Annotated in this window: 101 protein-coding genes, 4 tRNA genes, 3 pseudogenes and 1 riboswitch (1 of these 109 running past the window's edge); of the genes and pseudogenes, 65 read left to right on the top strand and 43 right to left on the bottom strand. The window is 38.5% G+C overall.

Annotated elements, in window-relative coordinates; translation table 11 throughout:
* The first annotated feature begins 199 nt into the window (after positions 1-199).
* Both FHR28_RS00005 and FHR28_RS00010 read left to right on the top strand, forming a co-directional pair.
* The gene (locus FHR28_RS00005) at positions 200-880 is read left to right on the top strand and encodes an ion channel (RefSeq protein WP_034612723.1); all 681 of its coding nucleotides are present in this window, start codon (positions 200-202) and stop codon (positions 878-880) included.
* A 167-nt stretch (positions 881-1,047) separates the two neighbouring features.
* A complete protein-coding gene (locus tag FHR28_RS00010; protein WP_151956280.1) occupies positions 1,048-3,015 on the top strand; it encodes a BCCT family transporter in 1,968 nt (655 codons plus the stop codon).
* 75 nt (positions 3,016-3,090) lie between these two features.
* On the opposite strand, the gene omp33-36 is transcribed toward FHR28_RS00010, so the two are convergent.
* Positions 3,091-3,975: a porin Omp33-36 gene (gene omp33-36 / locus FHR28_RS00015; RefSeq protein ID WP_166781688.1), complete on the bottom strand. Its 885-nt coding sequence runs from the start codon at positions 3,973-3,975 to the stop codon at positions 3,091-3,093.
* Between the two features lie 879 nt (positions 3,976-4,854).
* On the opposite strand from omp33-36, the gene blaOXA reads away from it, so the two are divergent.
* Positions 4,855-5,700, top strand: a complete 846-nt coding sequence (gene blaOXA / locus FHR28_RS00020; protein WP_166781689.1) for an OXA-274 family carbapenem-hydrolyzing class D beta-lactamase — start codon at positions 4,855-4,857, stop codon at positions 5,698-5,700.
* A 285-nt stretch (positions 5,701-5,985) separates the two neighbouring features.
* Positions 5,986-7,698, top strand: a complete 1,713-nt coding sequence (locus FHR28_RS00025) for a GGDEF domain-containing protein (RefSeq protein WP_004725238.1) — start codon at positions 5,986-5,988, stop codon at positions 7,696-7,698.
* Between the two features lie 79 nt (positions 7,699-7,777).
* On the opposite strand, the gene FHR28_RS00030 is transcribed toward FHR28_RS00025, so the two are convergent.
* Both FHR28_RS00030 and uvrA read right to left on the bottom strand, forming a co-directional pair.
* Positions 7,778-8,347, bottom strand: a complete 570-nt coding sequence (locus tag FHR28_RS00030; RefSeq protein WP_166781690.1) for a hypothetical protein — start codon at positions 8,345-8,347, stop codon at positions 7,778-7,780.
* 254 nt (positions 8,348-8,601) lie between these two features.
* Positions 8,602-11,433 carry an excinuclease ABC subunit UvrA gene (uvrA, locus tag FHR28_RS00035; RefSeq protein ID WP_004816511.1) on the bottom strand — a complete coding sequence of 944 codons (2,832 nt, stop codon included), beginning with the start codon at positions 11,431-11,433 and terminating at the stop codon, positions 8,602-8,604.
* Positions 11,434-11,912: 479 nt separating this feature from the next.
* Between uvrA and FHR28_RS00040 the strand changes: the two genes are divergently transcribed.
* Together FHR28_RS00040 and FHR28_RS00045 are read left to right on the top strand one after the other, a co-directional pair.
* The gene (locus FHR28_RS00040) at positions 11,913-12,677 is read left to right on the top strand and encodes a hypothetical protein (protein WP_154130736.1); all 765 of its coding nucleotides are present in this window, start codon (positions 11,913-11,915) and stop codon (positions 12,675-12,677) included.
* 100 nt (positions 12,678-12,777) lie between these two features.
* The gene (locus tag FHR28_RS00045) at positions 12,778-13,131 is read left to right on the top strand and encodes a GlpM family protein (RefSeq protein ID WP_105713789.1); all 354 of its coding nucleotides are present in this window, start codon (positions 12,778-12,780) and stop codon (positions 13,129-13,131) included.
* Positions 13,132-13,243: 112 nt separating this feature from the next.
* Here the strand turns inward: FHR28_RS00045 and FHR28_RS00050 are convergent, their stop codons facing one another.
* Positions 13,244-13,876, bottom strand: coding sequence for a TIGR00730 family Rossman fold protein (locus FHR28_RS00050; RefSeq protein WP_004816519.1), 633 nt, complete (start codon positions 13,874-13,876; stop codon positions 13,244-13,246).
* 373 nt (positions 13,877-14,249) lie between these two features.
* On the opposite strand from FHR28_RS00050, the gene FHR28_RS00055 reads away from it, so the two are divergent.
* The 7 genes from FHR28_RS00055 (at position 14,250) to FHR28_RS00090 (ending at position 23,901) form a co-directional block, all read left to right on the top strand.
* Entirely contained in the window at positions 14,250-15,833 is a 1,584-nt protein-coding gene (locus FHR28_RS00055; RefSeq protein WP_004816521.1) for a TerC family protein, read from the top strand.
* Positions 15,834-16,015: 182 nt separating this feature from the next.
* Positions 16,016-16,483, top strand: a complete 468-nt coding sequence (locus FHR28_RS00060; RefSeq protein ID WP_166781691.1) for a YchJ family protein — start codon at positions 16,016-16,018, stop codon at positions 16,481-16,483.
* Between the two features lie 61 nt (positions 16,484-16,544).
* Positions 16,545-17,189, top strand: coding sequence for a trimeric intracellular cation channel family protein (locus tag FHR28_RS00065; protein ID WP_004725253.1), 645 nt, complete (start codon positions 16,545-16,547; stop codon positions 17,187-17,189).
* Between the two features lie 61 nt (positions 17,190-17,250).
* Positions 17,251-17,754, top strand: a complete 504-nt coding sequence (locus FHR28_RS00070) for a GNAT family N-acetyltransferase (RefSeq protein WP_166781692.1) — start codon at positions 17,251-17,253, stop codon at positions 17,752-17,754.
* Between the two features lie 54 nt (positions 17,755-17,808).
* Positions 17,809-19,128: an MFS transporter gene (locus FHR28_RS00075; RefSeq protein ID WP_166781693.1), complete on the top strand. Its 1,320-nt coding sequence runs from the start codon at positions 17,809-17,811 to the stop codon at positions 19,126-19,128.
* A 730-nt stretch (positions 19,129-19,858) separates the two neighbouring features.
* On the top strand, positions 19,859-22,078 hold the full coding sequence (parC, locus tag FHR28_RS00085) for a DNA topoisomerase IV subunit A (RefSeq protein ID WP_166781695.1): 2,220 nt from the start codon (positions 19,859-19,861) through the stop codon (positions 22,076-22,078).
* 149 nt (positions 22,079-22,227) lie between these two features.
* A complete protein-coding gene (locus FHR28_RS00090) occupies positions 22,228-23,901 on the top strand; it encodes a long-chain-fatty-acid--CoA ligase (protein ID WP_004725264.1) in 1,674 nt (557 codons plus the stop codon).
* 91 nt (positions 23,902-23,992) lie between these two features.
* On the opposite strand, the gene FHR28_RS00095 is transcribed toward FHR28_RS00090, so the two are convergent.
* Positions 23,993-24,379 carry a hypothetical protein gene (locus FHR28_RS00095; RefSeq protein ID WP_004816535.1) on the bottom strand — a complete coding sequence of 129 codons (387 nt, stop codon included), beginning with the start codon at positions 24,377-24,379 and terminating at the stop codon, positions 23,993-23,995.
* Between the two features lie 106 nt (positions 24,380-24,485).
* On the opposite strand from FHR28_RS00095, the gene FHR28_RS00100 reads away from it, so the two are divergent.
* Positions 24,486-24,884: an MAPEG family protein gene (locus tag FHR28_RS00100; protein WP_004725268.1), complete on the top strand. Its 399-nt coding sequence runs from the start codon at positions 24,486-24,488 to the stop codon at positions 24,882-24,884.
* Positions 24,885-25,005: 121 nt separating this feature from the next.
* On the top strand, positions 25,006-25,530 hold the full coding sequence (gene ppa, locus FHR28_RS00105) for an inorganic diphosphatase (protein WP_004725270.1): 525 nt from the start codon (positions 25,006-25,008) through the stop codon (positions 25,528-25,530).
* Between the two features lie 102 nt (positions 25,531-25,632).
* On the opposite strand, the gene FHR28_RS00110 is transcribed toward ppa, so the two are convergent.
* Positions 25,633-26,958: an OprD family outer membrane porin gene (locus tag FHR28_RS00110; RefSeq protein WP_166781696.1), complete on the bottom strand. Its 1,326-nt coding sequence runs from the start codon at positions 26,956-26,958 to the stop codon at positions 25,633-25,635.
* 309 nt (positions 26,959-27,267) lie between these two features.
* Between FHR28_RS00110 and FHR28_RS00115 the strand changes: the two genes are divergently transcribed.
* From FHR28_RS00115 to FHR28_RS00125, 3 genes are all read left to right on the top strand, one after another.
* Positions 27,268-28,038, top strand: a complete 771-nt coding sequence (locus tag FHR28_RS00115) for a TorF family putative porin (RefSeq protein WP_166781697.1) — start codon at positions 27,268-27,270, stop codon at positions 28,036-28,038.
* A gap of 285 nt (positions 28,039-28,323) precedes the next feature.
* A complete protein-coding gene (locus FHR28_RS00120; RefSeq protein ID WP_166781698.1) occupies positions 28,324-28,563 on the top strand; it encodes a hypothetical protein in 240 nt (79 codons plus the stop codon).
* Positions 28,560-29,330 carry a TorF family putative porin gene (locus FHR28_RS00125; protein WP_151956293.1) on the top strand — a complete coding sequence of 257 codons (771 nt, stop codon included), beginning with the start codon at positions 28,560-28,562 and terminating at the stop codon, positions 29,328-29,330. The genes FHR28_RS00120 and FHR28_RS00125 overlap by 4 nt, the downstream gene beginning before the upstream one ends.
* A 65-nt stretch (positions 29,331-29,395) precedes the next feature.
* Here the strand turns inward: FHR28_RS00125 and FHR28_RS00130 are convergent, their stop codons facing one another.
* Together FHR28_RS00130 and FHR28_RS00135 are read right to left on the bottom strand one after the other, a co-directional pair.
* Complete coding sequence (locus tag FHR28_RS00130) at positions 29,396-29,905, bottom strand: GNAT family N-acetyltransferase (RefSeq protein WP_166781699.1); 510 nt, start codon at positions 29,903-29,905, stop codon at positions 29,396-29,398.
* A gap of 33 nt (positions 29,906-29,938) precedes the next feature.
* Positions 29,939-30,589: pseudogene (locus FHR28_RS00135) on the bottom strand (ATP-binding protein); the annotation flags it as partial.
* Positions 30,590-30,644: 55 nt separating this feature from the next.
* Between FHR28_RS00135 and FHR28_RS00140 the strand changes: the two are divergent.
* From FHR28_RS00140 to FHR28_RS00175, 8 genes are all read left to right on the top strand, one after another.
* Positions 30,645-31,316 carry a TnsA endonuclease N-terminal domain-containing protein gene (locus FHR28_RS00140; protein WP_228722006.1) on the top strand — a complete coding sequence of 224 codons (672 nt, stop codon included), beginning with the start codon at positions 30,645-30,647 and terminating at the stop codon, positions 31,314-31,316.
* A complete protein-coding gene (locus FHR28_RS00145; protein ID WP_166781701.1) occupies positions 31,313-33,190 on the top strand; it encodes a Mu transposase C-terminal domain-containing protein in 1,878 nt (625 codons plus the stop codon). Before FHR28_RS00140 ends, FHR28_RS00145 begins: the two co-directional genes overlap by 4 nt.
* The gene (locus FHR28_RS00150) at positions 33,187-34,080 is read left to right on the top strand and encodes a TniB family NTP-binding protein (protein WP_166781702.1); all 894 of its coding nucleotides are present in this window, start codon (positions 33,187-33,189) and stop codon (positions 34,078-34,080) included. The genes FHR28_RS00145 and FHR28_RS00150 overlap by 4 nt, the downstream gene beginning before the upstream one ends.
* The gene (locus FHR28_RS00155) at positions 34,077-35,108 is read left to right on the top strand and encodes a TniQ family protein (RefSeq protein WP_166781703.1); all 1,032 of its coding nucleotides are present in this window, start codon (positions 34,077-34,079) and stop codon (positions 35,106-35,108) included. The genes FHR28_RS00150 and FHR28_RS00155 overlap by 4 nt, the downstream gene beginning before the upstream one ends.
* Positions 35,109-35,322: 214 nt before the next feature.
* Positions 35,323-36,519: an AAA family ATPase gene (locus FHR28_RS00160; protein ID WP_166781704.1), complete on the top strand. Its 1,197-nt coding sequence runs from the start codon at positions 35,323-35,325 to the stop codon at positions 36,517-36,519.
* 4 nt (positions 36,520-36,523) lie between these two features.
* Positions 36,524-38,932: a S8 family peptidase gene (locus FHR28_RS00165; protein WP_166781705.1), complete on the top strand. Its 2,409-nt coding sequence runs from the start codon at positions 36,524-36,526 to the stop codon at positions 38,930-38,932.
* Between the two features lie 25 nt (positions 38,933-38,957).
* The gene (locus FHR28_RS00170) at positions 38,958-39,533 is read left to right on the top strand and encodes a hypothetical protein (protein ID WP_166781706.1); all 576 of its coding nucleotides are present in this window, start codon (positions 38,958-38,960) and stop codon (positions 39,531-39,533) included.
* A 451-nt stretch (positions 39,534-39,984) separates the two neighbouring features.
* Positions 39,985-42,171, top strand: a complete 2,187-nt coding sequence (locus FHR28_RS00175; RefSeq protein ID WP_166781707.1) for a hypothetical protein — start codon at positions 39,985-39,987, stop codon at positions 42,169-42,171.
* A 10-nt stretch (positions 42,172-42,181) separates the two neighbouring features.
* On the opposite strand, the pseudogene FHR28_RS00180 reads toward FHR28_RS00175, so the two are convergent.
* From FHR28_RS00180 to FHR28_RS00195, 4 genes and pseudogenes are all read right to left on the bottom strand, one after another.
* Positions 42,182-43,405 (bottom strand): annotated as a pseudogene (locus tag FHR28_RS00180) (IS256 family transposase).
* Between the two features lie 276 nt (positions 43,406-43,681).
* A complete protein-coding gene (locus tag FHR28_RS00185) occupies positions 43,682-45,517 on the bottom strand; it encodes a hypothetical protein (protein WP_166781708.1) in 1,836 nt (611 codons plus the stop codon).
* Between the two features lie 79 nt (positions 45,518-45,596).
* Positions 45,597-46,223: pseudogene (locus FHR28_RS00190) on the bottom strand (magnesium chelatase domain-containing protein); the annotation flags it as partial.
* Between the two features lie 71 nt (positions 46,224-46,294).
* Positions 46,295-46,522 (bottom strand): accessory factor UbiK family protein, encoded by a 228-nt coding sequence (locus FHR28_RS00195; RefSeq protein WP_056517583.1) that lies wholly within the window; start codon positions 46,520-46,522, stop codon positions 46,295-46,297.
* A 291-nt stretch (positions 46,523-46,813) separates the two neighbouring features.
* Between FHR28_RS00195 and glnK the strand changes: the two genes are divergently transcribed.
* From glnK to ftsW, 9 genes are all read left to right on the top strand, one after another.
* Positions 46,814-47,152: a P-II family nitrogen regulator gene (gene glnK / locus FHR28_RS00200; RefSeq protein ID WP_004725283.1), complete on the top strand. Its 339-nt coding sequence runs from the start codon at positions 46,814-46,816 to the stop codon at positions 47,150-47,152.
* Positions 47,153-47,219: 67 nt separating this feature from the next.
* The gene (locus FHR28_RS00205; protein ID WP_166781709.1) at positions 47,220-48,623 is read left to right on the top strand and encodes an ammonium transporter; all 1,404 of its coding nucleotides are present in this window, start codon (positions 47,220-47,222) and stop codon (positions 48,621-48,623) included.
* Positions 48,624-48,767: 144 nt separating this feature from the next.
* Positions 48,768-49,232, top strand: a complete 465-nt coding sequence (nrdR, locus tag FHR28_RS00210; RefSeq protein ID WP_004725286.1) for a transcriptional regulator NrdR — start codon at positions 48,768-48,770, stop codon at positions 49,230-49,232.
* 33 nt (positions 49,233-49,265) lie between these two features.
* Positions 49,266-50,378, top strand: coding sequence for a bifunctional diaminohydroxyphosphoribosylaminopyrimidine deaminase/5-amino-6-(5-phosphoribosylamino)uracil reductase RibD (ribD, locus tag FHR28_RS00215; protein WP_004725287.1), 1,113 nt, complete (start codon positions 49,266-49,268; stop codon positions 50,376-50,378).
* Positions 50,375-51,679: a DNA adenine methylase gene (locus tag FHR28_RS00220; protein ID WP_004725289.1), complete on the top strand. Its 1,305-nt coding sequence runs from the start codon at positions 50,375-50,377 to the stop codon at positions 51,677-51,679. The genes ribD and FHR28_RS00220 overlap by 4 nt, the downstream gene beginning before the upstream one ends.
* Positions 51,680-51,770: 91 nt before the next feature.
* On the top strand, positions 51,771-52,430 hold the full coding sequence (locus tag FHR28_RS00225; protein WP_004725291.1) for a riboflavin synthase: 660 nt from the start codon (positions 51,771-51,773) through the stop codon (positions 52,428-52,430).
* 108 nt (positions 52,431-52,538) lie between these two features.
* Complete coding sequence (locus FHR28_RS00230; RefSeq protein WP_004725292.1) at positions 52,539-53,084, top strand: VTT domain-containing protein; 546 nt, start codon at positions 52,539-52,541, stop codon at positions 53,082-53,084.
* Positions 53,085-53,343: 259 nt separating this feature from the next.
* Positions 53,344-54,690 (top strand): UDP-N-acetylmuramoyl-L-alanine--D-glutamate ligase, encoded by a 1,347-nt coding sequence (murD, locus tag FHR28_RS00235; protein ID WP_034612643.1) that lies wholly within the window; start codon positions 53,344-53,346, stop codon positions 54,688-54,690.
* Positions 54,691-54,713: 23 nt separating this feature from the next.
* Entirely contained in the window at positions 54,714-55,910 is a 1,197-nt protein-coding gene (ftsW, locus tag FHR28_RS00240; RefSeq protein ID WP_004725295.1) for a putative lipid II flippase FtsW, read from the top strand.
* Between the two features lie 61 nt (positions 55,911-55,971).
* Here the strand turns inward: ftsW and FHR28_RS00245 are convergent, their stop codons facing one another.
* The 8 genes from FHR28_RS00245 to FHR28_RS00280 all read right to left on the bottom strand — a co-directional run bounded on the left by FHR28_RS00245 (position 55,972) and on the right by FHR28_RS00280 (position 64,179).
* A complete protein-coding gene (locus FHR28_RS00245; protein ID WP_228722008.1) occupies positions 55,972-56,358 on the bottom strand; it encodes a hypothetical protein in 387 nt (128 codons plus the stop codon).
* A 108-nt stretch (positions 56,359-56,466) separates the two neighbouring features.
* The gene (gene gluQRS / locus FHR28_RS00250) at positions 56,467-57,381 is read right to left on the bottom strand and encodes a tRNA glutamyl-Q(34) synthetase GluQRS (RefSeq protein ID WP_166781711.1); all 915 of its coding nucleotides are present in this window, start codon (positions 57,379-57,381) and stop codon (positions 56,467-56,469) included.
* A 4-nt stretch (positions 57,382-57,385) separates the two neighbouring features.
* Complete coding sequence (gene dksA, locus FHR28_RS00255; protein WP_004725300.1) at positions 57,386-57,913, bottom strand: RNA polymerase-binding protein DksA; 528 nt, start codon at positions 57,911-57,913, stop codon at positions 57,386-57,388.
* A 208-nt stretch (positions 57,914-58,121) separates the two neighbouring features.
* A complete protein-coding gene (gene cpdA / locus FHR28_RS00260) occupies positions 58,122-58,931 on the bottom strand; it encodes a 3',5'-cyclic-AMP phosphodiesterase (RefSeq protein ID WP_056517571.1) in 810 nt (269 codons plus the stop codon).
* Between the two features lie 9 nt (positions 58,932-58,940).
* Entirely contained in the window at positions 58,941-59,561 is a 621-nt protein-coding gene (locus tag FHR28_RS00265; protein ID WP_004725305.1) for an NUDIX domain-containing protein, read from the bottom strand.
* Positions 59,562-59,636: 75 nt separating this feature from the next.
* Entirely contained in the window at positions 59,637-61,532 is a 1,896-nt protein-coding gene (gene thiC, locus FHR28_RS00270; protein WP_034612636.1) for a phosphomethylpyrimidine synthase ThiC, read from the bottom strand.
* A gap of 136 nt (positions 61,533-61,668) precedes the next feature.
* A riboswitch (TPP riboswitch) is annotated at positions 61,669-61,802 on the bottom strand.
* Positions 61,803-61,855: 53 nt separating this feature from the next.
* Positions 61,856-62,908: a hypothetical protein gene (locus FHR28_RS00275; protein ID WP_166781712.1), complete on the bottom strand. Its 1,053-nt coding sequence runs from the start codon at positions 62,906-62,908 to the stop codon at positions 61,856-61,858.
* Positions 62,909-62,973: 65 nt separating this feature from the next.
* Complete coding sequence (locus tag FHR28_RS00280; protein ID WP_166781713.1) at positions 62,974-64,179, bottom strand: hypothetical protein; 1,206 nt, start codon at positions 64,177-64,179, stop codon at positions 62,974-62,976.
* Positions 64,180-64,441: 262 nt separating this feature from the next.
* Between FHR28_RS00280 and phoU the strand changes: the two genes are divergently transcribed.
* A complete protein-coding gene (phoU, locus tag FHR28_RS00285) occupies positions 64,442-65,164 on the top strand; it encodes a phosphate signaling complex protein PhoU (RefSeq protein WP_004725313.1) in 723 nt (240 codons plus the stop codon).
* A 74-nt stretch (positions 65,165-65,238) separates the two neighbouring features.
* Here phoU and FHR28_RS00290 read toward each other — a convergent pair whose 3' ends face one another.
* Entirely contained in the window at positions 65,239-66,516 is a 1,278-nt protein-coding gene (locus tag FHR28_RS00290) for an O-acetylhomoserine aminocarboxypropyltransferase/cysteine synthase family protein (protein ID WP_004725315.1), read from the bottom strand.
* A 241-nt stretch (positions 66,517-66,757) separates the two neighbouring features.
* Between FHR28_RS00290 and FHR28_RS00295 the strand changes: the two genes are divergently transcribed.
* The 3 genes from FHR28_RS00295 to ettA all read left to right on the top strand — a co-directional run bounded on the left by FHR28_RS00295 (position 66,758) and on the right by ettA (position 71,115).
* Positions 66,758-68,332: an esterase-like activity of phytase family protein gene (locus tag FHR28_RS00295; RefSeq protein ID WP_166781714.1), complete on the top strand. Its 1,575-nt coding sequence runs from the start codon at positions 66,758-66,760 to the stop codon at positions 68,330-68,332.
* A 68-nt stretch (positions 68,333-68,400) separates the two neighbouring features.
* A complete protein-coding gene (locus FHR28_RS00300; protein ID WP_154129415.1) occupies positions 68,401-69,273 on the top strand; it encodes a hypothetical protein in 873 nt (290 codons plus the stop codon).
* Positions 69,274-69,453: 180 nt separating this feature from the next.
* Positions 69,454-71,115: an energy-dependent translational throttle protein EttA gene (gene ettA, locus FHR28_RS00305; RefSeq protein WP_004816581.1), complete on the top strand. Its 1,662-nt coding sequence runs from the start codon at positions 69,454-69,456 to the stop codon at positions 71,113-71,115.
* A gap of 44 nt (positions 71,116-71,159) precedes the next feature.
* Here ettA and FHR28_RS00310 read toward each other — a convergent pair whose 3' ends face one another.
* The gene (locus tag FHR28_RS00310; protein WP_224964392.1) at positions 71,160-71,474 is read right to left on the bottom strand and encodes a tetratricopeptide repeat protein; all 315 of its coding nucleotides are present in this window, start codon (positions 71,472-71,474) and stop codon (positions 71,160-71,162) included.
* A 571-nt stretch (positions 71,475-72,045) separates the two neighbouring features.
* Complete coding sequence (gene hisF, locus FHR28_RS00315; RefSeq protein ID WP_303576666.1) at positions 72,046-72,807, bottom strand: imidazole glycerol phosphate synthase subunit HisF; 762 nt, start codon at positions 72,805-72,807, stop codon at positions 72,046-72,048.
* A gap of 110 nt (positions 72,808-72,917) precedes the next feature.
* On the opposite strand from hisF, the gene FHR28_RS00320 reads away from it, so the two are divergent.
* Genes FHR28_RS00320 through FHR28_RS00330 form a run of 3 tightly spaced genes read left to right on the top strand, consistent with a single transcriptional unit; the run spans position 72,918 to position 74,952 of the window.
* On the top strand, positions 72,918-73,868 hold the full coding sequence (locus FHR28_RS00320; protein WP_166781715.1) for a homoserine kinase: 951 nt from the start codon (positions 72,918-72,920) through the stop codon (positions 73,866-73,868).
* Positions 73,869-73,889: 21 nt separating this feature from the next.
* Positions 73,890-74,528: a DUF1294 domain-containing protein gene (locus tag FHR28_RS00325; RefSeq protein ID WP_166781716.1), complete on the top strand. Its 639-nt coding sequence runs from the start codon at positions 73,890-73,892 to the stop codon at positions 74,526-74,528.
* A 31-nt stretch (positions 74,529-74,559) separates the two neighbouring features.
* Complete coding sequence (locus tag FHR28_RS00330; RefSeq protein ID WP_004725331.1) at positions 74,560-74,952, top strand: DUF4870 family protein; 393 nt, start codon at positions 74,560-74,562, stop codon at positions 74,950-74,952.
* Positions 74,953-75,035: 83 nt separating this feature from the next.
* On the opposite strand, the gene FHR28_RS00335 is transcribed toward FHR28_RS00330, so the two are convergent.
* A complete protein-coding gene (locus FHR28_RS00335; protein ID WP_105713812.1) occupies positions 75,036-75,971 on the bottom strand; it encodes a DMT family transporter in 936 nt (311 codons plus the stop codon).
* A gap of 152 nt (positions 75,972-76,123) precedes the next feature.
* On the opposite strand from FHR28_RS00335, the gene FHR28_RS00340 reads away from it, so the two are divergent.
* Entirely contained in the window at positions 76,124-76,417 is a 294-nt protein-coding gene (locus tag FHR28_RS00340; RefSeq protein WP_004725336.1) for an antibiotic biosynthesis monooxygenase family protein, read from the top strand.
* 91 nt (positions 76,418-76,508) lie between these two features.
* Here FHR28_RS00340 and hisA read toward each other — a convergent pair whose 3' ends face one another.
* Complete coding sequence (gene hisA, locus FHR28_RS00345; protein WP_004725338.1) at positions 76,509-77,240, bottom strand: 1-(5-phosphoribosyl)-5-[(5-phosphoribosylamino)methylideneamino]imidazole-4-carboxamide isomerase; 732 nt, start codon at positions 77,238-77,240, stop codon at positions 76,509-76,511.
* 77 nt (positions 77,241-77,317) lie between these two features.
* Positions 77,318-77,980 carry a 3'-5' exonuclease gene (locus FHR28_RS00350; protein ID WP_166781717.1) on the bottom strand — a complete coding sequence of 221 codons (663 nt, stop codon included), beginning with the start codon at positions 77,978-77,980 and terminating at the stop codon, positions 77,318-77,320.
* A gap of 124 nt (positions 77,981-78,104) precedes the next feature.
* Between FHR28_RS00350 and FHR28_RS00355 the strand changes: the two genes are divergently transcribed.
* Positions 78,105-78,506, top strand: coding sequence for a transcriptional regulator (locus FHR28_RS00355; RefSeq protein WP_166781718.1), 402 nt, complete (start codon positions 78,105-78,107; stop codon positions 78,504-78,506).
* Positions 78,507-78,547: 41 nt separating this feature from the next.
* Here the strand turns inward: FHR28_RS00355 and FHR28_RS00360 are convergent, their stop codons facing one another.
* From FHR28_RS00360 to hisB, 3 genes are all read right to left on the bottom strand, one after another.
* Positions 78,548-79,084 carry a DUF805 domain-containing protein gene (locus tag FHR28_RS00360; protein WP_004725344.1) on the bottom strand — a complete coding sequence of 179 codons (537 nt, stop codon included), beginning with the start codon at positions 79,082-79,084 and terminating at the stop codon, positions 78,548-78,550.
* Between the two features lie 193 nt (positions 79,085-79,277).
* Positions 79,278-79,895, bottom strand: a complete 618-nt coding sequence (gene hisH / locus FHR28_RS00365) for an imidazole glycerol phosphate synthase subunit HisH (RefSeq protein WP_096735307.1) — start codon at positions 79,893-79,895, stop codon at positions 79,278-79,280.
* Positions 79,895-80,488: an imidazoleglycerol-phosphate dehydratase HisB gene (gene hisB / locus FHR28_RS00370; RefSeq protein WP_004725347.1), complete on the bottom strand. Its 594-nt coding sequence runs from the start codon at positions 80,486-80,488 to the stop codon at positions 79,895-79,897. The genes hisH and hisB overlap by 1 nt, the downstream gene beginning before the upstream one ends.
* A 102-nt stretch (positions 80,489-80,590) precedes the next feature.
* Here hisB and FHR28_RS00375 point away from each other — a divergent pair, with 102 nt between their 5' ends.
* The 5 genes from FHR28_RS00375 to FHR28_RS00395 all read left to right on the top strand — a co-directional run bounded on the left by FHR28_RS00375 (position 80,591) and on the right by FHR28_RS00395 (position 83,923).
* Positions 80,591-80,968: a GNAT family N-acetyltransferase gene (locus tag FHR28_RS00375; RefSeq protein ID WP_004816597.1), complete on the top strand. Its 378-nt coding sequence runs from the start codon at positions 80,591-80,593 to the stop codon at positions 80,966-80,968.
* Positions 80,969-81,318: 350 nt separating this feature from the next.
* Positions 81,319-81,394: transfer RNA gene (locus tag FHR28_RS00380), tRNA-Phe, on the top strand.
* A 133-nt stretch (positions 81,395-81,527) separates the two neighbouring features.
* A tRNA-Phe gene (locus tag FHR28_RS00385) sits at positions 81,528-81,603 on the top strand.
* A gap of 201 nt (positions 81,604-81,804) precedes the next feature.
* Positions 81,805-82,566 (top strand): class I SAM-dependent methyltransferase, encoded by a 762-nt coding sequence (locus tag FHR28_RS00390; protein ID WP_004725351.1) that lies wholly within the window; start codon positions 81,805-81,807, stop codon positions 82,564-82,566.
* An 85-nt stretch (positions 82,567-82,651) separates the two neighbouring features.
* Positions 82,652-83,923 (top strand): OmpP1/FadL family transporter, encoded by a 1,272-nt coding sequence (locus tag FHR28_RS00395; RefSeq protein WP_166781719.1) that lies wholly within the window; start codon positions 82,652-82,654, stop codon positions 83,921-83,923.
* A 45-nt stretch (positions 83,924-83,968) separates the two neighbouring features.
* Here FHR28_RS00395 and FHR28_RS00400 read toward each other — a convergent pair whose 3' ends face one another.
* Positions 83,969-84,388: a GNAT family acetyltransferase gene (locus FHR28_RS00400; RefSeq protein WP_004725355.1), complete on the bottom strand. Its 420-nt coding sequence runs from the start codon at positions 84,386-84,388 to the stop codon at positions 83,969-83,971.
* 212 nt (positions 84,389-84,600) lie between these two features.
* On the opposite strand from FHR28_RS00400, the gene FHR28_RS00405 reads away from it, so the two are divergent.
* Positions 84,601-86,247: a GMC family oxidoreductase gene (locus FHR28_RS00405; protein WP_166781720.1), complete on the top strand. Its 1,647-nt coding sequence runs from the start codon at positions 84,601-84,603 to the stop codon at positions 86,245-86,247.
* A gap of 104 nt (positions 86,248-86,351) precedes the next feature.
* Here the strand turns inward: FHR28_RS00405 and FHR28_RS00410 are convergent, their stop codons facing one another.
* The 3 genes from FHR28_RS00410 to ompR all read right to left on the bottom strand — a co-directional run bounded on the left by FHR28_RS00410 (position 86,352) and on the right by ompR (position 90,685).
* Entirely contained in the window at positions 86,352-87,875 is a 1,524-nt protein-coding gene (locus tag FHR28_RS00410) for an acetyl-CoA hydrolase/transferase family protein (protein ID WP_166781721.1), read from the bottom strand.
* Positions 87,876-88,080: 205 nt separating this feature from the next.
* Complete coding sequence (locus FHR28_RS00415; protein WP_004725361.1) at positions 88,081-89,541, bottom strand: ATP-binding protein; 1,461 nt, start codon at positions 89,539-89,541, stop codon at positions 88,081-88,083.
* 379 nt (positions 89,542-89,920) lie between these two features.
* Positions 89,921-90,685 carry a two-component system response regulator OmpR gene (gene ompR / locus FHR28_RS00420; RefSeq protein ID WP_004725363.1) on the bottom strand — a complete coding sequence of 255 codons (765 nt, stop codon included), beginning with the start codon at positions 90,683-90,685 and terminating at the stop codon, positions 89,921-89,923.
* Positions 90,686-90,868: 183 nt separating this feature from the next.
* Here ompR and FHR28_RS00425 point away from each other — a divergent pair, with 183 nt between their 5' ends.
* A complete protein-coding gene (locus FHR28_RS00425; RefSeq protein WP_081409399.1) occupies positions 90,869-91,288 on the top strand; it encodes a hypothetical protein in 420 nt (139 codons plus the stop codon).
* Between the two features lie 108 nt (positions 91,289-91,396).
* Complete coding sequence (locus tag FHR28_RS00430; RefSeq protein ID WP_004725366.1) at positions 91,397-93,769, top strand: Tex family protein; 2,373 nt, start codon at positions 91,397-91,399, stop codon at positions 93,767-93,769.
* A gap of 50 nt (positions 93,770-93,819) precedes the next feature.
* Here FHR28_RS00430 and FHR28_RS00435 read toward each other — a convergent pair whose 3' ends face one another.
* Entirely contained in the window at positions 93,820-94,197 is a 378-nt protein-coding gene (locus FHR28_RS00435) for a MerR family transcriptional regulator (RefSeq protein WP_004725368.1), read from the bottom strand.
* Between the two features lie 99 nt (positions 94,198-94,296).
* Between FHR28_RS00435 and FHR28_RS00440 the strand changes: the two genes are divergently transcribed.
* Complete coding sequence (locus tag FHR28_RS00440; protein WP_166781722.1) at positions 94,297-95,388, top strand: SDR family oxidoreductase; 1,092 nt, start codon at positions 94,297-94,299, stop codon at positions 95,386-95,388.
* Between the two features lie 38 nt (positions 95,389-95,426).
* On the opposite strand, the gene FHR28_RS00445 is transcribed toward FHR28_RS00440, so the two are convergent.
* Positions 95,427-96,182: an SDR family oxidoreductase gene (locus FHR28_RS00445; protein ID WP_166781723.1), complete on the bottom strand. Its 756-nt coding sequence runs from the start codon at positions 96,180-96,182 to the stop codon at positions 95,427-95,429.
* Positions 96,183-96,287: 105 nt separating this feature from the next.
* Here FHR28_RS00445 and FHR28_RS00450 point away from each other — a divergent pair, with 105 nt between their 5' ends.
* Positions 96,288-97,184 carry a LysR family transcriptional regulator gene (locus FHR28_RS00450; RefSeq protein ID WP_166781724.1) on the top strand — a complete coding sequence of 299 codons (897 nt, stop codon included), beginning with the start codon at positions 96,288-96,290 and terminating at the stop codon, positions 97,182-97,184.
* A gap of 2 nt (positions 97,185-97,186) precedes the next feature.
* Here the strand turns inward: FHR28_RS00450 and FHR28_RS00455 are convergent, their stop codons facing one another.
* Both FHR28_RS00455 and FHR28_RS00460 read right to left on the bottom strand, forming a co-directional pair.
* A complete protein-coding gene (locus FHR28_RS00455; RefSeq protein WP_004725376.1) occupies positions 97,187-98,074 on the bottom strand; it encodes an SDR family NAD(P)-dependent oxidoreductase in 888 nt (295 codons plus the stop codon).
* A gap of 357 nt (positions 98,075-98,431) precedes the next feature.
* Complete coding sequence (locus tag FHR28_RS00460; RefSeq protein WP_004816626.1) at positions 98,432-98,785, bottom strand: SEL1-like repeat protein; 354 nt, start codon at positions 98,783-98,785, stop codon at positions 98,432-98,434.
* Positions 98,786-99,052: 267 nt separating this feature from the next.
* On the opposite strand from FHR28_RS00460, the gene FHR28_RS00465 reads away from it, so the two are divergent.
* Genes FHR28_RS00465 through FHR28_RS00480 form a run of 4 tightly spaced genes read left to right on the top strand, consistent with a single transcriptional unit; the run spans position 99,053 to position 105,439 of the window.
* A complete protein-coding gene (locus FHR28_RS00465; protein ID WP_166781725.1) occupies positions 99,053-99,529 on the top strand; it encodes a cation transporter in 477 nt (158 codons plus the stop codon).
* A 58-nt stretch (positions 99,530-99,587) separates the two neighbouring features.
* Positions 99,588-100,952: a TolC family protein gene (locus FHR28_RS00470; RefSeq protein WP_089605281.1), complete on the top strand. Its 1,365-nt coding sequence runs from the start codon at positions 99,588-99,590 to the stop codon at positions 100,950-100,952.
* A gap of 1 nt (position 100,953) precedes the next feature.
* Positions 100,954-102,258 carry an efflux RND transporter periplasmic adaptor subunit gene (locus FHR28_RS00475; protein ID WP_166781726.1) on the top strand — a complete coding sequence of 435 codons (1,305 nt, stop codon included), beginning with the start codon at positions 100,954-100,956 and terminating at the stop codon, positions 102,256-102,258.
* Entirely contained in the window at positions 102,248-105,439 is a 3,192-nt protein-coding gene (locus FHR28_RS00480; protein WP_004725386.1) for an efflux RND transporter permease subunit, read from the top strand. Before FHR28_RS00475 ends, FHR28_RS00480 begins: the two co-directional genes overlap by 11 nt.
* A 72-nt stretch (positions 105,440-105,511) precedes the next feature.
* Here FHR28_RS00480 and FHR28_RS00485 read toward each other — a convergent pair whose 3' ends face one another.
* Positions 105,512-106,312 carry a DUF4198 domain-containing protein gene (locus tag FHR28_RS00485; RefSeq protein WP_004725389.1) on the bottom strand — a complete coding sequence of 267 codons (801 nt, stop codon included), beginning with the start codon at positions 106,310-106,312 and terminating at the stop codon, positions 105,512-105,514.
* Positions 106,313-106,464: 152 nt separating this feature from the next.
* Here FHR28_RS00485 and FHR28_RS00490 point away from each other — a divergent pair, with 152 nt between their 5' ends.
* On the top strand, positions 106,465-107,433 hold the full coding sequence (locus FHR28_RS00490) for a cation diffusion facilitator family transporter (RefSeq protein WP_166781727.1): 969 nt from the start codon (positions 106,465-106,467) through the stop codon (positions 107,431-107,433).
* 40 nt (positions 107,434-107,473) lie between these two features.
* Here the strand turns inward: FHR28_RS00490 and FHR28_RS00495 are convergent, their stop codons facing one another.
* The 5 genes from FHR28_RS00495 to FHR28_RS00515 all read right to left on the bottom strand — a co-directional run bounded on the left by FHR28_RS00495 (position 107,474) and on the right by FHR28_RS00515 (position 110,162).
* Positions 107,474-107,815, bottom strand: coding sequence for a hypothetical protein (locus FHR28_RS00495; RefSeq protein WP_004725393.1), 342 nt, complete (start codon positions 107,813-107,815; stop codon positions 107,474-107,476).
* A gap of 152 nt (positions 107,816-107,967) precedes the next feature.
* Positions 107,968-108,043: transfer RNA gene (locus FHR28_RS00500), tRNA-Glu, on the bottom strand.
* A 26-nt stretch (positions 108,044-108,069) separates the two neighbouring features.
* A tRNA-Ala gene (locus FHR28_RS00505) sits at positions 108,070-108,145 on the bottom strand.
* A 58-nt stretch (positions 108,146-108,203) separates the two neighbouring features.
* Positions 108,204-109,712 carry a glutamate--tRNA ligase gene (gene gltX / locus FHR28_RS00510; RefSeq protein WP_166781728.1) on the bottom strand — a complete coding sequence of 503 codons (1,509 nt, stop codon included), beginning with the start codon at positions 109,710-109,712 and terminating at the stop codon, positions 108,204-108,206.
* A 138-nt stretch (positions 109,713-109,850) separates the two neighbouring features.
* On the bottom strand, positions 109,851-110,162 hold the full coding sequence (locus FHR28_RS00515; RefSeq protein ID WP_004725398.1) for a hypothetical protein: 312 nt from the start codon (positions 110,160-110,162) through the stop codon (positions 109,851-109,853).
* A 363-nt stretch (positions 110,163-110,525) separates the two neighbouring features.
* Here FHR28_RS00515 and FHR28_RS00520 point away from each other — a divergent pair, with 363 nt between their 5' ends.
* The 6 genes from FHR28_RS00520 to ftsI form a co-directional block, all read left to right on the top strand.
* Positions 110,526-111,518, top strand: a complete 993-nt coding sequence (locus FHR28_RS00520; protein ID WP_004725400.1) for a sulfate ABC transporter substrate-binding protein — start codon at positions 110,526-110,528, stop codon at positions 111,516-111,518.
* Between the two features lie 243 nt (positions 111,519-111,761).
* Positions 111,762-112,778, top strand: a complete 1,017-nt coding sequence (locus FHR28_RS00525; protein WP_004816643.1) for a sulfate ABC transporter substrate-binding protein — start codon at positions 111,762-111,764, stop codon at positions 112,776-112,778.
* A 101-nt stretch (positions 112,779-112,879) separates the two neighbouring features.
* Entirely contained in the window at positions 112,880-113,314 is a 435-nt protein-coding gene (locus FHR28_RS00530; RefSeq protein ID WP_166781729.1) for a GNAT family N-acetyltransferase, read from the top strand.
* A 173-nt stretch (positions 113,315-113,487) separates the two neighbouring features.
* Positions 113,488-114,414, top strand: coding sequence for a 16S rRNA (cytosine(1402)-N(4))-methyltransferase RsmH (rsmH, locus tag FHR28_RS00535; protein WP_056517503.1), 927 nt, complete (start codon positions 113,488-113,490; stop codon positions 114,412-114,414).
* Entirely contained in the window at positions 114,411-114,743 is a 333-nt protein-coding gene (gene ftsL, locus FHR28_RS00540) for a cell division protein FtsL (RefSeq protein WP_166781730.1), read from the top strand. Before rsmH ends, ftsL begins: the two co-directional genes overlap by 4 nt.
* A 9-nt stretch (positions 114,744-114,752) precedes the next feature.
* On the top strand, positions 114,753-115,343 hold the 5' end (the start) of the coding sequence (gene ftsI, locus FHR28_RS00545) for a penicillin-binding protein PBP3 (RefSeq protein ID WP_004816649.1). It continues 1,245 nt past the right edge of the window; the window shows 591 of its 1,836 coding nt (coding positions 1-591); the start codon lies at positions 114,753-114,755; the stop codon falls past the right edge of the window.

Consider the following 115,343-nt stretch of genomic DNA (forward strand, 5'->3'; position numbering starts at 1 on the left):
AAAAACACCTTTTCGAAGGTGTTTTTTTATGGCTTATGCAAAGCCAAAACTCAATCATCTCAGCTTGAGTGTTTGAGCGATATAAAGCTTATTTTATACAGATTGATCAGTTGAATGATCACGAAAAATTGAAAGGATTTAAGAAACCCAATGAATATGTTAATTTGAATGTTTAAAAGAACAATCAGAATCAGAAAATATGCGTTCAATGATCGAATTTTGGAAAGGTTTTAAACAATTACCATCAGCATGGTTATTGTTGGTCCAACTGCTTATTTTAGTTTTATCTGTCTATACCAATGCCAGCAGAAGTTATCAAATTTTAACTTGGTTACTCGGTGTATCCGCGTTACTGATTATTGCCAAAGTGATTCGACAAACACCGACATTTACACTGTTGGGCTTAACCTTTGTCACAGGGGCATTTGTACTGTCCTTTCTAATGTTGATCGGTTTTCATTCTGTTACTTTGCAAATCTTTGCACATTCATTTGAAGCAGCCGCTTATTTTTGTGCAGCATATGGTTTAATCCGTTATATGTTTGCAGATCGTTATTTAACCAAAGATGAGCTGTTTGCTGCAGGTGCAGTATTTACCCTGATCGCATGGGGATTTGCCTTCTTATACAGTATTTGTCAATTGCTGGTTCCGCAGAGTTTTCAAAACCCAAATCATGTTGCGGACTACCAATCTTGGCTGGATTTATTGTTCATTAGTTTTAGTTTGCAATCGGCAACGGGATTGTCCGATTTGATTCCTGTTGCACCTGCTGCGCGGGTGATTTCAATGTTGCAAATGTTCTGTGGTGTGATGTATTTTGCCCTGATCGTCTCACGGATGATTGCCCTGCAATATATTGAAAATAAACCAAAATCATGAGCTAATGATCTTGTTACATTTAGTAAATTGTTGAAAATGTTAATTTAAATTATAATGTGGCCTGAATCCAATCGCTGTTCTACAGGATTCGTCTTTTTTCACACCTGTGAATGCCTTTTTTTGACTTTAAAAAGTCTGTCCATTGAGTATAAAAACCTGGGGGAAATATGCCTTCCAAAAAAATCACTTGGTTTGACAATGTCAATCCAAATGTTTTCTTGAGCACTGTTGGAATTATTGCACTTTTTTTAGCCGTTGTTGTCTTTGCACCAAATGCCTTTGAACTGATTACTCAAAGGATGAACCGCTGGATCACCGATTCATTTAGTTGGTTCTATGTTTTATCTGTCGCAATATTTTTAATTGTGCTGATTTTTATTGCCTTTTCTGACATGGGTAAAATCAAGCTTGGACCTGATCATAGCCAGCCTGAGTATAGTAATGGGTCATGGTTTGCCATGCTATTTACTGCGGGTATGGGCATCGGGTTAATGTTCTTCAGTGTTGCAGAACCTGTCATGCATTATGTCAATCCACCTGCTGGTGATCCACAAACTATTGAATCTGCCCAAGAAGCAATGAGAATTACCTTTTTCCATTGGGGCTTACATGCTTGGGCTATCTATGCAGTTGTTGGCTTAACGCTGGCTTATTTTGCTTTTCGCTATAACTTGCCACTCAAAGTTCGTTCGGGTTTATTTCCGATTATTGGTCAACGAATTCATGGTCCAATCGGAGATGCGGTCGATACTTTTGCCACCATTGGTACAGTATTTGGTGTGGCTACCACGTTAGGATTTGGGGTAACGCAAATTAATTCTGGCTTAAATTATTTATTTGGCTGGGAAAGTAATATTAGCACCCAAATCTTTTTGATTATTGTGGTGAGTACGCTGGCTTCATTGTCGGTTTTCCTCGGATTAGACAAAGGAATTAAACGACTCTCTGAACTGAATCTGATTTTAGCTTTGGTATTGCTAGGCTTTGTATTCCTCGCCAGTTCCAGTATTTATATCCTACAAGCAACCATTCAAAACGCTGGACAATATATTTCGAATTTGTTTAGCATGACCTTTAATTTATATGCTTATCAATCAAATGGCTGGATTGGTGGTTGGACCATCATGTATTGGGCATGGTGGATTTCTTGGTCACCATTTGTTGGTATGTTTATTGCGCGTGTTTCAAAAGGTCGAACCATTCGAGAGTTTATTGTTGGGGTACTGCTTATTCCGACAGGCTTTACCTTGATCTGGATGGGTTTTATTGGCAATGCTGCCTTGTTCAGTATCATGGAACAAGGGCAGGTTGGGCTAATTTCTGCGGTACAAAAAGATTCATCAGTTGCATTGTTTGAATTTTTAACCCATCTGCCTTTTTCAGGTGTGTTTAGTCTTATTGCGACACTGCTGGTGGTGTTGTTCTTTGTTACCTCCGCGGATTCTGGTGCATTGGTGACCGATTATCTCACTGCGAAAACAGAAAATTCGCCGATATGGCAACGCTTGTTCTGGACTGTTTTAATGGCGGTCTTGTCGATCATTCTTTTAATGGTTGGTGGGCTAGGCGCACTACAATCGGCCACCATGATGAGTGCACTACCATTCACCTTTATTATGCTGCTGTTGTGTTGGGGCTTAGTCAAAGCATTGCGCTTAGATGTTACCAAAATGCAGGCTTTACAAGTGGCAAGAATCACGCCGAGAGCTGTGCAAAATCCACGTAGTTGGCAGCAACGTTTAGGCTTAATCATGCACTATCCGCATACGTTGGCCGAAGTACAACATTATATTCAGGTTGATGTGATTAAGGCTTTTGAAAGTATTCGTTTTGAGTTTAAACGCCGTGATTTAAATGTGGTGATTAAAGAAACTGAAGACGGTGTTCAACTGAGTGTGGATCATCATGATGAGTTCAATTTTATCTATAAAGTCATTGCACGCAAAATGGTTGCGCCAAGCTTTATGATGAATGAAGAACATCAAGAAACCGATGATTTTTATCAAGCAGAAATATTTTTAAGAGAAGGTGGTCAAAATTATGATGTGATGGAGTGGACGCAAGAAGACTTGATTCAAGACATCATTGACCAATATGAACGTCATCTACATTTTTTAAATGTACTGAGAAACTAAGTTGTTTATTTAAAAACAAAGGCAATAAAAAAGGACTCGTATGAGTCCTTTTTTTGATTCAATTTCTAAGCCAACTTAGAAACGGAATTTAGCGTTTAAGCCAACAGTTTGCGTATCACCAACATACGAAATTGCTTGACCTTTATTCGCTTCGTAGTTTGCATTTACGTAGCTCGCACCAACTGCAATCGCAGGAGTGATGAAGTAGTTTACGTTTGCACCCCAAGCTGAATCAGGCGTACCTTCGTAGCTAGACGCTGCGTAAGAAGCACCAACGCTTAATTGTGGGTTCAAATAGAAATCAGTTTTGAACTGGTATGCAGTCGCATCACCATAGATAATGCCTGATTCAAACGCTAAAGACATATTTGTACCGTCAATACCGCCAACGTATTTAGCACGTGCAGTGATTGCGTCTTGGTCTTCACCAATTGTTGCAGCTTCAGCAGTCGCTTTAGCAACGCCGTTACCCATAACATTGAATGCATCTAAAGCAACTTGGTCAGCAACGTTAGTATAACCAACAGCAACCAAGAAGTTTTGAGTAGGAAGAGCACCCACTTCTAATGCAAAACGATCGCCTTGATCATTTGACCAGCCATTTTTACCGTCAAGGATCGTGTGGCTATAAGAAGCACTTGCGTATGCAGGTACATATGGAGTAGGAACATAAAGTTCAGCTTTAGCGCCGTAGTTATGTGCAATTACATCAGCGTCTAATTCGCCATAGTTATATGCTAAAGAAACATTCGAAGCTTGGTTTAAGAACGCTGCTTCAGCCAATGGACCTTTTGAAGAGTCAACATTTTTGAAGTAGTAAGTACCTTGCAAACCACCAGTGAAATCTTTGTCATTTTCAGTTGTATCGATATACTCTGATTGACCTTGAATTTCAAATTGGTATGCTTGAGCGCCGGTCATGGCTAATAATAAAGCAGTGGCTAAACCGAGTTTTTTCATAATCTTTTCCAATAGGAGAAATTGGTGAAACAGACGGCATTGTATTGTAACAAGATATTAAGTCAATGACGTTTAAGGCCACTGTTTACAAAGTAGATACATGAAATTTACATTGTTTAAAAAACGTACATTTGAACAGCTTTACGTCAACCTGGAAAAAAACTTAATTAGAACAACAGACTAAATTCAGACAAAAGTTTTATTTCATATAAAACAGATATCAAATTGTTAAATTAATACATTTATTTTATTGTTTATTTGTGTTTTTTGATCGATATTACCGATGGTTGTTTTGCGATCAATGTCAAGAAAATGTCATTAAATTCTGCTTATTTTTAGAATTAATTTGTGATTGTATAATCATTTCATGTGAATATTGTTGTTTTATTCTCAATTATTTATAAAAACGATAATTAATTTATATCCGATCAATTTAATAGGTTTTACAAAGTAAAAGATATTCTGGATAATGAGTCAATAAAGTTCATTCATTTTAAATGAATTTTTTTGAGATTTTGAGTTTATATGCCCAGCTTTCCCCAAGGTTGGGCTTTTTTTTATTTAAAAATTCAAAGCAAATCGCATTAAATAGATCATAAAAATATTGCACCAATATATAGCATAAATAAGCAAAAGATGAATTATGTTGGCATGATTCTTGCCAAAAAAAATCCCAATTTTCAAAGAAAACTGGGATTTTTCGCCAAAATCTGGAGCAAATCAATAAATTCTGCTGAGGAATATTAATAAATTGCCCTAATGAGGTGCATTATGCACCAATATATTGCACATGTAAATATTTTCTTACATTCAATTTAAAAAATAATTCATGGGCTCATCTACACTATTTCAGATAGAGTTGATGCCTAAGTAAAGTTTATGAGTAATAACCTATTTAAATTTAAAATAAAAAGCAGTGTATTGATCATCCTGAGTAGTTTGGCTTTTTCAGGTTGTGTTTCGAAGCTTAATTTGCATGATCCAGCTTCATCACAAAGAACAAGTGAAATTCCGTTGTTGTTTAATTATGCGCAAACTCAAGCCGTCTTTGTGACTTATGACGGAACTCAATTTAAACGCTATGGGAATGATTTAAATAGAGCCAAGACTGCGTATATTCCAGCCTCTACTTTTAAAATGTTGAATGCCTTAATTGGTTTGCAACATGCGAAAACGACAAATACAGAAGTATTTAAGTGGAATGGTGAAAAAAGATCTTTTCCTGCATGGGAAAAAGATATGACCTTGGCACAAGCAATGCAGGCTTCCGCCGTACCTGTATATCAGGAGTTGGCACGACGTATTGGTTTGGATTTGATGAGTCAAGAAGTCAAACGTGTTGGTTTTGGTAATACACAAATTGGTCAACAGGTGGATAATTTCTGGTTGGTTGGTCCATTGAAAATCACCCCAGAGCAAGAAGCTAAATTTGCTTATCAATTGGCAAAGAAAACATTGCCTTTTGATGATGCTGTACAACAGCAAGTCAAAGATATGCTTTATGTCGAAAGACGTGGTGATTCCAAGCTCTATGCCAAAAGTGGCTGGGGAATGGATGTTGAGCCACAAGTGGGTTGGTATACAGGATGGATAGAACAGCCGAATGGTCAGATCACCGCTTTTGCTTTAAATATGCACATGCAGACAGGAGATGATCCTGCCGAACGTAAGCAACTGACATTAAGTATCTTAGATAAATTAGGCTTATTCTTTTATTTGAGATAAATGCAGTAGGTAAAAAAATGCCCAGTTTATTGGGGGAAACTGGGCAATAAAAAAGATATATTTTCAAATAATGAGAATTTCTATCTGAGTCTAATTTTATGCAAATTCTATTTATATGTAAAATGTGAATTTTGAATATTACTCATCTATAAAAACGATAATATAAAGCAGTTGAACGCTGTAGATTAAACTTGATTATGTGGAGTAGTTTATGTGTATATATTCTATAATATAAACAAAATTTTTTAGCTTTATTACGATATAACTTCCCACAGGACCATGGTGATGGTGCATGAACTCAGATCAGAACAAATAAGCACGCGTTTGCTTATCCTCATGTCAGTCATCATTTTGTCTGTTTTGTTAATTGCTGTTCCACAAATCATCAGTAATTATCGAGAGTATAGCCGAGCAAATCGAGCTTTAGTCAATATTCAAGCCTTGCAAGTTTTTGCTGAAACATCCAATAAAATTTCACGGGAAAGAGCGCCAACAAATAAAGCAATGTCGAGCTCGACAGCAAATTTTCCAGACAGAATAAAAGAATTGCAGGACTATCGTAAGGACGTAGATCAACAGATTAATTTAACCGTAGAGACCTTAAACAAGGCGGGGTTTACCAGTTTGGCGGATCAAGTAGATGTTCAATTAAGACATGATTTGAACATCGCCCGTAAACAAGTCGATGCTTATTTAGCCTTGCCGTTAAAAGAACGTAATTCAGTGCAAATGGATCAAGTGATTCAGGGAATGTTTCGGGCATGGGACAGTTGTAGAGCCATGTTGCAGCAATTAATTAACCATTCAAAAAAGAATAATAGCGATGTGACGGATTATGCTTCAATTGTGCTGATATTGGCTGATTTACGTGATCAATCTGGACGAGTCGCGTCCAATATCATGGCACCCCTAAGCTTTTCCGAACCATTGCCTGAATATAACAAAGCACGCTCATTACAAACGCAAGAACAGGTTAAATATTTATGGCGTTTGATGGATACCATGCAAATAGAATCCTTAAAAACCCCTGAGTATCTTTATTTATATGGTCAAGTAAAAACTCAATTTATTGACCAAGGTTTACCCATTGTAAATCGTTTGGTGCAAGAGAGTAGAAATCAGCAGCCTTATTTTTTAACGGCAAACCAACTGACAGATGCAATCGTGGATAAGTTTACCACGGTGGTAAATTTACAAAAATATCTACTTGAAACCCACGCCTTAAGTGCGCGTCATCGAATGGAATCGGAGCAACGTCAATTTTTTATCACTTTATTTATTTCTCTTTTGTCATTGTCGGTAGCAGTTTTTACGATGTTATATACACGTAAAAAGTTATTTGAACCCTTGATATATGCAAGAAATATGATCTTAGAGTTATCACAAGTTCAAGAGCGTGATTATATAGGTGCAGCTTCGATACAAACCAAAGAGGTGCATACCCTAACCGATGCATTGGATAAATTAAAAGAAATGCTCAAGCAACGCGATGCTTTTGAATTTCAATTACAAAATAGTGCCAACACCGACAGCTTAACCGGTGTTTCAAATCGACTCGCTTTAGAGGTTTATTTAAAAAATATCGCAACACAACCTGATCGCTTTCAAGAGTTGACCTTGATCATGGTGGATATTGATAATTTTAAATATGTGAATGATCGCTTTGGACATATTTTAGGTGATTCGGTTATTGTTGAAATTGCTCGATGTTTAAAAGCAAATATTGCGCAATCCGATTTAATTGTACGTTTTGGTGGTGATGAGTTTTTGATTTTAATTGATCGCATCCAATGGGATTGGGCATTACAAATTTCTGAAAGTATTTTGGCTGATGTATCACGGTTAAATTTTAATAGTTCGATGTCTAACGAACAGCTGAATGTTTCTGTCAGTATTGGCGTGGCAACAGGGGCTGAAAGTTGGGAAGCTTTGTTTAATCGGGCAGATGCATCGCTATTTAAAGCCAAAGCACAAGGTCGAAATAAAGTTGTGGGATGATCGATTGGGTATCTTGATGATGATTAACCCGTTTGAAAATGTTGATTTATCGTCAGCATTTAATGATAAAAATACTGAATTATTTTGAAGTGACTTTAAGCAACTCAGCATACAATTGATTTAAAAATCGTTGCTGTTCGGCATTGTCTTTAAAGTAGCGTTGATAAAGCACACTACAGCTTTCCACATCAACAATATTACTTGGATTAAATGACCAATCCTCTGTATTTTTAATACTAATCCCTAGATTATCACCACAACGTTGCCACTGTTTGGAGAAGCCAGATTTTTGATTGGGAGCAAGCTGCTTAAATTCTGCGTTAAGGCTAAAGCCGCGCATTTCTGAGTTGCTGAATTTGTTGATCGCACTGATTGGCACACCAGCCCATATAATGGTTTGTCCACTCGGCAATGAGATGCCTTTCAGTTTACTTTCATTCATTAACTGACTTTGTCTGCCTGTTTTAAAGCCCTGTTTTTCATAGGTCAAAGTTGAGCCAGCAGGAAGCTGTATTTTTTTAATCAGTAAGGGTTGGGTGGTTATAAAATAAGGATTGTCGGGTCTGCCATTACCACCCGCAATGTTTATGCTACAACTGCTGAGTAAACAGATACTTGGGACTAAAAGGCATGAGTAAAGAAGCTTCATAAGGAAAATATCCTGTGCTATGCATTGATCTTGCCTTGTTTAAATTAGAAATGCAAAATTTGCTTTAAAAAATCCCAAAATTAAGCAGATGATTATTGAAATATAGGATGAAAAAAGGCTGAGAATCTGAGTTTTATAAAAATTATATGAGCTATTTAATTTCGAGCTTAGCTGATTAATCTCCTCCTAAGTCCTGTGGGATAAAGAGAGAAACTCCCTCCTTATTTAAAGGAGGGAAGGGAAGATGCAGTGAATTACTTTAACAACGGCTTTAAGAATTTCGCTGTATGTGAAACTTTAGATTTCACCACCTGTTCTGGGGTACCTTCCGCAATAATCTGACCACCACCTGCACCACCTTCAGGGCCTAAATCAATCACCCAGTCCGCCGTCTTAATCACATCGAGATTATGCTCAATCACAACAATGGTATTGCCCTTATTGCGTAGTTCATGAAGAATATCGAGCAGTTTGGCAATATCGTGGAAATGCAAACCAGTGGTTGGTTCATCCAGTACATACAAGGTTTTACCTGTATCACGCTTTGCTAGCTCACGTGCCAGTTTGACTCGTTGCGCTTCACCACCAGATAACGTTGTTGCAGACTGACCTAAGCGGATATAGCCTAACCCGACTTGGTTTAAGGTTTCCAAACGACGGTGAATCACAGGGATTGCATCAAAGAAATGCATCGCATCTTCGACAGTCATTTCCAATACATCAGAAATATTTTTGCCTTTATAACCAACTTCCAAAGTTTCACGGTTATAGCGCTGACCATGGCAGTTATCACAAGGCACGTACATATCGGGTAAGAAGTGCATGGCAACTTTGATCATACCATCCCCCTCACACACCTCACAGCGCCCGCCTTTGACGTTAAATGAGAAACGACCTGCAGCATAACCACGGGCTTTGGCTTCAGGGGTTTGTGCAAACAATTCACGAATCGGGGTAAACAAACCGGTATATGTCGCTGGGTTGGAACGTGGAGTACGTCCAATAGGGCTTTGGTCAATGTCTACCACTTTATCAAGGAACTGTAAGCCATCAATCGAATCAAACTTTTCAGCAGTTAAGGTGGTTGCACCATTTAATTGCGTTGCAGCAAGTGGTAACAGGGTACGGTTAATTAAGGTTGATTTACCTGAACCCGAAACACCTGTCACACAAGTCATCACACCTAAAGGAATCGTCAAATCAACATTTTGTAAGTTATGCCCTGATGCGCCCATCAGTTTAATTTGTTCTTCAGGCTTAGGTGGTTTAACCCGCTCTTTGGGCACCGCAATTTTTAACTTACCAGATAGGTATTTTCCTGTCAGTGAGTTCTCATTGGCTGCGAGTTCATCATAGGTTCCCTCGGCAATGATATGACCGCCATGTACACCAGCCCCCGGACCGATATCAATAATATGGTCTGCTGCACGAATTGCATCTTCATCATGCTCAACCACTAAAACTGTATTACCCAGATCACGCAAACGAACCAGTGTTTCAAGTAAACGATCATTATCACGTTGGTGTAAACCAATGGATGGCTCATCTAAAACGTACATCACCCCCATTAGACCAGCACCAATTTGTGAGGCTAGGCGGATACGTTGTGCTTCACCACCTGAAAGCGTTTCAGCAGAGCGAGACAGGCTTAAATAATTTAAACCGACTGATACAAGAAAGTGCAAACGCTCGCGAATTTCTTTAAAAATCTTATCGGCAATTTCACCTTTGGCACCTTCAAGATTTAAATCTTGATAGTAGCTTTCAGCATCACCAATCGACATTTTGGTAATTTGGGCAATAGTTTTGTCTTTAACACGCACATGACGTGAAATTTCATTTAAACGTGAACCGCCACAAGCATCACAAGCGGCATTGGATAAATACTGCGCCAGATCATCACGGACATAATTAGATTCAGTTTCACGATAACGACGCTCTAAATGAGGCAAAATGCCTTCAAAAGGTTGTACACGATTGTGTTTACGACCACGCTCATCGATATAGCTAAGATCGACTTTTTCTTTTCCTGTACCATAAAGAAATTTCTTTTTTGTATCAGCATCGAGTTCATTCCAAGGCGTGTCTAAAGAAAACCCAAAATGATCTGCAACTTTCTGAATCATGCTGTAATAGTATGGACGTTGTCTGTCCCAGCCGCGGATTGCGCCTTGGCTAATAGAAACATCTGGACTTGGAATGAGTTTTTCAGCACTGAAATGACTACGAGTACCTAAACCGTCGCAGACAGGACAGGCACCAAATGGATTATTGAACGAGAACAAACGTGGTTCGAGTTCAGCAACAGCACGGTCGCATTCAGGGCATGAATGTTTTGCTGAAAATACACGGTCAGGATGTTCACCACCCATCCACGATAAAATCGCCAGATCACTGCCTAAACGTAAGGCTGTTTCAAAGCTTTCGGCAATTCGGTTACCTAAGTCATCACGGACTTTAAAGCGGTCAACCACAACTTCAATGGTGTGCTTTTTCTTTTTATCGAGTTCTGGTGGTGTATCGATATCAATCACTTCACCATCCACGCGCGCGCGGACAAAACCTTGGCTTTGTAATTGCTCAAACAGGTTGCTGTATTCGCCTTTACGCTCACGAACAACTGGTGCAAGGAGCATCAACGCTGTACCTTCTTCCAGTCCTTTCACTGCATCGACCATTTCAGAAACAGTTTGTGCAACCATCGGCAAGTCATGCTCTGGGCAGTAAGGTGTACCAACGCGTGCATAGAGTAAACGTAAATAGTCGTAGATTTCAGTAATGGTTCCCACGGTTGAACGTGGGTTATGGCTGGTAGATTTCTGTTCAATCGCAATCGCAGGGCTTAAACCTTCAATTGAATCAACTTCAGGCTTTTCCATTTGTGAAAGGAACTGACGTGCATAAGCAGATAAAGATTCGACATAACGGCGCTGACCCTCTGCATATAAGGTATCGAAAGCCAGAGATGATTTCCCTGAGCCTGAGAGTCCTGTGATGACCACAAACTTGTCACGTGGAATATCGAGTGACACATTTTTTAAATTATGGGTACGTGCGCCTCGAATACGGATATGACTTTGACTCATAAAAGCTTTCTCGAAATTATGCGAATTAAAGGGGTATATGATAGCGATTTAATTTTGTTCAAGCTGTAAAAAATAGTTTTTAAACGACAAATTGTGTCATGTAACTGACCATTTAAAACTGTGATGGAGTTTGAGTTTTTGAATAAAATAATAAGATTCATATGTTTATGATAGTTTTAAACAATTCTTAGGGTCGCATTCAGCTACTTTAAAATCAAAGCTATAATTTATTTAAAATAAGTCATTGAAGAAAAATGAGATATGCAGTCAGTTTTTTGATGCTGTGCTGATTTCTGAATACTTATTTCGATATTGCATAGGGTAGAACGAATAAACCAGATCAGCTTCAAGATTGGTCCTGTGATGCAATCAATAACCACTTATCTAAAAAAGAGAATTGTTAGACAAGGTTTCTGTGATTAACCATTGTTTTTATTATAAAATATGTGATATCTATCGCACTTGTGGAGGGCTTGAAAATGAATATACGAAAAATTATATCAGTTATTTGTTTTGCATTTTCTTGCAATGTCTTGGCTGGCGAGACTTCACAAGTTTTATTTGATCAAGTGTTAAATTTAAAACCCAATCAATTGTACGAATTAGAATTAGAAGATGTACAAGCGGGGGATCAGATTTGGACCGCGGTTTATTTGGTTGGGCGACAAAATTATCCGGGACTTACTGCAAAAGTTGAGTTTGTCATGGACAATCAAGGTTTGTTAAATAAAGCCAATCCAAGTGAGCATGCTGTATACCAAGCACTGATCGCAGAAAATTTGACGCAAACTAATCAATATTCATTCAAGCAATTCAAAGGCTTAAAGACATTCATTGAAGATACGTCAGAACAGCTGATTACAGATCCAATATTGGAAAAAACAGATAGCATTCGTATTTATAGTCAAGTGAATGATTGGATCCCTGAATACAACACTTATGAACCCACCAAAGTGAAATTTGGCATTCAAAACCCTTTGGATTTTGACATTGTTGCGGCTTATGTTTTGGTGGGCAAAGGCGAAAAGCCTGCTGAACTCAGTGAATTAAATTTTAAAAATATTCAACCCACTTATGCCTCACCTTTACCGCCAGTACAAGCCGATTTTACCCAAGCTGAAGTGAATAAATCTGAGACTCACTTGAGTAGAAATGAGCTAAAGTTTATCTTTTTTATCCTGATGGCTATTGTTATGGGCTTGGTTGCTTTTATTAACCGTGGCAAATTAAAACGCGCTTTTTAAACGCGTAACTTCTACGTCACTAAATTTCTAATATTTTAGATTTCAAATTTACACGCTTGGCGTAAACTCTTGCACTGATCATGTGTTCGAGTAATTTTAGATGTTGTCCTTATTTTTGAAATGTATTCTGGGTGCAGCAGTGGTTTTGTTGATTTCAATTCTTTCAAAAAGTAAGGCATTTTATATTGCAGGTTTAGTCCCACTTTTTCCAACATTTGCATTGATCGCACATGTGATTGTAGCGCAGGAAAAAGGTGCTGAAGCTTTAAAGCAAACAGCATTATTCGGGCTGTGGTCATTGATTCCGTATCTCATTTATTTGCTCACGGTCTATTTACTGGCAACTAAGCTTTCGATGTGGTCTTGTTTAGGGATTGCAACGTTATGCTGGATTGTAGCTGCTGCGGTTTTGATTTATGCATGGCAATTGTTTCAGAATGGATCGATTTTATGATTTATTGAATTAATAAAAAAGAGTTGCAATGAATACTTTTGAGTGGATTGTAAAGTTAATGAGCCTTTGATCAAGGCTCATTTTTTAAGGATATATTTTAATAATCAGCTGTTTAAACAATAAACTGTTTTGGGCTTTCTAGGTTCTTAATGGCATTGTAGATTTGATCTGCATGATTACACACAATCAGTTTTGCCCGATGTTGAGGCGGTAAAAAACCTTCAATAACAGCATGGTCTAATTGCGCAATCAAATGGTCATAGAAACCATTGACGTTATATAACATCATCGGTTTTTGATGTTGATTCAATTGTCCCCATGTCGCGACTTCTAGAATTTCCTCAAAGGTACCAAAGCCACCGGGCAGTGCGACAAAAGCACTCGCTCGTTCAGCCATCATTGCTTTGCGTTCATGCATGTTTTGTACAATATGTAATTCTGTTAATTGGTTATGGGCAATTTCATAATCCAGCATAAATTCGGGAATAACACCAACAACATCACCACCATGTTCCGTGACCGTATCTGCAACTTGGCCCATTAAGCCAATACTTGCACCACCATAGACGATTCCAAAACCTTGTTCTGCGATGCCTTGGGCAAGTTGGATGGCTTTTTCTCGATAGGTAGGGTTATTTCCAGGTCGGGAGCCACAATAGAGAGCGATTAAACATTGTGTGGCTTTATGTTGTTGTTGATCTAATTCGAAAGGTTTATTCATCATTACAGGCAATACACTATTCATAATTTATTTTTTCACCTTAACTTATCATGTTCTTATACATTTCTACTACTTTAAGTAAGAAATGTGACAAAAACATGTTGTGTTATCGGCGCTTTTGCAATGATTTGTATCGCTTTGATTTTGTATTTAATTTTAGGTAAATCAGTAAAAATCCTGATAAATGAGATGAAATTCCTGTCTGGATTGCCTATAATTAAGGCTTATTTATCAACAAATGAATCATCATGGGTAGTGGTTGTAGTCGCTCCGAAAATGCACAATCTTTAGACAAAATAATAGTTCAAAATACACTAAAGTTTTCTTCTCAATTCCGAAATTTACAGTTCTCACATGCTGAAAATAGCTATTGCACATTTTCAATGGAGCAAGATCAATGATACTTGAGTGGATGTCTGATCCTTCTGCATGGGTTGGTCTTGCAACTTTAGTTGTTTTAGAAATCGTTTTGGGTATTGATAACCTTGTATTTATTGCAATTTTGGCAGAAAAACTTCCGCCTGAACAACGTGATAAAGCAAGGATCATTGGGCTTTTACTTGCCCTCTGTATGCGTATGGTGTTACTGGCATCTATTGCATGGGTGGTGACATTAACCGAACCATTATTCCATCTCTTTGAGCATGCTTTTTCTGGGCGTGATCTGATCCTGCTGTTTGGTGGTGTGTTCTTATTGTTTAAAGGCACAATGGAACTACATGAGCGTCTTGAAGGTGGTCAGGATCTTAAAGAAGAAAATCCTGTACATGCTGTATTTTGGATGGTCATTGTTCAAATTGTTGTTTTAGACGCCGTATTTTCCCTAGATAGTGTGATCACCGCTGTGGGAATGGTGAAAGAACTCTCAGTGATGATGATCGCTGTGGTGATTGCCGTAGCTATTATGCTGTGGGCATCAAAAGCCTTGATGGACTTTGTCAATAAGCACCCGACAGTAGTGATTCTATGTCTTGGCTTTTTGATGATGATTGGTTTTTCATTGATCGTCGAAGGTTTTGGTTATCACATTCCAAAAGGTTACTTATATGCAGCGATTGGTTTCTCGGTACTGATCGAGTTTATGAACCAAACCATGCGTAAAAACCAAGAGAAAATGGTGACAACGACCGACTTACGTTTCCGTACAGCTTCAGCAGTCTTGAAAATGTTAGGTGGAAAAAGTGCCGATAGTCAAAATGGTAAAGCGGATGATGTGATCGCAACACAAGCACTGGCAGATGAAATTTTTGATGATGAAAATGGCGCTTACCATAGTGTTATGGTTCAAGGGGTCTTGGGACTATCAGAACGTCCTGTAAAATCGGTCATGACACCGCGCCCTGAATTAGAATGGTTAGATTTGGATGAAGACGAAGCCAGCATTAAAGAAAATTTGATGGCAATGTCACATTCTCGTTTAATTTTGGCACATGGTGAATTGGATAATATCGCGGGTATTGTTTTAACCCATAAAGTCTTGAATGATTATATCGAAACGGGTGTTTTAAATTTTGAAAAACACTTACGCGAGCCTGTGATTGTGCATGAAAATGCACAAGTATTGATGGTGATGGAGCAACTTCGTCAGGCACCCTTACAAATGGCGATTGTATTAAATGAATATGGGTCAATTGAAGGGATTGCAACGCCGATTGATGTGCTTGAAGCAATCGCAGGCGAGTTCCCTGATGAAGATGAACTAGAAGCTGCTGCGGAAAGTCTTGAAGATGGTTCGTTGATCCTTGAAGGTTCAACCGATATTCGTCATGTTTCTTTGCTGTTAGGTCGTGATTTAGTCGATGAGTCAGAACAATACTCAACCCTTTCGGGTTATATCTTGTTCCATCTCGGGCGTTTGCCTGAAAATGGTCAAAAGCTTCAAGTCGATGGTTATGAGTTTGAAGTGGTAACGATGGATGGGCATAAGATTGAGAAGGTGCATATTATGGCATTAACAAAATCTAAAGATGCTGAGTCCTAATGGATTTGTTGTAATGAAGCCAGTCGAAAGACTGGCTTCTTTTTATTTTGTTTTTGAAAATAATGATTTAAACCATATCGTTAAAATGATGTCCGAATGGCATCATTCATATAGAAAGAATAGGTTTCGATTTCCTGCTGGGTTGGATTATCATTGAACCTATTCAGATTTTGAGTATTTTCATGTCCAATCTATCCTGTCCATGTGGTTCAGCACTTTATGCTGAATGCTGTCAGCCGCTGCATTTGGGTCAGAACAAAGCCAAGACAGCAGCACAGTTGATGCGTTCGCGTTATAGCGCTTTTGCCAAACATGAGATTGATTATATAGTTCAGACCACTGCGCTTGGACAGCAGCAAGCTTTGGATGTTAAAGCGATTTCAGATTGGAGCAAAGCCAATCAATGGCTCAGTCTTGACGTGGTGCAAGCCCAAGAAAAGCTCGATAAAAATCATGCTCAAGTTGAATTTAAAGCACATTTTCATGATGGTCAGCAGGCTCAAATACACCATGAAGTTTCATACTTTGTCCAGCATGCTGGTGTATGGTATTTCCTAGATCCAACCACAGATCAGCCTATCACTATGAAACAGCCATGTATTTGTGGATCCGCCAAAAAATTTAAGCAATGTTGCGCACAATTTTTATAACTTTTAGTTCATTTTTGACTTAAAATAGCGCGCATCTTTTCCCATCAGTGGATGAAGGGCAATGTTACTGACGATTATTTATATTATAGCCATTACAGCAGAAGCCATGACTGGAGCGTTGTCCGCAGGACGACGCAGTATGGATTGGTTTGGGGTGATACTGATTGCCTGTGTCACTGCACTCGGTGGTGGTTCTGTGCGAGATGTTTTACTTGGACATTATCCACTGACTTGGGTGAAACATCCTGAATACCTTGTTCTGACATGCTGTGCTGCCTTTGTCACCATTATTATTGCCAAATGGATGAAGCATTTACATTCAATTTTCTTATTGTTGGATGCTTTAGGCTTAATTGGTTTTACCATTATTGGCTGTCAAATTGCCTTGCAAATGGGACATGGTTTTGTGGTTTCCGCGGTTGCTGGGGTATTAACAGGGGTATCTGGTGGTATTCTACGAGATATTCTGTGTAATGATGTTCCGTTGGTATTCCGTCGTGAACTGTATGCGTCGATTTCCTTTGTTGCGGTGATTTTCTATTGGTTCTGTATAGATTTTGGTTTATCGCTTGAAATTACCGTGGTTTCTACTTTAGTTTTTGGTTTTGCATTACGTTGTGTGGCGATTTATTTTGGTTTGGAAATGCCGAAATTTATCTATAAAGATGATGATGAACAATCGGCATCTTCTAAAGATGAGTCCTAAGGATGGATGCTTGAACAGCAGCTATTGATTGTGAATCTCTGCATTTAACTTTGAGCTTGGTATGTCATATCAGATTCATCAAAATATTAAACTTGAAAAATTTACTGACCTAGATTTTGCTGTGTATTTTGAATTGGTCAAAAATATTAAAGTCATGCAAATGATTACCGAGCGAGCATTAACGCTTGAGGAAGCGCATACGGAATTTGCCAAGATTTTATCTAAGAATGCCTATAATGTAGCATTGGGAAATTATAAAATTCTTGATACTCAAACAAATGACTTTATCGGTTTAGCTAAACTCGAGTTGGATCAGCCAACAGCAACAACTGCGGAGTTGGGCTATATGCTTTTACCCGAATATTGGGGGAAAGGCATTGCCAGTCAAGTTGTTACATTTTTAATTGATCATGCAAAAAAACAACCATATTTAAAGGATCTCATGGCTATCATTGATCCCGAAAATATACCTTCAAGAAAAATATTGATAAACAATGGTTTCCATTCTAAAGAGTTTAAAGATTTTGACGGACTAGCAGGAGAAATTCTGCTGTTCAGTCTTTAAAATTAAACAGCGAGCCAAAGTTGTTTCTGCTTTTACATATTTGTTGAGTGCATTATGGATTTAGTATCACGTGTACAACGCTTACCCATAGGTAAATTTCACTATACCTTACTCTGGGTGATCGGACTGGGCTGGATGTTTGATGCCATGGATACAGGACTGATCTCCTTTATTCTCACCAAAATGGCAGAAGAATGGCAAATGACCCCTACTGAAAAAGGCTGGGTAGTCTCCATTGGCTTTGTGGGTATGGCAATTGGTGCTGTATTTTCAGGTGGTTTGGCTGATCGAATTGGTCGTAGAACAGTCTTTGCGATTACTTTGGTGACCTATAGCATTGCAACCGCGTTATGTGCTTTTGCGCCGAATCTGACTTGGTTATTGCTGTTCCGTTTTATTGTCGGCTTAGGGCTGGGTGGGCAACTTCCTGTGGCGGTGACTTTGGTCAGCGAATATATCCCCGCTCAAGTACGTGGTCGATTTATTGTACTGTTAGAAAGTTTCTGGGGACTTGGCTGGCTTGTTGCTGCACTTATTTCTTATTTTGTGATTCCTGATTATGGTTGGCATATTGCATTTTTGATTGGTGGTTTACCTGCAATTTATGTTTTTATGATTCTCAAAAAAGTGCCTGAATCGGTCCCTTATTTGATTAATCGTGGACGAATTGAAGAAGCCCATGCACTGGTACAGAAACTTGAACGGCAGTGTGGTGTAGAAGTGATTGAAACCATTGAAGTCAAACCTGTTGCAGCAAAACAAACGATTTCATTTTCACAGCTTTGGTCAGGTGCTTTTGCCCGTCGTACTTTGATGCTGTGGTTGATTTGGTTTGGTATCGTCTATTCTTATTATGGCATTTTTACTTGGTTACCAAGTTTGCTGGTCAAACAGGGCTATACCATTGTGCAGTCTTTTGAATATGTACTCGGGATGATTTTGGCGCAATTACCTGGTTATGTGGCTGCGGCTTGGTTGGTGGAAAAGCTTGGACGTAAAGCAACCCTCGCTGGTTTTATTGGTCTGTGTGCGCTTTCTGCTTACTTCTTTGGTCAAGCAACCTCAGTCAATATGATTATGTTGTGGGGATGCTTAATGTCGTTCTTTAATTTGGGTGCATGGGGGGTTCTATATACTTATACACCTGAACAATACCCAACCAATATTCGTGCTTTTGGCTCAGGCTGGGCATCTGCAATCGGTCGTATGGGGGGGATTGTCGCACCGTTGGTGGTGACCCATATGATGGTGGCAAGTGATGGGTTTAGTTCAGTCTTTATGATGTTTACGATTGTACTTTTCGCTGTTGCCGCTGTGGTTTTGATCTTGGGTGAAGAAACCAAAGGTAAGACCTTAGAAGAGATTGGGTTATAGTCGTTTATTGAAATATATAAAAACATAGCGCTAAAAAAATGATAACAAAGAAAAAGTATACAATGGCTGATATAGGGTTAATCTTACCTCTCAGCCATTTTAATTTCTCTAACGTTAAAATTAAAAAACCAATCATTTATAGAGATATTATGCAATAGATCAGACCAGTATTGAGGGTGAAATAATGAAAAGTAAAATAGGATTAAGCTTTTGCATGTTTTATCTTTTGCTTACCGCATTTTGCCTTTATATCGCATTAGATCCAATGACGGATAACAAAGGAAACTTTGTTTTCTTACAATTACCCATAGGTTTTCAAGTGTCGGCATTTAATGCAATTGGATTAGGCCCTTTATTCGATCGGTTGTCTTGGACGCAAGCGTACAGCTTCGTAGTTCCTGTTACTTTGCTGCTTCTATATGGGATCGGGTGGTTGTTGAGTTCGAGCATCCATTCTATACAAACGCGAAATGGACCACTTCAATAAGTTTCAGCATTTATAAATTTCATTTGAAATAAAGCGCATACCCCAATTTAAAAATAGCAGTTTAAATAAAAGTTGCTCATTTCTTAAAAAATGGATAATTTTACGTCATTAGAAAGATCTTAAGACGCAATTTGTCGTTGTAGGGTACACTGGCACTTGTGTAGTCAGACCCTGCGACTTAGCATAAGAACGTAGATACCAAACATTTATTTAGAACGCACTTATTTAGGATAAAAGGTTGTTATGACAAGCCTTGCGCATCATGCGACAGAAAATCGTTCCGTAGCAGAATTTACTGAACAAGCTTACCTCAACTATGCCATGTACGTGATTATGGATCGTGCATTGCCACACATTAGTGATGGTTTAAAACCTGTACAACGCCGTATCGTTTATGCGATGAGCGAATTGGGCTTAAAACCAAGCGGTAAGCCGAAAAAGTCTGCACGTACAGTCGGTGATGTATTGGGTAAATACCATCCGCATGGTGACTCAGCCTGTTATGAGGCCATGGTGTTGATGGCACAGCCATTTAGTTACCGTTACCCATTTATTGAAGGGCAAGGGAACTGGGGTTCGCCTGATGATCCTAAATCATTTGCAGCTATGCGTTATACCGAAGCCAAACTCTCACCTTATAGTGATTTGTTACTTTCTGAATTAGGTCAAGGGACTTGCGATTGGCAAGATAACTTTGATGGTTCAATGAAAGAGCCTGTCAATTTACCAGCGCGTGTACCAAATATTTTACTCAATGGTACCACTGGTATTGCAGTGGGAATGGCAACGGATATTCCGCCACACAATTTACGTGAAGTGGTTAAAGGTACGATTGCTTTAATCCGTAATCCAAACTTAACAGATGAAAAAATTGCAGAATATATTCCTGCACCCGACTTACCGACCAAAGCAGAAATTATTACACCACGTGATGAATTATTAAAAATTCAAATGACTGGACGTGGTAGCTATCGTACCCGTGCTGTATATACCATTGAAAAAAATGAAATTATCATCACTGAGCTGCCATATCAAGTTTCTGGCTCGAAAGTCATCACGCAAATTGCAGATCAAATGCAAGCCAAAAAACTGCCATTGGTCAGTGACTTACGTGATGAATCAGACCATAAAAACCCAACACGTTTGGTGATTGTATTACGTTCAAATCGTATCGATGCCGATGCAGTCATGAGTCATTTGTTTGCGACAACCGATTTAGAGTCGAGCTATCGTGTCAATATGAACATGATCGGTGCTGATGGTCGTCCACAAGTCAAATCAATCCGTCGCATTTTATTAGAATGGATTGAAATTCGTAAGAGTACTGTCACACGTCGTCTTCAATATCATCTGAATAAAATTGAAAAGCGCCTACATATTCTTGGTGGTTTGATCATTGCGTATTTGAACATTGATGAAGTGATCAAAATTATTCGTGAAGAAGATCAACCTAAACCCGTGTTGATGATGCGTTTCAATATCGATGAAGTTCAGGCAGAAGCAATTTTAGAGCTTAAGTTACGCCATTTGGCAAAACTTGAAGAAATGGAAATGCGCCGTGAGCAAGAAGAACTTGAGGCCAGAGCAGCGGTGATTCGTGAACAACTTGCAAATCCAGAGTCATTAAAATCTTTGATTATCGAAGAACTTAAAGATGATGCGAAGAAGTTTGGTGATGATCGTCGTTCACCGATTGTGCAACGTGAAGAATCACAGGCCATTAGTGAACAAGATTTAATGCCTGCTGAAGCGGTAACGGTGATCCTTTCTGAGGCGGGTTGGGTTCGTGCAGCCAAAGGTCATGATATTGATGTTGAAAAATTAAATTTCCGTGCCGGTGACCAGTACTTAAGTTCAGCACAAGGTAAGTCGAATCAGAAAGTATATATTTTAGATGAAACTGGACGAAGTTATGCTTTGGCCATCAATAGTTTGCCATCGGCGCGTGGTTTAGGAGAACCGTTGAGTTCAAAACTTTCTCCAGCCAATGCTGTGGGCTTTATGCAAGTCCTGATTGAAGATGAAGAAAAAGAAATAGTTGCTGTAAGTTCAAAAGGTTATGGCTTTAAATCGCAAGCTAAACAATTGGATACCAATGCCAAAGCAGGTAAAACATTCCTGACTGTTGCTGAAAATGCGACAGCAATGCCAATCGAAGTCGTTGAAAACCATACTCATTTGGCTATACTCAGCTCAGCAGGACGCCTACTTTTAATTGAATTATCTGACTTGCCAACGCTCAATAAAGGTAAAGGAAATAAGTTGATACAACTTGAAACTAATGAGTCTGTTCAGTTTATGTTAACTTTGAATTTAGATGAAGTAATACAAGTGCTTGCAGGGCAGCAACAATTAAAATTAAAAGGGGAAGATTTACAGAAATATATCGGTAAACGCGCATCAAAAGGTCAATTGTTACCGCGCGGATATCAAAAAGCAAATAAACTGTTGATTCAAAGATAAAACTAGCATCCTTGGATTGAAATACGTTATATATGCAAAGTGTTCGTGAAAATGGATGCAATATTGAGCACAAAGAAGCCAAAAAATTATGTTCAATATTGAGAAAAACAGTTTAAAACTAAGGATTACTGATTGGAGATTATGGCATTATGGAAAAAGTTTGGTTCGCTGAATATCAAAAAACTGGGATTCCAGAAACAGTAGAATTGCCACAGGAAAATAGCTCTCTTATTGATATTTTTGAGCGTAATTTCCAAAAATTTGGTTCACGTGATGCCTTTATCTTCATGGATAAAGTGATGTCATTCAGTGATCTTGAATTGGCAAGCCGTAAATTTGCAACTTATTTGCAAAGTTTAGGTTTGGCAAAAGGTTCACGTGTTGCAGTGATGATGCCTAACGTCCTTCAGTATCCAGTTGTCGCTTTAGGTGTACTCCGTGCAGGTTTGGTACTTGTGAATGTGAATCCACTTTATACAGCACGTGAATTAGAACACCAACTTAATGATTCAGGCGCTGAAGCGTTGGTCATTGTTGAAAACTTTGCGACTGTTTATCAAGCGATTATTGGTAAAACACCAGTAAAACATGTTGTCATTGCTTCGGTTGGCGATATGTTAGGTACCTTAAAAGGTACTTTGGTTAATTTTGTTTTACGTAAAGTGCGTAAACAAATTCCAGATTGGAATATTCCAGGACATACTAAGTTTAATGCTGCATTGGCAAAAGTAAGTCCAAGTAATTATAAACGTCCAACCATGACCCTCAGTGATACTGCTGTACTTCAGTACACAGGCGGTACTACGGGTGTTTCAAAAGGAGCGGAACTTACCCACCGTAACTTAGTTGCAAACTTGTTGCAATGTGACGGTATTTTCCAAAGTAAATTTGGCCAAGGTGATGGCGCTAAAGATGATCGTATCTTCTGTGCTTTACCGCTTTATCACATCTTCGCATTTATGGTTTGTGCGATGTATGGTATGTATAAAGGTCAGGCAAATATTCTGATTCCAAATCCACGTGATTTACCTGCAGTGATTAAAGAATTACGTAAATACCAACCAGGTTTCTTCCCTGCGGTAAATACCTTGTTTAATGCGCTGGTGCATAATGAAGAATTTAGACAGCTCGACTTCAGTAAGTTAAAAATGGCGATGGGCGGTGGTATGGCCGTGTTACCGTCAACTGCTGAAGAATGGAAAAAAGTTACAGGAACCATCATTATTGAAGGTTATGGTTTATCTGAAACTTCTCCAGTCGCAACTGCAAACCCACCTGCAACGACTGAGTTTAGTGGCACAATTGGTATTCCTTTACCACTGACGGATGTTGCGATCTTAGATGATGATGGCAATCATTTATCACAAGGCGAGCAGGGTGAAATCTCGATTCGTGGTCCTCAAGTCATGAAAGGCTATTGGAATCGTCCAGATGAAACTGCAAAAGTCATGACAGCGGACGGTTATTTCCGTACAGGTGATATTGGGATCATGGATACCCGTGGTTATTTCAAAATTGTCGATCGTAAGAAAGACATGATTTTAGTATCTGGTTTCAACGTCTATCCTTCTGAAATTGAAGAAGTGATTGCGCAACATCCTAAAGTGCTTGAAGTGGCTGCAATTGGCGTACCTGATGAAAAATCTGGTGAAGTGCCAAAACTATTTGTAGTGAAAAAAGATCCATCTTTAACCACTGAAGAAGTTCTTGAATATGCAAAAGAAAACCTAACTGGTTATAAACGTCCGCGTTATGTTGAGTTTATGGATGATTTACCAAAATCAAATGTAGGTAAAATCCTACGTAAAGATTTACGTAAATAATTGAAAAATTAAAGATAAAAAAGCGCCAATAGTGGCGCTTTTTTATCTTCGATGTAAAGTAATCGATCGCTTTATGCGGTGATTTCAACATTTATTTTTTGTGAGAACGAATATACCAACCATCAATATAGGGGCGGCTTAAGCCAACAATTGCTGTAAAGGTTAGCATAGTGCCCATTTGACGCCCTAGTGCAGAAGGATGAATACTGCCATAGCTAAAATAAATATCGATTAAACAGTATACGACAATAATAGCTAACCAAAAGTATAGATTCATACGCTTTATACCAACGGCAAAAAAAGCCACCACCAAAACAATGAGCGTTCCCAAGGTGGATTGCCAATTGTAATTTGCACAAATCACGCACAAGAGAAAAGCCAAAATTGGCAATACAATTTTAAGAATACGATCAATCTCCGCTTGTTGATGGCGCTGCTTTTCTAAAACCTCAAACAATTCATTTTGATCTGGTTGCACGTTATTGTCCTCACTACACAATTTTGCAAAACTCTGCATTTAACAAAAAATATTCTGTTCATGCCATGCTATGATAACTCGCATTAACACTTCATGAGAAAAAATCATGTCTGGGATAGATGGCATCATATATTTAATTCTAATTGCCTGTTTACTTCCTTATGTTTTTACCATTATTGCAAAAGCGTCTGGTGGTTTTAAAGCTGCTGATAATCAGAATCCGCGTGAATTTTTAGCCAAAACCACAGGTTTGGCTGCACGTGCCAATGCAGTACAACAGAATAGTTTTGAGAGCTTACCTTTATTTATTGCTGCGATTTTAATGGCAGAGTATATGGTGGTATCACAACATCTGATTATGATGTTAGGTATCGCCTATATTGTGTTACGCATTATTTATGGAATTTGCTATCTGGCGAATATTTCAGCGCTACGTACCATTATTTGGGCTTTGTCCTTAGCTTGCCCAATTATTTTATTGTTATTGGTTATTCGAATCGTCTAAACAGTTTTCGATGAAATTCATTCATTTTGATGATGCAAAATGTATAATCCGCATCTGTTTGCGCAATTTAGCGTTATAATCGACAAGATTTTAAATAAGACCTCACTTGAAAGAGTATCCTATGAGCTATAGCAATATTCCTGCTGGTAAAGATGCACCAAATGACATCTACGTAATTATCGAAATCCCAGCAAATGCTGCACCGATTAAATATGAAGTAGATAAAGATTCAGATGCTTTATTTGTAGATCGTTTCATGGGTACAGCGATGTTCTACCCAGCGAACTATGGTTATGTACCAAATACATTGTCTGAAGATGGTGACCCATTAGACGTATTGGTTGTAACTCCACACCCATTGGTACATGGTTCAGTGATTCGTTGTCGTCCTGTTGGTAAATTAAACATGGAAGATGATGGTGGTATCGATGCGAAATTGATCGCAGTTCCACATGACAAATTGACTCCGCTTTATAAAGATGTGAAAGAGTATTCAGATCTTCCTGCTTTATTATTGAATCAAATTGAACATTTCTTTGCACATTACAAAGACTTAGAGCCTGGTAAATGGGTTAAATTAACAGGTTGGGAAAGTTCAGAAGTTGCAAAAGCTGAAGTCTTAAAAGCAATCGAAGCTGCAAAATAAGCCAGATTAAAACGTGGTTTGAAGATTGAAAAATGTTCAAACCCATAAAAAAACCTGCATGATTAAATGCAGGTTTTTTTGTTTCTGTGGATTTATTCTAAATTAGAAAAATTTCACAGGAATATCTAAGAAAATACGCCATTCATTGGTATCACCAATGTAGACAGGATTATACGCTTCACTTGCACGGTAGTAAGAGTGACGTAGACGTAAGCTCGCATCTTTTGCAAAACCACTTTGCATGGTGTATTTCACCTGATTAAAGAATTCACGTTCTTGTCCATCATCAGTTACATTGCGGACTTTAATATCCCAACCATAGACAAATGCTGTGGTCCAATTTAAGCCAGCAACACCATAATTGCTAAAGTCTAGGTTATATTGAACTTGTGCTGATTTTTCATGGTTACCAATAAAATCAGACATATAAGAGTTTGGTAGATAAATACTTTGGAAACCGTCAGCATTTTGACCATAGTCATAACCCACATCACCTGTATTTTGTTGGTAAGCCAACATCACAGTGTGCGGACCTTGATTATAAGTAGAAGACAATGCCCAGATATTATTGGTTTTTTCTACGCCTGCTTTACCTGTATTTGCATAATCCGCATCAACAGGACCTGTTGCAGAATAGGTATTGGCATTTTTATCAAACTTGGTGTGATAACCACTGAAATCAAAAGTTAAAGAACTTTGATTTGCCAATGGGTATTTATAATTTGCATTGATATAATGACGTTCTAACGCATTTTTAGAATCTAAACCATAATAAGACGCGCTAAGCTGGTCATCAAATTTGTATTTAGCACCCCAAACAATCGCATCATCTAATTTATTACCATCAGTCTTGATCTGATCAGACATTTGGTCTTTGGTGAATTTACCCGCAACAAGTTCTAAGTTTTTAATTTCATGGCTGGTTAATAACGTACCTGTAAAATATTCAGGAACAAGACGCGTTGTATTACTTGCAAGTACAGGTAAGTCGAGAACTTGCGTACCATAACGTACAGTCGTATTTGAGAAACGAGCTTTTACGTTTGCGCCACCACGTGCCCAATGATCATATGGATCAACTCGTCCATTTGCGTCTCTTGCACCATTATTTTTGAGTGCAATCATATTATTGCCAGCATGGGTGTTTGGACCGATTTTAAAAGAACCATCACCAACTACACCAACACCGAAACCGACGATACCTTGAGTGAAGCCAGAATCTAAGTCAACAATTGCAGTTTGTGCAAATGAGCTTTGATCGTCAATACCATGTTTTTTATCACGAAGAATATAACCTGTACGAAACAATACAGAACCTTTGGCATCTTCAACGAACCCTTTTGCATCACTTTGTTCGCTAGCAAATGTAGGGGATATTAGAACCGCGTTAATTAATACAGCTAAAGTAAGTTTTGGAGCATTCAACATGAATTGCCTCGTGAACGAGAATAGATTGCACTGACTGATCGAATTCAGAACAGATTGTGGATGAATTGTATATTTAATCTATAAAAAGGGAATCTCTTTTGCTTAAAAATATTACATTTCTGTAATGTTTTACACAATATTAATTTCTTTTCTTATGAAAAAAAGTTCTAAAGAATTGTTAAAATGCTGATTTTATGTGAAATATGAAATAAATTGAAAAATATGCCGAATTTATGTCCATGTTTTTTACCAAAAATTTAAAAACACAGTAAAATTCGCCTTTATTTATACGCCCACCCGTTTGTCATCATGAACTCACTTATTTCTAAACTGTTATGGGCAATGCCTATTTGTATCGCGTCGTGCCCGGCATTTGCTGAAGAAGCAAATGTCTTGGTTGAAAATGGTACGATCTCTGGAAATGTGGGACTGGTATCCAAGTACATTTATCGAGGTGGAGTTGAAAATGATGATGTCGCTGTGCAAGGCGGTTTAAGTTATGCACATAAAAGTGGCATCACGGTGGGGTATTGGGGTTCTACACTGAGCTACAACCCTGCAGATGATACGCAAGATCATGGTTTTGAAAATAATTTTTATTTAGCTTATGCTCAAGAAATTGCGCAAAATTGGAGCTATAACTTAAAAACCACTGCATATGTTTATCATAAAGGCGGTACTGTTTATGCGGATCAAGCAGATCATCGTAAAACCACCTATACCGATCTATCTGCTGAGCTGAGTTATAAAAATTTAACCGCAGGTGCTTCAGTGATGTTAGCCGATGCATCCTCTGCCAATGCGGGTGATATTTATCTCAGCATTGCGTATCGTCATGCTTTGGCTCAAGATTTTATTTTCAACACGGCTATTGGTGCATCTCTATATAACAGTCATCATGATGACAGTATTGTGCAGACAGAACAGGATTTTGCGTTAAGTGAAATGCGCTTGGGGCTCAGTAAAGTCATTGCTAATACAGGTGTTTCAGCTTCATTAGACTATGTAATTGGTGGTAAAGACCGTTTAGGTGAAGATTATAAGGACAATTTGGTATTTGGTTTGACTTATTGTTTTTAAGATTAACTTATAGTTTTTAAGATGAATATGAGTGAGTTATTTTACCTTCCTTATTTTATCAAAGTGTATGACCGAAGATTGGGCATGCACTTTTTTTAGGCATTTTTTAAAATGTGTGCTTTTTTTGAGCAAAAGAACAATATCCACTCCTAAAATCATCTTACATAAAAAGCCTAAAGCAATATTTATACGCTTTTTATGACAACAATAAAGCACATTATAGAAAATTTACGCTTAGATTTTTCATACTACTTTGCATTAAAACCATGTTTAAAGTAGGTCGGTATGAACCAGTTTCATCAAGTGATGCTTGAAATAGCATATATTCAACAGTTGAAGAATAAAAAAAATTATCCACAATATTTTAATTTTAAAATATTGATTATCAATAGATTACTGCGTATTTCTGAATTTTATAAACAGCTTGAGTTTCATCTTGGCATGGCAATTGCTAATTGCTTAGGGAGTTCATCAAATTTTAGCATAACAAATAAACATCGTATGATGGGGGAGCACTTAAGATGAAATTCTCAACTAAAGCACTAACATTGGCAGTTCTATCGTCTACAGCAACAATGGCAATGGCGGAAGACAACGCACTGTCAAAATTAGGTTTAAGCTTTTCAGGTAGTGCTGCCGTAACGAGTGACTATCGTTTCCGCGGTATGACTCAAACTTATAACGACCCAGCAGTACAAGCGGGTTTTACCTTATCGCATAGTTCAGGTTTATATGCGGGTCTTTGGGGTTCAAATGTAAATTTTGGTGAGGCAGATCCACATTTAGAATTAGACCCATCTATTGGTTATACAACAGCATTGGCGTTATCTCCGACCTTTAAACCAACTTTGGATGTTGGTGTTGTTGAATATAATTATCCAAGCGCAACCAGTAAGTTTAACTGGACTGAGTTTTATGCAAAATTAATATTTGCAGATGTCTTGGTTAAAGGCAGTAGCTTATTGACCAATGTGAACTATACCAATGACTGGGCAGCAGTCGGTGGGAACAGTTGGAATTTTAACGTTGGCTATTCAGCTCCATTTGGTGATACTGGTTTTGGTGGGCTTGCAAATGTTGGCTATACCACAATGGATAAAAAAGCATTAGCTGATGGTAACGACAATTATGTCGACTGGAAAGTTGGGGTGAATTATGCGGTTAAATCTATTCCGGGGGTAACTGCGGAACTTGCAGCAGTCGGAACCAATATTGATACTGATGGATTCACTAATTCTGCGAAACGTGGTGTTGAAACAGGCGCTGTGTTTACTTTAACTAAAGCGTTCTAAGCGCAAATTAAAATCTATAAAGGTGACCATGAGTCACCTTTATTTTTTGCGATTTTGAAATCAAATTAGGCTTTCACTTCAAATGCTGGATGATATTTTACCGTTCCTTGTGGAATGCTTTGGTTAAATGTAAGGGCTTGAAAATATTCAGCAGGCACACCTTCAAGGATCAAACTGTCATGTGGCTGAAAGCCAAATTTGGAATAATAAGCAGGATCTCCAAGCACAACACATCCTGCGGCATTGAATTGTTGTAACTGCTGTAATGCGTGTTGGATTAAAGCTTTACCAACACCTTGGTGTTGATATTCCGGTGCAACTGAAATTGGACCTAAGCCATACCAATTTTGTGCACCAGAAGAAATCTCTACAGGTGAAATCGCCACATGCCCAATAATCTGTCGATCCAATTCAGCAACAATGGAAATGGTTAATTGATTTGCATCCCTGAGTGCATTGACGATCAAGTGTTCAGTATGGTCGGTATGCGCTGCATTTAGAAAAGCCAGTTGAGTGAGATTGAAAATATTTTCAATGTCGTCTGCATGTTCGTTGCGTAAGGTTAAATTTAGCATGTTATTTATCTTCTATACGTCATAGCTTGGATTCTAAGATTGAGTTCCCCGATATGACAAGGCTTCGGTTAAATGGGCACTTTGGATTTGCTCACTTTGAGCTAAATCTGCAATGGTCCTTGAAACACGTAAAATACGATGATACGCCCGCGCAGATAAATTCAAACGTTGTTGTGCCATTTCGAGCATTTGCTTGGATGTTTCATCTAAAATCACATATTTTTCTAAGTCTTTTGGCGATAAGCTGTGATTTAAATGCCCTTGTCTTTGGATTTGAAAATCACACGCATCAATTACCCGTTCCCGTACTGTTGCTGAATCTTCGACAGGCGTTTGATCCTGTAATTCTTGTGCTTTTAATGGTGGCACATCGATATGGAGATCAATACGATCCAATAATGGACCTGAAATTCGGTTTTGATACCGTTTAATTGCTTCGGCAGAACATTGGCAGCGACTGTCTTGGTTAAATGCATAACCACAAGGGCAGGGGTTCATTGCTGCAATCAATTGAAAGTTTGCAGGAAATGTAATTTGGCGTGATGCTCTAGAAATAACGATTTCTTTAGATTCAAGTGGTTGCCTTAAAACTTCGAGCACTTTTTTGTCAAACTCAGGCAATTCATCTAAAAATAGTACACCTAGGTGCGCCAGCGTAATCTCTCCAGGTTTTGGATTTGAACTGTAAAAAACATAAATAAATGCGAATATAGTAAAGTTTTTACAGGAATAAATGCGAATGAATTCACAACAAAAAAAGCCAGTTCGAAAAATTGCGATTGGGACTAGTTCTATAAGGGGAACCATTCCAACACTAGGTCAATATGAGTCATCTTTAGAAAGAGACTTTATGGAGCTAGTTAGATTTGATAATAATATTGAGTTATATACTCCACAACCTGTAAAAATCAGCTTTCGTGATAGATCTGGTAGAAAAACAACCTATGTTCCAGATGGTTTAATTGAATATAGGCAAGATATTTATCCTGCCAGTGAACTAAAATCGGTGTTGTGTGAAATTAAATATAGGGATGATTTTAGGAAGGATTGGAAAAGATTGATTGACTGTTTTAAAGCAGCAAAAGTTTATGCATTAGAGCAGGGCTGGCTTTTTAAAGTTTATACAGAATATGAAATTCGAACTAATTATTTAAAAAATATAAAATTTTTAATTGGATACAAAAGTGAAATAAGCCCAGTTAGTGTTGAGAATAATATTTTAATTAAGTTGGAAGAGTTACGTATCTCAGACCCTGAAACTTTGTTAGTGAGTTTATTTAGAGATCCTTGGGTGAGGGCTGATGCAATAAGAGTATTATGGAGACTAATAGCTTTAAGGCGAATAGGCTGTGATTTGACCGAAGTCTTAACTATGCGTTCTAAGATTTGGACAATGGAATCAAGATCATGAATAGATTAATACCTGGGACAATTATTACATGGAATCATGTAGAGTATTACCTATTAGATTTTGTTGGTTTAAACAAAGCTATTTTACGAAATAAAATAACGAATCAATCAGCTATAGCACCTATAAATGAACTAAAAATTTCAAATGAAAGTGAAAACTTAATTAGACAAGACTTGCCATTAGTTTCAGATGTTGATTGGCAAAAAGCGTGGGATAAGTATCTTCTTATTAAGCCTCTTTTAGATTTAGAAAAAAATGAAAGAACTTTAGAACAAGTTGAAAATGTTGCAAAAAAAGCAAAAAAGAATGTTGCAACTATTTATAGATGGCTTAACAAATTAGAAGAAACAGGACGAGTCAGTACACTATTAAGAAAACCAAGAAACGATATAAAAAAATCTCGTTTAGAAAATAAAACGCAAGAGTTTATTGATGATGTAATTTCAAAATTTTATTTGACTAGTCAAAGAAGAAGCATAGCTGAAACCTGTCTGGAAGTACAAAGATTATGCTTTGAAAATGAGATAGTTGCACCTCATCCAAATACAATTAGAAATCGCATCCAAGAACTCTCTGAAAAAGACGTAGTCAGTGCAAGGTTCGGTAGCAAAATTGCTAGAGAAAAGTTTCAGCCAATTAGAGGGAGTTTTCCTGGAGCAGATTTTCCTTTAGCTGTTGTTCAAATGGATCATACGCCTGTTGATCTTATTTTGGTCGATGATAAAGATAGATTACCAATAGGTCGACCGTATTTAACAATCGCAATTGATTGTTTCTCTAGGATGATAACCGGCTTCTATATCACACTAGAAGCACCAGGAGCATTGTCTGTAGGTTTATGTATTTCACACTCAATTATGACCAAAGATTTATGGTTGGCTAAATTTGGTATTTCAACGCCATGGCCAATTTGGGGCAAAATGAGAAAAATTTATGTGGACAATGCCAAAGAGTTTCGAGGTGTCATGCTTGAACGTGCGTGTCAAGAACATGGCATTATTTTGGAGCATAGACCTAAAGGATTGCCAAATTATGGAGGGCATGTCGAAAGAGCATTTCGTACTTTTATGTCAAAAACTCATTCTGTATCAGGCACTACCTTTTCTAATGTTCAGCATAAGAACAATTATAATTCTGAAAAAATGGCAAGTATGACATTAAGTGAATTTGAACATTGGTTTACGATTTTTATCGTACAGGTTTACCACCAGAAATCACATAAAGGTATTAGTGATATACCACCTATAAAATTATATGAACAAGCTATTCTTGGTACTGAAAATAGCCCAGGAATTGGCTTGCCAATCCCGATAAATAATGAAGAAAAGCTTAGACTAGACTTCATGCCTTATGTAGAACGAACGATTCAAGAATATGGTGTCCTTATAGATAATATTCATTATTATAGTGATGTGCTTAGAGTGTGGATTCATGCTAGAGATGAACAAAATTCAAAATTAAAAAGAAAATTTATATTTGCACGAGATCCTCGCGATATTAGTGTGGTGTATTTTTTGGATCCACATTCAAAAAATTATGTTGCTGTACCTTATCGAGATATTTCAAGACCACCAATAAGTTTATGGGAATTAAAAGCTGTCATAAAAAGATTAGAAGAAAATGAAGGGTTACAGCCTAATGAGGAACTCATTTTTGATGGTATAAAAAGAATGCGTGAAATTGAAGTTTTAGCGATTCAGAAAACAAAAGATGCTAAAACTGCAAGGAGAAACAAACAACGAAAAGTTGCTTGGAATAAACCAATCCATAAAGAAGAAACGAATATTGAAAAAATGGATAATGAATATGATCAATATGTTGGTTATCCAGCTGATCAAATTAAACCATTTGATGAAATTGAGGAAAACTTATGAAACAAATAGACCATCTTTCAGAAGTAGCTTCCCAAATATTGAATACATCAAATGAAGAGCGAATAGCTCATATTCTAAGGCATAAGTGGATTGGATACCCTTCTGCACAAAGAATTTTGGATCAACTAGAGGATTTGTTATTGCATCCTAAGCAATCCCGAATGCCTAATTTGTTGATCACTGGTGAGACAAATAATGGTAAAACCTTACTTATTGAGAGGTTCAGGCAATTACACCCTGCTGACCCTAATCTAGATGGAGTTGCTGTTCGAATCCCTGTTCTTTATGTTCAATCACCACCAAGTCCTGATGAAAGAGGTTTGTACAATAATATTTTAGCTTTATTGTTTCGTAGTTTAAAAGCTTCTGAGTCTACAGATCAGAAAAGGCAACGAGTAATAACTATATTGCAGCAAGTAAATTTAGGGATGATTGTAATTGATGAAATTCAGCATTTATTAGCTGGTCCATCACTAAAACAAAGAAATTTTTTGAATGTTATTAAATATTTGGGCAATGAACTTAATGTTCCTATTGTTGGCGTTGGTACAGCAGATGCGATAAGAGCACTTCAAGTAGATCCTCAGGTTCAAAATAGATTTATGCCAGCTGTATTACCAAAATGGGAATTAAATACTGATTTAGCAAGACTTTTAGCTAGTTTTGAAAGAATCATTCCATTAAGAAATCCATCAATGCTTACAGAAAAGGAACTTGCTACTAAATTGTTATATATGTCAGGTGGAACAATTGGTGAATTATCTCAACTTTTAAATAGAGCTGCAATTTGGGCAATTAGAAATGATAAAGAAAAAATAGATATTTTAGCCTTAGAAAAATGCGGTTATGTCCGACCAGCAGACAGAAAATCTTCCGTTTCAAGGATATGAAAAATTTATTTGGAGAGTCTGATAAATTTTTACCAATTCATCCTAAACCTTATAGTGGCGAAATTTTATCATCTTGGATGCTTAGGCTTGCTCATGCTAATAGTATTAAAGCTCACACGTTATATTCATCATATTTTGGTCATGATAAGCAGATATGGAATAGGGATATTGATGTTTTCGCGCCTGAATGGTTAATACATGGATTGATGGAGCTTTCAGGTGCAACTTTTCAAGATGTTTATGCAACAACATTAAAAAAATATGAAGGTTATGTATATGATAATATTGTAGTTAAAACAAATACTCATTTGTTACTATCGCAAGGTATTTATCATCGTTTAAGACGACTTCATGGTCTGCAATATTGTCCAAGTTGTTTGGCTGAAAATCACATACCATACTTTCGAAGTGTTTGGAGATTAGCATTTTATACAGTTTGTCCAGTACACAATTGCTTACTAAGAGATTCATGTCCAAATTGCGATGCACCAATAATTATTTTTCGTGGTGATATCGGCTATAAGAATGAAGTAACACGGCATTCAGTCAAGTTTTGTCATCAATGTTTAACTGATTTAACAGAAGAAAAACAAAAGTGTTGGAATGCTATAAATACAGAAGTTTATGGTGCGATGAGGATTTTATTGGATGCACCAAATAAAGGCTTTACTATACACCCATTACCAATAATTCATTATTCGCAGTTATTTTTTAAAATTTTTCGACAAATTTTAATGCTCCTTATTAGTGCAAGATCAAATCCTCGGGCAAGATTCAATATAGTTGATTTGGTGAAAGATCTGAGAATCAATAATGGCTTAGTTGATTTCACAAATAAGCCCAAACGATCTTTTGAAAGTTTGAGACATTCTGAGCGACACTATTTAGTACAGATTGCCCTGTGGTTGCTTTGTGATTGGCCTTATAGGATTAAGTATTATGTTGATTTTTGGAAGGTTATTCCTTCATTGGTAATGCAGGATATGAAATATAGGCCATACTTGCTTGAAAGTATGTTCAGAGATTAGTAGAAAAGAAGGGAAAAGATATTGTGTTATCAAAACACAATATTAGTTAAAAAATATGCTTTTAGTTATAAAAAGTATAAAATTATTTATAAAAAATATAATTTTTTTTATAAATATATGTATAAAAGAATAATTATTTGGTATTTTGTTATATAATAATTAAAATTAGTTATAGTTTTTTATTTTTTTGGAATAGAAAACAATTAGGTGGAACATGCAACATTACTCAATTGTTGTCGCTATATGTAGAGCGGCACTACAAGTCGAAAATCCAGCCATATCAGGTCATGTTGAAAGGCTGATAAAAGCTTTGGAGAAAGATGAAGAGATGGATCAAGTTGCTGGATTAAAAAAGCTTTTACAAGCTAAAAAAAAGAATATAGAAATTTTGCCGAGCAGAGTGGTTCTTTCATCAAATGCCTTAACAGGTGAGCAATTGATTCCAACAGTGAAGGCTCCTGTTGATAGAGAAACAAGCGCATCATTAGCCGAAATTATTTTTCCTAACGCTAACCCTATAACTTTACCAATTTTCGAAAGTGGATTAGCTTCAAGTATCAATAATATTTTGGATGAATGGAAATATGTTGATAAATTAAAAAGTAAGGGAATTGAGCCTGCACTATCCTTAATGCTCTTTGGAGCACCAGGTACTGGTAAAACATTGTTAGCACATCATATTGGTGAAACATTAGGATTGCCAATTATTGTGGCTCGCCTTGATGGGCTACTTTCATCTTTTTTAGGTACAACTGCACGAAATATTGCAAATCTTTTTGCTTTTGCAAATAGATATAAATGTATTTTGTTATTAGATGAGTTTGATGCAATTGCTAAATTGCGAGATGATCCAAATGAGCTTGGTGAACTAAAGAGAGTTGTAAATACTTTACTTCAATGCCTAGATGAAAGAAGCAAGATTGGTTTTACGATTGCGATTACTAATCATGAATCGCTTTTGGATTCAGCTATTTGGCGTAGATTTGATTTAAGAATTGAAATTCCAAAACCTGTTGCTTTAGCACGACGCACCATGTTGCAGAATCATTTTAATGATTTAATTAAAATAACAGAAGTTCAACTAGATTTTTTAGTTTGGTTATCAAAAGGTTATAGTGGATCAGATATTGAAAAATTGGCATTTTTTATTCAAAGAAAAATTGCCATTCTAGACAAAGAGTTTCATTTTTTAGAAGCAATTAAAGAATATTTGCGTTTGAATGCGAATACAAATAGCAATGATCGAAAGCAAAAGGTATTAAGTTCACCAGAAGAATTAGCTCAAGTGTTGAACCATGACACTGAGCTAGGTTTTTCACAAATGAAAATAGCTCAATTATTTGGCGTAACACAACCTAAAATTAGCAAAATGTTAAATTCAAACAAAGACATCGTAGCTTTAGAAGGATAAAAATATGAGTAATAACCCAGTACAAATTGTCCTAAATACACAAAACTATGTGGTGGCCAATAATAAGCCACCAGGTGGAGGAAATAAGGATTTTTATGCTGGGCGTGATGAAGATTTTAAGGATCATAAACAAAATTTGATCGAAGAAATTCAATATCTTAGAAGTAGTAAGATGCTTAAAGATAATGAAGTTATATATGCAACTGTTGAATTACAATCTGCAGCATGGGCTAAAAGCCATAAACCAACAACTAAGCTTTTTCCTTTAAAAAAAGTTAGATCTATTGGCGGTAATGAGTTAGGTCGCTTAATAGTTGAGTTGTCTGAAGAAGATCTAAATACGGTTGAACAAGCTGTTATGTCTGCTGAAGAGGAAACCAATTGGGGACAAGATAAAAATGGTAAGCCAGTTGCTAAACCAAGTGTTCAAAGAAGTGAAGTTGGTGCTATCAGTACGATAAGAGCCTATTCAACCCAAGAGCGAAGAAATTTTACGATACAACAAGCTTGGAATTGGTTAAGTGATGCGAGAACAGGTGGAGCTTATTATATAGAGACTTTCTATTCAGCTGATTTTGTTTCACAAACTATTAATGACAAGCAGAAGAGTCAGTCTTTAAGGTTATTGAGAAAATTTAAAGCTAGTTTAACTGGATTAGATATTCCAATTTCTGTAACAGAAGTGAATAAGGATTGGCTTTCCAACACTTTCTTTGTAATTAAAATGAATCGTCCAAATGGAGCAACACTAGAAGATCATGAGTCATTACTTACCTTTTTAGATAATTCACAAATTGTCAGATCTATCTTTCTTCCACCAATTTTACAAGCATCCAATGAATCTACAGTAAATGAATCTGTTTGCACTTTGAATCTACCTCAAGCAGGTAAAAATTATCCTGTGGTTGGGATTATTGATTCTGGTGTTGCAGACCTTGATGCCTTAAATTCATGGAGTGTCGGGAGTTCTGATTTTGTATTTCCAAGTATGAAGAAGACAGATCACGGTACATTCATTGCAGGGCTTGTAAGTGCAGGGAAAAAGTTAAATCCTTTGCCTGAATTAGAAGAGAGTGAATGTAAGTTTTATGATTTGGGAATATATCCAGATGAAAAGAAATTTTCCTATTATTACCCAAATGGGTTTATTGACTTTCTTGAGCAGCTTGAAATTGAAATAGCAGATGCCGTTTCACAAGGGGTTCGTATATTTAATATGAGTTTGTCTGTTGAAACTTTAGTTGAAGATACCCGTTATAGTTTCTTTGCAAATACAATTGACCAGATATGCGATAAATATGATGTTATTTTTGTATTGCCTGCAGGTAATTTAGATCAAAATACTATAAGAAAACCGTGGCCATCAACTGATAAAGATGCTTTACAAATGCTTGCAGAGTATAGACATTCAGGAAAAGATAGAATTTTCCAACCAGCAGATAGCCTACGTTCTATTACTGTAGGAGCCTTAGATCCAAGCTCAATCACAGGTCATGTAAAACCAGCTCAGTATACTCGAAAAGGACCTGGCCCATCATATGGAGCAAAGCCCGATATTGCACATGTCGGTGGAGGGTTAACAAAATCACATGGTCTTTTTTCGATAAGTCCTGATGGTAATTTATGTCAGGGCTGTGGTACTAGTTATGCTGCACCTTTAGTAGCAAAAACACTTGCGGCATTAGATTTTGCAATTGAAGGAAAAGTGCCTAGAGAGACTTTGAGTGGATTGTTATTACATAATTCTGAAGTACCGCAGATATTGCAAACAAAAAATTTAAAAAGAATTGCAAAAGATTACGTCGGGGTAGGATTACCTCAGAATGCTAGTTCATCACTATTGTTAAATAATCATGAAATTACTATGGTGTTTAATGGTGAAATAGGTCATAAACAGCAAATGGTTTTTGATTTTGCATGGCCATCTTGTCTTGTTACTCCAGAAGGTAAATGTCTAGGCAGTGTGAAAATTACGACAGTGTATCGCCCTCCAATTGAACGGGAAAATGGCGCTGAATTCGTCTTAGTCAATATCAACACATGGCTAAGACAAGCTAAAATTGATAAAGACACTGGAAATATTTCTTATCGTGGGATGATTAGAAATGAAAAAGCAGATAGTGGATTAGAAAAAGAAAGAATTGCACAAGGGGCTAAATGGTGGCCAATTAAACAATCAAGTGATGTATTTATCGAAGGCGTGGGACAATCCTCACAATGTCGCTTAGTAGTAGAGCCATTAACTAGAGCAGATTATGTGATCAAAGATCCTATACCATTCAGTGTCATTGTAACAATTAGTGATCCTAATCAAATAGAAGATGTATTTAATGCTGTTAGAAGCCAGTTACAGTCAGAAGGTGTACAACTTTCTGATATTAGAACAGCATTGAGAACTCGTTTACAACCGTAAATTAATTTGAATGTTAGTGAATTAAATGACTGAAAAAATAGATTTAAATGATGTTATATTGAAACAAGCAACTTTAATCTCACTATATGTTTTTTGTTATTATTCAGTTTTTTATGTAATAAGATTGCTGTCTGAAAGATGTGTAATAGAGTTAAAAAATAATGTTTGCGTTCTAAATTATGCCATTTTTTATGTGTGTTTTATTCTTTTATTATTTATCGTTATTATGTTCTATGTATTCAAATTCTTTAAAGAAAGAGTTTCTGTCGATATAGAGAATCAAATATATGTGATAATCTTTTTATTTTATTTTACATGTTTTGAAGTTGCGGGTTTAATTCTTACAATGAATTTAAGAAATAATTGGTCAATGCTGGTATGGTTAAATTTCCCAATAGTTTTATTTTGCAGTTATTTTTATTCGGCTTTGAAAATAATTTATGTTGATTTAAAGAAAACTACTGATAAAGATATAACGGCAACTCTGTTTTCAATACTTTTATTCTTTGCCTTAAATATTTTTGGTTTTGTGCAGGCTAAAGAACAAAGCTTTAATAAAAATAAACTAGAAGAGCCTGTAATTGATGTGAAAAAGAAATAGCTTTTAGGTTGAAAAACTGCCTTGAGACACTTCTCAAAAAATAACAAATTTAGTTTAATTTTTATTCAAAATAACTAATAAAAATTAAGGTTAAAAAACTAAATTATCTTCTACTTCAATAATATTCAGTGAATTATACCTCCATGTGTTAATTTACTCCTATAATTCACCCTCTTTAGATGAATATTCTGTTATATTCAAAAATGAGCATATTGGCTACCTAAAAAGACAATACATAGTCTAGGGCTTGCATAATTTAGTATTTATAGGATATGTTGGTGCAAAAGTTTAGGTATTTAATACATAAAAGTATTTTGACTAATAGAAAAAGGTAGATTCGATGTTATTTTAATACATTGAAGCTTACTATGATTGGGGCGAAAGATATTCTTGAAATGGAGAACCCTGAAACCTTTGAGAATGAATATTTCAATAATTTAGGAGAAATAACTTGTTTAGCTTCGATGAATTTAAAGAAATGTATGAGGCTTCAAAGCATTTAAAACCTTCTGATTTTCTATCTACTGAGCTGTTAGATGCAGTAGAAAATAGACAATATTTTTCATCTGAGTTAGAACGTTCACTTAAGTTCTCAATGAGAGAATTAATCAATGGTGAAGAGTTAAACTCAAAGGAATTTATGGGGCTAAAGGATAAGTTTTTACTTCAATATTGGTGGGAAGATAATAATAAAGAAATTCTTAATATTTTAAGAGCTATTCAAGAATGTTTAAATTTACGTAATATAATCATCTCTCAAACGCCAGTAAAAACATTGGAAACTAAATTTTTTACTAATAATAAAGAACACTGGATAAAATTTATTTCTTTTGCCAATTATTTTAGAGAGATCGCCCGACAACAAGGAGTAGACGATTTTTTATTTGGATTGGATTGTGGTTCTGATCAAGTATACATATATACTTCTCTGAAGTACTTTAAGAAAAAAGGCTTGAAAGTAAGGGTTCGTAACGGATCTTTTCCTCTGGAGTTAATTGATACAGTTTTTAATATTTTGGATAAGAAAATAGAAATTCTTGGGTGGGAGTTTATATTAGCCATACATCGGTATTTATCGAAAAAAAAGCAACCTTACGATCTGTATTATTTTCAAACGCATAGATTTATAGATTTTAATAGAAAAGATGAACTAATATACCCAATTGGGTTGTTATTTCGCTTAAGTCTTAAATATGTTAGTAATCCATCAAAATATAGTAAAGATGATATTATTTCAAAGCATATTGAAGAGGTTTTTGAATATTCTGGGCATTTAACAAATATTCTTAATTTAGTAAACTCTGGTCATGATATAGGGCTCACCAACACAGACCATTCGGATATTTTGGGATATATACAACGGTACACACGATTAGATCAATTTTATAAAATTGACCAATATAATCCTAAGCATGTATATGAACTTTGTTTAAAGCTTCATAACTCATTAGCTAATAAAGCTTTACCAATAGATGTTAAGCAAAGAACTAATCTAATAATAGAAATCTTTACTACATGTATGCAAGAGTTAGTATCATGTATTTCTGGTGTGTTTAATGAGACAAGGGGATATAAAAAATTAGTTGAGAAACACTCTCAAGCTATTATAGATCAGGAGTTGATTAATCTTAGTCATATTGATGCTGCTAACAAAGGGTTTAAAAATATCAATGACTTGAGTTCAATAGATTACTTTCTAAAGCCTTTCATTAAAAGAAAGATTCAAGGTAGAGTACAATATTGGATACCTAATAAAATTTTTTTCTTTATGGGCTTTTATTCACAACTTACAGCAGTTTTACGTACAGTTAAAAAGTTTGATGATGATGAAAGATTCGATGCTGATAAATATATCGGTTTTCTTCAAGAAGATATTATTAAACAAAGATTCAAAGAGTCTGGACTAAGAGTATTAGAGACTAACGGAGAATATAGTGTAAGTCAGAATGTCGTTTCAGCATTAAATCTTAAGCAGACAAAAAATAAACTACTTGAGACTGACGTTGTAGTAGAACTTGATGATCGTATTATTTTCTTTGAGTCAAAGAAAAAAGTATTGACTACAAAAGCCAAAAATGGAGATGTAGTTGCGATATTAAATGACTTGAAAACTTCTTTGATTGAATCACAGATACAGGCAAACCGTCATTGCCGAATTATAAGACATGAAAGTGAAATAAATTTTAATGATTCAAAAAAATTAGTTCTTGGTAACCGTGAAATTATTAAGGTTTCTATAACTCAATTTGATTATGGCACTTTACATTGCTCTCAAATTGTTGGAGCTATTTTAACAGTAATGTTAAATGCTAAAATTGTGAGCGAAGACACAGATAAAAATGTAGTTAAAATGATAAATAGTATAAATGAAGAGTTAAAAAACTTTACAGATGAATTCAGTGATGGAACAAGCTTCCATGATGATAGAAATAGGATGATTATGTTTGCAAACTGTCACTTTTTAAATTTCTTTCAAATTCTATATATATTAGATCGTGTAAAGACAAAAAGTGACATGGATATAGAAACAATTATTAATAAGGCTTTTGGCGTTAAGCGAATGAGTACAGATTGCTTAGATTTTTATTACGAATTTGAATTTTCATTACAGTTTAAGCCTGTAAATTATTTTGTGTAAGTTCCATTTTTTATAAATGATCTTTTAATCGATCATCGAACTGAATCGTAAACCAATTCATTGCTAAACGCCAATTTTGAATTGGCATTGTCCATTTCTTAGCAGCATTGGTTGTTGTTAAGTAAATGACTTTTTTGACTGAATCATCTGATGAGAAGATCTTCCGCTTCTTGGTTGAATGGCGGATCACGCTATTCAACGATTCAATTGCATTCGTTGTATAAATCGCATGACGTATTTCAGCTGGATAGCTAAATATTGTGCAAATATTTTCCCAATTGGCTCGCCAGGATTCTCCAATCTTTGGATATTGATGATTCCATTGATCACAGAAGATATCTAAGGCTTTTAGAGCATTTTCTTCCGTACTGGCTTGATAAATCGCTTTAAGACCAGCTGTAACAGCCTTGTAGTCTTTCCAGCTTACAAATCTCAGGCTATTGCGTACAACATGCACAATACACAGCTGAATGTCCGTATGAGGATAAACAGAGGCAATGGCGTCAGGAAAGCCTTTTAACCCATCTACACAAGCAACCAGAATATCTTGCACCCCTCTATTTTTAAGCTCTGTCATGACGGATAGCCAGAATTTGGCACCTTCTGTTTAGGCAATCCACATACCTAACAACTCTTTCTGTCCATCCATATTGATACCTAAGGCAAGATATACGAACTTGTTAATCACATTGGAGTGTTGACGGACTTTTACAACGATACAGTCGAGATAGACTACAGGGTAAAGACTGTCCAATGCTCTATTTTGCCACTCAGTCACTTGTTCAATTACAGCATCTGTAACTTTGCTTATGAGTGACGCTGAGAAATCGGCATCGTACATTTCTTTGAAGAATGCGACAATTTCCCTATTGGTCATTCCTTTTGCATACAGTGAAAGGATTTGGTCATCCATACTGGTGATGCGCCTTGCGTAGCAGTGCTACTCATGTTTCTTGATAATTTGTAGCTCAAATGAACCTTCACGATCAAGTGGAATATCTAAATCTAATTGACCATCTTGAGTTGAAACGGTTTTAGAGCTAAAACCATTTCGGCTGTTTGAGCCTTTCTTGGGTTGATGCTTTTCATATCTAAGATGATCGGAGAGTTCTGTATTGAGTGCAGTATCGATCATGAACTTTTTAAATATGGCTGTCATTTGGTTTAAGTCTTCTGGTGTTTTTAGACCCTTAGCCAATTCAGCAGCCATACTTTTGATTATTGCTTCATCAATGTGAAGTACCTTTTGTAATTATCCTTTTCAGGATAAATGAAAATTAAGTACTTACACAAAATTTAGAACAGTCCCTGCAGTTTACTTAGATGTACTAACTTTGAAATTAGATTTTTATTTAATTGATAGATACCTATTTGTATAGGTGAGTGGTGGCAGTCCATAAATCTTTTGTTTTTTGCTTTTGGTAACCGCTAGTGAGTATGTTTAGTTTACTGAGTTTAAGTTAGCTTTTTACTAACACACATAATTCTAGTTTATTTGCGAAACTGATACTTAGTGATTTTCTAGTTTTTTTATAATTATTTCTGCAAATTTTTCAATTGTTCTATTTTTATGATGCCTAGTTGTTATACGTCTTAACTCTGGCATTATGCTTGAAGATGGCCAAGAGTTTTTGATTGCTGTGGCTTTTAAAAATTTCGATAATTCTAATTCATCAATTTTCTTTCTTGATTCATGATATATTGCTAATGTACTTTGTCCTGTTTTACTATCTCCTCCATATTTTCTTTCAATTTCTATTAAATAAAAAAAACAAGTTAGAGTGTTAACCTCGAAAATAGCTATAGTTCGTGGAGTCATTGGTTCTTGTGTTATTAAATGCCAACTTGAACAAGGGGGTAACAGTTTTGGAAAAAATGTTAAAAAATCATTTTTTTCTTCTATTTTTTTCATCTTCCCTTCAAATGCTGTAACTGATTGAATTATCCATTCTTTTCTTTTTGACCTGATTGTATTAACAATTTTTAGAAATGTTATTAAATCTGTTTCGAGTGATGCTGTATTGATAGTTTCTGTTTCATTTTCTTTTATTGAGAGTGCTCCAGTGTCCGTTTCAGTTGAGTGTGTACCATCGCCAGTCCCAAATTGCTCAAAAGGAATTTTTTCAGGTGGGAGATGGTTTGTTGTTTTATATTTTTGTGTCTCTTTTGGCTTTTCGTGAAGCGATTTGTTTTTTAATGCTGTGAATCTCTCTTTGTAATTAATATTAAATTCTAAAGGTATTGAAAATTTTGGTTCTTCTTCATTTGTTACATCAGCTGTATTATCAATTTTTTCATCTATAATAGCTTCTTTTTGACGAGGTGACTGAACTTTTATAAGTGATGGGTCATCTGAGTTGTTTCCTTTTCTAGGATCTAGATCTTTATCAATATAGAGAAAATCAAATGGATATGGTGCTGAGCACGACTCTATTCCTACAACTAAATGCACCCATTTTTTTTGTTTGTTACAAAGGCTAGTTAGTTGGATAGGTTTTGTATGTAACTTTAGCTCTGTGACCCCAAGAAAAGGAAAACTAATGTCTATATGATTTTCATACAATTTTTTTTGTGAAAATAATCCAGCATTATTAATGTTGTTGGTAACTAATTTGCGATGAAAATTTTCAATTTGTTTAGCACAATTAGGATCAAATAACCATCTTGAAAAAAACCAAGCATCATTAGAATCACATCTGTGTTTTAAGTTTAAGAAAGCTTCTCCGTGGTATCCTAGTGAAGAATTATTTATATTAATGTATTGTGAAAAATCGTTTTTAAATACAGCTTTAGTAACTTTTGTTGAACATGAATAGTAAAATCTAAATAATTCAAAAGTTGGAATAATCAAGGTTGTGTCTGAATTTAAGCAATTTATTATTATAAGTTGCCCTTTTGCACATTCTTTAAAATTTGCGCCAATGTCAAAATAAGCTTTCGGTATTGGATTATAAATAAAACCATCTATATTAACCCGACCTGAAAAAGTGCATTTTCTTACAGTATTTGTATCGATTGTGACTTCTATTGACTTTAATGGTAGTTGCAAATGGAATAGTGGATATTGATAGCCAGGATAATTAAGACAAAATCCTTTGTGCCAAATTGAACCAATTTTAAATAGTGGAAATTGCCCTACACCAAGCCAAATTTTTTCTGTATTTCCTGTCCTAGATTTTGAATGAAGAGCATTACTTTCATAATTTGTTAGTTCGCTGAAATGCACCAACGCTTTTGGTTCGCTATCAATATTTTCATTTTTTTCAATTGTTGAAACCCAATCTAATCTCCAAAAGCTTTCATTTTGCGGAAATTTTTTTAATTTTAGATATGTGACTTTTGCCATGTTATTGTTGAGTTATTTACAATTATTAGCTTATATTCGCATTTATTTATGTATATTCGCAAATATTTTTATTCTTTACAGCTGCTGAAATTTCTAAAGCGCGCCGCGGGCGTAATTGTCCTTTGACATCTGCCAAATCAAATTTGTAGGCATTGTTTTGCTGTACTTTTTGCCGAACAGTTACATCAATTTTTTGTAGGTTTAAGAAATGCTCACAGACTTGTTTTAAGTGCTGTGCAGCAAACACCTGAAACTCAGGCAATTGCGCTGCTTCTGCGGCATTTTCCTGTGGCAACATCAATTGATGCTTGGCCATTTGACATGCCATCGCAATGGTTAATGTTCCTGTGCTGGGCCTTAAGTGCCCATCCAGTGCCAACTCACCAATAAACTCAAAATGATCTGTGACATTTTCGGGAAGTTGCCCTGTGGCAATCAAGATACCAAGTGCAATGGGCAGATCTAAACGAGAGCCATCTTTGGGCAGATCCGCAGGTGCGAGATTGATGGTTAAGCGTTTGCTTGGGAATTGATAACCACTGTTAATGATGGCAGATCGAACGCGATCTTTACTTTCACGAACTGCAGCTTCAGCTAAGCCAACAATTGTTAAAGAAGGAAGCCCTGCACTAACATGGACCTCAACTTCAATTAAAGGTGCATGTAGCCCGAGCAAGCCTCGGGTATAAATTTTTGCTAAAGACATTGTTGTTTTCCACTTGTGCTTTATTTTTAATCATTATTATATTTTTTGCACCAATAATGTGCAAATTTAGTTTACTTTTTATCCTGAATCAGTATCTCAAGTGCTTTGACCTGTTCTTGTAAATCGGTCAAGCGTAAATTGGCATTATTTAGTGCAGTCTTTTGGCGTTCAATTTCGTCTTTTGAAACGATATCCATTTTAGAAATGGCTTCATTAAGTAAGGCGCGTAAATTATGTTCTATGTCTTTTTTAGGCTGATCGACCTGTTCTAAAATTGCTTGTAATAATGTTTCAATCATGAGGAATCCAAATGAGTAATGTTCTTTGCCTAGTGTAACATCGCGTATTCATTTTATTTAAGTAATTTTTTATCCGATGCTTAAAGCATGATGTCTCCTATAATTTAGCAGTGAAATCTAAAAAAACACGCAATATTATGTGTTTTTTAAAGTTGCAACTTCACCTAAGTATATACAATAGGTTATAAAGGCAATGCATGTTGATTGAATTAATCACCCCAACCATTAATAAGATTGGCATGAAAATTGAACATAAAACCTTACTGGTGAAATAAGCCGAAGGAAAACAATATGAAGCTCGTAACTGCAATTGTAAAACCGTTTAAATTAGATGACGTGCGTGAAGCACTGTCTGATATAGGCGTTCAAGGGATTACCGTAACTGAAGTTAAAGGTTTTGGTCGTCAAAAGGGGCATACTGAACTTTATCGTGGCGCTGAGTATGTTGTTGATTTTCTGCCTAAAGTGAAAATCGAAATCGCAATCAGTGATGACATGGTAGATTCAGTGATTGAATCTATTACACGCGTTGCTAGCACTGGAAAAATTGGTGATGGAAAAATTTTCGTGACTAATTTAGAGCAAGTAATTCGTATTCGTACAGGTGAAACAGGTCCAGACGCTGTTTAATTTGGCACGAAGATTGCTGGTTATGTATATCAATACATAACTCACAAAATTAGGTTGGGGGATACGAATGAAAAAAATGCTATTAGCGCTCAGCCTGTCTGGCGCACTTCTTGGCGGATCAGTTGCGTGGGCAGAAGAAAACGTAGCTGAGCCTGCATCTACAGCTGTTGCAACGGCAAGTGATGTGACTGCAACAGTCACCGATACATCGGCAACCGTTGCGCCTGAAACGGTGACTGCCGCAGCTGCTCCAGCAGAGGCAGAAAAACCAACTTTAAATACAGGTGATACAGCGTGGATTCTTGTATCTACAGCACTTGTATTACTGATGACAATTCCCGGTTTAGCATTATTCTACGGCGGTATGGTTCGTAAGAAAAATGTGCTTGCCACCATGGCGCAAAGCTTTACTGCCGCAGCAGTGGTCAGCATCGTATGGGTGGTCATTGGTTATTCACTTGCATTTGGTTCTGGTAACGCTTTTATTGGTGGTTTCGATAAAATCATGTTATCTGGAATTACAACAGATGCGCTGAGTGGCACAATTCCAGAAATTCTTTTCGTTATTTTCCAAATGACTTTTGCGATTATTACCGTTGCCATTATCAGTGGTTCTGTGGCTGATCGTATGAAATTCAGTGCTTGGATCACATTTATTACGATTTGGGTCATTATTGTTTATGCACCGATTGCACACTGGGTATGGGGTGGTGGCTGGTTAATGAATGATGGCGCGCTTGATTTTGCTGGTGGTACTGTTGTTCATATTAACTCGGGTGTTGCTGGTCTAGTTGCTGCGTATTTACTGGGTAAACGTATGGGCTTAGGCAAAGAATCTATGGCACCACATAACTTAACTTTAACTGTATTGGGTGCAAGCTTGGTATGGGTCGGTTGGTTTGGTTTCAATGGTGGTTCTGCTTTAGGTGCCAATGGTTCAGCAGCGTATGCTTTGGTCACAACTCAAATCGCAGCCGCAGCGGCAGCAATTGCTTGGTTAGTGGTTGAAAAAATTGTTCGTGGTAAAGGTTCAGTATTGGGTGCAGCATCGGGTGCAGTTGCTGGTCTGGTTGTGATTACGCCAGCGGCAGGTTTTGTGACAGTAAGCGGTGCGTTGATCATGGGCTTAATCGGTGGTGTGGTGTGCTTCTGGGGGATCTCTGGTCTTAAACGTATCCTTAAAGCAGATGACTCATTGGATGCATTTGGTTTACATGGTGTAGGTGGTGTTGTTGGTGCGATTTTAACAGCAGTATTTGCCAGCTCATTCATTATGGGCGACAAAGCACCGACAGATGTTATGCATCAATTATGGGTACAAGTTGAAGGTGTGTTAGCAACAATCGCATACTCAGCAGTTGTGACCTTTATCCTACTTAAAATTATCGATGTGGTGATTGGGATCCGTGTTGAATCTGATGATGAACGTATGGGTCTTGATTTAAGCCAACATGGCGAACGTATCGAATAATCAATCTAATTAGAATAATAACTATATATAGTATAAAACAGCCCGTAAGGGCTGTTTTTTTTCCATATCTTGCGAAAGGCTCAACAAAATCAGGTTTTTTTGCTACACTAGATGAAATCATGAATTTTGTTCAATAAAACCACTATGCATTGTCCATTTTGCAACGCTGCAGATAGTAAAGTAATCGACTCTCGTTTGGCCGCTGAAGGTAGCCAGATTCGTCGACGTCGTGAATGTATCAGTTGTGGCGAACGTTTTACGACATTTGAAAGTTATGAAGTGGTGATGCCACGCGTGACCAAGTCAGATGGTAAAAATGAACCGTTTGACGAAGCAAAATTACGACGTTCTTTAATGCACGCTTTACAAAAAAGACCCGTGACTCAAGAACAGATTGAAACCGTCATTAGTGATATTCAATTGCAAATTCGCCGCCTCGGTGAACGTGATGTACGTTCACGCACCATTGGTGAAATTGTCATGAAATCGTTGTTTGCATTGGATCATGTGGCTTATGTGCGTTTTGCGTCGGTGTATCAAGATTTCCAAGATATTGATGCGTTTCGTCATCAAATTGAACAAATGCAAGATCGTGGGCAAGACCACTAATTTTATTTTTGAACGTTATTGATTAGGAATTTTATGTCTGAGTTTGATTCAAATTCTAAACCCGAAGATTATGTCAACATAGATCAGGTTTGGATGCAGAAAGCAATTGAGCTCGCGAAGCTTGGACAATATTCCACACGACCAAACCCGAACGTCGGTTGTGTCATTGTAAAAGATGGGCAATGGGTGGGAGAGGGTTTTCATCCTAGAGCTGGTCAGCCACACGCCGAAGTTTTTGCCATGCGTCAAGCAGGCGAGTCTGCCAAGGGCGCAACCGCGTATGTCACTTTGGAACCTTGTGCGCATTATGGCCGTACACCACCTTGTGCTAAAGGCTTGGTTGAAGCGGGTGTCAGCAAAGTTGTTATTGCATGTGCTGATCCAAATCCTTTGGTGGCGGGAAAAGGCGTGGATATTTTACGCCAGGCAGGGATTGAGGTTGAAACAGGGGTTTGTGAGCAACAAGCGGCTCAACTCAATCAAGGCTTTTTAAAAGCAATGGCAACGGGTGTGCCTTATGTGCGGTTAAAGGTTGCGTCAAGTTTAGATGGCCGTACAGCAATGGCGTCTGGTGAGTCTAAATGGATCACTGGGGCTGAATCACGTCAAGATGTTCAGCATTGGCGGGCTATTTCAGGTGCAGTGATTACCGGGATCGATACCATTTTGGCAGATGACCCTCAATTAAATGTGCGTTCATTGGGTGATATTGATATTGCAACGATTGTCCAGCCTAAGCGGGTGATTTTAGACCGACAAGGGCGTTTGCCACTCAATGCTCAAATTCTTAGCGCGCCTGAAACAGTGATGGTCATGGGACCATTTCGTCAAGAACTTGCCAAGCTGGGCGTGGTACAATTAGAAGTACAATCTTTAAAAGATTTGCTTACGACTTTAAAAGATTTCCAAATTTACGATGTGTTGGTTGAAGCAGGTGCGACATTATCCACTGCATTTTTGCAGGAAAAACTGGTGGATGAATTAATCAGTTATGTTGCGCCAACCTTTTTAGGACAATCAGCACGTGCCATGTTCAATGCCGAATTTGAAACGATGGCACAACAATTACGTTTTAAGTTACAAGATGTTCATCAGTTTGGTGATGACATTCGCTTAAGACTTATCCCTTCACAAGAGTCAGTATGAATCCAGAGTCAACATCATCGGTTTACCATAAACGTCGTCATGCTGCGCGTACAACAGATGAATATCTTTTTCATCAGTTGGTTCCCTATCTGGGAAACAAACGTCGTTTGTTGCATCTGATTCTTGAAGCGCTTGAAATCACAGGTACTTTGAATCCTAAGGGTAAACGCGCCCCGATTTTTGCCGATTTTTTTGCAGGCAGTGGGGTGGTTTCACGTTTAGCACGTCAAAATGGCTATCGGGTGATTGCCAATGATTGGGAACCGTATAGCCATGCATTAAATCATGCCATTTTGGCATGCACAGATGCACCTGCATTTAAAGAATTGGGTGGGTATCAAAAAGCCATCGATTATTTAAACCGCTTGCCTGAAGTGAAAGGATGGGTTACGCATAACCTTTGTCCGCGGAATGATGAAATTTATGACCCTGCACGAGACCGTTTGTTTTTTAAACGCCGTAATGGGATGCGTATAGATGCAATTCGCCAGCAAATTGCCACTTGGCAAGCACAGGGTGCAATTGACGATGTAGAAATGAGTGCCTTATTGGCACCTTTGCTCTATTCAGCAAGTTTTGTCAGTAATACCAGCGGTGTATTTAAAAGCTTCCATCATGGTTGGGGCGGTAAGACCCAAACTGCGTTGGAACGGATTGAGTCGTTATTGTGGCTTACACCGAGTCGCTTTAGTGAAGTCGGGCAAAATAAGCAGAAAACACCGATGGCAGAAGTGTGGTGTGTAGATGCACAGCACTTGGCAAATCAAATGAGTGGTTTTGAAGTCGATGTGGCTTATCTAGATCCACCGTATAACCAACATGCCTATAGTAGTAATTATCATGTACTCAACTCGCTAACACTGTGGGATCAAGTTGATTTACCGACACCAGATACCAAAGGTTTTAAAAGTGGGATTGACCGTGCATGGCGTAAAGAACGCCCAAGTCCTTATAATTCTTCTAAGCATGCACAAGAAGCTTATGAGAATTTGTTGGAAACTATTAATGCGCGTTATATTCTCACCAGTTACTCAACCGATGGAAATATTGAGGCCAAAGACTTATTGGCGGCCAATCTGAAACGTGGCAAAGTCACCTTATTGACTCAGGATGTGCCTCGTTATCGTGTCAGTAAACAGCGTCAGTCTGAACGCGCACGTGTGCTTGAGTTTATTGTAATCACCGATACCCATGCTAAGTCTGGACCACCATTGCGTCAGCTGTTGGGTCAACTCTATCATTTTGCAGAATTGGGTGGTGTGGATACCTCAGGTGTAAGTACGCAACTGGCCTTATGGTAAGAATGCACCTTTGCCTTTAAAATATGGGCAAATGCAAAATAAACACGATTGAACTTCATCAGTTCCTCTCACTGCAGCAGTAGGTAGAATTATGTTCACAGGTATCATTGAAAGTTTGGGTAAAGTCGAAAGTTTACAAAATGTAGGCGGTGATGTGCGCTTACGTATTCAGACAGACTTGGATATGTCAGATGTACATTTGGGCGACTCTATTGCAACCAATGGGATTTGTTTAACTGTGATCGACTGGGGTGAAAACTGGTACGCTGCTGATGTGTCCCGTGAAAGCTTAAATCGTTCGACTTTAGCAAGTTGGAAAGCGGGGCAGGCGGTCAATGTAGAAAAAGCAATGTTGCCAACAACACGCTTCGGTGGACATATCGTCAGTGGACATGTCGATGCTGTGGGTGAAATCACCGTAGTGCGTTCAGATGCTCGCTCACTGTATTTCGAAGTCACTGCACCTGTTGAAATTGCTAAATATTTGGCTGAAAAAGGTTCTGTGACTGTAGATGGAATTAGCCTCACCATCAATCATTTACGTGGAAATATCTTAAGTTTAAATTTAATTCCACATACTGCTGAACGGACCAATATTGGAACGTGGAAAGTGGGCTCTCAAGTGAATTTAGAAGTCGATGTATTGGCACGTTATATAGAAAGATTGTTACTTGGTGATAAAGCTGCTGAGCCAAAAGCAGAGTCTAAACTCAGTATGGAATTTCTGGCAGCCAATGGTTTTTTAAAATAAATAAAAACCAAAACCGATTAAAAAAGCCTAATTTATTTAGGCCTTTTAATATATACATGATTAAATTAGGCTAATATATCGTGAATTCTTCTGTAAGAGAGTTGAGTATTGCTTGAATTTTTATTGCATTTAGAACAATTATTGCCCACTTTTTTAGAAAATTACGGGCTGTGGATTTATGCCATTTTGTTTCTAATCATTTTTGCAGAAACTGGCTCAGTCTTTATGTTTTTTCTCCCAGGCGATAGTTTATTGATCGCTGTCGGTGCTTTATGTTCTACCGCTGAATCTGTGCATTTGCACTATATGGGTGTGTTGCTGATTATTGCTTCAATTTTGGGGTATATGGTGAACTATTATACGGGACGTGCGCTGGGTTTTAAGTTTTTCCACGCGCATTCACGTTGGTTTAAGCCTGAATATATTAAAAAGACCAACCATTATTTTGAAAAGCATGGCGGGAAAACCATTCTTGTTGCCCGTTTTGTGCCTTTTGTTCGTTCTTTTGCTCCTTTTGCAGCGGGTGCAGGGCATATGAAAATGCCTGTATTCATGTTGTATAACATTTTAGGCGGATGGATTTGGATTGCGCTGTTACTTGGTGCGGGTTATGGCGCGGGTAATTTATTATCTTTACTGCTCGATTCATTTTAATCAGATTCAAACAGTCATAAACTGCCCCGATGAATAAGCCGAATGCTGATCCTCAACATTCGGCTTATTCATATTGAGAATAGAATAAAAACGCGAGTGGTTTTATTTAAGAAATCAGCTGTATTTATTAAAATAATCTGCTGCTATTTTTACGCACTGACACAAAAAAATATCCAGAAAGTGCAAACAGAAAAAGCTTTCAAATCGCCAAAGTGCTAACATTTTGCAAGTTTTAAAATCTTAATGCTGGTGAGCAAAAATGTTAATACAACGTGGTGGGTTAAAAGTTGTGGCTGGGCTTGGAATTTCAGGCGTTTCAGCCGTAAATTTTCTTCATGAAAATGGCTACCGTGTTGCAGTCACAGATTCTCGTGAAGTTCCACCAGGACATGAGCAAATTCCAGCAGCAGTTCAAACCAGCTTTGGTCAACTCGATCAAGATTTACTTTTGCAAGCTGAAGAAATTGTCATTAGTCCCGGGTTAGATCCTCAGTTACCAGCAATTCAAGCTGCGATTGCAAAAGGCATTCCAGTCATCAGTGAAATTCAAATTCTCCGCCGTGCTACAGATAAACCGATTGTGGCGATTACTGGTTCAAATGCAAAAAGTACCGTGACCACTTTGATTGGTTTAATGGCACAAGATGCAGGGGTTAAGGTTGCTGTAGGGGGTAACTTGGGTCGTCCTGCTTTGGATTTAACCCATGATGATCCAGATGTTTATATCCTTGAACTTTCCAGCTTTCAATTGGAAGCAACCTCAAGTTTAAATGCAGAAGTGGCTGTGGTCTTGAACATGAGTGAAGATCACTTGGACCGCCATGGGGATATGGCAGGTTACCATGCGGCAAAACATCGTATTTTCCAAGGTGTGAAAAAAGTCGTATATAACCGTGACGATTCATTAACTCGCCCATTGGTACCAGATGTCACACCGATGCAAAGCTTTGGGCTCAATGCACCTGATTTAAAACAATACGGTATCCTAAGAGAAGATAACGGTACGATTTGGTTAGCGCGAGGTCGTGAACGTCTACTCAAAAGTTCAGAGATGTATATCCAAGGCACGCATAATGTTGCCAATGCTTTGGCATGTTTAGCTTTGGGTGAAGCGATTGGTTTACCAATGGACAAAATGCTTGAAACCTTAAAAACCTTTAAAGGTTTAGAGCACCGTTGCGAATTCGTTAAAGAAGTGAATGGTGTTCGTTATTATAATGATTCTAAAGGCACCAATATCGGTGCAACTTTGGCGGCATTGGACGGTTTAGGTGCTGCAATTGAAGCCCAAGGTGGTCAGGTTGCTATTATTTTGGGTGGTCAGGGCAAAGGGCAGGACTTTACTGCACTACGTGAGTCTCTGCAAAAATATGCCAAAGTTGCGGTACTGATGGGTGAAGATCGCTCAATCATTGAAAATGCCATTGCAGGGACAACAACGCTGCTACATGCAGCATCTTTGCAACAAGCTGTAGAACTTTGTCAACAACATACGCATGCGCAAGATGTAGTGCTATTATCACCTGCATGTGCAAGCTTTGATATGTTTACAGGCTATCCTGAGCGTGGTCATCGCTTTGTTGAATATGTAAATGCTCTAAACTAAAAAGAATCATAAGGAAATAAAGTATGGCTGGGTTAGCTCAGACGACTATAAGTAAGATTCACCAAGTGTATGATCGCTGGATGCCAAAATTGCCAGCAGAGATTACACCGCGTAATGTACTGATATTTTGCGTCATTTCATTGTTGTGTATTGGTACGGTGATGGTGGCTTCGGCTTCAATGCCTTATGCCGAACGAATGCATGAAAACGAATTTCACTATGTGATTCGTCATGCAATTTCGATCGTGGTGGCTTTTGTTGCGGCGGCAATTACCTATCGAGTTTCACTCAACCTTTGGTTTAAAAATACCTTTCCATTGTGGTTGATCACCATTGCTTTATTACTCGCCGTCTTGGTGGTGGGTACAGAAGTCAATGGTTCAACACGCTGGATTCGTGTAGGTGGATTTACCTTGCAGGCAACCGAAGTCGCCAAGGTGATGATGGCCATATTTACCGCAGACTATGTGGTTCGTCGTGCTGAAGAGGTCCGTAATAATATTAAGGGCTTGGTACGTCTAGGTGTGGTGATGTTGCTGACGGTCGGACTGATTATTGCAGAGCCTGACTTAGGGGCAACGGTGGTGATTGCTGTTTCGATGCTGGGTGTGTTCTTCTTGGCTGGCGCACCCATGATCCAGTTTGGCTTTGCATTCGGTGCGATTCTGGTGGCATTTGTATCCTTAATCGTGTTTGAACCATATCGTTATGAACGCTTAATGTCATTCTCAAACCCTTGGGCTGATCCTTTGGGCTCTGGTTATCAATTGTCGAATGCCTTGATGGCCTTTGGTCGTGGTGAATGGTTTGGGGTGGGCTTAGGGCATAGTATTCAAAAAATGTCTTATCTGCCTGAAGCACACACTGACTTTATGTTGGCAATTTTAGGTGAAGAATTCGGTTTCTTTGGTATTTCGACCGTTTTGCTGCTCTCGTTTGTGATGTTGATTTGCTGTATTCGTATCGGTCAGCGTGCGCTCAATCATCAATATTTGCGCGCAGGATATTTGGCTTACGGAATCAGTATTATTTTCTTATTACAGATCTTGGTGAATGCTGGTATGAATATGGGCATGTTGCCGACCAAAGGGCTAACGCTTCCATTTATTAGTTATGGTGGTTCATCTTTAATTATGTGTGCGGTGATGATCAGTTTAATTCTCAAAATTGATGCAACCACCAAGGATGCCAATCCAGCGCGAGAAGAGTCTAGTTTTTAATTTTTTATTGAACTTAAATAGACAAGCCATTTGATCACAAATGGCTTTTTTTATGGGTAATTTAGTTTGGATTTTGCGTATTGCAATATTTTAATGCCGATTGGGTGGTCTTAAATTTTACCCAATCCCAAGTTTGATAACCGGACTCACTCAGTCCTAATACATCTATCGCTGTTGGGGAATAATAAAACGAAGTTTCCAATACATCATTGGCATAAATCTTGATCTGATGTTTTCCAGCGGTATTTGCAAGTTTAAGTTTGATTGGGGTTTTGTGATCGACCTTGATGATTGCAGAGCGATCGACTTGAACTGAATAAGTTGGTAATGGTTTACCCCATTGTTCACGTGGTGCGCCACTCATTTCATCAACAACAGCAGTTTTAGAAATCGGGGAAATACATAAAATTGCCATTTGTGCATAGACCTGTGTAAGGCCTGTGATCATGAGAAAACTCAGCGTTATTAGATTTTTTAAAAGGTTCATCTCAATCCTGAATGATGTTGGTATTCTTATGTTGGTATTCTTATGTTGGTATTGTTGCTTAATCAGGGATTACTGATAAATGGATTGTAGCGTTGTCCCTTGAGGAATGCGAGAGATATCCCATTGAGCGACAGCTTGAGCCAACATGAGATCTGGCTGATCTAGGTCTACTGGAGCTTGTCCAAGTGCTATAATCGCTTGTAACAGCAATTCAGGTGCATGTTTGAGATCAAGCGCTTGCGCAAGGTTTTGTTTAGAGAGTTTTTGCCCCAAATGATTCATGGCGAGGGGTAAGTGCATATATTCAAGAGCGGGATAACCCAAAAGCTGTCCTAGCCAAATTTGACGTTCAGTATTATCCAATAAATCCGCACCACGCACGACATGGCTGATTTCTTGTAAATAATCATCGACAACGACTGCCAGTTGATAATTGATAATGCCATCACGACGCTTTAGTACAAAGTCACCCAAATCGCGTTGTAAGTTCGCGCAATGTTGTCCTTGTAAGCGGTCATTGAAACAAATGTTTTGATCAGAAACTTTTACACGAATGGCTTGGTCTTGAAAGTCGAGCTGTTTGTCTCGGCAGGTGCCAGCATAGATATGATTTGAGCCTAATATTTTACGGGTACATTCACAGGCATAAACGAAATGTTTTTGTTTGAGTTGTTCGATTACAGATTGATAAATGTCTAAGCGATGTCGTTGATAAATGATTTCAGCATCGGATTGGAAGCAAAAAGCATCTAGGCACTTTAAAATATGCTGTTCACTATCTGGGTAAATACGTGGAATATCCGTATCTTCGATGCGGACGATCCATTGCCCATGATGAGCTTTAGCGTCGCAATAACTCGCGACAGCGGTCACTAAGGAACCAAAATGTAATGGCCCTGTGGGGGACGGTGCAAACCGACCTTTGTATACGGTACTCTTCCTCCCTCCCTTTGGAAAAGAGAGGGTTGGGGAGGAATTTGACACAGTATTAACCGTTATTTTGCTTCTCTTTGATCTCTGCAAGGGTTTTACAGTCGATACATAAAGTTGCAGTTGGTCGTGCTTCTAAACGGCGTAAACCAATTTCGATACCGCAAGTTTCACAGAAACCATAGTCATCATTTTTAATCGCTTCAATAGATTGCTCTATTTTACGAATAAGTTTACGTTCACGGTCACGAGTACGTAATTCAATGGCAAACTCTTCTTCTTGTGTCGCACGGTCATTTACATCAGGTAAAGAAGAAGATTCATCTTGCATTGTATTTAGGGTGCGATCCACTTCCGACATCAATTCTGCTTTCCATGCCAGCAAAATTTTACGAAAATGTTCGAGTTGCCCCTCAGACATGTATTCTTCATTTTTCTTTGGCTGATAAGGCTCGATACCGAATAGACTTGCTGTAGTACCGTTTTCATTGGTCTTCGGCTTGGTTTTACGCACTCGCTTTACAGACTTGTCATCTGCAATTGCTGTTTGTTCTTCCAAGACTTGATTTTGGTTGTCATTCGCCATAAAGGGCATTCCTCATCATATACGTATTATCTATACGCAAAAAATATGGTGATATGCAAGTATTTTTATCACTACCAACAGAATGAATCTATCGGGGGCGTCATCATATAGATTTTTTTACCAAGATGAAAGTCACCTAACCCTGAATTCGACTTTCTGCATATCTCGTTGGACGAATAACTTAATAGAAAAAAACCAAAATGAAAAGCTAGTAACCTGAAATTTCTTCATTAATTGTAACTTTGAAGTGATCCAATCGGTGTACAGCGGTCTCAAATTCACCATTGGCTTTTAAATGTAAGCAACGGTAACCAGGCGCAATCGGATCAAATGAAAACTCTTGGCTGAGGGGTTTAAATTGTACACACGTCGCAGGAGTAGAAATAAACTGTATTCCATTCCATACATTATAGGATTCTTGATGAACATGACCATGTAACACGGCTTTGATGTTATCAAAGGGTTCGAGTACGGCTTTTAATTCATCGGCATTTTTGAGCTTATGTTGATCGAGCCATTTGGAATGCATATCAAAAGGATTGTGATGACAGGCGATAAGGATAAATTTGTCACGCAATTGTTCCAATAGCCGTTTTAGATGGACCAATTGTTCCGTTTGAATGTTTCCATCAGTACGTCCACCCACAGCACTATTCAGCAAAATGATACGCCATTGATCTAACTCAATCACTGCTGGAATAGGTTCTGGCGAATGGAACGGGAACAAGTTGATATTGTCGTGATTTCCCGGAATTTGATAAAAATCGACACCAAAACGCTGCATATATTCTAAATAGCGCGCATAAGTTTCTGGAAATGCAGCTTGAGCCAAATCACCAGTATGTAAAATCAGATCGATATTTTTATAGCGTTGCTGAATATCATCCATGACGGCATGAAAGCTTTCTTCAGGATTAATCCCGACAAACTCTGCATCAGGTTTATCCATCAGGTGTGTATCTGTGATTTGGATAATCACTCTATCTTTATCTGTTTGCGGCAATATCTCTGATTGCATGCCTTTCCCCTAGACATCTTCAAATGCATGCAAGTGCTGTTGTAGCCATTGCAAAGCCATAATCACAGGTGCATTTTTTAAACGATTACTTTTTAATAATAGACTCAAATCTGAATAATCAATGATATGAAGTTGGATATTTTCACTTTCATCTGGCATACCAAACACACCACCTTCAGCAGGTAATGCGGCTTGCGCAACATAGAGATGAAAGATTTCATCACATGCACCAGCAGATGGATAGAAGCTAAACAGATGTTTGATTTGGTTTAATTCACATCCAGATTCTTCGATGCTTTCCCGTCGAATGCAACTTTCTGGAGATTCATCTCCATCAAGTACGCCTGCAATGATTTCGAGTTGCCAAGGTGAAATTTCATCATCAATTGCCCCCACACGAAACTGTTCAATCAATGCAAATTTTTGTTGTTGATCATTATAAATCAGTACACCAGCAGCTTCTTTACGGCGAATTAATTCACGTTGAATGGCTGAGGTATATTCAGTTTGATTAAATAATCGGTGTCGCAAGCTCACTTTTTCGACTTGAACAAAACCTTTAAAGGCATATTCACGAGATTGTATTTCTACATCATTATGGGTGTAGGTTGCTTGCTGAATGATGTTCATGTGCACAGTTAGGATGAAACATATTCACTTCATCCTAACTGAGAAATAGTGAAAGACAAAAGTTTTTTTTAATCTTTACACTTTATGGTACAACTTTTGCCCTTGTTCCTGATAAACGGATTTCATGGTTTTGAGACCATCTTCTATAAGCGTTTCGCTATTTACAGGGTGGGCTGCATTTTGTTGATTTTGTGCATAATCTCGCACGTTTTGGGTGATTTTCATCGAACAGAACTTAGGTCCGCACATTGAACAGAAGTGTGCTGACTTATGTGCTTCTTTAGGCATGGTTTCATCATGCATTGATCTTGCAGTATCAGGATCTAAGCTGAGATTGAATTGATCTTCCCAACGGAACTCAAAGCGTGCTTTAGATAAAGCATTGTCACGAACTTGTGCGCCCGGATGACCTTTGGCTAAATCCGCCGCATGGGCTGCGATTTTATAGGTGATAATCCCGTCTTTAACATCTTTCTTATTGGGCAGACCCAAATGCTCTTTAGGGGTTACATAACACAACATTGCAGTGCCGTACCAACCAATCATCGCTGCACCAATCGCAGAGGTAATATGATCATAGCCTGGAGCAATATCGGTGGTGAGGGGCCCAAGAGTATAGAAAGGTGCTTCCTGACAAACTTCAAGTTGCAAGTCCATATTTTCTTTGACCATATGCATTGGAACATGGCCTGGTCCTTCGATCATGACCTGAACATCATGTTTCCATGCACGATGGGTCAGTTCACCTAAAGTGCGTAATTCAGAAAATTGCGCTTCATCATTGGCATCCTGAATACAGCCCGGACGTAAACCGTCGCCTAAGCTGAAAGATACATCATAGGCTTTCATGATTTCGCAGATTTCATCAAAATGCGTATAGAGGAAGTTTTCTTCATGATGTGCCAAACACCATTGCGCCATGATCGAACCACCGCGTGATACGATCCCCGTTAAACGATTGGCTGTCATCGGCACATAACGTAATAAGACCCCGGCATGGATGGTGAAATAATCGACACCTTGCTCCGCTTGTTCAATCAGGGTGTCTTTAAAGATTTCCCATGTCAGGTCTTCAGCAACACCATCGACTTTTTCAAGTGCTTGATAAATTGGTACCGTACCAATTGGAACTGGTGAGTTGCGGATAATCCATTCACGGGTTTCATGGATATTTTTACCCGTCGATAAGTCCATGATGGTGTCAGCACCCCAACGGGTTGCCCAAGTCATTTTCGACACTTCTTCATCAATCGATGAACCCAAAGCTGAGTTGCCAATATTGGCATTGATTTTTACCAAGAAATTACGCCCAATGATCATGGGTTCGCATTCAGGATGGTTAATATTGGCTGGAATAATGGCACGACCTTCAGCGACTTCTTTACGCACAAATTCAGGGGTAATCTCCATGAGGTTGTGTGCACCAAAATTTTGCCCTGCATGCTGGCGCATATCGACACCTTCATGCTGGCGCTGATTTTCACGAATCGCAATGTATTCCATTTCAGGCGTGATGATGCCTTGTTTGGCATAATGCATTTGTGTGACATTGTTGCCTGTTTTTGCACGACGTGGTTTTTGAATATGGGCAAAACGGATTTCAGCAGTACGAATATCTTTCAGACGTTCTTGGCCAAATTTAGAGGTTAAGCTGGCTAAATGCTCAGTATCGGCACGTTCTTCAATCCAAGTTTCACGGACATTGGGTAAGCCTTTATTCAAATCAATGTGTACGTTGGGATCGGTATAAACACCTGAAGTATCATAGACCATAATTGGTGGATTTTTTTCACCACCAAGGCCAGTCGGAGTATCCGTGAGTTCAATTTCACGCATCGGTACTTGAATATCTGGGCGTGAACCTTGGATATAAACTTTTTTAGATGCGGGTAAAATTCGAGTCAGATCTTTGGCTTCTTGCTCGTGTTGAGCCAATTGATCAGCAGGGGATAGATTCGTTAATTGGTTCATTACAATGATCCTTATGAATGACATCAACGAATCAAGCACGACCAAAAACGGTGGCAAATTTAGTCTATTTTATCTGCTAAACTCATCATCAGAATAAAGCGCTATTGCGACAAAAATAGATAAACTATGGGCTGTCAGTTTTTAGATGCTTGATTCCTACGCAGGTCTTAACCTGATCAGGTTCAACGGTACTTTAGTTTAAGTTTTGGCAAGGAGATGCAAAACTGACTAAATCTCAGCGAGGAATTACTCGCGCTCCGTCAAGCGATATTCAAATCTTAGCATGTTCTCATTGAAAATATGCTGGCATGCCGATATCAATTTCAATTATTTTTTTGAGCCAGAATTTCCTCGACAGATTTTCTAATTTTTTGTTCAAATGCTTCACGTTGTACCCGGATCTCTTGCTGCTCAGGTGAGTTATCTTCAGGATACTGGCTAGATGGTTTTGGCATTTGTTGCCAAAGCGTTTCACTTGCATTGATTAAATTCACAAATTTCTGTGCAGCTGTGCGACTTGCAGTTTTACTTTTTGCAATTTTTTCAATCGCTTTGATTGCTTGTTCATCTGCAATTTTATTGTCATCGAACCAGAGCGTGCGGGTGTTATCCTCGCCTTGAAAAAGTGCATTACGGTATTGTTCAATGTTCTCTATGACTTGAGGTTTAAAATGGTTGTTGGGGTAATCTTTATTGAATTTTTCCCAATATAACAATCGATTGGCCACCTCATCAAAACTAATTGCTAGCCCTGCGTCCATAATATAGTTAGCACCTGTATACTCTTTACGGATCTGTTTAAAGTAGACCTGATCTGATTTTTCTAAATAGGGTGCAAAAATATCCAGATCATATTGTGGATGCTGTACAAAGGTGTATTCACCTTCACCGATATAAAATTTTGCTAAATATAAGTCCTTTGCGTGATCAACTAAATATTTCTCACGTGGTTTTAACTTTTTATACAGTTCTTGTTTTTGTTGAGCTGTCATAGACTGACCGTCTGCAAGTGTATCGGTCATATATTGAAAGACTTCAGGCGAGGCATCCGCGATGAGTTTTTGATAAATGCCTTCAATTTTTGCTTGCCATTGATAGCGTGTTTTTAACGGTGCAGATGCGAGACATTTTTTTAATAATTGATTGAGGTCATTTAAATCTTCCACGATGACCGTTTCTTCTAATTTTTTGATGCTTGTATCTATCTCGTTACAGTCTGGTGGAAGTGCTGATATTTCAGCTGTACTGGTCTGAGTCGCTTCAGAAGCTGCTTTGGCTGTTTCAATTGTTTGATTATTCTCGTGTTTTTGGCAAGCGCTGAATAGGGTGCACAGGCAGAGTGTTGTGAGTGATAGATGTTGTTTTAAAGCTTTCATAGTATGACTGTTGTTGTATATTTTTGAATGCCACAAGGATAATAAAAATTGAGCTAAAATAACATCTAACTGTTAGAACAAATTGCATCACTAAAGCAATCTTTTTTAACATGCTTAAAATCGATCGGGCTTAAATTTAGATATTGATTGAGCTGGGACAGCGCCAATAATTGAGGGATATTTTCCAGTTTAGTGCGTTCTTTTTCACTAATTTGAATTTTTTTCTGTCTTTGCTCTTTGCTCATCGTTAAAAAATGAACAAACTTCTTGGCCTGTGCTGAAAGCTCACCATCATTGGACTTTGCTAAGCGTTCAATCACCAACCAGCTGGCTGCATCAATATCAGTTTGATTTTCAAATGTAATCGAAATAGGCGCTTCTTCAGTGCCTAAAAACAATAGGCTGCTATATGCATTTTTTAAGAACTGTGCATCATGTAAAAAAGGGCTAGTGGGATAAGTTTGTAGATATTCTTGCCAAAACTTAGCTCTTTTTGCAATTTCTTCAGCATCAATATCGGGTTTATGGTTTTTAAAAAGCGATTGGGTATTTTGATCTGCAAGATTTTCGATAAAAACTTGTTCAGGTGCAGTCAGATATGGGGCGAAAACTTTGGCTAAATATTGCGGGCTTCTCCGATAGACAATTTTATCATCTGTTTGTTCGCTCAGCTCAATATAAGCTTGGCCTTTGTGACGTAATAAATATTGGTCACGTAGATTAAGTTGTTCAAATTTACTCTGTTGAATAGTGGGGTATGCAGCTTGATCTAAAGCATAGTTTTCAAATGCTTGCTGTTGTTCTGACGTGCGCTCAATCTGTAAAAATTGTTGATACATACGTTTCGACTGATGCATCAATTCCATTTGTTCCGCAGGTTTCATCAAAGGTAAACACATACGAATATCTTGATTGACTTGTTCTATCGCAAGCGTGGTTCTTTTTGCGTTGATTGCCAGCATCTCATTTTTGAGATTTTGGCAAATTTGGGTTAAATCAGGAATAGGATTTTCTTTTTGTGGCGCTTCTTTAGATTCTTTGACAATGTCGGTTGTGGGTTTTTGACACGCGATAACCACCATGCAACTCAAGATAACGAGTATGCCTGAAATGAGAAAATGAAGGATATTGCGAGGAAATTTCATTCGACCAGCATTTAAAAGAAGCTCAATTTTGTTCGATGCCATTGTCGCTGAATCGAGGCTAAATAAATGAAATATTTTGTAGTTTTGTGATAATGAAACGTTACTTTTTGCAAGAAACTGAGTCATGTGTCTGATTTAAGATCTGCAAAAATTAACCTGAGTACAGCATCGTGAATTTGCGATAAATGGATGCTCACAGCAAAGTTACATATGTAAATTCAGCAAATTGTAGTAGTATCTTTACTCTAAATTGCTTTGATCAGAAGTGAAATGAGCGATATTGAGAAATTCATTTGAAAGAAAAATACTTGTCATAAAACATTCATAATGAATATGCTTTAATATTAACCCATAAAAATAGTTTTTGTTGCGTGTGGAGCATCTGACCTTGAGCCCAAGTAATCCTGTATTAAACCATCATATATCTTCTCAATTTAATGAGGACTTACAGGATGTGAATACCAAATTTATGACCATGGGCGGTTTGGTAGAACAACAAGTCGCAAATGCAGTGCATGCGTTATTGGATACCAATGCCAATATGGCGATTGATGTTCAATTCCAAGACAATACAGTTAATCGTTATGAACGAGAAATTGATGAAGCACTGACTTTGATTTTGGCGCGTCGTCATCCAGCTGCAATCGACTTACGTATGGTGATTGCCATGAGTAAAGCCAATACCGATTTAGAACGTATTGGTGATGAAGCTGCAAAAATTGCCCGTATTGCACAGACTTTATGTGAAGAGGGCGAGTCTCCGCGTGGCTATATGGAAACACGGCACATTGGCAATCAAGTGCGTGTCATGATTCATGATGCTTTAGATGCTTTTGCGCGTGTGGATGCAGAACAGGCATTAAAAGTTTTGTTGGCCGATGCAGATATTGACCGTGAATATCAATCTGCGACGCGCACACTGATGACCTATATGATTGAAGATCCACGTCATATTAGTCGTGTCATCAATGTGATGTGGGTATTGCGTTCACTAGAGCGAATTGGTGACCATGCCCGTAATATCTCAGAACAAGTCATTTATATGGCAAAAGGTTTTGATGCGCGACATACCAGTGTTGAAGAGATTGAACAAAAAGTTCAAGGTAAATAATTGAATTTATAAGTAAAAAGACCTGAATGATTCAGGTCTTTTTATTTGAAAAATTTAAGATCACAAAAAGAAAATTACACTTGAGCAAGTGCTTGTTCTAAGTCTGCAATCAAGTCATCAATATGTTCAATCCCCACAGATAAACGTACCATATCAATACTCACGCCTGCTGCTTTTAGCTCTGTTTCATTCAGTTGACGATGCGTGGTAGTTGCTGGGTGACAGGCTAAACTTTTTGCATCACCAATATTCACTAGGCGAGTAAACAGCTGTAATGCATCGATAAAACGGGTGCCACCTTCACGACCATCTTCAACACCAAAAGACAGAATTGCAGACGGTTTACCTTTGACGTACTTTTGTGCCAAAGCATGTTGTGGATGATCTTTTAAGCCAGCATAGTTGACCCATTTTACTTTTGGGTGTGCCTGTAAATATTCAGCAACTTTTTGTGCATTTTCAGTATGGCGTTCCATACGCAAATTCAGTGTTTCTAAGCCTTGTAAAATTAAGAATACGCTGAGCGGGCTGATCGCTGCGCCTGTATTTCTTAATGGAACAACACGTGCGCGGGCGATATATGCCGCAGCACCTAAAGCTTCTACATAGTTCACCCCATGATAACTTGGATCTGGGGTATTTAAGACTTTGAAGCGCTCGGGATATTTGCCCCAAGGGAATTTACCGCTATCGACAATCGCGCCACCAATCGAATTACCATGACCGCCAATATACTTGGTCAATGAATGCACCACGATATCTGCACCATGTTCAAAAGGTTTCAGTAGGGCAGGTGTTGCAACAGTATTATCCACAATCACGGGTACACCATATTCATGTGCGATTTTAGCAATGGCATCTAGGTCAATAATATTACCCAGCGGATTGCCAATCGACTCAACGAAAACCAATTTGGTTTTTTCATCAATCAAGCCGCGCAATGCTTCAGGATCTTGGTAATCAAAGAAACGTACTTCAATGCCTTGTTTTGGCAACGTGTGGGCAAATAAATTATATGTTCCACCATAGAGTGTTGAAACCGATGCAATATTGTCACCCGCTTCTGCGATGGTCTGGATAGAATAGGTGATCGCAGACATACCCGAAGCCAATGCTAAAGCACCAATACCGCCTTCAAGCGCACTCAGACGTTGCTCAAGCACAGCGGTCGTTGGATTCATGATCCGTGTATAAATATTACCCTGAACTTTCAGGTCAAATAGATCCGCACCATGTTGGGTATTATCAAAAGCATAAGAGGTGGTCTGATAAATTGGAACGGCTACTGCTTTAGTGGTTGCTTCAGGTTCATAGCCTGCATGTATGGCTAGAGTTTCGTCTTTATATGTCATGTTCTTCCGTCAACTTTTTATTAAATTTCAATAGAGTGTAACAAATAAATATATGAAGTAAACAAGGGTTTATATATTTTAAAATCATAAAAACAGATAAAGCCAACAATGCAGCCCGAGATAAATTGAGTTTCAGCGAGGAAAAACAGACCGAATATCGCTGAGTTTGTGAGCTGTCATTGTGGTGTCATTTGCTGAAACTAGCATAACAAATTCCATAAATTCAGTTATTAAAAACACAATGAAAAAAGCAGCAATAAATAAACTGACCCGCCATAAAAGCACTTTAACTTTAGTCCTCTGTAGTTTACTGGGTTTAACCGCATGTTCTGATGATGATCAAGATTCAATAACACAGAAGACCTTAACCCAAAATATAACATTGGCATTTGGTGATGAAGCCTGTGTAATGGGGGGAACACGTATTCAGAGCGGTTTAGATCGCAATGAAAATGGCAAACTTGAAACCAGTGAAATCACTAAAACAGAAAACAGTTGTAAGCCCAATTTGTTTGCACAAGGTGTAGCATTACCGTTTAATGTATTGGGACGATACCCTGCGAATGGTACGACCATTGATAGCACATTTGATATTCGTCAGGGTGGTTTTGGTTCTGATGTTGCTGCGCATCCAAGCAATAAAAAGCAATTCTATGCATTGACCGATCGGGGGCCAAATGCAGACTTTACTGATAAATTATATGGCGCAGGTAAGGTTTTTGCCATTCCAGACTATGTGCCGAAAATTGGTTTATTTGAAGTTCAAGACAATGGCACTGTGAAATTAATTAAAACCATCAATTTAAAAGATCGCGATGGAAAAGACATCACGGGATTACCCAATACTTCTGCTTTAGGCGGCACAGGGGAAACACCGTATGATGTCAATGGGAAAGTGATTACTGTAGATCCAACCAAGCCATACGATGTGGTGAATAATCCAATTAGACTGGATGATTATGGCTTGGATAGTGAAGGGATCACTGCACTTAACGATGGTACGTTCTGGGTCAGCGATGAATATGGACCACATATTGTGCATTATGATGCCAATGGTAAAGAAATAGGGCGTATCAACCCATTTAAGGCTGATAAACGCAATAATTGGACTTTGCCAAATGAGTTTAGCTATCGCCGTGCCAATCGAGGGATGGAAGGCTTAACCATTAGCCCAGACCAAAAAACTTTGGTTGGGATTATGCAATCGACCATGAGTTTACCGAATAAAAATGTCAATAAATCAACGTTGACGCGTATTGTGACGATTAATCTGGAAACAGGCAAAGTCGCACAATATTTATATCAGCAAGAGATAGCTGAAAATTCAAACTCTGCCATTATTGCCCTCAGTGCAACACAATTTCTGGTTTTAGAACGAGATGGATTGTTTTATAAAGATACGCCCAATGTGATGAAAAATGTCTATCGTATTGATTTAAGCAAAGCCACCAATTTAGAAGATATTCAAACACAAAATGATGTCAAACAAGATGAAAAGCTTGGTTTAACCATTGCGGGCAAGACCTTAGAAGAATACCAATTGGATAAAGGCTGGGACGGTTTAAAAGCATTTAATATTGTTCCAGCACCTAAAACATTGGTACTGGATATGGGGAAAGCGGTTAAATATCCACATGATAAAATGGAAGGTCTGTGGTTGATCAATAGTACGACACTTGGGATTTTAAATGATGACGATATGGGGCTTTGGAATAATGCCAAAGGTATGGAGCCAAAGTATCTGGATGCGGCGCGTACACGTATTGATATCAATACCTTGTACATCATGGATAAATTGAATTTAAAAGGCCAATAATTGCATAACAACAGCCGCCCAAGAGGCGGCTTTTCTATCAGCATCATTTAAAAATAATAGGTTCCTCAATGAAAAAAATAGCCATTCTCACCGTTTTAACGAGTTTAATGACTGCAACTGCTTGGGCTGTACCGCAAGTGACATCACGTGAATATAAGTTGTTGTTACAGCCAGACAAATTTAGCTATGCCAATGAGTCCGCCAACGTAAATAGCTATATGCAACAAGCCAAAACGGTTATTGCCCAGCAAATTAACCGTACAGTTTCAGGAACGATGATCTTAGACAAGCAACGCCAAATACGTTTTTATGATTCACCCAGCAGTTGCCTACTCAATAATATGGGCTATAGCTTTCGAGAACGGATTGAAAACGGAGCATCTGAAGTGACGCTTAAATTTAGAAGCTATGATCATTATCTGTCTGATTTTTCCGATTTGAGTAGCTCGACTGCAGGAGCCAAAACTAAGCTTGAAGATGATATCACGCAAACAGCAACACAAGGGTTTTTGGTGGGGTCCAGTAAATCCACCACAGTGGCAAATACACGGACAATCAATAAGTTTTTAGACATCCATACGCATTTTCCAAAATTTAAAGAAACCTTTGCCATCAGTGATAATCAGCTGTTATCACCTGTAGGTGGACTCACCCTTTATGAACGAAGTTATCGTGGGGTCAGCATTGATTTAGGCGAGTTTGATGCAGAGGTAGATATGAGTTTATGGTATACCCAAGCACCTTATGCAGGATTAAAACCTGCTGTAGTTGAAGTCTCGTTTAAGTACCAAGACCCAAATGCAAATTACACCAATAAGGTTGTACAACGTGCTGCCATTAGTTTTTCTGCTTTGAAAACATTGTCAAACTACAATGCACCAAGTTCAACTCAAACCAAGACGCAATTTGTATATCAGTATCAGCCGAATTTTTGTTCGTGATCATGTGTGAGGTCGCGATTTGATTGCATGTATTGGTGTGGAAAAATGTTTTCTTGATGCTTTTAAAATATCTCAATCAATTGGACAAATCTGAACAAAAATAGATAAATTCAGCGTATAATTGACGGTATTTATTTATTCGCATTTTGCGAATTTCTATTCATTATAGAGGAGTCCTACGTGGCCCAATATATTTACACGATGAACCGTGTGTCGAAGATGGTTCCGCCTAAGCGCGAAATCCTAAAAGACATCTCTTTATCATTTTTCCCAGGTGCAAAAATTGGTGTACTTGGTTTAAACGGTGCAGGTAAATCTACCCTACTCCGTATTATGGCTGGCGTAGATAAAGATTTCTCAGGTGAAGCTCGTGCGCAACCAGGTATTAAAATCGGTTATCTAGAGCAAGAACCACCATTAGATCCAAATAAAGATGTACGTGGAAACGTTGAAGATGGTTTACGTGAACCATTAGATGCATTGGCACGTTTAGATGAAGTTTTTGCTGAATATGCAGCTGAAGATGCTGACTTTGATGCACTTGCAAAAGAGCAAGAGAAATTAGAAGCAATTATTCATGCTTGGGATGCACACAACCTTAGCAACCAAATGGATCAAGCTGCAGCAGCATTGAATCTTCCAGCATGGGATTCTGACGTAAGCTTACTTTCAGGTGGTGAACGTCGTCGTGTAGCATTGTGTCGTTTGTTATTGTCTAAACCAGACATGTTATTGCTTGACGAACCAACCAACCATTTGGATGCAGAATCTGTATCTTGGTTAGAGCGTTTCTTAAAAGACTTTGCTGGTACAATCGTTGCGATTACCCATGACCGTTATTTCTTGGATAACGTTGCAGAGTGGATTCTTGAGCTTGACCGTGGACATGGTATTCCTTATCAAGGTAACTATTCTTCTTGGTTGGAACAAAAGAATGCACGTTTAGAGCAGGAAAATAAACAAGAAGAATCTTTTGCTAAAGCATTGAAAAAAGAATTGGAATGGGTTCGTTCAAATGCTAAAGGTCAGCAAAAGAAAAACAAAGCACGTATGGAGCGCTTTGAAGAGCTTAACTCACGTGAGTTCCAACAACGTAATGAAACCTCTGAAATCTATATTCCACCTGGTCCACGCCTAGGGAATAAGGTTGTAGAAGTTGAAGGCATCAGCAAATCGTTTGATGGCCGTCTACTTTATGAAAACTTATCGTTCACAGTGCCACCAACTGCGATTGTTGGTATCGTTGGTCCAAACGGTGCAGGTAAAACCACTTTATTCCGTATGATGACAGGCGAACAGCAACCTGATACCGGTACAGTTGTATTGGGTGAGTCTGTAAAAGTTGCTTATGTTGGTCAGATTCGTGACACTTTAGATAACAATAAAACAGTTTGGGAAGAAGTTTCTGGTGGTTTAGATATCTTAAGAATTGGCGAATACGAGATTGCATCTCGTGCCTATATCGGTCGCTTTAACTTTAAAGGTCAAGATCAGCAAAAACGTGTTGGTGAATTGTCAGGTGGTGAACGTAACCGTTTACAACTTGCGAAGATCCTTCAGATGGGCGCCAACGTAATCTTACTGGATGAGCCATCAAACGACTTGGATATTGAAACTTTACGTGCACTAGAGGATGCAATTCTTGTATTCCCTGGTACTGTCATGGTGGTATCGCATGACCGTTGGTTCCTTGACCGTATTGCTACACATATCTTGTCGTTTGAAAATGAACAGCCAGAATTCTACGAAGGCAACTATGCTGAATATGAAGCATATCGTTTAGCGCGTTTGGGTGATGCTGCTGTGCAAAAACGTACCAAATACAAAAAAATTGGTGGTTAATCACTAATTTGGTAGATCAAAAAACCAGCTTTCGAGCTGGTTTTTTATTGTAAATAAAGCCGATAAAGTTGGTGTTGTGCTTCGAGATGACCTTGATTTGCAGCAAGCAACAACCATTTGTATGCATTCTTTTTATCTGGTGATAGGCCGAGTTGGCCTTGTAGGTAAATCATGCCCAATTTATATTGGGCCGTGCTATATCCTTTAAGTGCTGAATGTAAAAAATACCAAATCGCGTTGCGTTGATATTTTTGGATTTTTTCATTTAATCGCTGATCTAAATCAAGAGGGTCACGCTGGTTAAGCGCCAGATGTTCATAACTGGTTGCACGGTGGTAAGTATGCATTGATTCAGACATTTTAAATGCATGATAGGAACTGGAATAATGGTATTTATAGCGGATGATTTGCTTGAGTTTCCGTATTATTTTTATTAAATCCATAATGACTCGCACTTATTTTTATGAAATTTTCACTATAAGATTAAAGGAAATAACCAGAATAAGTAATCCCAATAACCATGATTTTTTTTCATATAAAAGTATTGCTAAAGTGGTTCGAGATTAATCATTTATTCAATTTTTGATGGCAGTAGGCTTCTTTGAAATTTTTTTAAAACTATAAATCAATAAAAAGCCCCCTCATCCTAGCCTTCTCCCAAAAGGAGAAGGGACTTTCAATACCAATATGATTCACTCTAAATGATCGTTTTTTGATTGATGAACTAGGCCTATTGAGTTTAAGGCTTGGTACTTTGTATAAAATGAGCTATGAGGAGCTATTTAAAATCATATAGATTTTTTATCATTTTTATCTTAGTTTTTTAATTCTGGGTATTTCAATTTTTGCTATTTGAATCAGGCTAAATCAATTGCATATATAAAAGAATGCCAAAATAACATTCTTCTATATATGTGCGCTAAAAATCAATTAAAGACGCATTTCAATCCCTTGTTCAGCAAGATATTGTTTCGCTTCAGGAATAGAGTATTGACCAAAATGGAATATAGAAGCTGCCAATACAGCATCGGCACCACCTTTTAAAATACCATCTGCTAAATGTTGTAAATTACCCACACCGCCTGATGCAATGGTCGGAATGGTGACACGATCATTGATTTGACGCATTAAACCAATGTCATAACCCGCTTTCGTCCCATCCGCATCCATAGAGGTAACCAATAATTCACCTGCACCGAATTCTGCCATTTTGACCGCCCATTCAATTGCATCTATGCCTGTTGGTTTGCGGCCGCCGTGGGTGAAAATTTCCCATTTATTTTCACCCGTTCTTTTCGCATCGATTGCTACAACAATACATTGTGCACCAAAGCGCTGAGACGCTTCTTGAACGAACTCAGGATTAAATACCGCAGCAGAGTTGATGCTGACTTTATCTGCGCCTGCATTTAATAACAAACGAATATCTTCAACTTTACGAACACCACCACCAACTGTAAGTGGAACAAACACACTTTCAGCCATACGTTCAACAGTACGGTAAGTGGTATCACGGCCATTTGATGTTGCGGTAATGTCTAAAAAGGTGATTTCATCTGCACCTTGCTCATTATAACGACGGGCAACTTCTACAGGATCTCCTGCATCACGGATATCCAGAAACTGGACACCTTTCACCACACGACCATTATCTACGTCCAGGCAAGGAATAATACGTTTAGCGAGCATAATTTTTTCCAAAAATAACAGGCGATTATGAAAGTTCGTGACTTAGGTGCTACACCTCGATAGTCGAAGCGGTTATTCTATCAAACTTATGTAAGTTTTTTCGCAGGTTTTCTATGTCGGTTTATACCACTTTGAGTTTAAAAGAAGTTCAACACTTTGCAGCACCTTATGGATTAGAGGTGGTTGAACTTAAACCAATTCAAGGCGGTGTGCAAAATACCAACTATTTTATCATTTGTGCTGATGGAACACAGTTTGTATTAACATTATTTGAAAATATGGATGCACAAGCAGCAGGGGAATTAATTCCTGTCTTAGAACACTTGGGTCAACAAGGTTTGGCAGTTCCTGTCCCGTTAAAACACAACGGTCAGTCGATTCATAGTTTAAAAGATAAACCCGCACAAATTGCGCCACGGATGTCAGGTAAACATCCGATGCCTTCTACAATCGCTCAAGTTGAGCAAATTGCTGTAGCACAGGCCAAAATGCATGTGGCGTTACAAGATTTTCCATTGCAGCGCCAAGTGGCGCGTGATCATACCTATTGGTACAACGTTGCTCAACAAATCAAACCGACTTTGGATGTGGCGGATAGCGCTTTGCTGAATAACCTTTTAGGTTTATATGAAGCACTGACCATGATGTATCCAAATCGACCTAAAGGTTTTATTCATTCGGATTTGTTCCGTGACAATACTTTGTTTGAAGGCGATGAGTTAAAAGGCATTCTTGATTTTTATGAAATGAATCAAGATGAATTACTTTTTGATATTGCGATTACCTTAAATGACTTTTGTACAGAATATCCAAGTGTTCGCTTGAATGAAGCCAAAGCAACGGCTTTCTTAAATGCATATACCTCGATTCGTCCCCTGACTGAAGATGAAAGAGCTTGCTTAGAGTTATATTTGGCTATGGCCGCAGGTCGCTTTTGGATGATGCGTTTACAAATCGCTCAGATGAATGCCGCTGAAGCACGCACAGGGGACGATATTTTGCAGAAAAATCCGCAAGAAATGCGTAATATGTTGATTGAAAGATTAAAGTTCGTGACTGCTTAATAGTTTTTTGTGGGAAATAAAATGCGTGATCAAGGTCGTTTAGTTGAATGGTTCGATGATAAAGGCTATGGCTTTATTCAACCAAATGATGGTGTAAAAGATCGCGTATTTTTACACATCAAAGATTTTGCACAAAAAGGGCCACGCCCAATCGTGGGTTGTGCCCTTGAATATGTGGTGCAATTAGACGGCCAAGGGCGTTATAAAGCAAAACAAGTTACATATTTAAAAGCCACACAAATGGCGAAAGTCACAAGCCAGCAAGCGGCTAAAGCCAAGCAGTTGCATGTAGCAAAGCAGTCTAAATTACAGCCGATGCAAATTTTGTGCGCTGTTTATATTATTGCTTTGGCAATCTTGAGCATAAGCGGTTTGCTCAATGGCATGTTTATTCTTTTTGTCAGTATTATCAATGTGATGACCTATTGGTTTTATGCACAAGATAAAGAAGCTGCTCAGAGCAATCAGCGTCGTGTTCCTGAAAATACCCTGCATATTTTAGCTTTTTTAGGTGGTTGGCCTGCAGCTTGGTTAGCGCAGCAACGCTTACGACATAAAACACAAAAACAACCCTTTAAAAAGGTTTATTTGTGTACCATATTCTTTAATATTTTATTGATTTTATGGTTAATTTCGCCTTTGAATATGTTTAAGATTTAAACGGGCGTTAGCAAATTTAAAAGGGCTTACAATGAATAATTATGTTGATCCAAATAATAGTAAATCTCTGACTTTAATTTTATATATCCTTTATATTGTTGCAATTTTTTCTGCGGGAATTCTTGCAATCATTGCATTGATTATCAATTATGTAAAATTGAATTCGGTCCGTGGTACGATTTTCGAAAGTCATTTTAGATGGCAAATTCGCACTTTTTGGTGGTATTTAGTCTGGACGGTAATTGCATTTATTCCGTTTATTTTTCTATTTTTCACCATGGATAATGTCAACGCCTTTGCTGGTGTAGCCGTGGGTGCTACGATTTTTTGTGCTGCCACTTTATTTATTTCTTGGATATGGATTGTCTATCGGGCCATTCGAGGCATTATTGCGCTGAATGATGATCAAGCCTTACCGATATAACTGAATCAATAATGCTTGATGGATCTTGTTCCCGAGCAATACAGCTTGATCAAAGCGTAATTTTAGTGAAAACAGCGTTCTGATTAAGAGCGCTGTTTTTCTATCTCAACTGAGTTTTCTTTAAGCTGTCGTTTGTATAAAAATTTGGGTCTCCATTCACTGATGATCACCCCCAATACCACAAGTAAACCACCAAAAAGAGCCAGTAAAGGTAAGCGTTCACCTGCAATTCTGCCAAATAAAGCTGCCCAAACTGGTTCGCCAGCATAAATCACGGCAGCTTGAGACGGATCGACAGAACGTTGTGCCCAATTCATCGTCAATTGTAATAAAGCACTGGTTAAGCCCAGTCCAACAGCAAGCATCACCAATTGCCACGAAAAGGCTGGAATATGCAGCTCACCCACAAAAGGCATACTGGCAAATGAAATCAATGAAGCAAAGGCAAGCTGAATCACCGTTACACGCTGTATATTGACCTTCCCTGCAAAGTGCCCGATGAGAATAATCTCCATAGCAATTGCAAACGAGCCAACTAATGTAATGATTTGCCCCGTATTTAAATCAATATGATGAAAACCATTTCCTGTCAAAAAAATTAAACCGATAAATGCCAGTAAAACACCAAGCCAAGTCATGATATGTGGTCTTTTGCGAAAAATCATCCAGATAAGAATCGGCACAAGGGGCACATATAAGGCTGTTAAAAATGCAGACTCACTGCTGCTGATGGTTTGCATACCGACAGTTTGCGAGCCATACCCTGCGGCAATCATGCCGCCAATCAGTGCACCAGCGATGAGTTCTTTTAAATTGATACCTTTTAGATATTTATAAGACAGTAATCCAACAGCAAGGGTCGCTGCAGCAAAACGACAACCGACAAAAAAAATAGGGGAACTATAGTTTAGGGCATAATGTACAATGACAAATGTACCACCCCAAATCATGGTCATCAGGATCAGTGCAATTTGAGGCGTTCTGGACTTTAAAAATAAAGCGAGGGGAGAGGAAGACATAAAATAAAGTAATGTAGAAGAGCAGGGCTATTTTACGCGAAAGCACAGTATTGTGCAGATGTTAAGCTGAGTAATCGGGTAGTTAAATCATTCAATTGTCATGCAGTCGTGCTAGCATATTGAATCAAAATTTTGATAAAGAGAAATAAATCATGGTGATCGAACAGGCTTTATTTCATATTGTTGATGGTCAACAAATGGCTTTTGAAAAGAAATTTTATGAATTATCAGACACCTTCCGGAATGCCCAAGGTTGTGAAAAATTTAAATTGATCCGTGGTATAGAAGACAACCAAAAATATATTCTACAAATTCACTGGATTGATCTTAAAACCCATACAGATGTTTTTATGAAAACAGATGAATTTAAACAGTGGTTTACGGCAATGAAGCCCTTTTTAGCAAGTAAAATTGAAATGCAACATTTTGAAAATACATTGGTTTAAATATCGATATGTTGATTTAAAGACCACTTTTTAACGCATAAAAAAGAGAACATCTAAGTTCTCTTTTTTTAATCAGATCTAGGCTGGGAAATTAAAAGCCTTGTTCATCCAATAACAGCTGCGCTTCACGTAGGTTTAATGTGCCTTCGTAAATTGCACGACCTGTGATCGCACCTAAAATACCCGGTTTACCTTTTAAATTACGCACATCATCCAGATTAGTTACACCGCCTGAGGCGATCACTGGAAGACCTGAGTATTGTGCGAGATTTACTGTCTGTTCAACATTGACACCCTGCATCATACCGTCACGTGCGATATCGGTATAAACAATACTCGATACACCGGCATCTGCAAAACGTTTTGCAAGATCAGTGGCTTTTACATCAGTGACATTTGCCCAGCCATCAGTTGCAACCATACCATTGATCGCATCAATACCGACAATAATGTGTCCCGCAAACTTCTTACAGGCTTCTTCAACAAATTCAGGATTTTGAACTGCTTTGGTCCCGATGATGACAAAAGAAACGCCCGCATCTAAATAATGTTCGATTGTTTCCAAAGAGCGAATACCACCGCCAATCTGGATTGGCAGTTCAGGCTGTGCTTTTGCAATTGCTTCAACGACAGGTTTATGAATTGGTGTTCCAGCAAAAGCCCCATTCAAATCAACCAAATGCAAACGACGAGCGCCTTCATTTACCCAATGCTGTGCTGTTGCAACAGGATCATCAGAAAATACGGTATCGTCTTCCATACGACCTTGTTTTAAACGAACACATTTACCATCTTTCAGGTCAATTGCCGGGATGATCAGCATGCTTTCGCTCCTTGCTTAATCTCAATGAAGAATTTATTGATCTTCATCTTAGCAAAAACTTGATCAATTTCTAAGTGTCAGTTTAGGCTTTTATTGGCGCGAATGCTCAATTTAAGCTGAGTATGTGCAATCGTGTCAGGTATTAAGTCTAAATCCAGTAAGGCTTCGAAAATTAAGAGTGCGGCATAGGCATCGGCTGCAGCATATTCAATTTGTGGTGTTGTGAGGATTTTACGTGCCCAATTTGAGGTGCTAATAGATTTACTTTTAGGGAAATTGACTTGGAATAGCAATGCCATAGCATTTTTAATTCCTAAAGGATTATTGAAGCCAAAACTCGAAAAGCATTTTGAAAGTTCGATGACACTGTTGAGTTGCATGCCTTTTTTACGGAATAAATGTGCATCATTTTTTAAGCCAAAACCAACTTTAATCTGATCAGGATTTTCAAAAAAGGTCGCTAGAAAAGCCAAAATATCTGCTGAAACTTGAAATAAATAGGCTTTTTCAAATGTCGCCAGTTGAATAAGATGTGGGCCAGTTTGAATTTCACCTTTATTAAAGGTAGGTTTGGACTCAGTATCGAAACCAAAAATGTGTGCCGTTTTTAATTCTGCTTCAATCGCTTGGCATTGTTGCAAGCTATTAATCACAACAATGTTACTCAAAGGCAAATTTTGAAAACGGGGAAAGCTCTGAATTTGTTCTTTACTAGGAAGTTGCTGAGTTTGAATATTCACAAATTTAAGCTCACAAATTTTAGTCGACCAGTTTAAGCATTAAAAATATTAACCATATTGTGTTATAACAAACTTTGAATAAAAGATGATAGTTTTGTGGGTCAAAAACACAGGAATAAATTGTATGGTTGAAAAAGATGATGATCTTTTTATAGAAGGCGCCAAGCGTTTAAAGCAATTGATTCAGGATAAAAATATAAAAGCCAGTGATATTGTCAACGTACTGGAAACTTCAAAAGGGACCATGACCAAATGGTTGCAAAACTCAACACCGTCGAGTGCGCAAAGCTTAATTGAATTGGCGCGTTTAGTTGGGATGACTGAACGCTGGAATATGGAATCTAAACAGCAAGATAAAGCAGATCTGGTGACCAAAGCATATGCTGAGTCTGAGTTGGATTTAAGTCATATCACCATGGAACAGTTGATCAACGAAATAAAAGACCGTTACGCAGCTTTAAATTTAAAAGCGGATATTAAAATTAGTGTTGAGCCATTAGAAGGTGGTTTTGTCACCAAAGAGTAAAATAACCACCTTATAAAAATAGGGTGGTTATTTCGGCTGATTTATTCAGATTGATTGATTTGTTGTTGATATTGCTGAAATTGTTGCGCTTGGTCAAGGTAACTTTGATATGCTGGGATTGCTGTAACTGCAAGGATTAGAATACTGATTGGGAAGATCACAATATAAATCCAAGCCAATACTTTTTCCCAACCACGAGTAATTCGAGGTGCGCCATAGTTATTTGTCCCAGCATCTCCTTTTGCACAGCTTAAATAAACAAAAAAGAATAAATTCACCAAAGGTAAAAGCATAAGAAGAGATAACCAGCCACTTTGGTTTTTGTCATGTAAGCGACGGATTGTAAAAATAAAACTGAAGTAGATTACCGCGATATAAATAATAATCGCAACTGCACCGAGTATAAAGATGAGCGTATTTGAAGGTGAGTTACTTAAAGCAGGGATGAATAATGCAGCGATAATACCCAGTACAAACATGGATAGACCCAACAGCATATTCCAGCCTAAATAGGATAATCGACCAAAACGGCCACTGGCACTTAAAGCTGAATCATGGGTTTGAAAATTAGAAGACATTGTTATGTTCCTAGAATGAATTAAGGTTTTTAAATCAATTTTTAAAATCAATTGTTGGATTTTTATTCAATTTGGTTGAATCATAATAAACAGACGATAAAAAATAAAGTCCAAATAAAATAAAAAAATCAAGCCAACTGCAATTGACTTGATTTTTAGAGATATAAATCGGGATGAGATTGACCTGAATGAATCAGATTTTCCATTCCACAAAGTTTTTCAGTAACTGTAAACCTGCTGTATGGCTCTTTTCAGGATGGAACTGTGTCGCAAATAAATTTTCTTTATGAATGGCTGTACAGAACTGCAAACCATAATCACATGTTGCAGCAACAAGAGACGGGTCTTTGGGTTCGACATAATAGCTATGTACAAAGTAAAAACGGCTATCTTGATCAATATCTTTCCACATCGGATGATTTGGATCTGCCTGATGGACTTGGTTCCAGCCCATATGTGGGACTTTTAAGCCGTCCATATCTGGAAAATGTTTTACCACACCCTCAAAAATACCTAGCGCTTGAGTACCCGCATTTTCCTCTGATGATTCAAGCAAAGCTTGCATGCCGACACAAATGGCAAGTACCGGTTTATTAAACGCCGCATGACGCACAACCTCATCAATACCTGCTTCATGCATCCCCTGCATACAATCACGCATTGCCCCTACACCCGGAAATACGATTTTATCTGCCTGAGCGATTAATTTTGGATCATTTGTGACATCTACAGTTGCGCCAACATGTTCGAGTGCTTTGGCTGCTGAATGAAGATTTCCCATGCCATAGTCAAGAAGGGCAATACGGGTCATTACAAGGTTCCTTTCGTCGATGCAACAGTATTTTCTGCACGCGGATCAACTTCACACGCCATGCGAAGCGCACGTGCAAATGCTTTAAAAACACTTTCAATTTGGTGATGGCTATTTTTGCCTTTTAAATTGTCAATGTGCAAAGTCATTAAAGCGTGATTTACAAAGCCTTGGAAAAACTCGGAAAATAAATCCACATCAAAACTGCCGATACGGGCGCGTGTAAATGGGATATCCATCCATAAACCTGGACGACCTGATAAATCTACCACAACACGGCTTAAAGCTTCATCAAGTGGTGCATAGAAATGACCATAACGTTTTAAGCCTTTTTTATCACCGAGTGCTTGCGCAAATGCTTGGCCTAGTGTGATTCCACAGTCTTCTACAGTATGGTGATCATCGATTTCTAAGTCGCCATCACAATGAATATCGATGTCAAATAAACCATGACGCTTGATTTGATCAACCATATGGTCTAAAAAGGGAACACCTGTATTGAGCGTGCCTTGACCAGTACCATCAAGATTCACACGAACTCGAATTTTAGTTTCGTTGGTGTTTCTTACCACTTCACTGATACGTTGCGCCATAGACACGTTCCTCAAAAAACGTCAAAAATTAAAAGTTTGATGTAAAGATATTTCGCTGTGACGAAAGTGACAGCATATTAGATTGCTCAGGAGGGTTAATCAATGCCTATTACCGTACATGCTAAAACTTCACTAGAAAATGAAGAAGTTCGCGATCAGCTTGAGCGATTATATGACACCAGTCCCGAGTTTGGGGATGGTCATGATGCCATAGAACAACTTGAGCAAAACTTGGCTCATTATACCTTACTTTATGTCGCAGAATTTAATACAAAGATTATTGGTGCGTTATGGTGTACTGGACAAGGTGAAAGTCGGACTTTGGAAAATATTGTGGTGCATCCGGCTAACCGCGGACGCGGCGTTGCAGAACGTTTGGTCGAAGAAGTTTGTCGTATCGAGGAAGAAAAGGGCATTAAAAACTTTGAGCCGGGCTGTGGAGCAATCCATCGTTGTTTAGCTCACTTAGGTAAAATCTAAGATCATCTTGGATCTTTGACCAATTTAAGCAACCTGATCAGGTTGCTTTTTTATTTGGCTATTTTTCTACAACTATAAAGTTAAGCTGATCTCAGTAGCATATTGCAGTCACGACCAAAACACTTTGGGAAAAAAATTAAATCGAGTTTGCAAAACTTAAAGCAAGGAGGAGTACCTTCGCTCAGCAAATTGAGCGTGCCAAAATTTGCGTTCCAAAGCTGAAAAATGTATAAAAAACAGCCTTATTTAGAATAAATAGGCGGTTTTTGTTGTAAAAATAAACTATTGAATGATTTTAGTGATTTCAATGCTTGACGACTAAACCATTAAATTGTTTAATACGCCCCATCGGCGTGATAGCTCAGTAGGTAGAGCAACGGATTGAAAATCCGTGTGTCCCCAGTTCGATCCTGGGTCTCGCCACCATATTTAAAAATCTTTGAGATTTCAATCCCTGATCCCATCAGGGATTTTTTTTGGGTAAAAAATATTCGGTTGAATAAAAAAGTCATGATTTTTATTGACTATTGAACTGAGATACGGCTTAATACACCGCATCGGCGTGATAGCTCAGTAGGTAGAGCAACGGATTGAAAATCCGTGTGTCCCCAGTTCGATCCTGGGTCTCGCCACCATATTTGAAAAACCTCAAACATTGTTTGGGGTTTTTTATTGCCTGCTTTTTATCATCAATTAAAAATAGATGCTCATCATTAAAAACAGCATGTCATTTTGAATGCGTAAATTGAACCCATTGTCTTACAAAATATCTTGCTATGGACTATAAATATCGTAAGATAAACCTTTGGTAAGTGAAATAGATTGTTATAAGAACAATGAAAGATTTATTTTCATCAGGCAGCCAGCTTTATCAGCAAGCTCGACCGAGTTATCCGCAAGAAGTGGTTCAGGAAATTTTAAATCATGTTCCAGAGCGCGGTTTTGCTTGGGATTGTGGTGCGGGTTCAGGTCAATTTACTCAATTGCTTAGCCCTTATTTCGATCATGTTGTTGCAACAGATATGAGCGAAAAACAATTAAACCTTGCGCCTTATTTTGACAATGTGAGCTATCAAGTCCAATCTGCTGAACAGACTTCATTTACAGCACAGAGTTTTGATTTGATTTCTGTTGCTCAGGCCATTCATTGGTTTGATTTTGATGGCTTTTATAAAGAAGTTGAACGCACATTAAAACCACAAGGTATTCTTGCTGTAATCGGTTACGGCTTAATTCATGTCGAAAATGCAGCCATCAATACCATGATTCAAAGCTTATATGCTGAAAAACTAGATGGTTATTGGGATGCGGAGCGCCGTTATATCGATGAAGAATATAAAACCATTCCCTTTCCTTTTGATGAAATAAACGTTGCTGAGTTTAAGATGCAGTACCAGTGGTCCTCTGCACAACTATTAAAGTATTTATCTACTTGGTCTGCAATTAAACACTATTGCGAAAGAAATCAGGATCATCCATTACTTGATCTAGCTGAAGCATTAACCAGCGAGCTTGCAGATTTAACCATCACATTCCCAGTTTTTTTAAGAGTGGGTAAAATTAAAAAATCAAAGAAAAAATGCTTTATGCACAAATAAAATAAGGATCGCATTTTATCTTTGATTACAACAGATATAGCTAACAATATACTTACTTATATATTATTTAAAAGTAAGATAAATCATGAAAGCTCCAGTTAAAATATTATCCATTGCTGTATGGTTATCGGTATTCAGTTCTACCGCTTTTGCAACGACAGGCTATTTTATGCATGGCTATGGGGTAAAAGTCCAAGGCAATGCTGGGACCTCAATCGCTCAATTTCAAGATGCATTAACGATTGCCAATAACCCAGCAGGCTTAAGCTGGATTGGTGATCGTATTGATGTGGGTGCAACCGTGTTTTCACCTGATCGTTCAGCTGAGATTACCGCGAATCAAATGCCACAAGCTTATCCCAACGCCAATGGTCAATATGATGGCAATGGACGCAAATATTTTGTACTCCCAGAGCTTGCATTCAACCATCAAATCAATGATCAAGTTGCTTTAGGTTTAGCAATATATGGGAATGGTGGAATGAATACGGGGTATAAAAATAATCCATTTGCAGCATTTGGCAACAGTGGAATAGCAGGAGTGGATTTAACCCAAGTTTTCATTACTCCAGCAGTTGCTTGGAAATATGCAGAAAATCAATCTATCGGTATTGCAACCAATATTCTCTATCAACGTTTTGAAGCACGGGGAATTGCTGGATTTAGCGGATTTTCAGCCGATGCTTCAAATTTAAGCAATCGTGGTAAGGATTCTGCGACTGGCATTGGTGCACGTATTGGTTGGGCTGGAAAATTCTTTGATCAACGTTTAACCTTAGGCGCAAATTATTCTTCAAAAATTAATGCAGATCGCTTTGATCGATATCGTGGATTATTTGCTGAACGCGGTGACTTTGATGTTCCTGAAAGTTATGGTGTGGGTGTAGCTGTCAACATCACACCTCAATTAACAGTGGCTGCGGATATACAACGAATTAACTATTCGGATGTGAAATCGGTAGGAAATCCTTTTGATCTTGCACAATTACAACAAGGTCATGCTTTTGGTACACCACAAGGGCCAGGATTTGGCTGGAATGATATCAATATCTATAAACTGGGTGTGTCTTATCAAGCCCATCCAAAACTCACACTAAGAGCTGGTTATAGTCATAATGATCAACCGATTCCAGACAGTGAAGTGTTTTTAAATATTCTTGCTCCTGGGATAATTCAAGACCACCTCAGCGTGGGTGCAACTTGGAATCTCGATCAACATCAAGAAATCAGTATTGCCTATACACATGCCTTGGAAGATGAAGTAAAAGGCAAAATTTCCCCTGCGTTTGGTGGGGGTGAAGCGAAACTCAAAATGAGTCAGGACATTTTAGGGTTGTCGTATGGCTATAAATTCTAAGTTTTTCTGTCAATCGCCATGAAAGCAGATGGATTCGACAGATTTTTAATCTGAAATAAGACGTTTACCCAAACACACGACTTCGATTTCTTCATAGCCGAGTTGCTCATAAAAGCTTTGTACATCAATATTATCCTTACGGATTAACAGTTGCAGTTTGGGGCAACCTAATGCAACTAAACGCTTTTCAAGTTGTTGTATCAGTGCAGTTGCAACACCATTACGTTGATCATGAGGATGGACAGCAAGATAATTGACCCAGCCCCGATGCCCATCATAGCCCCCCATAACCGTAGCGATCAATTGTTCATCTTTGACCGCCAATAGAAACAATCCGTCTTTTTGTGCGACTTTACGGAAGATATCAATTTCTGGGTTGTTCCAAGGACGGGTTAAATCGCAGACTTCCCACAGTGCGATGACTTCGTCTAAATCGGTTTCCTGAAACTGTCTGATAATAAACATAGAATTTTTATCTCTTGTTTTTTAAACAATCTTTACAGCAGATTAATATAAAAAACCGCAGTTGATAAGTTTATTTTTTAGACAATACGTAAATACTTTTTGTTGAGTTTGTTAACTTATAAAAACGTTATAGGCTGAGAATAGTGATTTTTTATTGATTGAAAGTGTGCATAATAATGGAGGCATAATTTAAAACAAAAAAGGAACTTCACGTGAATAAACAGGAATTTGATTATATTATTATCGGTGGTGGAAGCTCAGGCTGTGTGTTGGCTGGGCGTTTATCAGAAAACCCGCAAGTTTCTGTTTGTCTACTTGAAGCAGGGGGGGCAGGTGAGGGTTGGAAAGTAGAAGTTCCTTGTGCAGCAGTGATTAGCATTCCAACCAAGATCAATAACTGGGCCTTTGAAACTGTACCGCAAAAGGGCTTAAATGGTCGTAAAGGCTATCAGCCTCGTGGAAAATGCTTAGGTGGCTCGTCAGCAATTAATGCCATGGTGTATATCCGTGGGCATCGACAAGATTATGATGATTGGGCAGCTTTAGGCAATACTGGTTGGTCATATGATGAGGTTTTGCCTTATTTTATTAAGTCTGAAAATAACCAAAGAATTAAAAATCAATATCACGGTAATGCTGGCCCACTTTCAGTTATTGATTTACGTAGTGATAATCCCTTACAGCAAAAATATATCGCAGCTGCCAAAGAGCAGGGTTATCGAATTCTGGATGACTTCAATGGAGAAGAGCAGGAAGGTTTAGGCGTTTATCAAGTGACCCATATCAATGGAGAGCGTTGTAGTTCCGCACGGGCTTATTTATTTCCTCACCGAGATCGTAAAAATTTAACGGTCGAAACCCATGCACAGACTCAGCGGATTTTGATTGAAAATGGCGTGGCTGTTGGGGTGGAATACAAGCAAGGCGGTCAGCTGAAAAAAATCTTTGCACGTCGAGAAGTGTTATTGAGTGCGGGAGCGATGCAGTCGCCACAGATTCTGATGTTGTCAGGTGTTGGCGACCAACAAGAACTTGCGCAACATGGCATTGAGGTAAAACAACACTTGCCTGGTGTAGGTAAAAATTTTCACGATCATCCTGATTTTATTTTTGGTTATAAAGTCAGTGAAATTCAAGGCACCTTTGGCTTATCTATTCCAGGTTCAATTGATCTATTTAAACAAATTGGACGTTATCGTAAAGAACGCCGTGGTTTGTTGACCACGAATTTTGCTGAATGTGGCGGCTTTATTAAAAGTTCAAATGAGCAAAGTCTACCGAATTTACAATTACATTTTGTGATTGCACTGGTGGATAACCATGCACGAACGATGCACACAGGGCATGGTATTTCCTGTCATGTCTGCCTTTTAAATCCAGTCAGTCGTGGTTCGATTAAGATAAGTGGGCCAAGTATCGATGATCCTTTATTGATTGATCCGAATTTTTATGGTGAAGAATCTGATTTAGAAGAAATGGTTAAAGGCTTTAAACTCACTCAGAAATTAATGCAATCTGATGCTTTTAAAAGCATGATTAAAGAAGATTTATTTACAGCCGCGGTAAAAACAGATGAGGACATTCGCCAAGTTTTAAGAGATCGCTCAGATACCGTTTATCACCCTGTGGGAAGTTGTAAAATGGGGGTAGACGATATGGCTGTGGTTGATCCACGGTTACGGGTTTATGGTATTCAAAACCTGCGTGTGGTCGATGCGTCAATCATGCCAAAAGTGGTGAATGGCAATACCAATGCCCCCGCAATTATGATTGCAGAGAAAGCGGTTGAGATGATTAATCAGGACCAAGCTGGTGTGGCGTTTATTGAAAAGAAAGATAAAGTGCGTGTTGCAATCTGAGTCTTTAGATATTTAAAAAATCAGTGGGTGGGCGTTTAAACCCAAATAAGTCCATAAAAAACGCCCTGAAGGGCGTTTTTACTTTTTACATCAGATTTAAAATCTTATGCAGATTTTTTAGCTTGATCTTCTAAAGAAGCAAGCATATGACCTGTTTCTTCAAAGTTATAGTGCCAAGAAAGTGCTTCGCGAAGAATATGCGGTGTTTGACCACCTTTTTCACATGCACGATCAAAGTAATCATTCAATGCATCACGATACATTGGGTGAGCACAGTTGTTGATGACTGCATGAGCACGTTCACGAGGCGCTAAACCACGTAAGTCAGCAAGACCTTGTTCAGTCACAAGAATATCAACATCATGTTCAGCATGGTCGATATGTGAAGCAAATGGAACAACAGAAGAGATGTCGCCACCTTTTGCAATTGATTTGGTCACGAAGATTGCTAAATGTGCATTACGTGCGAAATCACCTGAACCACCAATACCATTCATCATCTTGGTACCGCACACATGGGTCGAGTTGACGTTGCCGTAAATATCGAACTCAAGTGCAGTATTGATCCCGATGATGCCTAAGCGGCGAACCAATTCAGGATGGTTTGAAATCTCTTGTGGACGTAGAACCAGTTTGTCTTTGTATTGTTCTAGGTTGTTAAATACTTTTTCGCCATATTTAGCAGAAAGGGTAATTGATGAACCTGAAGCAAACTTCATTTTACCCGCATCAATCAATTCGAAAGTACAGTCTTGCAGTACTTCTGAATACATCACCAAATCTTCAAAGTTAGAATCTTTAAGACCGGTTAATACCGCATTGGCAATCGAACCGATGCCCGCTTGTAAAGGACCAAGATTCGAAGGTAAACGACCTTCTTCAACTTCTTTTTCAAAGAATGCGATTAAGTGGTTGGCAATACCTTGAGTTTCATCATCTGGTAGTGTCACTGTTGATGGAGAGTCATGATATTCGTTGTTAATTACGATACCCACGATTTTTGCAGGATCAATATTGATTGCAGGTGTACCAATACGTTGATCAACATGTGTCAAAGGAATTGCTTGACGTGTTGGACGGTAAGTTGGGATATAAATATCGTGTAAGCCTTCAAAAGCAGGGCTTAAGTTGGTGTTGATTTCAACAATCACTTTTTCAGCAAAAATTGCAAAGCTTGCAGAGTTACCCACAGATGTTGTTGGAATGATGCCACCATCTTCAGTAATCGCAATCGCTTCAATCACCGCAACATCAGGTTTTTTCAACTGAAGGTTACGCATTTGCTCAACAGTTTCAGACAAATGCTGATCGATGAACATCACTTCACCGTTGTTGATAGCTTTACGTAAAGTGTTATCGACTTGGAATGGTAAACGACGCGCAAGTACACCAGCTTCAGTTAATTGTTTGTCTAGGTCATTACCTAAACTTGCACCTGTGATTAAAGTAATCTTCAGCGGATTCACTTTGGCTTGTTTTACCAGCGCTAAAGGTACAGCTTTTGCTTCACCTGCACGAGTAAATCCACTCATCCCCACAGTCATTCCATCTTGGATAAAAGTTGCAGCTTGTTCTGCGCTCATGACTTTGTCATGGAGAGATGCTAAACGAATACGATCTAAAGACATGGTTTACGCTCAATTCTTGTTCAAAACTAGACGGATTGTACCGCCCTCAAACTGAATTGTGCATGCCTCTAATGCTAAGGTCTAATTTTTTCAATAAATGCAGGTATAAATTCTAGTGATGGTTTTTAAGTTGTTATTTATTAATAAAATAATGATGGCTGTTTGTTAAATAAACAAAGTTAAGTGCTGGTTTATTGAGCAATCACTAAAAGTGATCACTCAAACTTTGTTTGATTTTTTGAATTGGATTTGTAGGTATCGATTCTTCCTCAACTTTTATTGAAGTTGGTAGTGAAATGATGGCTTGTAACCCGCCTTCAGGACGGTTGGAAATCAACAGTTCACCTTGATGAATATCGACAATTCGTTTGACGATGGCCAAACCTAGACCACTCCCTTGTACTGTACGTGCGGCATCACCACGGACAAAAGGTTGCATAAGTCCTTCAATTTGGTCTTCGGGAATTCCTTCACCATTGTCTGCTACACAGATTTTAATATGCTCGTCTTCTACAAAAGCACTGAGTTCAATTGGTTCAGCCCCATAGCGTTTTGAGTTGTTGATGAGATTGCCAATCAGGCGTTTTAACGACAGTGAGCGTGCAGTAATGATCGGTAATTCTTGCGGCGTGAACTGAATATCTAAGGGTTTAAACTGAATGATTAATTCTTGTAGCAAAGCATTGATATTGGTTTCTTGAAGCTCCTCATCTGAGCCATCACGCATATAGGAAATAAACTGGCTTAAAATGGCATCCATATCATCAACATCATAAATCAAACCTTCTTTTAAAAAGTCATCATCAGACATCATCTCTGCACTTAAACGGATCCGTGTCAGCGGTGTTCTTAAATCATGAGAAATACCCGCCAACATGATTTGGCGATCACGTTCAGTTTGTTCAAGTGTATACACCATCTGGTTAAAAGCTTGGTTCACCTCACGAATTTCTTGTGGTCCGTGATTGGTTTCCAAGTAGGGTGCCTTTCCTGTTTTACTGTAGTTATTTGCTGCATGTTGTAAGCGACGTAACGGGCGGTTGAGCTGTCTGACCAGTGTCAGGATGATCGCTGCGGCAATCAGTGGAATACCCAATAACCAGGCTAAAATCAGTTCAGGACTATAGTTAGCATAGGTATTGAGAGGTTCACGGACCCAATTGCCATTCATTTCAGGGGTTTGAACCCAAATGCGCGGACTGGGTTTAAACTGGAAATAAACCGTCACATCTTTGATTTTTAATTCTTGAGCAAGCTGGTTCTCAATACGATTGGTAAAGAAATCTGCAATAATTTTGTCTTTTACATTTGGGTATTCTTTGGGATCTGTAACATATTCAACGCCAACCCGTTGCTTTAACCATTCGTCAATATCGAGTTGTATTTCGTCATGGTAAATCTGCAAGCGCGGATTATTGACCATTTCCAGTTCAACTGCCAAAAATCGTGCATGTTGTTGAATTTCAGGTAAATAAAGCGTTTTCCAGAAAAACCACAGTGACATAAATAGGCTAAAGAACACCACGAATACCACCAATACTGTGGTGCGCATTGCCGCTGAACGAGGTTTGACTTTATCGAGGAAGCGTTCCCAAGGTGTACGTTTGCGTTCTTTGTAGGTGACAAAGTCGGTAAATTCTTGTGGGTCTATGGGTTCTAATTTCACAGGAGCATTCCAATCTGTGCGATATTCTTAATCTATGGATTTCAGTTTAAAGGATGGCAGATTTATCGCAATATTAAAAATGTTAGGTTACTCGGCTTTAACTTATTTATTGTCATAAATACTCAGATTAAAATATTTAAACTCAACAAAATAATAGACTTATTGCATTGAGATCAAACAGTTTTTGTAGAGTCGCCCAATATGCTTATATTTAAAATACCAGTGAAATCATAAGTAAATAAGTGTAGCTCTAGGGCAAAGCCATCAAGACTATTATTTAGGATGAATAAATATGGATAAAAAAATACTGGACACATGCAAAACCAAGTATGTGACCAGTACTTTTGAAACTGATTCATGCTATCGAATCAAGATCTATTTATTCCGCACCATCTGGAACGAACACATAACCTACGCCCCAAACTGTTTGAATATAACGTGCGCGTGCAGGGTTTTCTTCAATCAAACGACGTAAGCGAGAAACTTGAACATCGATTGAACGTTCCATTGCACCCCATTCACGACCACGTGCAAGATTCATCAACTTGTCACGTGTTAATGGTTCGCGTGGATGTTGAACTAATGCCTTCAAGACCGCAAACTCACCTGTGGTTAATGTGACCACTTGCCCTTCACGCGTCAGGGTACGTGTTGATAAATCTAAAGACCAAGGGCCGAAAGACACAACTTCTACGTTTTGACTTGGTGCACCTGGAACTTCACGGACTTGACGACGTAATACGGCACGAATACGTGCTAATAACTCATTTGGATTAAATGGTTTAGGCAAATAATCATCCGCACCAGCTTCTAAGCCAGCAATACGGTCAGAGTCACTGCCTCGTGCGGTCAGCATGATGACAGGTGTATCTATATTTGATGAGCGTAAACGTCTACAAATGCTTAAACCATCTTCTACAGGAAGCATAAAGTCTAAAACGATGAGTGAAAATAACTCACGTTGTAATAGGCGATCCATCTGCGTTGCGTCGTGGGCCGTTTTTACCACAAAGCCTTTATCTTCAAGGAAACGCTGTAAAAGGGTACGTAAACGCACATCATCATCGACTACTAAAATGCGTTCGACGCGGTCAGTTTCGTTATGTACGATATCTGTATTTTCAGCAGGTACAACCAAACTCATGATGTACTCCCTTAATGTTGTAAATTATAAATATTCGTCAATCTCAGTATACTGCCTAAGCTCTTGTTAAGACTATGTATCAAATTGCTCAAAAATACAATTTTCAGGCTGTTTTGAAACCAAAAAACAACATCTATAACGATTTAAGATGATTCTATGTTTATAAATAAAAAGATATACCATATGCAAATGAAAGTTTTATGTATTTTGGCAATAAGTTTTGCTTTAAGTGCATGTATTAGCCGACTTTCCAGACCTGAAATCTCAGGACAAGTGATTGACCAATTTGACCAACCGATTGATCAGGTTCAAGTTGGTGAAACGCAAACAGATGTGCAGGGTAAATTTCGACTCAAGGAGCGACGCTATGCTGCATTTTTGCTGAAAGAAATCATGTATATGGAAGCACCACCAATATTTGTACAAGAGCGTCTAAGTAAACAGGGTTATCAGCCGTGTGATTTGCAATATTTCAATTCTCATGGGGGTGGACAGCGCAAAGGTGCACAGTGGAAAGTTGGAAAAATTATTTTACAAAGCAATTTAAATGTAGCAAAGCAGGATGAAATACCCGATTGCACTGTAAAAACTCAAGAAAAATGATCTTTTATCACTTTTTTCACTGCTAATTTGCAAAACAATTGTGGATTTTATGGTCTTGGTCTTTATAATCACTAACTTTTAGTCCTTATCCTTGTGGAATTAAACACGATGACTGACTTAGTTCAGCAGTTGGCAAGTGAACTTGCCGTACGTCCAAACCAAGTAGAAGCTGCCATTAAACTGATAGATGAAGGCTCTAGTGTTCCATTTATTGCACGTTACCGTAAAGAAGTAACGCAAGGCTTAGACGACATCCAATTACGCCAACTTGATACACGCCTTGTTTATCTACGTGATTTATTTGAACGCCGTGAAAAAGTAATCGAATCATTAAAAGAACAAAATAAGCTCTCTGATGACTTACTTGCTCGGGTAAATGGCGCTGAAACAAAAAATGCATTAGAAGAACTTTACGCACCGTACCGTCCAAAACGTACCAGTAAATCATTCAAAGCGAGAGAAGCAGGATTAGGGGAATTTGCTGAGAAAATTATCGCAGAGCAAATTGATCCGACTGAAGCTTTGGCTGGTTTTAGCCATGAAGAATACCCAGATGTTGAAAGCCAATTAGACGCGATTCAACACATCATCATTGATGACTGGGCACAAAATATTTCATTAACCACGGAACTTAAATCAACATTTGCCAAAACAGCGGTGTTAAAAAGTTTAGTGGCATCTGATGAGAAAAAAGAAGTCGGTAAGAAATTCCGTGATTACTTTGATTTCTCTGAAAATTTAAATAAAGTTCCTTCGCATCGTTTATTGGCAATGCTACGTGGCCGCCAAGAAAATGTATTGGGTCTTAAAGTTGATGGTGATGATCATGCACCACTTGCACGTATTGAAACTGAATACGCGCTTGAAAGTGTTCAGCCACAAGCACGTCAAGATTTCTTAAAGCAAATCGCAAAGCTGTTTTGGTTAGGTAAAATTCGCCCAACGATTGAGCATTCTTTGTTGACTGAAAAGCGCCTTGCAGCAGAATCAGAAGCAATGGACGTGTTTGCAGAAAACTTACGTCATTTATTGCTTTCTGCACCTGCAGGTTCACGTACAACTTTAGGTGTTGACCCTGGTATTCGTACAGGGGTGAAACTGGCGGTTGTTTCAAATTCAGGTGATGTGCTTGCGCATAGCACAATTTATCCATTTGCACCAAAAGAAGATAAAGCAGGTTCGATTGCTGAACTTGCACGTCTTTGCCGTGAATTTAATGTAGATTTAATCGCGATTGGCAATGGTACTGCGAGTCGTGAAACTGAAGCTGTTGTTGCAGAAATGATGGCTGCAAATGCGGATCTTACATTAACGCGTGTTTCTGTAAGTGAAGCGGGTGCATCTGTTTACTCAGCATCAGAATTGGCTTCTGCTGAACTGCCTGAGCTTGATGTTGCGATTCGTGGCGCTGTTTCAATTGCACGTCGTTTACAAGACCCATTGGCTGAACTGGTAAAAATTGACCCTAAATCTATTGGTGTAGGTCAATATCAGCATGATGTGAATCAAACCAATTTGGCAAAAACATTAGATGCTGTGGTTGAAGACTGTGTGAATGCGGTGGGTGTAGATGTAAATACAGCCTCTCCAGCAATCTTGGGCTATATCGCAGGTTTAAATAAAGCCATTGCACAGCAAATTGTAGATTACCGTAAAGAAAATGGTCGTTTTGACAATCGTCAAGCATTGAAAAATGTACCACGTTTAGGCGAGCGCACATTTGAGCAAGCTGCTGGTTTCTTACGTATTCAAGATGGCTCAGAACCTTTAGATGCATCATCTGTTCACCCTGAATCGTATGGTTTGGTCAACAAAATTGTTGAAGCGAAAGCGACCACAGTGAAAGATATCATTGGTAATACTGAAATTATTCGTCAAGTGAAAGCAGAAGATTTTGCTGACGACAAATTTGGTCTACCAACAATTCAAGATGTGTTAAGCGAGTTGGAAAAACCAGGTCGCGACCCTCGTCCAGAGTTCCGTACAGCAAAATTCCGTGAAGATATCACTGAAGTCAGTCAATTGACTGAAGGGATGCAGCTTGAGGGTGTGATTACTAATGTGACTAACTTCGGTGCATTCGTCGATGTTGGTGTGCATCAAGATGGTCTAATACATATTTCAGAACTTGCCAATGAATTTGTTTCTGATCCACATAAAGTGGTGAAACCAGGGCAAATCGTACAAGTACGTGTGTTGACAGTAGATGCTGAGCGAAATCGTGTGAATTTATCGATGCGCCCAGAAGGTTCGGAAGCACCAGCTAAAGCACCACGTCAAAAGCGTGAGTTCAATAACAATGAACAACGTGGTGAGCGTAAGCCTCAGGGTAAACGTCCACAGCAAGGTCGTCCAAACCATGACAATAAAGACAAAGCACCACGTCATGACAAGAAACCACAAGCAGCTAAACCTCAAGAAAACAAAATTGGTGGTTTAGGTGCGTTGTTATTACAAGCAGGGATTAAAGGATCTAAATAAGCCTTAATTTCTCCATAAAGAAACCGCCGTAAGGCGGTTTTTTTTATGGATTAGACAATTGCGGAAAGATCACAATCTTTTTTAAATGGACATGCTTCCCCGACCACAAGATTTTCAAGTAGATTTTGAATATTTTGCAATTGGAGAATTTTTTCACCAATGACACTGAGCTTGTCTTTTAAAATCATATGAAATTGTTCTGCTGGAATTTCATTAACGTTGACCAAGTCTAAAATCTGTTTAATTTCAGCTAAAGTAAAACCTAAATTTTTAGCGACTTGAATCAGTTGTAATTGCTGTAAGTCTTGTTTTGAATAATCCTTATAACCATTATTTCGTGTCAATGGGCGGATAAGATCAAGCTTTTCATAAAAACGAATGGTATCCCGACTGAGATTTAATTGCTCTGATAATTCACCGATTAACATCACTTGCTCCAAATTTTATGTATTTGCAAGAAACACTTGACTGTGGAGTGTACTCCATCCTTTAGCTTAAGTGCGAGCATATAAAGGGTGTATAAAGTGATGCAAAATAATCAAAGTGTAGAAAAAGTTGCTTTGGTGGTTGGTGCAACAGGGTTTATTGGTAAATTTCTTGTAGCACGATTACTTCAAAGCAATGACCAAGTTTTTGCTTTGTGTCGCCGTCTCGATCAGCAAGAGCCGAGTTTGAGAGCGTGGCTGGAAAAACAAGGAATAAGTCATCAAAAGTTATTCTGTCTACAAGGCGATGTTACCTTGCCTGATTTGGGTGTTTCAGCTGAAGATTGGAAACGGCTTGCTAAGGTAAATTATTTATTTAATACCAGTGCATTATTTGCATGGAATCTTTCGATACAACAGGCAAGGGAAGTCAATGTTAGAGGCTTAATCAATTTACTTGAATGCGTAAACGAGCATTGCCAATTGAAACGGGCAATTCATCTTTCTGGCTATATGTTGACACTCACTCAGCACTTACAAGATGCTGGAGTCTGTTTAGAAAATATCGAGAGTACGAGTTGGAGGCGGGTGTACCAAAAACTGGGTGCTTATGAGGCTTCTAAAATTGAAGCTCATTTTGCTTGGGTAAAATGCGCTCAACAGTTGAAAATTGACTGGACAGTGATTCATCCTGCAACAGTGGTAGGGGATGAAAATTCTGGTGAAATTGCAGAAAACCAACCAATTGCTCACCTGATTACCCAGCTTAAACAGGGTAAAATGACTGCAATTCCTGCAACTCCTCAGCATTATTTACCTTTGGTTTCAGTGACCATGTTGGTCAATGCGATATTCAAAGCATCACAGGATCAACTCACAATTCACCAAGATATATTGATTGCCAATCCTATTCAGATTTCTTTACAAGCTCTTATTGACAATGCGGCTCACAGATTAAATCTAAAAGCGCCGCAATATTTTGTTTCGCTACACATCTTAAAATTGATTTTAAAATGGAAGTGGCTTGCTCAAAAGCTGGATCTATCTGCTGAGATGTTGAGCTTCATCCGAACTGAGCAATTAAATATGGATCAGTTTTTAACATTAAATCAGAAATGGCAAATACCAGAAACCAATCTTAAACAGACCATTGCACTGACTGCAGAATGGGTAGATCGGAATCATCAGATCTAGCAATAAATTGCCCATTTCAATAAATGGGCAATTTATTATTATCGTGTTGTATAACCACCATTGGCAAAAATAGTCTGACCTGTAATCCACCAACCCTCTGTCACTAAAAAGCGTACCAAAGGTTCAATATCTTCAATCTTGGTTAGACCACCCAGTGCAGAGGCAGATTTATGATAGGCCACTGCTTCAGGCGCTTCTTGACCATAGAAAAATGGTGTATCCATTGGACCCGGTGCAACAGCAGTGACGGAAATACCACGATCGCCGTACTCTTTCGATGCTGCACGTGTATAGTGCTCCACAGGTGCTTTTAAGCCTTCATAAGTTGAATATAATCCTGTGTAGGCTGCTAAAAGACTGGTCACGATAGAACAAATTTTTCCACCATTGTTAAGATGTTTACCCGCAGATTGGATGAAGAAATAGGCAATTTTATTGTTAATGTCATTCATTGAATCAAACTCTTGTTCTGTTGTTTCAATCAATGGTTTTTTAAGTACTCGCCCTACGGTATTAATCGCGATATCGACCCCACCAAAGATTTCTTTGGCTTTGATGAACAATGTTTCGATATTTTGAATATTAGAGAGGTCTGCTTGTATCAACGTTGCATTAACACCAAGTTGTTCAACGGCTTTGAGTGTTTCTTCTGCATCTTTTTGGGTTTCTAGACTGTTGTAGTGAATGATAAGATTTGCTCCTTGTTCTGCAAATTTTCGCGCGATCAGACCACCTAGGTTTTTAGCGCCACCCGTAATAATCACTGTTTTATCTTTTAAGCTATGCTGCATCATTTTTATTCTCCAATTTTGATAAATGATGCTGAAATTCTAAAAGCTATTTTTTGTTCTAAATAGTGATTAGAATCGAATAGATTGTTTGAAAAAGTTGAATAGTAAATGGATAAAATTGACCGGCTAAAAATTTTTTGCTTAGTTGCGGAAAAGCATTCATTTGCCCAAGTCGCTAAAATGCTGGATTTACCACGTTCAACAATTACCTATGCAATACAAGGCTTAGAAAAAGAATATCAAGTATTGTTATTTAATCGAACAACGCGAAAAGTTAACTTAACCAATGATGGGGTTCAGTTTCTTAAAGAAGTTCAACAATTGATTTTTCAGGCTGAAGGGCTAAATAAGTTTAAATTAAAAAACCGTCAATATAAGGGACAAGTTAAAATTGGCTTACCGTTAAGAATTTCAACGCAATATCTTCTTCCTTATCTGCATGAATTCTATGCAAAGTATCCCAATATTAAAATTTCAATTTATAGCCACGATCACTATTCGGATTTAATTGAACAGCGACTGGATTGTGTGCTTCGTGTTGGAAATGTGATGAATGAAAATCTAATTGTGAGACCCATCACAAACGTTGATTTATATACGGTGGCTGCTCCAAAATATTTAAATACATTGGAGAATACTCTAGAAAAAGAGTCGTTAAATCAGCATATTATGATTGGTTATCAAATGAAAAATATGGATTCAGATTTTGGAAGCTTAGTATTTAAAGATACCCAGATCAAACTCCCTTATCAACTTTCAGTTGAGGATACCGAAAGTTATTTACATGCGGGCTTGCAAGGGTTGGGGATTATTCAGATTCCAGCTTTTGATGCAATCCCGTTTATCGAGACCAAAAGATTAACCAGAATATTTGAGCAAGAAGCATGTCTAAAAATACCCATTAATTTTCTTTTTTTAGAAAGAAAATATCGACCAGTATATTTCCAATTCTTTATTGATTGGTTGGAAAGCTTACTCAAGCGTAAACTTTCCATGACATCTTAAGCTTACCAATGCTCACCTGGGAACAAACGTGCATATGCTCTTTGTACCAGATTCAATTTTTGTGGCTCACCCACAGACGCAGTAGAACTTGGGAACAAATTAAAGCCAATTGACATTAATTTGTTATTGATTCCAGGCGCAATCGAATAAGTAATAGAAGCTAAACGGCCTAAGTTTGTCGCAACTTTCTTCGGTCGTTTCACAATCGCATATGCCACTAAATCTGCTGCTTGTTCAGGCGAAAGTGTTGGTACATATTTATAAATTTTAGTCGGTGCAATCATCGGCGTGCGGACTAAAGGCATATAAACTGAAGTAATCGCGATTTTATGTGAATGTACTTCCGCAGATAAACAACGGCTAAATGCATCCAATGCTGCTTTTGATGCAACATAAGCAGAGAAGCGAGTTGCGTTTGCCAATACACCAATTGAACTGATATTGATAATTTGACCGTCTTTACGAACCATCATTTGCGGTAAAATATTCAAAACTAAACGAACTGCGCCAAAGTAATTCAGCTGCATCGTACGTTCAAAATCATGGAAACGGTCAACAGATTCATGTACCGCGCGGCGAATCGAGCGACCTGCGTTATTGATCAAGATATCAATATGATCAACAGAGGCAATGATTTGTTTAGACACTTCATCAATAGCATCCATATCATTTAGGTCGCAAGGGAAAATATCAGCCTGCCCACCTTCAGCCTGAATTTCAGCTTGAACTTCTTTCAATGTTTCTTCAGTACGAGACACTAAAAGTACATGTGCACCTGCTGCTGCGAGTTTTTTTGCAACCGTTAAACCGATACCACTAGATGCACCTGTGATTAGTGCAATTTTACCTTGAACCTTTTTTTGAAAAAGTTGCTCTAATTTTTGATTCATAGCTATTTTCCTGATTCTACTGGCATAAATATATGCTGTATTTTTTGTTTCGGGTGATTGGGTCTTTGTTTAAAAGATGATCACTTTTGTTGGAAGGCAATAATATACAAAAAAAATAAAAATACTAGTATTAAGTGACTGAATTTATAAAATATTTTTAGAGTAAATACTCTATTATATTTTTACTTATTTCGTGATTTTTACCATATAAAAATGAGTATTAAAAGCAAAAAATCAATCTTGTTGTATAAAACATAACCAAATAAATTCACTTGAAAATTTGAATATATTTTTAAGTAAACAGAGTTGATTTCAACTCTGTTTATAGGTGGATATATGTAATATTTTTATCATGATTTATGAAAAAGCAAGCTCATCATATGCTTTTTTTAATTGTTCTTTGGCGTGGGTATGACCTTGATGTGCAGCTTGTTCAAGCCACTTTTCTGCATGACTATAACTTCGGTCTAACCCAAGTTGTCCATTTAAGTAGCTGAGTCCCATTTTATACTGAGCTTCTTGATCTCCACGTAAAGCAGCTCTTAAGTAGCACCACATAGCATTACGATTTGCGATTTCATCTAAACTTAGATTTTGATCTTCAAAATGATGTGCTTGCGCTTTTTCGAGAGCAGCTTCGGAAGCATTCTGTTCAAATGCCCGGCGAGATGTTGAATCTCCTAAAAAACGGTTAAAAATATGTACCAACATATACAACCTCCTTGCTAATCCATTAACAAAGTAAAAGAGACTGCTAATCACAAAAAAATGATTAGATATAATTAATCTAGCTGATTTTTTTCACTTTGCAAATAGTTAAATGTAATTTGTCAATTGCGATTTTTACACATTTGTTAAAAAATACATTATTTAACAAACCAACAATTTTTATTTAAAAGATTAAATCACGCACTGTAATTTTATTACATTGAGAAAATTTGCTATATTTAGGTTGTTTTTTGATTTCGGATAGAATCTGTGAAACGCTCAAGTGTTTTCATCACAGTCTTGCTTAGTTTGTTTATGTTCCAAAGTCTTTGGAATGTAGCGGCGGCTTTTTGTGATCATGAAAATACTGCGCTTCCATCACAAAGATTAATTAGTCAGCATTTTGGGCACCATAATGCGCCTGATTGTACTCAAGATCAGCAGCAGCATCCGCAGCTATTGGATGTGTATGGGATAGATAAACCGATTTCAGATCAGTCCGCATTCAAACAATTATCAGCACACCAACATGATGTGCGTTCCAATGATTTCCTCAATCATATAAATGATGATCATCGTGACCATTTGCCTTCCTTTGCGCATTTTATTGTGGTTGATGATCAGCAACAAACAGCGCAGCCTAAGTTTATAGGCTACCCTGAATCCCGCTTTATTGGCTGGAATAATTTGTACCAGTCACCCGATCTATATTTGCCTAATCCTCCGCCTCTCTCATCCCCGCTATAAGGTGGGGTAGCCAAAAAGATTGCCCACCGCTAATGGTTTAATTTAGTGGGGCATTTTTATGTCAAAAGAAATACGTAATTTAGTACAAAAGCCTGTATTTGGTTTTAGGCCGTCTTTGCTCGGTGCACTGATGTTGAGTGTGATGTCATCTCTTAGTTGGGCAGACAACCCATCTCAAGCATTAACCTTACAACAGGCAATTGCAAAAACTGAGCAATATCAGCAAACGCAGAACGTCTGGCAGACACAGCAACAAATTGCAACGGCGAACATCAAACAAGCAAAACTGTGGACAAATCCAGAGTTATCCGTATCGCAAACGGGTTTTGGTTCCAATCAAGATCAAGAGCTTTCAATTGGTGTTTCTCAACGATTGGATATTTTTGGTGAACGTAAGTCAGCACAGAGGTTGGCACAACTTTCAAAAGATCAAAGTGACTTAAATCAGCGGATTTATCAGGCTCAACTTGAATTGGCTGTGAAATACCAATGGTCACAGCTCGCGATTTTTGAATTAGAACGCAACGTGGTTCAAGAGCAGCTCAACGTCAGTGAAGAAAATCTGAATGCGATTCAGAAGCGCTATCAAGCCGGAAGTGTCGCTCAGGTTGATGTAGATCGTGCCAGACTGAGTCATGCAGAAAATGCTCGCTTATATCGTCAAGCCGATTTGCAGGTGCAAGTTGCCAAGCAGCAATTGTCCAACCTTTGGGGGGATGCTGATAAATCGATTCGTATCGGTTTAAATCCTCAATCTTTATGGCCGTCTTCGACACACCAACAGGTACAAGAATATCTCGCGGACAATCTTTTTGAAAAATCACGTCAGTTACAGGTGTTGCAAGCAAAAGCGACAGTGGCGCAATTAAAAGCTTCGGCACGGCCTAATCCGACTGTGAATTTAGGCGTGAATCGTACTCGATCACCTGAAACCTCGACTGACAATGCTTTAGTTGTGGGGGTCTCTATCCCATTGAATATTTTCAACCGCCAGCAATACGGTGTGCAAATTGCGCAAGCAAAGCAGGATTTACTCAGTAGACAACAGGAGTTTTATCTCCGCCAAAATGCTTTGCAGGTGGGAACATTATTGACTGAATTGCAAGGACTGGAAGTACAGTTTAAAGCAGTCGATGAGTCTCAGATTCCGCTTGCAGCTCAGGTTCAACGTAAAACTTTGCAGGGGTTTACTGTCGGTAAATTTGCCGTTAACGATGTGCAACTCGCAACGTTACAGTTGCAAGAAGTGCGTTTGAGAAAAGTGCAATTATTGAAAGATGGCTGGCAACGTGCCATTGAAGCGGAAAGTCTGAGTCTCGGTATTGAACCAAGTCAAATCATGGCAAAAGACGCTTTAGCACAGATCAATCAGAGTTTATGGCAGGAAACACAAGCTTTACCAATCGTGGGTGGGGGAAATTAATATGCTGAATCAATTTAAATCTTTTAAACTTCAGAAAGGCAAAATTTCTCAACGCCTACTGATCATCATTACTATTGTGATGACTGCTCTTATTGCTATGGGTTTGTTCTTTTCATCTAAAAAAGCAAGTAGCAATGATGCTGGTGAAAATGAAGCAGGGCATGCTGAAGAAGGGCATTCACATGATGAAAATGCTAAGGGAACCACCAAAGATGGTTCCGAAGAAGCGAAGCACAGTGAAGAAGAGGGTGGCGAGAAAGAGAATGCTGAAGCCATTAGTCTGACCGCGCAACAGATTACTGAACAAGGAATCAAACTTGCTAAAGTAGAGATGGGCACTGTTACCAAATCAGCTTCTTATCCTGCAAAGGTCATGGTCAATACCGACCGTCAAGCACATGTATCACCTGCATTTAGTGGGCAGGTGGTTGCCGTCAATGTTGAGTTAGGCCAGCGTGTGCAAAAAGGGCAGGCATTGGCGACCTTGGTGGTGCCTGATTTGGTTGATCAGCAGGCGAATTTACAGGTCGCACAAACAAGCTTAGAGCTGGCACGTCAGGACTATGAACGAGAGCGCCAGTTATGGTCACAAGGTATTTCTGCCAAGCAGGATTATCAACGAGCTTACAATGCCTATAAGCAAGCACAGATTCAGGTACAAGCCACCAGATCTCGTTTATCTGCTTTTGGTGCCTCATCGAGCAGTAATGGTCGTTATGTTCTCACAGCACCAATTGCAGGCATTATCAGCAAAAAAGACTTGGTTATGGGTGAAAATGTACAGCTTGCCAGCCAGTTATTTATCATCGATCAACTGGATCAGCTATGGCTTGAATTTATTGTACCAAGTTCTGAATTCTCAGCGATTGCACCAAATCAACAGCTGGAATTTAAGTCACTGCAAACGGGGAATACCTTTAAAGCACAGATTCAAAGTTTAAATAGTGAAGCTGATGTGCAGACTGGACGTTTACAAGTGCGTGCCAAAGTATTGTCGAATGCGGCTGAATTACGTCCGAATTTGATGGTCAATGTTCAGCTACAACAGCAAGGCACTGCTCAAGCATTACGTGTACTCAAAAGTGCCATACAGAAAGTTGAAGGAAAGGATATTGTTTTCGTTTCCAGTGAACATGACAAGAAAATCGAGTTTACTGCACAGCCTGTTGTACTGGGTCAGGTATCTGGTGATGGTCAGTGGGTTGAAGTGAAGTCTGGTCTGACTCAAGGTCAGCAATATGCAGGTCAGGGTAGCTTTTTGCTGAAATCTGAATTGGAAAAAGGAGAGGCGAGCCATGGGCATTAATGATTCTTCTGATTCTAAGTTAGATCTCGATGCGGATTCAGCATTACCTCAACCTGAAGGTTTATTTGATCGACTGATTCAATTTTCGATTAAAAATGCCATTTGGGTCATGCTGTTTATTGTGGCATGGATTGGCGTGGGGATTTACGGTTATCAAAAATTACCGATTGATGCTGTACCCGATATCACCAATACCCAAGTGCAAGTGAATACCCAAGCGGCTGGTTTTACTGCATTAGAAGTTGAGCAAAGGATTACCTATCCCATCGAAACTGCGATGGCGGGTTTACCTAAGCTAGAGTTGACCCGTTCTATTTCCCGTTATGGTTTATCGCAAGTGACCATTATTTTTAAAGATGGGACGGATATTTATTGGGCACGACAACAGATTAATCAACGCTTACAAGAAGCCCAAACCGAACTACCAGATGATATTGCACCGACAATGTCCCCTGTATCGACAGGGCTAGGGGAGATTTATCAGTGGGTGATCAAGGCTGAGCCGAATGCGAAAAAACCTGATGGTACGCCCTATACTGCGATGGATTTACGTGAAATTCAGGATTGGATTGTACGACCACAGTTACAGCGTGTTCCCGGCGTTGCAGAGGTCAACTCCATTGGCGGCTTTAATAAAACCTATGTGGTCACGCCCGATTTAAATCGTTTGCAACAATTACAAATCCCTGTCAGTGATCTACAAAACGCTTTAACTGGAAACAATGAAAACCGTGGTGCTGGTTTTATTGAAACCAATGGGCAGCAATTGACAGTACGTGTTCCAGGAACCTTGAACAATATTGAAGATATTCAAAATGTAAGTATCGGCAATAAAAATGGTTTTCCGATCCGAGTTGCAGATGTAGCGACTGTTTCGATTGGACATGATCTACGTACAGGTGGTGCAACTTACAATGGCGAGGAAACAGTACTCGGTATCGCCATGATGATGATGGGTGAAAATAGCCGTACTGTGGCGAAATCAGTGGATGCCAAAATCAAGGAAGTCCAGCAATCTTTACCGAAAGGTATTGTGATTCAAACCGTATATGACCGGACAGCTTTGGTCGAGCGTGCGATTAGTACAGTACAGAAGAACCTTGTAGAAGGGGCCATTCTGGTTATTGTTATTCTGTTCCTATTTCTTGGTAATTTCCGTGCCGCGTTAATTACTGCGTGTGTGATTCCGTTATCGATGCTGTTTACTTTGGCGGGTATGGCTGAGCAGAAAATTAGTGCCAATCTGATGAGCTTAGGCGCACTGGATTTCGGGATCATTGTGGATGGTGCGGTCGTTATTGTTGAAAACTGTATTCGGCGACTGGCAGAGGCACAGCATGCAAAAGGCAGATTACTCTCACGAGCAGAACGTTTTAAAGAAGTTTTTCTTGCGGCAAAGCAGGCGCGTCGCCCTTTAATCTTTGGTCAATTAATTATTCTAGTGGTGTACTTGCCTATTTTCGCTCTGTCTGGTGTTGAAGCGAAGCTCTTTCACCCAATGGCTATGACGGTGGTATTGGCATTGGTGGGTGCAATCATTCTTTCGGTTACTTTTGTCCCTGCTGCAGTGGCTTTATTTGTTAATGGTGAAGTTAAAGAAACAGAAAGTCGCTGGATGCTGTGGTTAAAGCAAAAATATGAAAAACTACTCAATTTAGCCTATAACTTTAGAATGTTAGTCGTCACCCTTGCGGTGAGTATTCTGTTTTTAACAGGTGTGCTTGCCACTCAAATTGGTAGTGAGTTTGCACCCACCTTGAGTGAGGGCGATTTTGCAGTACAACAAATGCGTTCACCAAGTACTGGCCTAGAGCAGTCTTTACGTATGCAGGAGAATACTGAAAAGTTATTGCTCAAAGAGTTTCCAGAAATCAAAGCTATATTTGCCCGTACAGGGACGGCAGAAGTGGCAACAGATGTCATGCCACCTAATATTTCCGATGCTGTGGTGCTGTTAAAGCCACGTGATGAATGGAAGAATCCAAAGCAAACAATTGATGAGCTACGTCAACGTATGATTGCATTTCTTGGTACATTACCCGGAAATAATAGTGAGTTTTCTCAACCGATTGAGCTGCGTTTCAACGAATTAATTTCTGGTGTGCGAAGTGATGTGGGGATCAAGATTTTTGGCGATGATATGGAGGTGTTGAATCAACAAGCCACTAAGATTGCACAACAAATCAAAGGGATTACTGGCGCAACTGCCGTCAATGTGGAACAGACTTCAGGCCTACCACTTTTAAATGTTGAAGTGAACAAAGCCGCGGCAGCGCAATATGGTCTGTCGGTGAGAGCGATTCAAGACTTGGTGGCAACCAGCGTCGGTGGGCAGAATGTTGGGCAAATCCTACAAGGTGACCGCCGTTTCGACTTTGTGATTCGTCTGGATGATGCTCAACGTACACCTGAACATCTGGCCGTTTTACCTATTCAAACACCGAATGGTGGTCTAATCCAACTTCAGGATGTGGCTAAAGTTGAAAATATCCTCGGTATTAATCAGGTTAGTCGTGAAAATGGTAAACGTCGTGTGGTCGTGACTGCCAATGTCGAAGGGCGCGATTTGGGCTCATTTGTCACCGAATTACAATCGACTTTGGCGAAGCAGGAAATGCCTGCGGGTTATTGGTTGAGTTATGGCGGACAGTTCGAAAACCTAACCTCTGCGAAGGCACGTATGCAGCTGGTCGTTCCACTGGCGTTGATAACTATTTTTGTGCTGTTGATGGCCGTTTTCCATAACTTTAAGGAAAGTTTGCTGGTATTTACTGGTGTGCCATTTGCACTGTGTGGTGGTTTGATTGCACTGTGGCTTCGCGGTATACCATTGTCGATGTCTGCAGGTGTGGGCTTTATCGCGCTCTCAGGTGTGGCGGTATTAAATGGTTTGGTGATGTTGACCTTTATTAAGGAATTACGTCAACAACTGGATGTTTATCAGGCCACATGGCAAGGTGCAATTTTACGTTTAAGGCCCGTATTGATGACGGCTTGTGTGGCATCGTTAGGTTTTGTGCCGATGGCGTTGGCTACAGGGACAGGTGCGGAAGTTCAGCGTCCACTGGCAACCGTGGTGATTGGCGGCATCATGTCATCCACCTTACTGACTTTGGTGATTTTACCGGTGATTTATCGCTGGATGAATGAACGTAAAGTTAAAGCACAAACGGATGGTTGATCGTTAATTTAAAAATAACCTCACCGTTCTTAGCCAAGAAGGGTGAGGCATTGAAACTGTATAGACAGTTTATTATTGGCTAACAGGCAATACACCTAAACTAATGATGGTGTAATTTTGATTTACAGGTTGAGTGGTTTGGTTAAATGCTTCACTGATTTCAAGCAGATATTGCCCTGAATAAGGAAAAGTGACTGTCGCTGAACCATCTTGAGCAACCGGAACTTTTTGCGCTTGTTTATCGGTTTGCCCTTGAGCACGGATGAGCAGTTCAGCATTTTTGAGTGCTTGTCCTGATTTTTTAATCAAGATTTGTACAGGTTGCTGCGCAGTAATGCTGTTGGGGTGGGTTTTAAATTCGACTTGTATTGCAGCATCAGTGTTGTTTTGAATAGGTGACGTTTTTTCTTTAGAAATATAGCTTTGGATTGACCATTCTCGGTTAATGGTGATCGGTACAGGCGGTTTCTTAAAGTCAGCAGGAATCACATATTCGCGCTCAGCGATCTTACCTGCTTTCTCAGCAGGGACATCAAAAAGCATTTTCCATTCTTTATTATGTTGGACATATTTGAGTGGGAAAGACGCTTTGCTGAACAGGTGATAGGTGCCTGCTTGTGGTAAGGCTAAGTCAAACACCGTAGCTGATTTTAAAGTGCTTGCAGCTTCAACTTGTAACTTGCTTTGATCTGGTTGAATCACGTTGAGTGCGGTTTGTTTCATGGCATGTTCTGCATTTAGTGCTTCTTCAGCATAGGATGCAATCACTGGGATTTGTGTATTTGTGGTGTTATAGCCCAGAGGTGCAACATAGGGTTCATGTGCATAACTATAAGAGCAAAGAAGTACAGAAAGGTAGAGGTATTTTTTCATTGTCGATATTCCATTAACAGGGGTATTTGAACTGTGGAAAATATAGTCGCCATTATATAGAAGAAACCTTATTATTGATAATAATAATTATTATCAATAATAAATAGAAAAAATATTCAATATTTTGATAAAACAAAATCAGAGGTATGAACATGAGTGAACAACAAGGGCATGATCATAGTCATGCTGTCGTCACAGAAGGAAATGTAAAAAAACTAACCTTTGCATTGGCGTTAACCAGTACCTTTCTAATTGTTGAAGTGATTGCGGGTTTCATGACGCAAAGCTTGGCTTTATTGTCCGATGCAGCACATATGTTTACTGATGCAGCAGCATTGGCAATTGCATTGGTTGCCATCAAAATTGGTAAATTACCCGCAGATGATAAACGGACCTTTGGCTATCAGCGTTTTGAAATTTTAGCAGCGCTGTTTAATGCCATGATGCTGTTTGTGGTTGCAATTTATATTCTCTATGAGGCGTATCAGCGCTTTAGCCAACCCCCTGAAATTCAGAGTGTCGATATGATGGTTGTGGCGGTTATTGGGTTGGTGATTAACCTCATTTCAATGAAGATTTTATTCTCCAGTTCAAAGGAAAGCCTCAATATAAAAGGTGCTTATCTGGAAGTGTTAAGTGATGCACTGGGTTCTGTGGGGGTGATCATCGGGGGCGCAATTATTTATTTCACCGGCTGGATGTGGGTGGATACGATTATTGCTGTACTCATTGGCTTTTGGGTCTTACCAAGAACATGGGTTCTGCTAAAACAAAGTATCAATATCTTACTGGAAGGTGTGCCTGAGGAAATTGATATTGAAAAATTACGTAATGATCTTTTATCGGTTAAAGGTGTAGAAAGTATTCATCAACTTAAGGTTTGGGCCATTACATCTAAAAATGTGCATCTGACAGTACATTTATTTGCACCAGAAGCGGATCGGAATCAACTGTATCAACAGGTCATGGAAATGCTCAGCCATCAACATGGGATTACTGAGATGACGCTACAAATTGAAGACAATGAGTGTATGGTGCATTCGCATGAATCAGATGGGCATGATCACAGTAATGCTGATGATGACACACATACAGATGAAGCAAAAAACCATTCACATTAAGGTGAATGGTTTGATTTGAACATGAGGCAAAGCTGAAGGATTAGATTTGCCACTCATGATTGCAGTCACGGCACTTCCAGCTTTTATTGGCTTGCATAAATGATTGCATTGATATTTTAAAATCAGGCAGATCACGCCAAAACATTACCCCTGCAATCACAGCTGCAATGAAGACCACGACTGTTGCAATTTGCAATGTTTGACCTGCACCGTTGCTGAAAATCCACATCACAATACTAATGACGACCAGTAACAACAAAATAAACAGTAACGGAATCAAAAATACCAAGCTTTTTGGAACAACAGGACGTACAGCAGGCGTATTTCCATGGGTAACAGGCAAGATTTTTCGACTTTGGCACTTTGGACATTGGTATTGCATGGTGGCTCCACATTTATAATCTAAGCATATTCTAATCGTTCTATTTTAGAATGCAAAAAAGACTGAATTGCAGCTTAAAAGCAAAATTTAGGCAATAAAAAACCCAAGTCACTATGCTTGGGTTTTTTACAAAGATGTCGCCATCTTGAATATGGCGTCCCTACGGGGATTCGAACCCCGGTTACCGCCGTGAAAGGGCGATGTCCTAGGCCTCTAGACGATAGGGACAAGTGAGGCAACACAGGTAAAACTTTTGGTGGAGTCAAGGAGGATCGAACTCCTGACCTCTACAATGCCATTGTAGCGCTCTACCAACTGAGCTATAACCCCCAGTCTGTGTGAGCGCAATATTAGGGATATTGCGCTCACACGTCAACAGAAAATTTAATTAAGCTTCATCAACTGCATCATTTTTCGGCAATTTGATGCTTTCGTTCAGTTTTTCCCAAACTTTTGCTTCTTTTTTGCTCGGACCGCCTACAATTTCAAGTGCATGACGTAAACGAGCAAAGGTTAAATCAGGACCAATGGTGACCATCGATTGCATCACAGGGGTCGATGATGTTGAACCTGCAATTGCGATAAAGAATGCTGGCATGAAATCACGGAGTTTGATTTCCATTTGATTCGCCAAATCCATCAAGGTTTGGCTTACAGTATCGTTGTTCCAAGTAAACAAGCTTTCTAAACGCCAAATTGCAAATTGCAAGCTTTGACGAACTTGTTCTTCAGTCAGCTTTTTGCTGTCAAATTGCTCTTTGGTCAATGTTGGGAATTGGTTGAAGTAAAAACCAGCCCAATTTATCGCTTCAGACAGTAAGTTAATACGTGGTTGAATGGCCGCAGCAATATCTTCTAGGGTTTGGCGATCAGACTTCCAAGCCAAAAGTGTATTTAACAGTTCAGCAGGGCTGAGTGCTTTAATCCATTGTCCATTGAGCCAGTTTAGTTTTTCAACATCAAAAATTGGACCACCCAAAGACACACGCTGGATATCAAAGTGTTCAATCATTTCAGCCAAAGAGAATTTTTCTCTTTCATCTGGCATTGACCAACCCATACGGCCTAAATAGTTCAGTAAGGCTTCAGGCAGCACACCGATGTCTTTGTAGTAGTTGATTGAGGTTGGATTTTTACGTTTAGACAATTTTGACTTGTCTGGGTTACGCAGCAATGGCATATGGCACAATGTTGGCATGTCCCAACCAAAATATTGGTAGAGCAACTGGTGTTTTGGCGCAGATGGAATCCACTCTTCGCCACGAATCACATGGGTGATTTCCATTAAATGGTCATCGACCACATTGGCTAAATGATAAGTTGGCAAACCATCTGTTTTGAGTAGGATTTGCATGTCGACTTGTGCCCAAGGGATCTCCACTTCGCCACGAAGTAAGTCATTGAATTGGCAAACGCCTTCTTCAGGGACTTTCATACGGATCACATGGGCTTCACCCGCAGCCAAACGCTGTTGTACCTCTTCTGGGGAAAGTTTTAAGCCACGACCGTCATAACCAGGGGTTTCACCACGGGCTTGTTGTTCAGCACGCATTTGATCAAGCTCTTCCGCTGTTGCGAAACAGTAAAAGGCATGACCTTTTTCAACAAGTTCTAAAGCATATTGTTTATAGATTCCCATTCGCTCAGATTGGCGATAAGGAGCATGAGGTCCGCCGATATCAGGCCCTTCTGACCAATTTAAACCTAACCAACGCAGCGAATCTAAAATCATTTTTTCAGATTCAGGGGTTGAACGGAGTTGGTCGGTATCTTCAATACGAAGAATAAATTCGCCACCATGTTGTTGTGCAAAGCATAAATTAAACAAGGCGATATAGGCCGTGCCTACATGCGGAAAACCAGTTGGAGAGGGTGCAATACGAGTACGGACTTTCATAACTAAATATTATTCAGAATGTAAATTGAAACTATTATAACGAAAAAGCCCAACTGCTTAAGGGTTAATTCACCAATAAACGATTGGGCTTCTAAATTCTTTTGAGGAGCGTAGAATTTATTTTTCTAAATCAAATTTTTACAAAGTATGCGGTTGGAATAAAGCTTGTACAAAACAAGAAAATTTCTGATGTTGTTCAGCTAAAAAGTTTTGTGAGGCTGTGGTTTTAATCGACGTTAAAACTTTAAGCTGATCTTTATCTGAGATCAGTTTATTCTCGCCACGCTTTTGTTGATTGAGCGCTTTTTCAATCGGTGATTGTTTATCTACCACAACAATTAACGATTGTATTGGCTTGGTCGTATCTTTAATTGCAGCAGTATGGCCTGTCTGTGCCATTACTGCGAGTCCTAGACTTAAGCCCAAGATCTTTAAATAAGAATCATTCATTCCATCGGCTCCCCTTGATGGTCAAATTTTTGTTCTTGAACATGGTTATTGTAGCAAAACAACTTACAAAAAGCATAACTACGTCACATTTTTTAATAATACTACACAAAAAATGTTTAAAAAACAATCATTGAAACGAAATGTAATATTTTAATTGATAACACATAAATGTGGATGAATCGTGAAGAATCCAATTTTAGGTTAAATTGTGTAAAAAATATACCAAATAATTTACATGAGTAATACACATTTTTAGATATCTTAAATTATGAATAAGATAGTTTAAATATTTATAAGTAATTGATTGTTAAATTAAAATAATAAAAATATAGTGCTTCTAAATCATTAAAAACCGAGAAAGAAATGAAAAAACTACTGCTTTTAAGTGCGATCAGTTTAATCGTCACGGGGAATGCTTATGCAGCGAAAGAATTTTTAAATGTATCTTACGATCCTACCCGTGAATTTTATCAAGAATATAACAAGAGTTTTGGTCAATTTTGGAAATCAAAAACAGGCCAAGATATTGAATTTAAGCAGTCTCATGGTGGTTCTGGTAAGCAAGCACGCTCAGTGGTAGATGGTTTGCAAGCAGATGTGGTGACACTGGCTTTGGCTAATGATATTGATGAAATTGTCAATGCGGGTCTGATTGAAAAAGGCTGGCAAAAAGAATTTCCGAATAATTCTGCACCCTACACATCTACCGTTGTTTTTTTAGTACGTAAGGGCAATCCCAAAGCAATTAAAGATTGGAATGATTTGGTAAAACCGGGGGTTGAAATTATCACACCAAACCCTAAAACAGGCGGTGCGCCGCGCTGGATTTATTTATCAGCGTGGGGCTATGCATTAAAACAACCGGGTGGTAATGATGCAAAAGCGCGTGAATTAGTCAAACAAATATATAAAAATGTCAAAGTGTTAGATTCAGGCGCACGTGGCTCGCTCACAACATTTGCGGATCGTGGTATTGGCGATGTTTTGTTGTCTTGGGAAAATGAAGCAATTTTGGCGACGTCTGGTCCAGATAAAGATAAATATCAAATTATTTATCCATCCATTTCAATCCTAGCTGAGCCTTCAGTCGCAATCGTCGATAAAGTGGTTGATAAAGATGGTAATCGTAATTTAGCGAAAGGCTATTTAAATTATCTTTATTCACCTGTAGGGCAGGACTTGGCAGCAAAATATAATTTCCGTCCGCGTAATGCCAAAGCTGCGGGCAAATATGCGGCAAAATTTCCAAAAATTAAACTCTTTACTATCGATCAAGTTTTTGGCGGTTGGGCAAAAGCGCAAAAAACCCATTTTGCCAATGGGGGAATTTACGATCAATTTACCGCTGAAAAGTAATTTGAATCAAATACAAACAAGTCCTCTTTGATCAAAGGGGGCTTTTTTTACCCTTATACATTTGTGATAAAGAAATAAAACAGACAAAATATACACCACAGTGATGTTGAGCGCTTTCATCAATTAAAACAATAGATTGATTTTTAATCTGTGCTAAGTTTGCGGGTATTTCGCTTTTTGATTGAAGTTTATTCGCTTATTTCATATATTTAGAATAATTTTAGCGATGTTAGCACTCATAATATGAAAACTAATTTTAAAGCACTGATGAGTGCTGTGGTTATTGCGACGGGATTAACTGTTGCAACGACAGCAAGTTATGCTGCTGACCGTGAATTTTTAAATGTGTCTTATGATGCAACGCGTGAGTTTTATGATGAGTTTAATAAATCATTTGGCGCTTACTGGAAATCTCGTACAGGTAAGACTGTTGATTTTAAACAATCGCATGGTGGTTCGGGAAAACAAGCACGTGCCGTGGTTGATGGCTTAAAAGGTGATGTAGTGACCTTAGCTTTGGCCAATGATATCAACGAAATTGTGAAATCAGGTCAAATTAATCCAGGTTGGGAAAAAGAATTTCCAAATAACTCAGCACCGTATACGTCTACCGTTGTGTTTTTAGTACGCAAAGGCAATCCCAAAGGTATCAAGGATTGGACAGATTTGACCAAACCTGGTGTACAAATCATTACCCCTAATCCTAAAACAGGCGGTTTACCACGCTGGATCTATCTCTCAGCTTGGGGCTATGCACTTAAACAACCGGGTGGTAATGATGCTAAAGCACGTGAGTTTGTTTCTAAGATGTACCATAACGTAAAAGTTATGGATCCAGCTGCACGTGCATCGATGACCACATTTGCTGAACGTGGGATTGGTGATGTTTTACTGACTTGGGAAAATGAAGCCATGGTGAGTAAGAAAGCATCTGGCAATAAATTTGATATTGTCTATCCATCGATGTCAATTTTGACTGAACCGTCAGTGGCAATTGTTGATAAAACAGTAGAGAAGAATGGCAATAAATGGTTAGCAACGGGTTATATTAACTATTTGTATTCTCCAATAGGTCAAGATATGGCAGCACGTCATTTCTATCGCCCGCGCAATGCAAAAATCTTAGCTAAATATTCCAATCAATTCCCTGAACTGAAAACATTTACCATTGATGAAGTCTTTGGTGGTTGGGCAAAAGCACAGCAGACGCACTTTGCCAATGGCGGTGTTTTCGATCAGATTTATAATAGCAAGCGCTGAGCATCAACTATTTTGATTGAAAAAACCTCCTTTTTAGGAGGTTTTTTCAATCTGTTATGAATCAGTTAGACTAATATCAAAGTGAGTAATCAATTTAAACTATGGATATTGTACTAAGGCTTGCGACTGAAAATGATATTGAGGTTATTTTTGATATACGAACGTCAGTCAAAGAAAACCATTTGTCAAAACAACAACTGACTGAACTGGGTATCACTGAGTCGGTCATATTGGATTTAATTCAAAATACTTCGACTGTCTGGCTTGCAGAACTGCAGCATCAAGTATGTGGTTTTTCGATCGCAGATTTAACCGACGGCAGCGTATTTGCCATGTTTGTCCACCCGGATTTTGAAGCCAAAGGTGTCGGAACTGCACTTTTGAAAAAAGCAGAAGATTTATTATTTGAATACTTTCAAGAAATTTGCTTGGAAACTGATCAAAAAAGTCGTGCTTTTGAATTTTATCTCCGACAAGGTTGGCGTGTTTCAGCGTATTTTGACAATGGTGATGTGAAAATGCTCAAGATACGATAACGCTTTGTCGCAGGATGGATGAGCTATTTTTTGTACTGAACTTTTATAAAAAGCACTTTAAAACGGTTTTCTCTATAAAAAGTAATATTTCCCTACAAAAAGTCGTTTGGAGCTTTGGCAAAACAAGGTAATAATGTGCAGTTACTTTTTTTGCTTAAACTGAAATCATAATTATGTCTCATATTTCTGTATTACTACATGAAACTGTCGATGCTTTACTTGCAGATCGCAATACAGGAATTTACGTTGATGGGACATTTGGGCGTGGTGGACACACTCGTTTATTGTTGTCTAAGTTAGATGAACATTCAAAAGTTTATGCTTTTGATAAAGACCCACAAGCATTAGAAGTGGCATATCAGTTAGAAAAAGAAGATCCTCGTTTTAAAATTATTCATGCCAGTTTTGCAGATTTACAACAAGAATTAAATCAATTGGATATTTATCAAGTCGATGGGATTATGGCAGATTTAGGGGTGTCATCACCACAGCTAGATCAAGCAGATCGTGGTTTTAGTTTTATGAAAGATGGACCACTTGATATGCGTATGGATAATTCTCAAGGACAAACAGCCGCAGATTGGCTAGTGGATGTAGACGAAGAACATTTGGCCAATGTGATTTTTCAATATGGTGAGGAACGTTATAGTCGTCGTATTGCACGTGCGATTAAGCAAGCAGGTTATATTGAAACCACTGGAAAATTAGCGGAAATTGTGAAAGTTGCGCATCCTAAGTGGGAAAAGAATAAACATGCTGCAACACGGACGTTCCAAGCTATTCGTATTGAAATTAATAAAGAACTCGATGACGTACATACCTTTTTACCTCAAGCCGTAGATTTGTTAAAATCAAATGCACGTTTGGCCGTCATTAGTTTCCATTCACTTGAAGACCGGATTATTAAACAATTTATTCAAAAAGAATCAACGTTGCCAGAAGATAATGGTTGGGGATTGCCTCAAAAAGTACAAGATACTCGTCGACTGAAAAAGGTAGACAGAATTCGTGCCAGTGAGGAAGAAGTCAAAGCCAATCCTCGTTCACGTAGTGCTTGGCTTCGAGTTGCAGAACGCTTAGAACAAAAAGGCGCAGAATGAAACAAGAAATTATAGAAGAATCAAGTCATAAGCTGGCAATAAAAAAAGCGATTGTTTATGGCATATTGGTTGTCGCAGTGCTGATCAGTGCCTTTATGGTGGTGTTGCAAGTCTTTGCTTATCGTCATGATTTTCGTGATTTAAATAGCTATATGCGTGAACGTGAAGATATCAATGCGGAATGGGGGCGTTTGCTCATTGAACAACAAACATTTGGTGCAACTGCGCAAATTGGAACACGTGCAGTAACACAATTGAGAATGTATTCACCGCCAGCTGCGCAAACAGTTGTCATTTCATTACCAACTGAATCAGAGCAGAAGAAGTAAGGCATCTGTATGGCAGATAAGCAAACTAAACCGACTCGGCAGCCACGTAAAAAGCAGCCTTCCATTACCCAAAAAAGTACTGTATCGATAGATATGTGGCGCTTCTATTTAATGTGGGGCGTGGTGCTTTTATGTTTTGTCGGCTTGGTCGGACGTGCATTTTATGTGCAAGTGATTAATAAAGACTTTTTACAAAATAAAGCCAATGCCAACATTCTACGTTCTGAAACATTAAAAGCCATGCGTGGTGTGATTAGTGATCGTCATGGCGTGCCTTTGGCAATCAGTTCTCCAATCATGAAAGTGGTGATTGATCCACGTGAATATTTTGAGACTAAAAAACAGTTTGATACCATCACGGCTGAATTACAGAAGACACCCAACAGTCGTAAACTCAAACGCCAATTGCCTGATGAAAATTTAAATTTAGATGAATTGGCAGATGCGGTTGGTCTTGATCGTGCCGACTTAAAAAAACGTTTAAATGAACGTCCACGTTCTCGTTATTTGGTACTTAAAAAAGAAGTTCCGCCACCACAAGCAGATTTTATTACCCAACATAAATTTGCTGGCGTTTATGCCGAGAAAACTTATAAACGT

It is taken from the genome of Acinetobacter sp. BIGb0196, assembly GCF_011759595.1.
Lineage (GTDB): Bacteria > Pseudomonadota > Gammaproteobacteria > Pseudomonadales > Moraxellaceae > Acinetobacter > Acinetobacter guillouiae.

What these genes read in the sequence shown, in the direction of transcription:
- FHR28_RS00155 (WP_166781703.1), top strand. Translation starts at nt 34,077, where the DNA reads ATGAAAAATTTATTTGGAGAGTCTGATAAATTTTTACCAATTCATCCT.
- FHR28_RS00065 (WP_004725253.1), top strand. Translation starts at nt 16,545, where the DNA reads ATGTTACTGACGATTATTTATATTATAGCCATTACAGCAGAAGCCATG.
- blaOXA (WP_166781689.1), top strand. Translation starts at nt 4,855, where the DNA reads ATGAGTAATAACCTATTTAAATTTAAAATAAAAAGCAGTGTATTGATC.
- FHR28_RS00245 (WP_228722008.1), bottom strand. Translation starts at nt 56,358, where the DNA reads ATGATCACAGGCCTTACACAGGTCTATGCACAAATGGCAATTTTATGT.
- FHR28_RS00030 (WP_166781690.1), bottom strand. Translation starts at nt 8,347, where the DNA reads ATGAAGCTTCTTTACTCATGCCTTTTAGTCCCAAGTATCTGTTTACTC.
- hisB (WP_004725347.1), bottom strand. Translation starts at nt 80,488, where the DNA reads ATGGCGCAACGTATCAGTGAAGTGGTAAGAAACACCAACGAAACTAAA.
- FHR28_RS00335 (WP_105713812.1), bottom strand. Translation starts at nt 75,971, where the DNA reads ATGTCTTCCTCTCCCCTCGCTTTATTTTTAAAGTCCAGAACGCCTCAA.
- FHR28_RS00160 (WP_166781704.1), top strand. Translation starts at nt 35,323, where the DNA reads ATGCAACATTACTCAATTGTTGTCGCTATATGTAGAGCGGCACTACAA.
- FHR28_RS00005 (WP_034612723.1), top strand. Translation starts at nt 200, where the DNA reads ATGCGTTCAATGATCGAATTTTGGAAAGGTTTTAAACAATTACCATCA.
- ppa (WP_004725270.1), top strand. Translation starts at nt 25,006, where the DNA reads ATGAGCTATAGCAATATTCCTGCTGGTAAAGATGCACCAAATGACATC.
- FHR28_RS00075 (WP_166781693.1), top strand. Translation starts at nt 17,809, where the DNA reads ATGGATTTAGTATCACGTGTACAACGCTTACCCATAGGTAAATTTCAC.
- dksA (WP_004725300.1), bottom strand. Translation starts at nt 57,913, where the DNA reads ATGGCGAATGACAACCAAAATCAAGTCTTGGAAGAACAAACAGCAATT.
- FHR28_RS00425 (WP_081409399.1), top strand. Translation starts at nt 90,869, where the DNA reads ATGCAAATGAAAGTTTTATGTATTTTGGCAATAAGTTTTGCTTTAAGT.
- FHR28_RS00320 (WP_166781715.1), top strand. Translation starts at nt 72,918, where the DNA reads ATGTCGGTTTATACCACTTTGAGTTTAAAAGAAGTTCAACACTTTGCA.
- FHR28_RS00100 (WP_004725268.1), top strand. Translation starts at nt 24,486, where the DNA reads ATGTCTGGGATAGATGGCATCATATATTTAATTCTAATTGCCTGTTTA.
- FHR28_RS00125 (WP_151956293.1), top strand. Translation starts at nt 28,560, where the DNA reads ATGAAATTCTCAACTAAAGCACTAACATTGGCAGTTCTATCGTCTACA.
- FHR28_RS00120 (WP_166781698.1), top strand. Translation starts at nt 28,324, where the DNA reads ATGAACCAGTTTCATCAAGTGATGCTTGAAATAGCATATATTCAACAG.
- FHR28_RS00040 (WP_154130736.1), top strand. Translation starts at nt 11,913, where the DNA reads ATGAATATACGAAAAATTATATCAGTTATTTGTTTTGCATTTTCTTGC.
- omp33-36 (WP_166781688.1), bottom strand. Translation starts at nt 3,975, where the DNA reads ATGAAAAAACTCGGTTTAGCCACTGCTTTATTATTAGCCATGACCGGC.
- FHR28_RS00325 (WP_166781716.1), top strand. Translation starts at nt 73,890, where the DNA reads ATGCGTGATCAAGGTCGTTTAGTTGAATGGTTCGATGATAAAGGCTAT.
- FHR28_RS00375 (WP_004816597.1), top strand. Translation starts at nt 80,591, where the DNA reads ATGCCTATTACCGTACATGCTAAAACTTCACTAGAAAATGAAGAAGTT.
- ompR (WP_004725363.1), bottom strand. Translation starts at nt 90,685, where the DNA reads ATGAGTTTGGTTGTACCTGCTGAAAATACAGATATCGTACATAACGAA.
- FHR28_RS00355 (WP_166781718.1), top strand. Translation starts at nt 78,105, where the DNA reads ATGGTTGAAAAAGATGATGATCTTTTTATAGAAGGCGCCAAGCGTTTA.
- ribD (WP_004725287.1), top strand. Translation starts at nt 49,266, where the DNA reads ATGTCTGAGTTTGATTCAAATTCTAAACCCGAAGATTATGTCAACATA.
- FHR28_RS00480 (WP_004725386.1), top strand. Translation starts at nt 102,248, where the DNA reads ATGGGCATTAATGATTCTTCTGATTCTAAGTTAGATCTCGATGCGGAT.
- FHR28_RS00490 (WP_166781727.1), top strand. Translation starts at nt 106,465, where the DNA reads ATGAGTGAACAACAAGGGCATGATCATAGTCATGCTGTCGTCACAGAA.
- FHR28_RS00130 (WP_166781699.1), bottom strand. Translation starts at nt 29,905, where the DNA reads ATGCTAAATTTAACCTTACGCAACGAACATGCAGACGACATTGAAAAT.
- FHR28_RS00525 (WP_004816643.1), top strand. Translation starts at nt 111,762, where the DNA reads ATGAAAACTAATTTTAAAGCACTGATGAGTGCTGTGGTTATTGCGACG.
- FHR28_RS00435 (WP_004725368.1), bottom strand. Translation starts at nt 94,197, where the DNA reads ATGTTAATCGGTGAATTATCAGAGCAATTAAATCTCAGTCGGGATACC.
- FHR28_RS00340 (WP_004725336.1), top strand. Translation starts at nt 76,124, where the DNA reads ATGGTGATCGAACAGGCTTTATTTCATATTGTTGATGGTCAACAAATG.
- nrdR (WP_004725286.1), top strand. Translation starts at nt 48,768, where the DNA reads ATGCATTGTCCATTTTGCAACGCTGCAGATAGTAAAGTAATCGACTCT.
- FHR28_RS00170 (WP_166781706.1), top strand. Translation starts at nt 38,958, where the DNA reads ATGACTGAAAAAATAGATTTAAATGATGTTATATTGAAACAAGCAACT.
- FHR28_RS00515 (WP_004725398.1), bottom strand. Translation starts at nt 110,162, where the DNA reads ATGAATGATTCTTATTTAAAGATCTTGGGCTTAAGTCTAGGACTCGCA.
- FHR28_RS00165 (WP_166781705.1), top strand. Translation starts at nt 36,524, where the DNA reads ATGAGTAATAACCCAGTACAAATTGTCCTAAATACACAAAACTATGTG.
- FHR28_RS00475 (WP_166781726.1), top strand. Translation starts at nt 100,954, where the DNA reads ATGCTGAATCAATTTAAATCTTTTAAACTTCAGAAAGGCAAAATTTCT.
- uvrA (WP_004816511.1), bottom strand. Translation starts at nt 11,433, where the DNA reads ATGAGTCAAAGTCATATCCGTATTCGAGGCGCACGTACCCATAATTTA.
- FHR28_RS00010 (WP_151956280.1), top strand. Translation starts at nt 1,048, where the DNA reads ATGCCTTCCAAAAAAATCACTTGGTTTGACAATGTCAATCCAAATGTT.
- rsmH (WP_056517503.1), top strand. Translation starts at nt 113,488, where the DNA reads ATGTCTCATATTTCTGTATTACTACATGAAACTGTCGATGCTTTACTT.
- FHR28_RS00055 (WP_004816521.1), top strand. Translation starts at nt 14,250, where the DNA reads ATGATACTTGAGTGGATGTCTGATCCTTCTGCATGGGTTGGTCTTGCA.
- FHR28_RS00140 (WP_228722006.1), top strand. Translation starts at nt 30,645, where the DNA reads ATGAATTCACAACAAAAAAAGCCAGTTCGAAAAATTGCGATTGGGACT.
- FHR28_RS00110 (WP_166781696.1), bottom strand. Translation starts at nt 26,958, where the DNA reads ATGTTGAATGCTCCAAAACTTACTTTAGCTGTATTAATTAACGCGGTT.
- FHR28_RS00070 (WP_166781692.1), top strand. Translation starts at nt 17,251, where the DNA reads ATGTCATATCAGATTCATCAAAATATTAAACTTGAAAAATTTACTGAC.
- FHR28_RS00275 (WP_166781712.1), bottom strand. Translation starts at nt 62,908, where the DNA reads ATGAAAGCTTTAAAACAACATCTATCACTCACAACACTCTGCCTGTGC.
- hisH (WP_096735307.1), bottom strand. Translation starts at nt 79,895, where the DNA reads ATGACCCGTATTGCCCTTCTTGACTATGGCATGGGAAATCTTCATTCA.
- FHR28_RS00310 (WP_224964392.1), bottom strand. Translation starts at nt 71,474, where the DNA reads ATGTCTGAATCAATGCATACTTACCACCGTGCAACCAGTTATGAACAT.
- hisA (WP_004725338.1), bottom strand. Translation starts at nt 77,240, where the DNA reads ATGCTGATCATCCCGGCAATTGACCTGAAAGATGGTAAATGTGTTCGT.
- FHR28_RS00050 (WP_004816519.1), bottom strand. Translation starts at nt 13,876, where the DNA reads ATGAATAGTGTATTGCCTGTAATGATGAATAAACCTTTCGAATTAGAT.
- FHR28_RS00265 (WP_004725305.1), bottom strand. Translation starts at nt 59,561, where the DNA reads ATGAACATCATTCAGCAAGCAACCTACACCCATAATGATGTAGAAATA.
- murD (WP_034612643.1), top strand. Translation starts at nt 53,344, where the DNA reads ATGTTAATACAACGTGGTGGGTTAAAAGTTGTGGCTGGGCTTGGAATT.
- gltX (WP_166781728.1), bottom strand. Translation starts at nt 109,712, where the DNA reads ATGAAAGTCCGTACTCGTATTGCACCCTCTCCAACTGGTTTTCCGCAT.
- FHR28_RS00090 (WP_004725264.1), top strand. Translation starts at nt 22,228, where the DNA reads ATGGAAAAAGTTTGGTTCGCTGAATATCAAAAAACTGGGATTCCAGAA.
- FHR28_RS00225 (WP_004725291.1), top strand. Translation starts at nt 51,771, where the DNA reads ATGTTCACAGGTATCATTGAAAGTTTGGGTAAAGTCGAAAGTTTACAA.
- FHR28_RS00280 (WP_166781713.1), bottom strand. Translation starts at nt 64,179, where the DNA reads ATGACTCAGTTTCTTGCAAAAAGTAACGTTTCATTATCACAAAACTAC.
- FHR28_RS00440 (WP_166781722.1), top strand. Translation starts at nt 94,297, where the DNA reads ATGCAAAATAATCAAAGTGTAGAAAAAGTTGCTTTGGTGGTTGGTGCA.
- FHR28_RS00045 (WP_105713789.1), top strand. Translation starts at nt 12,778, where the DNA reads ATGTTGTCCTTATTTTTGAAATGTATTCTGGGTGCAGCAGTGGTTTTG.
- FHR28_RS00185 (WP_166781708.1), bottom strand. Translation starts at nt 45,517, where the DNA reads ATGGCAAAAGTCACATATCTAAAATTAAAAAAATTTCCGCAAAATGAA.
- FHR28_RS00520 (WP_004725400.1), top strand. Translation starts at nt 110,526, where the DNA reads ATGAAAAAACTACTGCTTTTAAGTGCGATCAGTTTAATCGTCACGGGG.
- glnK (WP_004725283.1), top strand. Translation starts at nt 46,814, where the DNA reads ATGAAGCTCGTAACTGCAATTGTAAAACCGTTTAAATTAGATGACGTG.
- FHR28_RS00400 (WP_004725355.1), bottom strand. Translation starts at nt 84,388, where the DNA reads ATGTTTATTATCAGACAGTTTCAGGAAACCGATTTAGACGAAGTCATC.
- FHR28_RS00430 (WP_004725366.1), top strand. Translation starts at nt 91,397, where the DNA reads ATGACTGACTTAGTTCAGCAGTTGGCAAGTGAACTTGCCGTACGTCCA.
- FHR28_RS00330 (WP_004725331.1), top strand. Translation starts at nt 74,560, where the DNA reads ATGAATAATTATGTTGATCCAAATAATAGTAAATCTCTGACTTTAATT.
- FHR28_RS00150 (WP_166781702.1), top strand. Translation starts at nt 33,187, where the DNA reads ATGAAACAAATAGACCATCTTTCAGAAGTAGCTTCCCAAATATTGAAT.
- FHR28_RS00410 (WP_166781721.1), bottom strand. Translation starts at nt 87,875, where the DNA reads ATGTCTTTAGATCGTATTCGTTTAGCATCTCTCCATGACAAAGTCATG.
- ftsL (WP_166781730.1), top strand. Translation starts at nt 114,411, where the DNA reads ATGAAACAAGAAATTATAGAAGAATCAAGTCATAAGCTGGCAATAAAA.
- FHR28_RS00295 (WP_166781714.1), top strand. Translation starts at nt 66,758, where the DNA reads ATGAAAAAAGCAGCAATAAATAAACTGACCCGCCATAAAAGCACTTTA.
- FHR28_RS00460 (WP_004816626.1), bottom strand. Translation starts at nt 98,785, where the DNA reads ATGTTGGTACATATTTTTAACCGTTTTTTAGGAGATTCAACATCTCGC.
- FHR28_RS00220 (WP_004725289.1), top strand. Translation starts at nt 50,375, where the DNA reads ATGAATCCAGAGTCAACATCATCGGTTTACCATAAACGTCGTCATGCT.
- FHR28_RS00495 (WP_004725393.1), bottom strand. Translation starts at nt 107,815, where the DNA reads ATGCAATACCAATGTCCAAAGTGCCAAAGTCGAAAAATCTTGCCTGTT.
- FHR28_RS00395 (WP_166781719.1), top strand. Translation starts at nt 82,652, where the DNA reads ATGAAAGCTCCAGTTAAAATATTATCCATTGCTGTATGGTTATCGGTA.
- FHR28_RS00470 (WP_089605281.1), top strand. Translation starts at nt 99,588, where the DNA reads ATGTCAAAAGAAATACGTAATTTAGTACAAAAGCCTGTATTTGGTTTT.
- FHR28_RS00450 (WP_166781724.1), top strand. Translation starts at nt 96,288, where the DNA reads ATGGATAAAATTGACCGGCTAAAAATTTTTTGCTTAGTTGCGGAAAAG.
- FHR28_RS00390 (WP_004725351.1), top strand. Translation starts at nt 81,805, where the DNA reads ATGAAAGATTTATTTTCATCAGGCAGCCAGCTTTATCAGCAAGCTCGA.
- FHR28_RS00360 (WP_004725344.1), bottom strand. Translation starts at nt 79,084, where the DNA reads ATGTCTTCTAATTTTCAAACCCATGATTCAGCTTTAAGTGCCAGTGGC.
- FHR28_RS00115 (WP_166781697.1), top strand. Translation starts at nt 27,268, where the DNA reads ATGAACTCACTTATTTCTAAACTGTTATGGGCAATGCCTATTTGTATC.
- FHR28_RS00145 (WP_166781701.1), top strand. Translation starts at nt 31,313, where the DNA reads ATGAATAGATTAATACCTGGGACAATTATTACATGGAATCATGTAGAG.
- FHR28_RS00060 (WP_166781691.1), top strand. Translation starts at nt 16,016, where the DNA reads ATGTCCAATCTATCCTGTCCATGTGGTTCAGCACTTTATGCTGAATGC.
- FHR28_RS00455 (WP_004725376.1), bottom strand. Translation starts at nt 98,074, where the DNA reads ATGAATCAAAAATTAGAGCAACTTTTTCAAAAAAAGGTTCAAGGTAAA.
- FHR28_RS00485 (WP_004725389.1), bottom strand. Translation starts at nt 106,312, where the DNA reads ATGAAAAAATACCTCTACCTTTCTGTACTTCTTTGCTCTTATAGTTAT.
- FHR28_RS00290 (WP_004725315.1), bottom strand. Translation starts at nt 66,516, where the DNA reads ATGACATATAAAGACGAAACTCTAGCCATACATGCAGGCTATGAACCT.
- FHR28_RS00300 (WP_154129415.1), top strand. Translation starts at nt 68,401, where the DNA reads ATGAAAAAAATAGCCATTCTCACCGTTTTAACGAGTTTAATGACTGCA.
- FHR28_RS00445 (WP_166781723.1), bottom strand. Translation starts at nt 96,182, where the DNA reads ATGATGCAGCATAGCTTAAAAGATAAAACAGTGATTATTACGGGTGGC.
- thiC (WP_034612636.1), bottom strand. Translation starts at nt 61,532, where the DNA reads ATGAACCAATTAACGAATCTATCCCCTGCTGATCAATTGGCTCAACAC.
- FHR28_RS00205 (WP_166781709.1), top strand. Translation starts at nt 47,220, where the DNA reads ATGAAAAAAATGCTATTAGCGCTCAGCCTGTCTGGCGCACTTCTTGGC.
- cpdA (WP_056517571.1), bottom strand. Translation starts at nt 58,931, where the DNA reads ATGCAATCAGAGATATTGCCGCAAACAGATAAAGATAGAGTGATTATC.
- FHR28_RS00195 (WP_056517583.1), bottom strand. Translation starts at nt 46,522, where the DNA reads ATGATTGAAACATTATTACAAGCAATTTTAGAACAGGTCGATCAGCCT.
- parC (WP_166781695.1), top strand. Translation starts at nt 19,859, where the DNA reads ATGACAAGCCTTGCGCATCATGCGACAGAAAATCGTTCCGTAGCAGAA.
- FHR28_RS00025 (WP_004725238.1), top strand. Translation starts at nt 5,986, where the DNA reads ATGGTGCATGAACTCAGATCAGAACAAATAAGCACGCGTTTGCTTATC.
- FHR28_RS00530 (WP_166781729.1), top strand. Translation starts at nt 112,880, where the DNA reads ATGGATATTGTACTAAGGCTTGCGACTGAAAATGATATTGAGGTTATT.
- ftsW (WP_004725295.1), top strand. Translation starts at nt 54,714, where the DNA reads ATGGCTGGGTTAGCTCAGACGACTATAAGTAAGATTCACCAAGTGTAT.